The organism is Buttiauxella izardii (assembly GCF_003601925.1).
Taxonomy (GTDB): Bacteria; Pseudomonadota; Gammaproteobacteria; order Enterobacterales; family Enterobacteriaceae; genus Buttiauxella; species Buttiauxella izardii.
Window position 1 is genome coordinate 1 of sequence record NZ_QZWH01000039.1, and the last position, 103679, is coordinate 103679.

Annotated in this window: 84 protein-coding genes, 1 tRNA gene, 1 pseudogene and 1 riboswitch; of the genes and pseudogenes, 44 read left to right on the forward strand and 42 right to left on the reverse strand. The window is 52.1% G+C overall.

Annotated elements, in window-relative coordinates; genetic code table 11:
- Together D6029_RS16380 and D6029_RS16385 are read left to right on the forward strand one after the other, a co-directional pair.
- The coding region (locus tag D6029_RS16380; protein ID WP_208642690.1) for an RHS repeat-associated core domain-containing protein at positions 1 to 1051 on the forward strand (1051 nt) is incomplete at its 5' end.
- Positions 1052 to 1059: 8 nt separating this feature from the next.
- Positions 1060 to 1521, forward strand: coding sequence for a hypothetical protein (locus D6029_RS16385; RefSeq protein ID WP_120065799.1), 462 nt, complete (start codon positions 1060 to 1062; stop codon positions 1519 to 1521).
- A 274-nt stretch (positions 1522 to 1795) separates the two neighbouring features.
- Here the strand turns inward: D6029_RS16385 and envZ are convergent, their stop codons facing one another.
- Complete coding sequence (gene envZ, locus D6029_RS16390) at positions 1796 to 3148, reverse strand: two-component system sensor histidine kinase EnvZ (protein WP_120065801.1); 1353 nt, start codon at positions 3146 to 3148, stop codon at positions 1796 to 1798.
- Positions 3145 to 3864: an osmolarity response regulator transcription factor OmpR gene (gene ompR, locus D6029_RS16395; RefSeq protein WP_001157751.1), complete on the reverse strand. Its 720-nt coding sequence runs from the start codon at positions 3862 to 3864 to the stop codon at positions 3145 to 3147. Before ompR ends, envZ begins: the two co-directional genes overlap by 4 nt.
- A 236-nt stretch (positions 3865 to 4100) precedes the next feature.
- On the opposite strand from ompR, the gene greB reads away from it, so the two are divergent.
- The 5 genes from greB (at position 4101) to feoC (ending at position 10361) form a co-directional block, all read left to right on the forward strand.
- Positions 4101 to 4577, forward strand: a complete 477-nt coding sequence (gene greB / locus D6029_RS16400; RefSeq protein ID WP_120065803.1) for a transcription elongation factor GreB — start codon at positions 4101 to 4103, stop codon at positions 4575 to 4577.
- 106 nt (positions 4578 to 4683) lie between these two features.
- Positions 4684 to 7014 (forward strand): Tex family protein, encoded by a 2331-nt coding sequence (locus D6029_RS16405; protein ID WP_120065805.1) that lies wholly within the window; start codon positions 4684 to 4686, stop codon positions 7012 to 7014.
- 497 nt (positions 7015 to 7511) lie between these two features.
- A complete protein-coding gene (gene feoA / locus D6029_RS16410; RefSeq protein WP_120065807.1) occupies positions 7512 to 7736 on the forward strand; it encodes a ferrous iron transporter A in 225 nt (74 codons plus the stop codon).
- A 54-nt stretch (positions 7737 to 7790) separates the two neighbouring features.
- Entirely contained in the window at positions 7791 to 10112 is a 2322-nt protein-coding gene (gene feoB, locus D6029_RS16415; protein ID WP_120065809.1) for a Fe(2+) transporter permease subunit FeoB, read from the forward strand.
- A gap of 9 nt (positions 10113 to 10121) precedes the next feature.
- Positions 10122 to 10361, forward strand: coding sequence for a [Fe-S]-dependent transcriptional repressor FeoC (feoC, locus tag D6029_RS16420; RefSeq protein WP_120065811.1), 240 nt, complete (start codon positions 10122 to 10124; stop codon positions 10359 to 10361).
- A 23-nt stretch (positions 10362 to 10384) separates the two neighbouring features.
- On the opposite strand, the gene bioH is transcribed toward feoC, so the two are convergent.
- Positions 10385 to 11161, reverse strand: coding sequence for a pimeloyl-ACP methyl ester esterase BioH (gene bioH, locus D6029_RS16425; RefSeq protein WP_120065813.1), 777 nt, complete (start codon positions 11159 to 11161; stop codon positions 10385 to 10387).
- Positions 11162 to 11199: 38 nt separating this feature from the next.
- On the opposite strand from bioH, the gene gntX reads away from it, so the two are divergent.
- Positions 11200 to 11871, forward strand: coding sequence for a DNA utilization protein GntX (gntX, locus tag D6029_RS16430; RefSeq protein ID WP_120065815.1), 672 nt, complete (start codon positions 11200 to 11202; stop codon positions 11869 to 11871).
- 58 nt (positions 11872 to 11929) lie between these two features.
- Positions 11930 to 12505: a Fe-S biogenesis protein NfuA gene (gene nfuA / locus D6029_RS16435; protein ID WP_034460317.1), complete on the forward strand. Its 576-nt coding sequence runs from the start codon at positions 11930 to 11932 to the stop codon at positions 12503 to 12505.
- Between the two features lie 96 nt (positions 12506 to 12601).
- Here nfuA and malQ read toward each other — a convergent pair whose 3' ends face one another.
- Positions 12602 to 14683: a 4-alpha-glucanotransferase gene (gene malQ / locus D6029_RS16440; protein ID WP_120065817.1), complete on the reverse strand. Its 2082-nt coding sequence runs from the start codon at positions 14681 to 14683 to the stop codon at positions 12602 to 12604.
- 9 nt (positions 14684 to 14692) lie between these two features.
- Positions 14693 to 17095, reverse strand: coding sequence for a maltodextrin phosphorylase (gene malP, locus D6029_RS16445; RefSeq protein WP_120065819.1), 2403 nt, complete (start codon positions 17093 to 17095; stop codon positions 14693 to 14695).
- 502 nt (positions 17096 to 17597) lie between these two features.
- On the opposite strand from malP, the gene malT reads away from it, so the two are divergent.
- Entirely contained in the window at positions 17598 to 20306 is a 2709-nt protein-coding gene (gene malT / locus D6029_RS16450; protein ID WP_120065821.1) for an HTH-type transcriptional regulator MalT, read from the forward strand.
- A gap of 92 nt (positions 20307 to 20398) precedes the next feature.
- On the opposite strand, the gene glpD is transcribed toward malT, so the two are convergent.
- Positions 20399 to 21907 (reverse strand): glycerol-3-phosphate dehydrogenase, encoded by a 1509-nt coding sequence (glpD, locus tag D6029_RS16455; protein ID WP_120065823.1) that lies wholly within the window; start codon positions 21905 to 21907, stop codon positions 20399 to 20401.
- A gap of 195 nt (positions 21908 to 22102) precedes the next feature.
- Here glpD and glpE point away from each other — a divergent pair, with 195 nt between their 5' ends.
- The 3 genes from glpE to D6029_RS16470 all read left to right on the forward strand — a co-directional run bounded on the left by glpE (position 22103) and on the right by D6029_RS16470 (position 24109).
- Complete coding sequence (gene glpE, locus D6029_RS16460) at positions 22103 to 22432, forward strand: thiosulfate sulfurtransferase GlpE (protein WP_120065825.1); 330 nt, start codon at positions 22103 to 22105, stop codon at positions 22430 to 22432.
- 65 nt (positions 22433 to 22497) lie between these two features.
- A complete protein-coding gene (gene glpG / locus D6029_RS16465) occupies positions 22498 to 23328 on the forward strand; it encodes a rhomboid family intramembrane serine protease GlpG (protein WP_120065827.1) in 831 nt (276 codons plus the stop codon).
- Positions 23329 to 23350: 22 nt separating this feature from the next.
- On the forward strand, positions 23351 to 24109 hold the full coding sequence (locus tag D6029_RS16470) for a DeoR/GlpR family transcriptional regulator (protein WP_120065829.1): 759 nt from the start codon (positions 23351 to 23353) through the stop codon (positions 24107 to 24109).
- Positions 24110 to 24288: 179 nt separating this feature from the next.
- Here D6029_RS16470 and glgP read toward each other — a convergent pair whose 3' ends face one another.
- The 6 genes from glgP to asd form a co-directional block, all read right to left on the reverse strand.
- The gene (gene glgP / locus D6029_RS16475) at positions 24289 to 26736 is read right to left on the reverse strand and encodes a glycogen phosphorylase (RefSeq protein WP_120065831.1); all 2448 of its coding nucleotides are present in this window, start codon (positions 26734 to 26736) and stop codon (positions 24289 to 24291) included.
- 22 nt (positions 26737 to 26758) lie between these two features.
- Positions 26759 to 28192 carry a glycogen synthase GlgA gene (glgA, locus tag D6029_RS16480; RefSeq protein ID WP_120065833.1) on the reverse strand — a complete coding sequence of 478 codons (1434 nt, stop codon included), beginning with the start codon at positions 28190 to 28192 and terminating at the stop codon, positions 26759 to 26761.
- Between the two features lie 231 nt (positions 28193 to 28423).
- Positions 28424 to 29707, reverse strand: a complete 1284-nt coding sequence (glgC, locus tag D6029_RS16485) for a glucose-1-phosphate adenylyltransferase (RefSeq protein WP_120065835.1) — start codon at positions 29705 to 29707, stop codon at positions 28424 to 28426.
- A gap of 15 nt (positions 29708 to 29722) precedes the next feature.
- Positions 29723 to 31705: a glycogen debranching protein GlgX gene (glgX, locus tag D6029_RS16490; protein WP_120065837.1), complete on the reverse strand. Its 1983-nt coding sequence runs from the start codon at positions 31703 to 31705 to the stop codon at positions 29723 to 29725.
- Entirely contained in the window at positions 31702 to 33888 is a 2187-nt protein-coding gene (gene glgB / locus D6029_RS16495; protein WP_120065838.1) for a 1,4-alpha-glucan branching enzyme, read from the reverse strand. The genes glgX and glgB overlap by 4 nt, the downstream gene beginning before the upstream one ends.
- 253 nt (positions 33889 to 34141) lie before the next feature.
- Positions 34142 to 35248 (reverse strand): aspartate-semialdehyde dehydrogenase, encoded by a 1107-nt coding sequence (asd, locus tag D6029_RS16500; protein WP_120065839.1) that lies wholly within the window; start codon positions 35246 to 35248, stop codon positions 34142 to 34144.
- Between the two features lie 141 nt (positions 35249 to 35389).
- Here asd and D6029_RS16505 point away from each other — a divergent pair, with 141 nt between their 5' ends.
- Positions 35390 to 35983, forward strand: a complete 594-nt coding sequence (locus D6029_RS16505) for a YhgN family NAAT transporter (RefSeq protein WP_120065840.1) — start codon at positions 35390 to 35392, stop codon at positions 35981 to 35983.
- A gap of 106 nt (positions 35984 to 36089) precedes the next feature.
- On the opposite strand, the gene yicI is transcribed toward D6029_RS16505, so the two are convergent.
- Complete coding sequence (gene yicI, locus D6029_RS16510; protein WP_120065841.1) at positions 36090 to 38414, reverse strand: alpha-xylosidase; 2325 nt, start codon at positions 38412 to 38414, stop codon at positions 36090 to 36092.
- Positions 38415 to 38756: 342 nt separating this feature from the next.
- Here yicI and D6029_RS16515 point away from each other — a divergent pair.
- Positions 38757 to 38851, forward strand: a tRNA-Sec gene (locus D6029_RS16515).
- Positions 38852 to 39152: 301 nt separating this feature from the next.
- On the opposite strand, the gene D6029_RS16520 is transcribed toward D6029_RS16515, so the two are convergent.
- A complete protein-coding gene (locus D6029_RS16520; protein ID WP_120065895.1) occupies positions 39153 to 39644 on the reverse strand; it encodes a hypothetical protein in 492 nt (163 codons plus the stop codon).
- Positions 39645 to 40050: 406 nt separating this feature from the next.
- Between D6029_RS16520 and D6029_RS16525 the strand changes: the two genes are divergently transcribed.
- Complete coding sequence (locus D6029_RS16525; protein ID WP_120065842.1) at positions 40051 to 40971, forward strand: L,D-transpeptidase family protein; 921 nt, start codon at positions 40051 to 40053, stop codon at positions 40969 to 40971.
- Positions 40972 to 41322: 351 nt separating this feature from the next.
- A complete protein-coding gene (locus tag D6029_RS16530; protein ID WP_120065843.1) occupies positions 41323 to 42984 on the forward strand; it encodes an NAD-dependent malic enzyme in 1662 nt (553 codons plus the stop codon).
- 116 nt (positions 42985 to 43100) lie between these two features.
- Here the strand turns inward: D6029_RS16530 and D6029_RS16535 are convergent, their stop codons facing one another.
- Positions 43101 to 44309, reverse strand: coding sequence for an MFS transporter (locus tag D6029_RS16535; protein WP_120065844.1), 1209 nt, complete (start codon positions 44307 to 44309; stop codon positions 43101 to 43103).
- Positions 44310 to 44791: 482 nt separating this feature from the next.
- Between D6029_RS16535 and D6029_RS16540 the strand changes: the two genes are divergently transcribed.
- The gene (locus D6029_RS16540; protein ID WP_147365243.1) at positions 44792 to 45151 is read left to right on the forward strand and encodes a hypothetical protein; all 360 of its coding nucleotides are present in this window, start codon (positions 44792 to 44794) and stop codon (positions 45149 to 45151) included.
- 91 nt (positions 45152 to 45242) lie between these two features.
- On the opposite strand, the gene D6029_RS16545 is transcribed toward D6029_RS16540, so the two are convergent.
- Complete coding sequence (locus D6029_RS16545; protein ID WP_120065846.1) at positions 45243 to 47210, reverse strand: RNA-binding domain-containing protein; 1968 nt, start codon at positions 47208 to 47210, stop codon at positions 45243 to 45245.
- A gap of 251 nt (positions 47211 to 47461) precedes the next feature.
- Here D6029_RS16545 and D6029_RS16550 point away from each other — a divergent pair, with 251 nt between their 5' ends.
- The gene (locus D6029_RS16550) at positions 47462 to 47683 is read left to right on the forward strand and encodes a YgdI/YgdR family lipoprotein (protein ID WP_120065847.1); all 222 of its coding nucleotides are present in this window, start codon (positions 47462 to 47464) and stop codon (positions 47681 to 47683) included.
- Between the two features lie 52 nt (positions 47684 to 47735).
- Here the strand turns inward: D6029_RS16550 and D6029_RS16555 are convergent, their stop codons facing one another.
- Genes D6029_RS16555 through fdnG form a run of 5 tightly spaced genes read right to left on the reverse strand, consistent with a single transcriptional unit; the run spans position 47736 to position 54231 of the window.
- Positions 47736 to 48644, reverse strand: a complete 909-nt coding sequence (locus D6029_RS16555; RefSeq protein WP_120065848.1) for an alpha/beta hydrolase — start codon at positions 48642 to 48644, stop codon at positions 47736 to 47738.
- A gap of 60 nt (positions 48645 to 48704) precedes the next feature.
- A complete protein-coding gene (fdhE, locus tag D6029_RS16560; protein WP_120065849.1) occupies positions 48705 to 49634 on the reverse strand; it encodes a formate dehydrogenase accessory protein FdhE in 930 nt (309 codons plus the stop codon).
- The gene (gene fdoI / locus D6029_RS16565; RefSeq protein WP_064514398.1) at positions 49631 to 50266 is read right to left on the reverse strand and encodes a formate dehydrogenase cytochrome b556 subunit; all 636 of its coding nucleotides are present in this window, start codon (positions 50264 to 50266) and stop codon (positions 49631 to 49633) included. The genes fdhE and fdoI overlap by 4 nt, the downstream gene beginning before the upstream one ends.
- Positions 50263 to 51168, reverse strand: coding sequence for a formate dehydrogenase subunit beta (gene fdxH, locus D6029_RS16570; protein ID WP_120065850.1), 906 nt, complete (start codon positions 51166 to 51168; stop codon positions 50263 to 50265). The genes fdoI and fdxH overlap by 4 nt, the downstream gene beginning before the upstream one ends.
- Positions 51169 to 51180: 12 nt before the next feature.
- A complete protein-coding gene (gene fdnG / locus D6029_RS16575) occupies positions 51181 to 54231 on the reverse strand; it encodes a formate dehydrogenase-N subunit alpha (protein WP_120065851.1) in 3051 nt (1016 codons plus the stop codon).
- Between the two features lie 173 nt (positions 54232 to 54404).
- On the opposite strand from fdnG, the gene fdhD reads away from it, so the two are divergent.
- Positions 54405 to 55229 carry a formate dehydrogenase accessory sulfurtransferase FdhD gene (gene fdhD / locus D6029_RS16580; protein WP_120065852.1) on the forward strand — a complete coding sequence of 275 codons (825 nt, stop codon included), beginning with the start codon at positions 54405 to 54407 and terminating at the stop codon, positions 55227 to 55229.
- 6 nt (positions 55230 to 55235) lie between these two features.
- On the opposite strand, the gene D6029_RS16585 is transcribed toward fdhD, so the two are convergent.
- The 4 genes from D6029_RS16585 to D6029_RS16600 form a co-directional block, all read right to left on the reverse strand.
- On the reverse strand, positions 55236 to 56969 hold the full coding sequence (locus D6029_RS16585) for a putative frv operon regulatory protein (protein WP_120065853.1): 1734 nt from the start codon (positions 56967 to 56969) through the stop codon (positions 55236 to 55238).
- Positions 56970 to 57089: 120 nt separating this feature from the next.
- The gene (locus tag D6029_RS16590; protein WP_120065854.1) at positions 57090 to 58151 is read right to left on the reverse strand and encodes an aminopeptidase; all 1062 of its coding nucleotides are present in this window, start codon (positions 58149 to 58151) and stop codon (positions 57090 to 57092) included.
- Positions 58141 to 59586 (reverse strand): PTS fructose-like transporter subunit IIBC, encoded by a 1446-nt coding sequence (locus D6029_RS16595; protein WP_418230271.1) that lies wholly within the window; start codon positions 59584 to 59586, stop codon positions 58141 to 58143. The genes D6029_RS16590 and D6029_RS16595 overlap by 11 nt, the downstream gene beginning before the upstream one ends.
- Before the next feature lie 19 nt (positions 59587 to 59605).
- A complete protein-coding gene (locus tag D6029_RS16600) occupies positions 59606 to 60049 on the reverse strand; it encodes a PTS fructose transporter subunit IIA (RefSeq protein WP_120065856.1) in 444 nt (147 codons plus the stop codon).
- A gap of 186 nt (positions 60050 to 60235) precedes the next feature.
- On the opposite strand from D6029_RS16600, the gene D6029_RS16605 reads away from it, so the two are divergent.
- The 12 genes and pseudogenes from D6029_RS16605 (at position 60236) to D6029_RS16660 (ending at position 71226) form a co-directional block, all read left to right on the forward strand.
- On the forward strand, positions 60236 to 61243 hold the full coding sequence (locus D6029_RS16605; protein ID WP_120065857.1) for a substrate-binding domain-containing protein: 1008 nt from the start codon (positions 60236 to 60238) through the stop codon (positions 61241 to 61243).
- A gap of 106 nt (positions 61244 to 61349) precedes the next feature.
- Complete coding sequence (locus D6029_RS16610) at positions 61350 to 63473, forward strand: alpha-galactosidase (protein ID WP_120065858.1); 2124 nt, start codon at positions 61350 to 61352, stop codon at positions 63471 to 63473.
- Positions 63474 to 63536: 63 nt separating this feature from the next.
- Positions 63537 to 64802, forward strand: a complete 1266-nt coding sequence (locus tag D6029_RS16615; RefSeq protein WP_120065859.1) for an MFS transporter — start codon at positions 63537 to 63539, stop codon at positions 64800 to 64802.
- A pseudogene (gene lacA / locus D6029_RS16620) lies at positions 64790 to 64900 on the forward strand (galactoside O-acetyltransferase); the annotation flags it as partial. The gene D6029_RS16615 and the pseudogene lacA, both read left to right, overlap by 13 nt.
- A gap of 420 nt (positions 64901 to 65320) precedes the next feature.
- The gene (locus D6029_RS16625) at positions 65321 to 66301 is read left to right on the forward strand and encodes a 6-phosphofructokinase (RefSeq protein ID WP_120065860.1); all 981 of its coding nucleotides are present in this window, start codon (positions 65321 to 65323) and stop codon (positions 66299 to 66301) included.
- 11 nt (positions 66302 to 66312) lie between these two features.
- Positions 66313 to 66627, forward strand: coding sequence for a PTS sugar transporter subunit IIB (locus tag D6029_RS16630; RefSeq protein ID WP_120065861.1), 315 nt, complete (start codon positions 66313 to 66315; stop codon positions 66625 to 66627).
- Positions 66620 to 67987: a PTS sugar transporter subunit IIC gene (locus tag D6029_RS16635; protein ID WP_034499297.1), complete on the forward strand. Its 1368-nt coding sequence runs from the start codon at positions 66620 to 66622 to the stop codon at positions 67985 to 67987. The genes D6029_RS16630 and D6029_RS16635 overlap by 8 nt, the downstream gene beginning before the upstream one ends.
- Positions 67974 to 68816, forward strand: coding sequence for a class II fructose-bisphosphate aldolase (locus D6029_RS16640; RefSeq protein WP_120065862.1), 843 nt, complete (start codon positions 67974 to 67976; stop codon positions 68814 to 68816). Before D6029_RS16635 ends, D6029_RS16640 begins: the two co-directional genes overlap by 14 nt.
- Before the next feature lie 68 nt (positions 68817 to 68884).
- Positions 68885 to 69154 carry a hypothetical protein gene (locus D6029_RS16645; protein ID WP_120065863.1) on the forward strand — a complete coding sequence of 90 codons (270 nt, stop codon included), beginning with the start codon at positions 68885 to 68887 and terminating at the stop codon, positions 69152 to 69154.
- A gap of 9 nt (positions 69155 to 69163) precedes the next feature.
- Positions 69164 to 69601, forward strand: coding sequence for a PTS sugar transporter subunit IIA (locus D6029_RS16650; protein ID WP_120065864.1), 438 nt, complete (start codon positions 69164 to 69166; stop codon positions 69599 to 69601).
- Positions 69598 to 70155 (forward strand): P-loop nucleotide/nucleoside kinase family protein, encoded by a 558-nt coding sequence (locus tag D6029_RS16655; RefSeq protein WP_120065865.1) that lies wholly within the window; start codon positions 69598 to 69600, stop codon positions 70153 to 70155. Before D6029_RS16650 ends, D6029_RS16655 begins: the two co-directional genes overlap by 4 nt.
- 105 nt (positions 70156 to 70260) lie before the next feature.
- Positions 70261 to 71226 carry a chemotaxis protein gene (locus D6029_RS16660; RefSeq protein WP_120065866.1) on the forward strand — a complete coding sequence of 322 codons (966 nt, stop codon included), beginning with the start codon at positions 70261 to 70263 and terminating at the stop codon, positions 71224 to 71226.
- 30 nt (positions 71227 to 71256) lie between these two features.
- On the opposite strand, the gene D6029_RS16665 is transcribed toward D6029_RS16660, so the two are convergent.
- The 12 genes from D6029_RS16665 to rhaB form a co-directional block, all read right to left on the reverse strand.
- Positions 71257 to 71985: a GntR family transcriptional regulator gene (locus D6029_RS16665; protein WP_120065867.1), complete on the reverse strand. Its 729-nt coding sequence runs from the start codon at positions 71983 to 71985 to the stop codon at positions 71257 to 71259.
- A 33-nt stretch (positions 71986 to 72018) separates the two neighbouring features.
- Positions 72019 to 73269, reverse strand: a complete 1251-nt coding sequence (locus D6029_RS16670; protein ID WP_120065868.1) for a PTS sugar transporter subunit IIC — start codon at positions 73267 to 73269, stop codon at positions 72019 to 72021.
- A 17-nt stretch (positions 73270 to 73286) separates the two neighbouring features.
- Entirely contained in the window at positions 73287 to 74600 is a 1314-nt protein-coding gene (locus tag D6029_RS16675) for a 6-phospho-beta-glucosidase (protein ID WP_120065869.1), read from the reverse strand.
- Positions 74601 to 74943: 343 nt separating this feature from the next.
- Positions 74944 to 75258 (reverse strand): L-rhamnose mutarotase, encoded by a 315-nt coding sequence (gene rhaM / locus D6029_RS16680; protein WP_120065870.1) that lies wholly within the window; start codon positions 75256 to 75258, stop codon positions 74944 to 74946.
- Entirely contained in the window at positions 75255 to 76403 is a 1149-nt protein-coding gene (gene fucO, locus D6029_RS16685) for a lactaldehyde reductase (protein WP_120065871.1), read from the reverse strand. Before fucO ends, rhaM begins: the two co-directional genes overlap by 4 nt.
- A 100-nt stretch (positions 76404 to 76503) precedes the next feature.
- Positions 76504 to 77508, reverse strand: coding sequence for an ABC transporter permease (locus D6029_RS16690; RefSeq protein ID WP_120065872.1), 1005 nt, complete (start codon positions 77506 to 77508; stop codon positions 76504 to 76506).
- Complete coding sequence (locus D6029_RS16695; RefSeq protein WP_120065873.1) at positions 77501 to 78508, reverse strand: ABC transporter permease; 1008 nt, start codon at positions 78506 to 78508, stop codon at positions 77501 to 77503. The genes D6029_RS16690 and D6029_RS16695 overlap by 8 nt, the downstream gene beginning before the upstream one ends.
- The gene (locus tag D6029_RS16700; protein WP_120065874.1) at positions 78508 to 80019 is read right to left on the reverse strand and encodes a sugar ABC transporter ATP-binding protein; all 1512 of its coding nucleotides are present in this window, start codon (positions 80017 to 80019) and stop codon (positions 78508 to 78510) included. The genes D6029_RS16695 and D6029_RS16700 overlap by 1 nt, the downstream gene beginning before the upstream one ends.
- Positions 80020 to 80178: 159 nt before the next feature.
- On the reverse strand, positions 80179 to 81171 hold the full coding sequence (gene rhaS, locus D6029_RS16705; RefSeq protein ID WP_120065875.1) for a rhamnose ABC transporter substrate-binding protein: 993 nt from the start codon (positions 81169 to 81171) through the stop codon (positions 80179 to 80181).
- A gap of 82 nt (positions 81172 to 81253) precedes the next feature.
- Entirely contained in the window at positions 81254 to 82078 is an 825-nt protein-coding gene (rhaD, locus tag D6029_RS16710; RefSeq protein WP_120065876.1) for a rhamnulose-1-phosphate aldolase, read from the reverse strand.
- A 209-nt stretch (positions 82079 to 82287) separates the two neighbouring features.
- Positions 82288 to 83547 (reverse strand): L-rhamnose isomerase, encoded by a 1260-nt coding sequence (rhaA, locus tag D6029_RS16715; protein WP_120065877.1) that lies wholly within the window; start codon positions 83545 to 83547, stop codon positions 82288 to 82290.
- On the reverse strand, positions 83544 to 85016 hold the full coding sequence (gene rhaB, locus D6029_RS16720) for a rhamnulokinase (RefSeq protein ID WP_120065878.1): 1473 nt from the start codon (positions 85014 to 85016) through the stop codon (positions 83544 to 83546). Before rhaB ends, rhaA begins: the two co-directional genes overlap by 4 nt.
- Positions 85017 to 85316: 300 nt before the next feature.
- Here rhaB and rhaS (D6029_RS16725) point away from each other — a divergent pair, with 300 nt between their 5' ends.
- Both rhaS (D6029_RS16725) and rhaR read left to right on the forward strand, forming a co-directional pair.
- Complete coding sequence (gene rhaS / locus D6029_RS16725) at positions 85317 to 86153, forward strand: HTH-type transcriptional activator RhaS (RefSeq protein ID WP_120065896.1); 837 nt, start codon at positions 85317 to 85319, stop codon at positions 86151 to 86153.
- A 145-nt stretch (positions 86154 to 86298) separates the two neighbouring features.
- Complete coding sequence (gene rhaR, locus D6029_RS16730; RefSeq protein WP_120065879.1) at positions 86299 to 87147, forward strand: HTH-type transcriptional activator RhaR; 849 nt, start codon at positions 86299 to 86301, stop codon at positions 87145 to 87147.
- Here the strand turns inward: rhaR and rhaT are convergent, their stop codons facing one another.
- Positions 87148 to 88182, reverse strand: coding sequence for an L-rhamnose/proton symporter RhaT (rhaT, locus tag D6029_RS16735; protein ID WP_120065880.1), 1035 nt, complete (start codon positions 88180 to 88182; stop codon positions 87148 to 87150).
- Between the two features lie 228 nt (positions 88183 to 88410).
- Positions 88411 to 89832: an L-fucose/L-arabinose isomerase family protein gene (locus D6029_RS16740; RefSeq protein WP_120065881.1), complete on the reverse strand. Its 1422-nt coding sequence runs from the start codon at positions 89830 to 89832 to the stop codon at positions 88411 to 88413.
- Between the two features lie 280 nt (positions 89833 to 90112).
- Between D6029_RS16740 and sodA the strand changes: the two genes are divergently transcribed.
- Both sodA and yiiM read left to right on the forward strand, forming a co-directional pair.
- Positions 90113 to 90733, forward strand: a complete 621-nt coding sequence (sodA, locus tag D6029_RS16750) for a superoxide dismutase [Mn] (protein WP_120065883.1) — start codon at positions 90113 to 90115, stop codon at positions 90731 to 90733.
- A gap of 70 nt (positions 90734 to 90803) precedes the next feature.
- Positions 90804 to 91478, forward strand: a complete 675-nt coding sequence (yiiM, locus tag D6029_RS16755) for a 6-hydroxyaminopurine reductase (protein ID WP_120065884.1) — start codon at positions 90804 to 90806, stop codon at positions 91476 to 91478.
- 77 nt (positions 91479 to 91555) lie between these two features.
- Here the strand turns inward: yiiM and cspE are convergent, their stop codons facing one another.
- Positions 91556 to 91768, reverse strand: coding sequence for a transcription antiterminator/RNA stability regulator CspE (cspE, locus tag D6029_RS16760; RefSeq protein ID WP_120065885.1), 213 nt, complete (start codon positions 91766 to 91768; stop codon positions 91556 to 91558).
- 430 nt (positions 91769 to 92198) lie between these two features.
- The gene (locus D6029_RS16765) at positions 92199 to 92909 is read right to left on the reverse strand and encodes a DUF3053 domain-containing protein (RefSeq protein ID WP_120065886.1); all 711 of its coding nucleotides are present in this window, start codon (positions 92907 to 92909) and stop codon (positions 92199 to 92201) included.
- 318 nt (positions 92910 to 93227) lie between these two features.
- A riboswitch (guanidine-I (ykkC/yxkD leader) is annotated at positions 93228 to 93322 on the forward strand.
- Positions 93323 to 93382: 60 nt separating this feature from the next.
- Between D6029_RS16765 and D6029_RS16770 the strand changes: the two genes are divergently transcribed.
- From D6029_RS16770 to D6029_RS16805, 8 genes are all read left to right on the forward strand, one after another.
- Positions 93383 to 94438 carry a putative urea ABC transporter substrate-binding protein gene (locus D6029_RS16770; protein ID WP_120065887.1) on the forward strand — a complete coding sequence of 352 codons (1056 nt, stop codon included), beginning with the start codon at positions 93383 to 93385 and terminating at the stop codon, positions 94436 to 94438.
- Between the two features lie 14 nt (positions 94439 to 94452).
- Positions 94453 to 95265, forward strand: a complete 813-nt coding sequence (locus tag D6029_RS16775; RefSeq protein ID WP_120065888.1) for an ABC transporter permease — start codon at positions 94453 to 94455, stop codon at positions 95263 to 95265.
- A gap of 9 nt (positions 95266 to 95274) precedes the next feature.
- The gene (locus tag D6029_RS16780; RefSeq protein ID WP_120065889.1) at positions 95275 to 96177 is read left to right on the forward strand and encodes an ABC transporter ATP-binding protein; all 903 of its coding nucleotides are present in this window, start codon (positions 95275 to 95277) and stop codon (positions 96175 to 96177) included.
- Positions 96178 to 96207: 30 nt separating this feature from the next.
- On the forward strand, positions 96208 to 96921 hold the full coding sequence (locus D6029_RS16785; protein WP_120065890.1) for an urea amidolyase associated protein UAAP1: 714 nt from the start codon (positions 96208 to 96210) through the stop codon (positions 96919 to 96921).
- Complete coding sequence (locus tag D6029_RS16790) at positions 96915 to 97550, forward strand: urea amidolyase associated protein UAAP2 (protein WP_120065891.1); 636 nt, start codon at positions 96915 to 96917, stop codon at positions 97548 to 97550. Before D6029_RS16785 ends, D6029_RS16790 begins: the two co-directional genes overlap by 7 nt.
- 78 nt (positions 97551 to 97628) lie before the next feature.
- The gene (gene uca / locus D6029_RS16795; protein ID WP_120065892.1) at positions 97629 to 101237 is read left to right on the forward strand and encodes an urea carboxylase; all 3609 of its coding nucleotides are present in this window, start codon (positions 97629 to 97631) and stop codon (positions 101235 to 101237) included.
- Positions 101238 to 101492: 255 nt separating this feature from the next.
- The gene (locus D6029_RS16800; RefSeq protein WP_120065893.1) at positions 101493 to 102875 is read left to right on the forward strand and encodes an MFS transporter; all 1383 of its coding nucleotides are present in this window, start codon (positions 101493 to 101495) and stop codon (positions 102873 to 102875) included.
- 268 nt (positions 102876 to 103143) lie between these two features.
- On the forward strand, positions 103144 to 103434 hold the full coding sequence (locus D6029_RS16805) for an HTH-type transcriptional regulator (RefSeq protein WP_120065894.1): 291 nt from the start codon (positions 103144 to 103146) through the stop codon (positions 103432 to 103434).
- 104 nt (positions 103435 to 103538) lie between these two features.
- Here the strand turns inward: D6029_RS16805 and D6029_RS22685 are convergent.
- Positions 103539 to 103679 (reverse strand): hypothetical protein (locus tag D6029_RS22685; RefSeq protein ID WP_244212420.1); only part of this gene is annotated, 141 nt, incomplete at its 5' end.

The window sequence follows — 103679 nt, forward strand, 5'->3', positions numbered from 1 at the left end:
CGGCAGCTTTGTGCCGCTGTTACGGGTGGAGCAGACCAGAGCCGAAGACAGCCACAGCACACTGGCTGAAAAGCTCGAACGTGACGCCGAAGTGACCTTCCCGCCGGTGCTGCATCAGCGGCTGAATGTCATTGAACAGGAGTTGCGTAAAAACCAGCTCAGCGACGACACGCTACAGTTCCTCAACTCCACCGGTCTGAAGGCGGAAAATCTCGCCCTGTGGCTGGAGCCGGAGCCGGAAAGTGACCGCCAAATCCATCTGTACCACTGCGACCATCTTGGCACGCCGCTGGCACTGGTCAGCACCGCAGGCACCGTCGACTGGCACATCACCCTCGACCCGTGGGGTAATGTGCTCAGTGAACACAATCCGCAGAAACTGCACCAGCCGCTCCGAATGCAGGGCCAGCAGTATGATGAAGAGTCGGGGCTGCATTACAACCGTCATCGTTATTATGATCCGGCTCAGGGACGGTATATCACTCAGGATCCGATTGGGTTAGAGGGTGGATTGAATACCTATACTTATCCACTTAACCCAATACAAGGAAAGGACCCATTAGGGTTAAGTGAATTTGGTAAGTGGGCTGGTTCTGCATTTAATTTACCACCAGAAGATATTGGTGCTGCATTAGATGCAGCAAATGGCCCGCATTATGAACCAATCTCTGGGTCCATATCTTTAGATGCGGGATATTCTGGAGATGTTTTCACTGGTGCAAACGATGCTTATGGCATTGGGATGACGACAAGTGAAATATCACCTATTCATATGGATATATGTGCATACCATACTCTTTGTGTGCACGAAGGTGTTGGGGCTGCTGCTGGATATGGTGCAACAGGGACAATATCTGAAAGTCCAATGTCAACAGGAATGGGGAGCGCAGCTGGATATATGGCAACCGGTGGTTGGTTAGCGAAATTCACTATTTCTGGCACACAGGATAGCAGTGGGAACATTTCTGCTTCAGTAGGTTTTGGGCCTGGTGAAGGTGCTTTTGTTGGCAAAATTACCTGTAACCAGTCAACAAAATGTCTTTTTGATTAGGAATGAAAATGAAAAATAATATCTTGAGCTCTCTTATTCTGATTGTGATTTTATTCAACACCTCAGGCTGTGACGACAAAAACATAAAAGAGGTTCAAATTAAAATACAAACCATACAAACTAATTACAATACTAAAAATTTCGATGAAATATACAACCAGTCTTCTGATGAGTTTAAAAAAGTATCAGACAGAGATGGGTTTGTGAAGTTTTTACAAGAGAAGTTTTCATTATTAGGTAAGTTCAAAAGCTCAAAGATTTTATTTAAAAATGAAAAAAATGAGGATATTGTAAACATTACTTACTTATCTACTTATGAGAGATACACTCTAGCTGAAGATTATACTTTCAAAGATGAAAAAAATGGACGTGGTTTTAGACTTCTTCAATATACTGTAGATACGGGTGGGAAAATAGTTCCCGTAACAAAAACAGGAAGTTCCGTAAGAATAGATATTTCTACTAATTGATGATAGAAGATGATTCGATATATGCCATTTCTAATCGCTAATAGTTGTACCGGCTCAGTCATTATATGCATGGCGAATATTAGCTCTGCTGATATTAATCTGAACAGGTAAAAACATGAAAGTTAGAATAAAATGATTCCTTAAGATAGAAAAATTTTATTAGCATGTGCTAAACAGTTTTTTACTAAATGTTGAACATAACGTAGGATCTAAATCTGTATTATTGGGTGGCAAAAAAGTGCTTCTACTCAATCGTAAAAGCACTTTTCATTGGTCACTCTTTAGCAACTGTTTGAACCGTCCGAGCTACAGGCACCGGCAAATAGGCCCGGATCCGTAAACCGCCCCGCTCGCTCACACCGATATCCAACAATCCGTTATGGTTGTCGATAATGCGCTGCACAATCGCCAGGCCCAATCCGGTGCCGCTGGTAGTACGTGCACTGTCACCACGCACAAACGGCTGGAACAGGTGTTTAAGCTGCTCAGGCTTAATGCCCGGGCCGTCATCTTCCACCTGGAACCAGGCGCGGTTTAGCTCGCCGCCACTGCTGACTTTAATCCAACCATTCCCGTAACGCGCCGCATTCACCACCATATTGGCGACGGCTCGTTTGATGGATAACGGGTGAATATTCACCAGCAATTCACCGGCTTGCATGTCGGTATCGATTTCGCGTTCATAACCGCTTTCAGCAGCCACCACTTCGCCCAACACCGTGTTGAGATCGGCGGTTTCCAGCGGCATTTCTTGCCCGGTGCGCAGGTAATCGATGAACTGCTCGATGATCGCATTACACTCTTCGATATCTTTATTAATCGATTCAGAGAGATAACCATCTTCTTCGCTCATCATCTCTGTTGCCAGGCGAATACGAGTCAGCGGCGTACGCAAATCATGGCTCACACCCGCCATTAGCAGAGTTCGGTCATCGGCCAGTTGCTTCACCCCGGCGGCCATATGGTTGAACGCTCGCGTTACAGAGCGCACTTCTGAAGCACCATATTCGCGTAATGGCGGCGGAATAATCCCTTTACCCACCTGCAAAGCGGCGTGTTCCAGGTCAACCAAGGGTCGGTTCTGAATACGAATAAACAGCCACGCGCCGCCTATCGCCAATAGCATAATCGCCAGCGTATAGCGGAACAGCGGCGAGAAGTCGCCCTGGTGGATTTCAGTCAGCGGAACGCGAACCCAGATATTTGGCGACAGCCAAGTCTTGAGCCACACAACCGGCGAGCTTTTGTTGACCTCAACACGCACTTCCGTCGGGCCGCCCAACTGCTGCGCCATTTGATGGCTTAAGAATTCATAGTGCTGCGCCCAGCGCAAGCCCGCGTCTTCCGCCGCTTCATTGGAATAAAGAGAGATTCCCAACTCACGGTAGATTTCCCGCCGAAATGCCGGTGGAACCACCAGTTGCGTGCCATCTTCGAGTTGCAGTTTATCGGTCATCAGCATACGAACTTCGTAAGCCAGCACCTTATTAAACTGCTGTAAACTCGGCAAAATGGCGAAGTTAAGCACCACGAGGTAGGTCGTCACCAGGCTGACAAACAGCAAGGTGACGATCAGTAACAGCGTGCGGGCAAACGAGCTTCTGGGGGAGAAGCGGACTCGCCTCATGCCTTGGAACCGTCCGGCACGAATACGTAGCCCAGGCCCCATACGGTCTGGATGTAGCGTGGATGTGCAGGATCTTCTTCGACCATGCGGCGCAGGCGAGAAATCTGTACGTCGATTGAGCGTTCCATCGCACTGTATTCACGGCCACGCGCCAGGTTCATCAGCTTATCGCGCGACAACGGCTCGCGCGGGTGGCTCACTAGCGCTTTTAGCACCGCAAACTCGCCGCTGGTTAATGGCATAGGCTCATCTTCACGGAACATCTCGCGGGTGCCGAGGTTCAGTTTAAACTTACCAAACGCGATAACCGCTTCTTCCTGCGAAGGTGCACCCGGCAGTTCATTGGCCTGGCGGCGCAGAACCGCGCGGATACGTGCTAACAGTTCGCGTGGGTTAAACGGTTTTGGAATGTAGTCATCAGCACCAATTTCCAGCCCAACGATACGGTCAACTTCTTCGCCTTTCGCTGTGACCATAATGATTGGCATTGGGTTGCTTTGGCTGCGCAAACGGCGGCAAATAGACAGGCCATCTTCACCCGGCAGCATTAAATCAAGCACCATCAGGTGGAAGGATTCACGGGTTAACAGGCGATCCATCTGTTCTGCGTTAGCAACGCTACGGACCTGGAAGCCTTGTTCGGTGAGGTAACGCTCTAACAGCGCACGTAGACGCATGTCGTCATCCACAACCAGAATCTTATAATTCTCTTGCATTCTTATACTCCCAAAGGCTCGAACAGTGAGTGCGTATTCTTAAAAAACTGCGGCGTTACGACCAGTCAAATCTGGTATATATTCTAGTCGAAATTGTTACAAAGCATATTAAACAGATGGTTATAGGCACTTTTTAACACAGAATAATGACTTACTTCGCAAATCGACAGGATTGCCATCACCCTGATATTTCGGTTTAAATCATCTTTATAGATACCCACGTTCAAGGCTTGATAATGAAAACGCCCTTAATTACCCGCGAAGGCTATGAAAAGCTCAAACAAGAAAAGGACACCTTGTGGCGTGAAGAACGTCCAGAGGTGACGAAAAAGGTCACCTGGGCCGCAAGTCTTGGCGATCGCAGTGAAAATGCCGACTACCAGTACAACAAAAAACGGCTGCGAGAAATAGATCGAAGAGTGCGATATCTCACGAAATGTCTCGAACAGCTGAAAATTGTCGACTATTCGCCGCAACAAGAAGGGAAAGTGTTCTTTGGCGCGTGGGTTGAGATTGAAAACGATGCCGGAAACCAGATGCGTTTTCGCATCGTCGGTTATGACGAGATCTTTGGTCGCAACGATTACATCTCTATCGATTCACCGATGGCGCGCGCACTGCTGAAAAAGGAAGTGGGCGACCTCGCCATTGTGCAAACACCTGCCGGTGAAGCGCAGTGGTACGTGAATGAAATCGAATATGTAAAACAATAACAGAACTGTCCGATTCATCACCTCTCGGGCGCGGTGGCTGGCATTTTTGGCCTCCAATCCGTATAACTACACCCCTGATATGTCAGTCTACACAGATGAAAAAACCATGATGAATGATTCACTCTGCCGCATTATTGCCAGCGAGCTTAAGGCCAGAAATGAACAGGTTGATGCCGCCGTTCGCCTGCTGGATGAAGGGAATACCGTGCCGTTTATTGCACGTTATCGTAAGGAAGTCACCGGCGGTCTGGACGACACGCAACTGCGTCAACTGGAAACTCGTCTGGGCTATCTACGCGAATTAGAAGACCGTCGCCAGACGATCCTCAAGTCCATTACCGAACAAGGTAAACTGACCGACGAACTCGCCGCAGCCATCAATGGCACGCTGAGCAAAACCGAGCTCGAAGACCTCTATTTACCGTATAAACAAAAGCGCCGTACTCGCGGGCAGATTGCTATCGAAGCAGGCCTGGAGCCGCTGGCTGAGCTGCTATGGAATGACCCGTCGCATACGCCGGAAGAAGCCGCGGCGAGTTATGTTGACGCCGACAAAGGCGTTGCTGACACCAAAGCTGCACTCGATGGCGCACGCTATATTCTGATGGAGCGCTTTGCTGAAGATGCGGCGCTGCTCGCAAAAGTGCGTAACTACTTGTGGAAAAACGCACATCTGGTCGCCAACGTGGTTGCGGGTAAAGAGGAAGAAGGCGCGAAATTCCGTGACTACTTCGACCATCACGAACCGATTGCTACCGCCCCTTCTCACCGCGCGCTGGCAATGTTCCGTGGCCGCAACGAAGGCATTTTGCAGCTCGCACTGAATGCCGATCCGCAGCACGAAGAGCCGCCGCGCGAAAGCTACTGCGAACAACTGATTATCGACCATCTCGGTTTGCACCTGAACAACGCGCCAGCAGACGCCTGGCGTCGTGCAGTCGTGAGCTGGACATGGCGTATCAAAGTGCTGATGCACCTTGAAACCGAGCTGATGGGCACCGTGCGCGAGCGCGCCGAAGACGAAGCGATTAATGTTTTCGCCCGTAACCTCCATGATTTGCTGATGGCCGCTCCGGCTGGCCTGCGCGCCACCATGGGCCTTGATCCAGGCTTGCGTACCGGCGTAAAAGTGGCGGTGGTAGATTCCACCGGCAAACTGGTCGCCACCGACACAATTTATCCGCACACCGGGCAAGCCGCGAAAGCCGCTGTCGCCGTGGCGGCGCTATGCGAAAAACACAACGTTGAATTAGTGGCTATCGGCAACGGCACCGCATCGCGTGAAACCGAACGCTTCTTCCTCGATGTTCAGGAACAATTCCCGAAAGTCACCGCGCAGAAAGTGATTGTCAGCGAAGCGGGCGCATCCGTGTATTCGGCGTCCGAACTGGCGGCACTGGAATTCCCGGACCTCGATGTTTCGATTCGCGGCGCGGTTTCCATCGCTCGTCGCCTGCAAGATCCACTGGCAGAACTGGTGAAAATCGACCCGAAATCTATCGGTGTCGGCCAGTATCAGCACGATGTCAGCCAGTCGCAGCTGGCGAAGAAACTGGATGCAGTCGTCGAAGACTGCGTAAACGCCGTCGGCGTGGACCTGAACACCGCTTCAGTGCCGTTGTTAACCCGCGTCGCGGGCTTAACACGCATGATGGCGCAGAACATCGTCAACTGGCGTGATGAAAATGGCCGTTTCCAGAACCGCCAACAATTGCTGAAAGTCAGCCGCTTAGGGCCGAAAGCCTTCGAGCAGTGCGCGGGCTTCTTGCGTATTAACCACGGCGATAACCCGCTGGATGCCTCCACCGTTCACCCGGAAGCGTACCCAATTGTGGAACGTATTCTGGCGGCGACCGAACAAGCGTTACAAGATTTGATGGGCAATGGCGAAGCACTGCGCGGCCTGAGCCCACGCGATTTCACCGATGAACGCTTCGGTGTGCCGACGGTGACCGATATCATCAAAGAGCTGGAAAAACCAGGCCGCGACCCGCGCCCTGAGTTTAAAACCGCGAAGTTCGCTGATGGCGTAGAAACCATGAATGACCTGACGCCTGGCATGGTGCTGGAAGGTGCCGTCACTAACGTGACCAACTTCGGTGCGTTTGTCGATATCGGCGTACATCAGGATGGTTTGGTCCACATCTCCTCGCTTTCCGACAAGTTCATCGACGACCCGCACAAAGTGGTGAAAGCCGGTGACATCGTCAAAGTGAAAGTGATGGAAGTGGATCTGGCGCGTAAGCGTATTGCCCTGACCATGCGTCTGGACGAGCAACCGGGTGAAACCACGCGCCGTAGCAGCGCACCGCGTGAGCAAAACGAGCGCCGCCCGGCACAACAGCAGAAACCTCGCGGGCGCGACAACGCCAGCAGCAGTAGCGCAGGCAACAGCGCGATGAGTGATGCTCTGGCAGCGGCATTTAAAAAACGCTAAATCTGAATTGCCCTCTCCTTTTACCGGGAGAGGGTTCAGCAAAACTCACAGTCATTCCCCCGGTCCAGATTCAGCACAATTTTCCTGTTTTATTCCAAAGGCGGATTAATAACAATTAATGATCATCCTAACTGATTCATCCAAAATAGAATGAGTTTGTTTTAGATCAATTTTCGCAACAATTTAAATACCACGTATATATTTATCAAATATGTAACAAATGAAATATCGTGACAACATTAACAGAGATAAAATAATAAAATCAGCAATCAAAAACAAATATAACTTATTGTTATTTATGAGATAGTAATAAATTAATGTTACAAAGCAGGTTTCTAAAATAAACAAACCCCTCCCGTTTAATAATTCAGAACGACATATTCGTCACAAAAATAATTATTGAAGACGGAAACCATTCTCATTATCATTGTTTTGTTCGTTATTTCTCCTCTTTAGCCAAAATCATTCTCATAGAGTTAAAGCTCTAAGAAGGTTGCATGCGATTCTCACCAAGCACTACGTGGAAAATTACCGGCTTTGCCCGCGAAATTAGCCCGTCATATCGCCAGAAATTATTATCGCTCGGTATGTTACCAGGCTCTTCGTTCAACGTTGTCCGCGTCGCACCTTTAGGCGACCCGATTCATATCGAAACACGCCGTGTCAGTCTGGTGCTGCGTAAAAAAGATCTCGAACTTCTGCACGTTGAAGCCATTGCCTGATTGGCGGGGTGAGCGTTCGCGCTCGTTGCTATTTTCTTTAAGTTCACGAATAAAATGAAAAAATTAACCATCGGCTTAATCGGTAACCCTAACTCCGGGAAAACCACCTTATTCAACCAGCTCACCGGCTCACGCCAGCGTGTTGGTAACTGGGCGGGCGTTACGGTAGAACGTAAAGAAGGTCAGTTTTCCACGCTGGCACACCAGGTCACTCTGGTCGACTTGCCGGGCACATACTCGCTGACCACTATTTCATCGCAAACTTCTCTCGACGAACAAATCGCCTGCCATTACATCCTGAGTGGCGATGCAGACCTACTGATTAACGTGGTTGATGCCTCAAACCTTGAGCGAAATCTTTACCTGACCGTTCAACTTCTTGAGCTGGGTATTCCGTGCGTCGTGGCGCTCAACATGCTCGACATCGCCGAGAAACAAGATATCCGCATTGATATCGACGCACTCGCCGCACGCCTGGGCTGCCCAGTGGTTCCACTAGTTTCGACCCGTGCGCGTGGTATGGAAGGCCTCAAGTTAGCTATCGATCGCCGTCAGCCAAATACGCAAACTGATTTAGTGCTTTACCCGCCGCGCCTGGTAGAAGAAGCAGAGAATTTGGCGGCGGAAATGCCAGCCGACATGCCAGAACAACAGCGCCGCTGGTTGGCTCTGCAAATGCTTGAAGGTGATATTTACAGCCGTGAATATGCCGGGCATGCCACCGATAAACTGGATGCCATTCGCGCCCAACTGGCCGAAGAAAATGAAGATCCCGCTCTGCTGATTGCGGATGCCCGTTACCAAACCATCGCCGCCATTTGTGATTCCATCAGCAACAGCCTGACTGCTGAACCGCATCGTTTAACCGCGATGATGGATAAAATTATCCTCAACCGCTTCCTCGGTTTGCCGGTTTTCCTGCTGGTGATGTACGTGATGTTCTTGCTGGCGATTAACATCGGCGGCGCATTACAGCCTATTTTCGACGGCGGCTCTGCGGCCATCTTTATTCACGGTATTCAGTGGATTGGCGCAACGCTGCACTTTCCAAGCTGGTTGACGATTTTCCTCGCCCAGGGGATTGGTGGCGGTATCAACACCGTGCTGCCGCTGGTGCCGCAAATCGGCATGATGTACCTGTTCCTGTCGTTCCTTGAAGACTCCGGTTACATGGCTCGCGCCGCGTTCGTTATGGACCGTCTGATGCAGTCCCTCGGTTTGCCGGGCAAATCATTCGTGCCGTTGATCGTCGGCTTCGGCTGTAACGTGCCGTCGGTAATGGGCGCGCGTACCCTTGATGCCCCGCGTGAACGCCTGATGACCATCATGATGGCGCCGTTTATGTCCTGCGGTGCGCGTCTGGCGATTTTTGCGGTGTTTGCCGCAGCATTCTTCGGGCAGCAAGGCGCGTTAGTCGTCTTCTCGCTGTACATTCTTGGCATCGTGATGGCGATTCTGACTGGCCTGATGCTCAAGCACACCATCATGCGTGGTGAAGCAACGCCGTTTGTGATGGAACTGCCGGTCTATCACGTTCCGCATCTGAAAAGCCTGTTGCTGCAAACCTGGCAGCGCCTGAAAGGCTTCGTGCTGCGTGCCGGTAAAGTTATCGTCATCGTGAGTATTTTCATTGGCGCGCTGAATAGCTTCTCGTTCAGCGGCAAAGAAGTCGACAACATCAATGACTCGGCGCTGGCCTCCGTCAGCCGCGTCCTGACCCCGCTGTTGAAGCCGATTGGCGTACATGAAGACAACTGGCAAGCGACCGTTGGCCTGTTCACCGGGGCAATGGCGAAAGAAGTGGTTGTCGGCACACTCAACACGCTCTACACCGCTGAAGACATGCACGAAGAACCGTTTGATGCGGCAAGTTTTAGCCTGACCGATGAACTCGGTGCCGCCGCTGGTGAAACCTGGCAGAGCCTGAAAGACACTTTCAGTCTGAGCGTTCTTGCCAACCCAATCGAAGCCAGTAAAGGCGACGGCGAGATGGCAAGCGGTGCAATGGGCGTAATGAGCAGCAAATTTGGCAGCCCGGCCGCGGCCTACAGCTACCTGATTTTCGTTCTGCTCTACATTCCATGTATTTCGGTGATGGGCGCAGTGGCCCGAGAATCAAGCCGTGGCTGGATGATGTTCTCTGTGCTGTGGGGGTTAAACATCGCCTACTCACTTTCCACGCTTTACTACCAGACCGTGACGTTCAGCGCCCATCCGCAATTCAGCCTCGTCTGCATTCTGGCGGTGGTGTTGTTCAACGTGCTGTTGATTGGCGGCCTGCGCCGCGCGCGTAGCCGTGTAGATGTCAGCATTATGTCTACCCGTAAAACAGTCACCGCGCCTTGCTGTAAAAGCAGCGCTGGCGACTGCCACTAAGGAGAGGTTATGGCGAGTTTAATTGAGATTCGTGATGCGCTGGCCCTACAAGGCCGCCTGGATGCGACGCAAATTAGCCAACAGCTCGCCACGCCTTTGCCGCTGGTGAACGCCATGCTTAGCCGCCTTGAAGCAATGGGCAAAGCGATGCGCGTCACCGAAGACCCGAGTGATTGCCTGACCGGCAGCTGTAAAAGCTGCCCGGAAGGGAAAAAATGCGTTCGGGAAGTGTGGGCGCTGAAGGCGTAAATGTTTCAAATGGTGGATGACGCCTACGGCTTCTCCACCCTACAAAATTCTTCAACCACCTGGCAAAATTCCTGCGGATGGGAAATAAACGGCGCGTGGGCGGCCTTAGGGAAAATCACCGCTTTGCTTTGCTGCCAACGTTCATCCAGTAACCCCGCAATTTTGCGCGGCACCAGCCCATCAAGATGCCCATATAAGCGCAAGAACGGCACAGTAATCTGGCTCAACGGCTCGCGTAAATCTGCCGTTTTCAGGATTTCCAGGCCGCCGTTTAGCACCTCAACGCTCGGCATCGGCAGCTCCAACACCACCGCTTTCAGGCGACGAGCATCCTGGCGGGCAGTTTCTGTACCCAACGTTTGCAACGCCAGAAAACGCTCCACGGTACGCTGAAAATCTTCGCTCAACTGATGCTGGAAGTTCGCCAGCACTTCCGGTTTGATTCCCGGCCAGTCGTCGTTTGCGGCAAAACAGGGGGACGATGCAACGGTGATTAACCCGTTTACGCGCTCGGGATTGCGCAATGCGATTTGGCTTGCCACCAGCCCGCCTAAACTCCAGCCCAGCCACATCGCCTTTTCAGGCGCTTGCGTCAAAACAACTTCAGCCATCTGTTCAAGCGTCAGCGCGCCGAAATCCTGGCTGCGACCATAGCCCGGCAAATCGACCAGATGAAGGCGAAAATGCGAGCCGAGTTCCTCGCTAATGCAATGCCACACTTCCGCGTTCAGTCCCCATCCGTGCAGCAGCACAAGATCGACTTTTCCTTCACCTTTTGTCTGCCACCAAAGCTTGCTCATCAGTTACTGTTCTCATTTTTCTACGCAAGGAAGCGAATATGCTAACAATCCCAGGGTTGTGTTGGCTATGCCGGATGCCACTCGCATGCGCACATTGGGGAATTTGTTCATGCTGCGCCAAAGCATTACCGCCCCCACCGCCCTGTTGCCCGTGCTGCGGATTACCCAGCGCCAATACGCGCGTGGCCTGTGGTCGCTGCCTGCAAAAACCACCCATGTGGGATTCGCTGCTGTTCGTCACCGATTATTGCCCGCCGTTAAATCATCTCGTTCAGCGTTTTAAATTTAACGCCACCGTCGCGCTGGCTCCGGCCCTGGCGCGTTTACTGCTGCTGAAAGTACTGGCGACTCGAAGCCAGAAAGCGGATTGCATTGTCAGCGTTCCACTGCATTCGCGCCGCGCATGGCGACGGGGTTTTAATCAAAGTGATCTACTGGCAAGCCGCCTTGCGCGTTGGCTGCAATGTGACTATTTTCCTAAAGGAATCAGGCGGATTCGCGCCACACCGACACAGCTCCAGCTCACCGCCCGAATGCGGCGAAATAACCTTAAAGGGGCTTTCAGGGTTGATTTTCCCGTGGCAGGCCGCCATATAATTATTGTGGATGATGTCGTCACGACGGGCAGTACGGTGGCGGAAATTGCGCGGCTGCTGAAAAAGCAGGGCGCGGCGACTATCCAGGTGTGGTGCCTTTGTCGAACCTTGTAGACCCTCGATGATGGGCGTATTATAACCGACTAAAATAGTCAACTATTGAGCAATCGTTATGATCCGTATTTCCGATACAGCACAATCCCACTTTGCCAAACTGCTGGCAGGTCAGGAAGAAGGGACGCAAATTCGCGTATTCGTCATCAATCCTGGTACTCCAAATGCGGAGTGCGGGGTTTCATACTGTCCGCCGGATGCGGTAGAAGCGTCAGATACTGCACTGAAGTTCGAGCAGTTGACCGCGTATGTCGATGAGTTGAGCGCACCTTATCTTGAAGATGCCGAAATTGATTTTGTTACCGACCAGCTCGGTTCCCAACTGACGCTGAAAGCACCTAACGCCAAAATGCGTAAAGTGTCTGACGATGCGCCACTGATGGAACGCGTTGAATACATGCTGCAAGCGACGGTTAACCCGCAGCTGGCAGGCCACGGCGGCCGTGTGACGCTGATGGAAATTACCGACGAAGGTTTTGCGATTCTGCAATTCGGCGGCGGCTGCAACGGCTGTTCAATGGTCGATGTGACCCTGAAAGAAGGCATCGAGAAACAGCTGCTGGCTGAATTCCCGGAACTGAAAGGCGTTCGCGATTTGACCGAACACCAACGTGGTGAGCACTCTTACTACTGATTTTCACCCTCACCCCGGCCCTCTCCCCCAGGAGAGGGAGAAAACCTAATAATCCCCTCTCCTGGGGGAGAGGGTTAGGGTGAGGGCGTTAAAAAGTCACTTCTTCTTACGTCGCTTATCTAAATCCTTCAGCAACTTATTCACTTCTTCATCAGCAAACATCGCCTCAAGTGAAGTCGATAACTTGCGTCGCCAGTTTTTGTACTGGTAGCTAGTTCCTGGAATATTCACCGGCTCCGCCATGCCCAACCAGTCTTCCGGTTGCAGCCCCAACAAAGCACTGTTGCTATCAGCAATATAACGTTGCATGCCACGGTTCAGCGTACCCGTCATCGCCATCAGCGAGGCTTTATGCCCGGCGCGTTTTGGCAGGCAACCATATTCATGCAGGCTATCCAATAAACCTTGTTTAGCGCGTTCGCGATCCTGATACAGCTCGGTCAGCATCTCTTCATCGGGGTACAACCCAAGCGTTTTACCCAGCGTCAAATCACCGCGTTCCCAGTAACCGCGCAGTGTTGGCAGATCGTGAGTCGTCGCCACCGCCATGGATTGTTTCGGCCACGATTTCGGCGCGCGGAACTGTTTTTCGTCATCGTGCTCGAAATAGAGCACTTTGTAGGAGTAAACGCCGCTGTCGCGCAGCTTGCCGACGATCTCAACCGGCACGGTTCCCAGATCCTCGCCGATCACCATGCAGTTGTGGCGTTTGCTTTCCAGCGCCAGGATCGACAGCAGATCGTCCACCGGATAATGCACGTAAGCGCCTTTATCAGCAGTTTCACCGTACGGAATCCACCACAGACGCAGCATCGACATAACGTGGTCGATGCGCAGCGCGCCGCAACTGGTCATGTTGGAACGCAGCAGTTCGATAAACGGCTGATAAGCCCGCGCGGTAATCACATGCGGATCCATCGGCGGCAAACCCCAGTTCTGGCCGAGCGGGCCGAGAATATCCGGTGGCGCGCCGACCGAGGCTTTCAGGCAATAAAGTTCACGGTCACACCAGGTTTCCGAGCCACCTTCTGCCACGCCAACCGCTAAATCGCGATATAAACCGATTGGCATTTTGAAGCCCTGGCTTGTTTGCCAGCACGCTTCAAACTGCACGTAAGCAAGGTATTGCAGCCAGAGATAGAAATTCACTTCGTCACTGTGTTCAGTGCAAAACTCTTTCACTTCCGGGTTGTGCGCGTCGCGGAAACCTTCCGGCCACACTGGCCAGCCCCAACGCATTTCATCTTCTTTGACCTGATAAGCATGCAGCGCATCAAATGCCGCCTGGTAATACAGGCTGTCGCCGCCTTCATGCACAAACTTCTGGAAAGCGACAACGTGCTCATCACGCGCCCCGCGCCGCGAGAATTGCTTCCACGCCATGCGCAGTGCGGCAATTTTCAAGACGGTGACGGTGGCATAATCCACCCACTGCGCATCACGGACTTCATTGAGCATTTGCTGCGTGACGGGCATTTTCCACCAGTCTTGCGCTTCGTCACTCAGCAAGAAATCATCCACCGCGTTCACGTCGATATAAATCACGTTCAACCAACGGCGCGATGACGGGCTATACGGGCTGGCGCTTTCCGGGTTGGCCGGATACAGCGCGTGGATTGGGTTCAGGCCGATAAATGAACCGCCGCGCTTCGCCACATCCACCAGCATGCGCTGCAAATCACCGAAATCGCCGATGCCCCAGTTATGGGCAGAACGCAGCGTGTAAAGCTGCACACATGCGCCCCACAGCTTTTCATCGCGCAGAAGCGCATCGGATTCGTAACAACGTTTTGGCGCGACTATCACGCGGCACTGCCAGTGCTGTTCATTCTGGCTGACGGTGAGGTCGTGGTAGCCTTCCGCCAGAGCCGTTGGCAGCGTCAGCTTTTTACCCGCTAGAGCATGCCCTTTATGCTGCTTACCGCCTTCGGTTGTGAGCTGCCAGCTGTAATCGCCGTTGCCTTCCAGCACGGTCGCCATACGGGTGCCGGAGGTGAACACCAGCACATTGGGCACTGGCGTTACCGCCACCTTTTTCACGGCAGCGGTACGACTCATGGCTTCCAGCAAACGCTGCTTGGTATCCGCAGGAATAGCCTGCGGTTTGCCATGGGCGTTAATGTAGTTGGGGCTAATTCCCGCCTCCAGGGCGGCGTTATCAAGACGTTTGCTGTCCATCGCGTTCCCTTAGCGTTTCGCCTGCCAGATACGTTGCTGATAATCACGAATCGAGCGATCCGAGCTAAACATGCCGCAGCGAGCGGTGTTCAGAATCGCGGCGCGCGTCCACGCTTCCTGGTCGAGATACATCGCATCCGCCAGTTTTTGCGCTTCGGCATAAGCCGTGAAATCTGCCATTACCAGATACGGGTCGCCGCCTTGTTTGCCGATGCTGTGCAGCATCTGGTCGAACGCGTGTTTATCGCCATCGGCGTAAATACCCTTCTCCAGCTCTTTCAGAACCGCATCCAGCGCTTTGTCTTTCTTGCGCCATTTCACCGGGTCGTAGCCTTTCGCTTTCAACGCTTTCACTTCTTCCACGGTGTGTCCGAAGATAAAGATGTTTTCCTCGCCCACTTTCTCGGCGATTTCGACGTTCGCCCCATCCAGCGTGCCAACTGTTAACGCGCCGTTCAGCGCCAGTTTCATGTTGCCGGTGCCAGACGCTTCTTTGCCCGCCGTAGAAATCTGCTCGGAGATATCCGCTGCCGGGATCATTACTTCTGCTGCAGAAACGCAGTAGTCAGGAATGAACACCACTTTCAGCTTGTCGCCAACCACCGGGTCGTTATTGATCGCCTGCGCCACTTTGTTGATAGCGAAGATAATATTTTTAGCTAAGTAGTATCCCGGAGCCGCTTTCGCGCCGAACAGATACACACGCGGCACGCGATCCGCCGTCGGGTTTTCACGGATTTCTTTGTACTGCGCCAGAATGTGCAGCAGGTTCAGGTGCTGGCGTTTGTATTCATGCAGGCGTTTAATTTGCACGTCGAACAGCGCATCCGGGCTGATGATAATGCCGGTGCGAGCTTTAACGAACGCCGCCAGTTTCACTTTGTTCTGGTATTTGATGTCGCGATATTCTTTACGGAATTTCGCGTCGTCAGCGTATTTTTCCAGCCCTTCGAGCACATCCAGATCGTTGACCCACTCTTTCTTGAGCTTCTTATCCAGCAATGCTGCCAGCGCTGGGTTGCACTGTTTAATCCAGCGGCGTGGCGTGATGCCGTTGGTGACGTTGTGGAATTTGTTCGGCCACAGCTGGTGATATTCCGGGAACAGATCTTTCACCACTAAATCAGAGTGCAGCGCCGCCACGCCGTTGACCGCAAAACCGCTCACTACGCACATGTTCGCCATGCGCACTTGTTTGTCGTAAACCACCGCCAGTTTCGCCCACACGGCTTCGTCGCCCGGCCAGGTTTTATCCACCAGCTTTTTAAAGCGTGCGTTGATCTCATTGATAATTTGCATGTGACGCGGCAGCAGCGCTTTCACCAGTTTTTCATCCCAGCACTCGAGCGCCTCTGGCATCAAGGTGTGGTTGGTGTAAGCGAAGGTTTTGCTGGTGATAGCCCAGGCATCGTCCCAGCTCATCTGGTGCTCGTCGATTAATACGCGCAGCAGTTCAGGAATGGCGATAGTCGGGTGCGTGTCGTTAAGCTGAATGACTTCGTAATCAGCCAGCTCAGAGAGCTTGCGGCCCGCCAGGTGATGACGGCGTAAAATGTCGCCCACCGAACACGCGCACTGGAAGTACTGCTGCATCAGGCGCAGTTTCTTGCCATTGAGATGGTTGTCGTTCGGGTAGAGCACTTTCGTCAGTTTTTCGGCGTCGATGCCCTGCTGTTCTGCTTTCAGGAAATCGCCGTCGTTGAATTTCGTTAAATCAAACGGCTGTGCGTGCTTCGCCTGCCATAAACGCAGCGGTTGCGCCACGCCGTTACGGTAGCCGAGCACTGGTAAATCCCAGGCTTCGCCGTGGAAGATAAACGCCGGTTCCCAGCGCACGGTTTTGCCCTCTTTAACCACTTTGCCGCCGACGCCAACCTGCACGTCGAGCGCCGAGTTATGCTGGAACCACGGATAGCTGCCGCGCTTCCAGTCATCAGGCGCTTCCATTTGATGACCCTCCTGGAAGGACTGGCGGAACAGGCCGTACTGGTAATTCAGGCCATAGCCAATCGCCGATTGCCCAACCGTTGCCATGGAATCCAGGAAACATGCCGCCAGACGCCCCAGGCCGCCGTTGCCCAACGCCGGGTCAGTTTCTTCTTCCAGCAGGTCGGTCAGATTAATATCAAACGCTTTGAGTTCATCCGCCACTTCCTGATACCAGCCGAGGTTCAGCAGGTTGTTGCCCGTCAGGCGACCAATCAGAAACTCCATTGAGATGTAGTTAACGTGGCGCTGTTTCTTTTCAGGTTTCGCCACAGGCTGCGCCGCCAACAGTTCTGCCAGCGCGCCACTCACGGCATGCCACCACTGTTGTTGGGTCATTTCTGAGGCTGAGTGCAGTCCATATCGCTGCCACTGACGTGTCAGTGCAGCTTGAAATTGTGCTTTATTGAAGGTCGTCTGTGACATAGGGGCTCGGGTCCTGTGATTGTTCTAATTTCATTACCCGTTAGTGTGCCGGGTGGCCTGGGCTAATTCCTCATCCCGAGGGGGATTACGGAGGGAGGAGTAGCGGGGAGTAGCTGAAAATGTGATCGCCGCCACTTAAAGTTAGGCGCTCTTGCCGAAAACGCCCACCAGCCCTGATTCCCCCTTGTCCGACAGTAACTATTCAAGATGGATTCATCTAATGAATAGAATTGTGACCAGGAGCAACTTACAAGGCCCCAAATCCTCAACAATCTTGCAATAACCCTCAATCTGGACTACTTTGTAGTAAGCATTAATTACGAAGCGTAAAAAAAATCATATTCGTACATATACCCGAGCAACTTCAAGATGCAGGTAGGCGGCAATCGAATGAATCCCGATGAGCTTACTCAAGTAAGTGATTCGGGTGAATGAGAGCGGCCAACAACCCTGAATCTTGAAGGGCGACGGGTATATTTCATACACAGTGAAGTGACAGACCATGCTGATTCCCTCCAAATTAAGTCGTCCAGTACGTCTGGAAAATACAGTGGTCCGCGACCGGCTATTGATGAAATTATCGACAGCCAATAACTATCGACTGGCACTGATCACCAGCCCAGCGGGTTATGGAAAAACAACGCTAGTTTCGCAGTGGGCGGCAGGGAAAAATGAGCTTGGTTGGTACTCTCTGGATGAGGGTGATAACCAGCAAGAACGTTTCGCCAGCTATTTAATAGCAGCTATTCAACAAGCCACTTCGGGCCATTGCGTCACCAGCGAAGTGATGGTGCAAAAGCGCCAGTATTCGAGCCTGACCGCACTCTTCGCCCAGCTGTTTATCGAAATGGTGGAATGGCATCGCCCGCTATTTTTAGTGATTGATGATTACCATCTGATTACCAACCCGGTGATCCACGAAGCAATGCGCTTTTTCATTCGCCACCAGCCGGAAAACCTGACGCTGGTGGTGTTGTCGCGCAATTTGCCGCAGTTGGGTATCGCCAACTTACGCGTGCGCGATCAACTGCTGGAAATCGGCAGCCAACACCTTGCTTTTACGCACCACGAAGCGAAACAGTTTTTCGACCATCGCCTGAATTCCCCACTCGAACATGTCGAAAGCAATAGCCTGTGTGACGATGTCGCAGGCTGGGCGACCGCGCTGCAACTGATCGCGCTTTCTGCCAGGCAGAACAGTAATTCCTCGGCGCATCATTCCGCACGCCGACTTTCAGGCATTAACGCCAGCCATTTATCTGACTATCTGGCCGATGAAGTGCTGGATAATGTCGATGCACAAACCCGTAACTTCCTGCTGCGTAGCTCGATTCTGCGCTCGATGAACGATGCGCTAATCGTGCGTGTTACTGGCGAAGAAAACGGCCAGATGCGCCTGGAAGAGACAGAACGCCAGGGCTTATTCATTCAGCGAATGGACGACAGCGGCGAATGGTTCCGCTTCCACCCGTTGTTTGGCAATTTCTTGCGCCAGCGTTGCCAGTGGGAACTGGCGACAGAGCTGCCGGAAATTCATCGTGCCGCTGCGGAAAGCTGGATGGCACAGGGCTTCCCGAGCGAGGCTATTCACCACGCGTTAGCCGCAGGCGATGCGACTTTGCTGCGGGATATTTTGCTCAACCACGCCTGGGCGCTGTTTAACCATAGCGAATTAGCGTTACTGGAAGAATCCCTGAAAGCGCTGCCGTGGGAGAGTTTGCTGGAGAATCCTAAGCTTGTGTTGTTGCAAGCCTGGCTGATGCAAAGCCAGCATCGTTACAGCGAAGTGAACACCCTTCTGGCACGTGCCGAGCAAGAAATGGATGTCGTGATGGACGACACCATGCATGGCGAATTCAATGCGTTACGAGCCCAGGTGGCGATTAACGACGGTAACCCGGAAGAAGCCGAACGCCTGGCGATGATCGCCCTCGACACGCTTCCCCTTGCCAGTTATTACAGTCGTATTGTCGCAACCTCCGTTCACGGCGAAGTGCTGCATTGCAAAGGCGAGCTGACCAAATCGCTCTCCGTGATGCAGCAAACCGAACAAATGGCGCGCCGCCATGATATGTGGCATTACGCACTTTGGGGCTTATGCCAACAGAGTGAAATTTTACTGGCGCAAGGCTTCCTGCAATCGGCCTGGGAATCCCAGGAAAAAGCTTTTGCGCTGATTGAAGAGCAACATTTAGAGCAACTCCCGCTGCATGAGTTTTTACTGCGTATTCGTGCGCAGCTGCTTTGGGCGTGGTCGCGCCTCGATGAAGCTGAAGCGACGACGCGCAGGGGTCTGGAAGTGCTTTCTGGCTACCAGCCGCAGCAGCAATTGCAGTGCCTGGCGCTGTTAGTGCAATGTTCATTAGCTCGTGGCGATTTAGATAACGCACGTAATCACTTGAACCGCTTGGAAAACTTACTCGGTAACGGCGCGTTCCATAGCGACTGGGTTTCCAACGCCGACAAAGTGCGGGTGATTTACTGGCAAATGACGGGGGATAAAAAATCTGCCGCCAACTGGCTGCGCCTGACGCCGAAACCAGAATTTGCCAATAACCATTTCCTGCAAAGCCAATGGCGCAATATTGCTCGCGCACAAATTTTGCTGAGTGATTTCGAACCCGCTGAAATGGTGCTCGAAGAGTTAAACGAAAACGCTCGCAGCCTGCGTTTGATGAGTGACCTCAACCGCAACTTGCTGCTGTTGAACCAGCTTTACTGGCAGGCCGGGCGTAAAAGTGATGCACAACGCGTGTTGCTCGAAGCGCTGGCGCTGGCAAACCGCACCGGGTTTATCAGCCATTTTGTAATTGAAGGGGAAGCGATGGCGCAGCAGTTGCGCCAGTTGATTCAACTCAATACTTTGCCGGAGCTGGATCAGCATCGTGCGCAGCGTATTTTGCGTGAGATAAACCAGCATCACCGCCATAAGTTCGCACACTTTGACGAGAACTTTGTTAACCGTTTACTCAATCACCCTGAAGTGCCGGAGTTAATCCGCACCAGCCCGCTGACGCAGCGCGAGTGGCAAGTGTTGGGGCTGATTTATTCGGGATACAGCAATGAGCAAATCGCCGGGGAGCTGGATGTGGCGGCCACGACGATTAAAACGCATATTCGTAATTTGTATCAGAAACTGGGTGTCGCGCACCGTCAGGATGCGGTGCAGCATGCGCAGAAATTATTGAAAATGATGGGGTATGGGGTTTAGACAACCCTCACCCTGGCCCTCTCCCTGAGGGAGAGGGAATAATTCAGTGTCCCCCTCTCCTGTGGGAAAGGGTCGGGGTGAGGGCAAAAAACTCAAGAAGCCAGTGACAAATGCGCCTTCCCGTTACGCTTTTCCAGCCATTGCGCCACCCGCGCCTGCTGCTCTTTCGTCAACCACATCCCTAACTTAGTCCGACGCCAGATGGCATCATCCACGCCGCGCACCCACTCGTGTTCAACCAGGTAACGCAACTCCGCTTCATAAAACTCATGCCCGAAATCCTCACCCAAATCGGCAATGCTGGTTTTTCCGGCCAGAATCAAATCGCTGTTGCTGCCATAAGTGCGTGAGAAACGGCGCGCCAGGCTTTCGCTCAGGAACGAATAACGACGGCGTAATTGGGCTGCGAAATCATCGCGGTCGCCATGAATATCGCCACCCGGCAAGGTGCTGCCTTTGGTCCAGGCTGGCCCCATTTTCGGGTAATAGCCTTTCAGTTTTTCCAGCGCGTGTTCAGCCAGTTTACGGTAGGTCGTCAATTTGCCGCCAAACACCGACAGCAACGGCGCTTTGCCATTTTCGTCGTGAATATCGAGCGTGTAATCACGCGTGATGGCCTGCGGCGAATCAGATTCATCGTCACATAGCGGACGCACGCCGGAATAAGTCCAGACGATATCGTCGCGGCTCAGCGTCTTTTTAAAGTGCGCGTTATACGCATTCAGCAGGTAGTTGATTTCGTTGTCATCGATGTGAACAGCTTTCGGATCGCCCTGATATTCCACATCGGTGGTGCCAATAATAGAAAACTCGTCCATCCACGGGATCACGAATACGATACGCTTATCTTCGTTTTGCAGAATGTAAGCCTGCTTCTGGTTGTGCACGCGCGGCACCACAATATGGCTGCCTTTAATCAGGCGAATACCGTATGGCGAAGGCAGTTCCAGTCCGTCATCAAAGAAGTTTTTCACCCACGGGCCGGTGGCATTCACCAGGCCACGAGCACGCCAGGTAAAGGTTTCGCCGGTGTCGATATCCTGTGCTTCGACAATCCACATGCCGTTTTCACGGCGGGCGCGGGTTGCGCGGGTACGGGTTTTCACCTCGCCGCCTTCACGCGTCACCATCTGTGCATTTGCTAAAACCAGGCGGGCATCGTCTACCCAGCAGTCAGAATATTCGAAACCGCGCACGATATTCGGTTTTAGCACTGAATCTGCACCGAAACGCAAACCGGTAGACGCTGGTAAACTGGTGCGTTTACCCAAATGATCGTACATAAACAAACCGATACGAATCATCCACGCCGGGCGTAGATGCGGGCGATGTGGCAAACGAAAACGCATCGGGAAGGCAATGTGCGGTGCCATATTTAGCAACACTTCGCGCTCGGCTAAGGCTTCGCTCACCAGACGAAACTCGTAATGTTCCAGGTAGCGCAAGCCGCCGTGGATAAGTTTCGAGCTTTGGGAAGAAGTGGCGCTGGCTAAGTCCTGAGCTTCAAGCATCAACACGGATAAACCACGGCCTGCGGCGTCAGCGGCGATACCTGCCCCGTTAATTCCTCCGCCAATCACAATCAGATCTTTAGTTTCCATGTTGCCCTCACACGCTTTCGTTAAAGTTCAAATATGTTCGTTATCGCTCATACTAGCAAGAGTACGCGCGGTTTGTAACGAAAAAAAAAACATTACTGCGTGATATGGATAACATAATGACGTTAATATCAGCGGCCAGAGGGGAGATTCCCTTAATATGGCACTAGCCGATTCAATAAAATCACGAGCAAATCCATGGAAACTTTTGAGTGTATTGGTGTGGAAGAAGCGCACCAGAAGTTGCAGCAAAAACTGGCTGTGTTAGTTGATATTCGCGACCCGCAGAGCTTTGCGATGGGCCACACGCCGGGCGCGTTTCATCTGACGAACGACCGTTTAGTTGCCTTTATGCAGCAAACCGATTTTGAAACGCCGGTGATGGTGATGTGTTATCACGGCAATAGCAGCAAAGGTGCGGCGCAGTATCTGCTGCAACAGGGTTATGACCAGGTGTATAGCGTCGATGGTGGTTTTGACGCCTGGCATCGCCATTTCCCTTCAGAAGTCGAACACGGCGCGTCTTAAGTCGTCAGGAAATGGTGGCGTTGCAGGTATAATCATTTTTTTTATACGGATTTAGTTGAAACCTTATGATCATGATTACCTCGTTTGCCAACCCGCGAGTCGCGCAGGCATTTGTAGACTATATGGCGACGCAGGGGATTATCCTCACGATTCAACAACATGAACAAACCGACGTCTGGCTGGCAAACGACAGCCAGGAATCTCGTGTTCGTGCTGAGCTTGAACAGTTCCTCGCCAATCCAGGTGATGCGCGTTATCTGGCTGCAAGCTGGAATACCGGCCACACCGGCAGCGGTTTGCGTTACCAGCGCTACCCTTTCCTCGCCACCATTACGCAGAAAGCAGGCCCATTCACGATGGTGATTATGGCCGCCTGCGTGCTGGTTTACCTGATGATGCAAGTGATGGGCGACCGCGCCGTGATGGTGTGGCTTGCCTGGCCGTATAAAGAGAGTTTGGACTACCAACTGTGGCGCTATTTCAGCCATGCGTTGATGCACTTTTCTATTATGCATATCGCGTTTAACTTGCTGTGGTGGTGGTATCTCGGCGGCCCGGTGGAAAAGCGCCTCGGCAGCGGTAAACTCATTACCTTAACGCTGGTTTCGGCACTGTTGAGCGGTTTCGTGCAGGCGAAATTCGGCGGCCCGTTGTTTGGTGGCTTATCCGGCGTGGTTTATGCGCTGATGGGTTATGTCTGGCTGCGCGGCGAACGCGACCCCGACAGCGGCATCTATATGCAGCGCGGCCTGATGGGCTTTGCGTTATTGTGGATTGTGATAGGATTTTTCGATGTTTTAGGAATGTCGATTGCCAACGCCGCACATATCACCGGCCTGGTTGTTGGCCTGGCGATGGCGCTGGTTGATACTTTGCATGCGCGAAAACGAACATAGCATTTCAGGAGAATAAAACAGCGTGAAGCAAACACAACGTCATGATGCGATTGTCGAACTGGTTAAAAAACAAGGTTATGTGAGCACCGAAGAGTTGGTGGAGCAGTTTGCGGTCAGCCCGCAAACCATTCGCCGCGATCTGAACGATCTGGCAGACCAGAACCTGATCATGCGCCATCACGGTGGCGCTGCGTTACCTTCGAGTTCCGTGAATACGCCGTGGCATGACCGAAAAGCGACGCAAACGGCGGAAAAAGAGCGCATCGCGCAAAAGGTTGCCAGCCAAATTCCGAACGGTGCCACGCTGTTTATCGATATCGGAACCACGCCGGAAGCCGTGGCGCACGCGTTGTTGAACCACAGCAATTTACGCGTGGTGACTAACAACCTGAACGTAGCGAACACGCTGAAGGTGAAAGAGGACTTCCGCATTATTCTGGCAGGCGGCGAATTACGCAGCCGCGACGGCGGGATTATTGGCGAAGCGACGCTCGATTTTATCTCTCAGTTCCGCCTGGATTTCGGCATTCTGGGGATCAGCGGTATCGACGGCGACGGCTCGCTGCTTGAGTTTGATTATCATGAAGTGCGTACCAAACGCGCGATTATTGAAAACTCACGCTGCGTGATGCTGGTGGTCGATCACTCGAAGTTTGGCCGAAATGCAATGGTGAATCTGGGCAGTATTAGCCTTGTCGATCAGGTTTACACCGATGTGATGCCGCCCGCAGGGGTGATGCAGGTGATTGCCGAGAATAATGTGCAGTTGGAGTTGTGCTGAACAACCCTCACCCCGGCCCTCTCCCTCAGGGAGAGGGAGAAAACTCAGCTAGTCCCCTCGCCCCATTGGAAGAGGGAGAAAACCCAGCTAGTCCCCTCGCCCCATTGGAAGAGGGAGAAAACCCAGCCAGTCCCCTCGCCCCATTGGGGAGAGGGTTAGGGTGAGGGGAATTTTTAAACCTACAATCTCACTGGCTTAATATTCCAAATCTCATCGGCGTATTCCTGAATCGTCCTGTCTGACGAGAAATAACCCATATTGGCGATATTGTGTATGGTGCGAATCGTCCACTCTTCCGGTTGGCGATACAGCTCATCTACCCTGTCCTGGCAATCCACATAGCTGCGGTAATCCGCCAGCACCTGATAGTGGTCACCAAAGTTAATCAGTGAATCTAACAAGTCGCGGTAACGCGTCGGTTCGCCTGGGCTAAACGTCCCGGCACCGATTTGCGTCAGCACCTGATGCAGCTCTTCATCTTGCTCGTAGTATTCACGCGGCTTATAGCCTTTACGCCGCAGCGTTTCGACCTCTTCCGCCGTATTACCAAAGATAAAGATATTATCCGCGCCAACGTGTTCCAGCATTTCGACGTTTGCACCGTCCAGCGTGCCGATGGTCAGCGCGCCATTCAGACCAAACTTCATGTTACTGGTGCCGGAAGCCTCGGTTCCCGCCAGAGAGATTTGTTCCGAGAGATCCGCCGCCGGAATAATGATCTGCGCCAGGCTCACGCTGTAGTTCGGAATGAACACCACTTTCAAACGATCTTTCACGTCCGGATCGTTATTGATCACTGCCGCTACATCATTGATGAGATGAATGATGTGCTTCGCCATGTAATAGGCCGACGCCGCTTTACCGGCGAAGATATTCACGCGTGGCACCCAATCAGCCGTCGGGTCAGCTTTGATGCGGTTATAGCGCGTGATAACGTGCAGCACGTTCATCAGCTGGCGTTTGTATTCGTGAATACGTTTGATTTGCACATCAAACAACGCGTTCGGATTCACCACGACATTTAGCTGCTGGCCGATATAACTTGCCAGGCGCTTCTTGTTGGCAAGCTTCGCCTTACGCACATCCTGATGCACCGTCGGATAATCAATATGTTGCTTCAGGTCGTTTAACTGGCTGAGATCGGTACGCCAGGTTCGACCAATGTTTTCATCCAGCACTTCTGATAACGGCGGGTTTGCCAGCGCCAGCCAGCGACGTGGAGTGACACCGTTGGTTTTATTGCAAAAACGCATCGGGAAAATAGCAGCGAAATCAGCAAACAGCGATTGCACCATTAGATTGGAGTGCAGCTCAGAAACGCCATTCACTTTGTGGCTCACCACCACCGCAAGCCACGCCATACGGACTTTACGACCATTTGATTCGTCAATGATCGAGGCGCGCCCCAACAAACCAGTGTCGTTCGGATGTTGTTCCTGCAAGGTTTTCAGGAAGAAGTCGTTAATCTCGAAGATGATTTGCAAATGGCGCGGCAGAATTTTGCCTAACATGTCCACTGGCCAGGTTTCCAGCGCCTCACTCATTAAGGTGTGGTTGGTATACGAGAAGGCCTGGCAGCAAACCTCAAACGCATCTTCCCAGGTGAACTTATGCTCGTCGATCAGCAAACGCATCAGTTCAGGAATCGCTAATACCGGGTGAGTGTCGTTGAGGTGAATGGCGATTTTATCCGCCAGGTTGTCGTAGGTTTTATGCAGCTGGTAATGGCGGCTGAGAATGTCCTGCACGGTGGAGGACACCAGGAAATATTCCTGACGCAAACGCAACTCGCGGCCTGAATAGGTCGAGTCATCCGGGTAGAGCACGCGTGATACGTTTTCCGAATGGTTCTTATCTTCCACCGCCGCGAAGTAATCGCCCTGGTTAAATTTACCGAGGTTGATTTCGCTACTTGCCTGCGCATTCCACAAACGCAGCGTGTTGGTGGCATCGGTATCGTAGCCAGGGATTATCTGATCATACGCTACCGCTAAAATTTCTTCCGTTTCTACCCAGCGGAATTTTTTGGCTTCCATCTGCACACGCCCGCCGAAGCGCACTTTGTAGCGCGTGTTGTGGCGCTTAAATTCCCACGGATTACCGTATTCCAGCCAGTAGTCAGGCGACTCTTTCTGGCGACCATCAACGATGTTTTGTTTGAACATGCCGTAGTCATAGCGAATACCGTAACCACGGCCAGGCAAGCCGAGTGTTGCGAGGGAATCGAGGAAACAGGCGGCGAGACGACCAAGCCCGCCATTGCCGAGGCCGGGGTCGTTCTCTTCGTCAATCAACTCTTCAAGATCCAGCCCCATTTCTTCCAGCGCGTTTTTGACATCTTCATAAATGCCTAATGAAAGCAGTGCGTTAGAAAGGGTTCGGCCAATCAAAAACTCCATCGACAGATAGTAAACCTGGCGGACTTCCTGGGAAAGCTGAGCACGGTTTGAACGCAGCCAGCGTTCTACCAGCCGGTCACGAACCGCAAATAATGTGGCGTTCAGCCACTCATGCTTGTTCGCAATAGCCGGGTCTTTCCCAACCGTAAACATCAGTTTATAGGCGATTGAGTGCTTTAAAGCCTCAATACTGAGCGTCGGTGAAGCATAGGAAAAGGGTGCGTTCATATCGGTGATTCCTGGTGGATGTCTACAGCAAACGTTGGTACAAGTCGCGGTAGGAGTGCGCCGCTACTTGCCAGCTAAAATCCATGCCCATTGCCTGACGCTGAACAAATCGCCACAGCGAAGGGCGAGACCACAACACGAAGGCACGCCGAATCGCTCGTAACAGCGACCAGGCATTACTGTCTTCAAACACGAATCCACTGGCGATACCGTCAGCGAGGTTTTCCAGCGAGCTATCCGATACCGTATCTGCCAGCCCACCTGTACGCCGTACCAGCGGCAAAGTGCCGTACTTCAAGCCATACAATTGCGTTAAGCCACAAGGCTCAAAACGACTCGGCACCAGAATCACATCCGCCCCACCCATAATGCGGTGCGAGAAGGCTTCGTGATAACCGATTTGCACGCCCACTTGCCCTGGATGTTCGGCCGCTGCCGCCAGGAAACCTTCCTGCATAACGGAATCGCCCGCGCCTAATAACGCCAGTTGCCCACCTTGCTCAAGCAACCCTGGCAACGCTTCGAGCACTAAATCCAAACCTTTCTGGCTGGTTAAACGACTTACAACCGCAAACAACGGTGCCTTGTCATTCACCTTTAACCCCATCGCCACCTGTAACTGGCGTTTGTTCTCAGCTTTTTCTTCCAGCGTGTCGCGGGTGTAACGCGCAGCCAGAAGCAAGTCATGAGCCGGGTCCCAAATTTTTTCGTCCACGCCATTGAGGATGCCAGACAAACGACCTTCACGGTGGCGCTGGCGCAGCAGCCCTTCCATGCCGTACGCAAACTGCGGTTCGGTTATTTCACGGGCATATGTCGGGCTGACCGCCGTAATATGATCAGCATAGTAAAGACCGGCTTTCAAGTATGAAATTTGACCATTAAACTCCAGGCCGTTGATGTTGTAGAACGACCACGGCAGATCAATTTCATTCATATGATGGGCGTAAAACAGCCCCTGGTAAGCCAGGTTGTGGACGGTAAATACCGACTTTGCCGGGCGTCCACGCGCCTCTAAATAGGCTGGAACCAGACCCGCATGCCAGTCATGCGCATGCACAATATCCGGGCGCCAGAAGGGATCCAGACCACATGCCATTTCAGCGCCTACCCACCCCAACAGTGCAAAACGATGCACGTTGTCGGTGTAAGCAAACTGATTGGTATCGTGATACGGGCTGCCAGGGCGGTCGTATAAATGTGGAGCGTCAATGAGGTAAATCCCCACTCCGTTGAAGTGGCCATATAACAAAGTCATATGACCCGCGAAGGTGTCACGGTGTGCGACAACCTGCGCATCAACAATGCCACGACGAATGTCAGGGAAAGCAGGCAGCAAGACTCGCGTCTCAACGCCACCGGCAATTTGTGCCGCCGGGAGTGCTCCAAGCACATCCGCCAGGCCACCCGTTTTCAGCAGTGGAAAAATTTCAGAACATACATGTAAGACCTGCATTATCGCTCCCATATGGAAAGTCGTGGCGTGAACAGATGGACGCCAAACGATAAAAATACAACGCGCGACCCTTGCCGCGCGAAGGTCAATCCAACAATCTGTACGTTACCCTAAATAATTCGAGTTGCAGGAAGGCGGCAAGAGAGTGAGTCCCGATGAGCTTACTAAAGTAAGTGATTCGGGAGAGCAAACGCAGCCAACGCACCAGCAACTTGAAGTATGACGGGTAAATTAGCCCGGCAGTTTCGCCAGCATCTCCCGCGTCACAAGCACAATGCCTTCTTCGGAACGGTAGAAACGGCGTGAATCTTCTTCGGCGTTTTCCCCAACTACCATGCCCTCTGGAATGACACAGGCACGGTCGATAATGCAGCGGCGTAAACGGCACGAACGCCCGACGATGACGTCTGGCAACAATACTGACGAATCAATATTGCAAAACGAGTTAACGCGCACTCGTGGGAACAACACCGACTGAACCACTACCGAGCCGGAAATAATGCAGCCGCCAGAAACCAGCGAGTTCAGTGTCATGCCGTGGCTGCCGGAGCGGTCTTGCACAAATTTCGCCGGAGGCAACGGTTCCATGTGGGTGCGAATCGGCCAGTCACGGTCGTACATATCCAGTTCAGGCGTTACCGAGGCGAGGTCGAGGTTGGCTTTCCAGTAGGCTTCCAGAGTACCAACGTCGCGCCAGTACGGTTCGGCATCCGGGTCTGATTGCACACAGGAAAGTGGGAACGGGTGGGCAAACGCCGAGCCTGATTTCATCACGTACGGGATAATATCTTTCCCGAAGTCATGGCTTGAGTTTTCGTCTTTGTCGTCAGTTTCCAGCAGTTCGTACAGGTAATCGGCATCGAAAACGTAGATACCCATACTGGCGAGCGCTTTGGTATCGTCGCCCGGCATGGACGGCGGGTTAGCGGGCTTCTCAACGAATTCGATAATTTTCTCTTCGTTGTCTACCGCCATTACGCCAAACGCCGACGCTTCATGGAGCGGCACCGGCATACACGCCACGGTACAGCGCGCGCCTTTTTCAACATGGTCAATCAACATGCGCGAGTAATCTTGCTTGTAGATATGGTCGCCCGCAAGGATCACCACGTATTCCGCTTTGTAACGACGAATAATGTCGAGGTTTTGCGTCACCGCATCCGCCGTGCCGCGATACCAGTTTTCACCGTGTACTCGCTGCTGGGCCGGAAGCAAGTCAACAAACTCGTTCATTTCTTCACTGAAAAACGACCAGCCGCGCTGGATATGCTGCACCAGCGTATGCGACTGATATTGGGTAATCACGCCGATGCGGCGGATGCCCGAGTTAATGCAGTTCGACAGTGCGAAATCTATGATGCGGAACTTGCCACCAAAGTGGACGGCAGGCTTGGCGCGTGTAGAGGTTAAATCTTTCAATCGGGTACCGCGCCCACCAGCCAGAATCAGGGCCACGGATTTATTTGGCAGTTGTCTTGCCAACATCAGAGGATCGTTCTTATCAAGCCTAACCATGACTGACTCCTTTTTTTATGACTTCTGGAAAACGCAGACTCCGTGCGCGGGACCATGCCATACAGCCATCACCACCGGGTTGTCCTCACCGGCAAACGGAGGAATAGCACGCCATTCCCCTTCGGGTAATACGATGTCGGCCATTTCTTCGGTGGCGTTAATCGTAATAAGCCAACGTTCTGAAAGCTGGATTTGCAGGCGATGAACGCCGTTTTCCCACTCGTCAGCACTCAGAGGCTGAGCCTCTTTATTCCACCAGCGAACATTGCCATCGCCATCCTCCCACCAGGCGTTCCGGGTTAATGCCGGGATCGTCTTGCGTAGATGAATCAATGCCGCGGTAAATGTGGTTAAGCCATCGTTACAGTGTTCCCAGTCAAGCCAAGTCAGTTGGTTGTCCTGGCAATAAGCGTTGTTATTGCCATGCTGGCTGTGACCATGCTCATCACCGGCCAAAAGCATCGGCGTACCCTGAGAAAGCAGCAACAATGTGAGCAAGGCGTGAACACTGTCGCGCCGCCGTTCTTTGATATAAAGCGAGGCTTCCAGCCCTTCGAAGCCGTAGTTATTACTGTAGTTATTGTTGGTGCCATCACGGTTGTCTTCGCCGTTCGCTTCATTGTGTTTTTGATTGAAGCTGACGCAGTCACGCAGCGTGAAACCGTCATGCGCCGTGATTAAATTAATGCTGGTTGATGGGAGTCGTTCACCACGGCGATACACATCGCTTGATCCGGCGAAGCGGCAGGCGAATCCCCCCAACGATAGATCTTGTCGCAGCCAGAAACGCCGCATGCCATCACGAAAATGGTCATTCCATTCCGCAAATAGCGGCGGATAGTTGCCAACCTGATAGCCGCCCGCGCCGATATCCCAGGGTTCGGCAATCAGCTTTATCTGCGATAAAACCGGATCGTTTTTGATCGCCTCAAACAATGGCGCGTCCTGGCGAAACTCAGGCGTACGCCCCATTACCGACGCCAAATCAAAGCGGAAACCGTCAACATGCAGGCTATCGACCCAGTAACGCAGGCAATCAACTACCTGGGCGACCACGCCTGGCGTGCTCAAATTCAGCGTGTTGCCGCAGCCCGTCCAGTTCTGGTAATCGCCATTGTCCATTAACCAATAATAGCTACGGTTGTCGATTCCGCTCAGCGAGAGGGTCGGCCCGTCGCGATCCAGCTCCGCGCTGTGGTTCAACACAATGTCGAGAATCACTTCTATGCCCGCGCTGTGTAACGCTTTAATCGCGCCGCGTAATTCATTGGCGGCGTTGTGCGGGTCGTGATTAATTGCGTAATAACCTTCGACGGCATAGAAGGAACGCGGGTTGTAGCCCCAGTAATTGCTCAACCCTAAATGGGCAACGCGCGGCTCGCTGACAAAATGCGCCACAGGCAGCAGTTCTATCGCCGTGATCCCCAGGCGTTTGAAGTAAGCAATCATCACCGGGTGACCGAGTGCGGCGTAAGTGCCACGAATATCTTCGGGAAGCCCCGGATGAAGCAACGTCAGGCCGCGAACATGCGCCTCATAAATAATCGTGCTGCCCCAGTCGGTGCGCGGGTGTTCGTCATCTTCCCAGTCGAATTTGTCCTGCACCACCACGCATTTCGCCATGTGCGGGGCGCTGTCTTCCAGATTCGGCTCGTCGTGACCACCATGCAAAGAGGGATGATGTTCAACTCCGCCCACCACCACGCGTGCGCAGGGGTCGAGCAGCAGTTTCGCCGGGTTAAAACGGTGGCCGTTTTGCGGCTCCCACGGCCCATGGACGCGATAACCGTATTTCAAACCGGGCTTCGCATTCGGCAGATAACCGTGCCAGATATCGCCCGTTCGTACAGGCAAATCGTAGCGCTGTTCGTGACCGTGTTCGTCAAACACACAGAGTTCAACTTTGTGCGCATTGGCGGAAAACAGGGTGAAGTTCACCCCTTTCCCGTCATAAAACGAGCCGTAAGGCGCGGAGTTTCCGGCGGTGAGTTGTGTCATTCAGCCTCCCGAACCAGCCAAATCGTGGAAAGCGGCGGCAGCGTCAGGCTCAGGGAATTTTCGCGCCCGTGGCTTGGGATCTCATCGCTCTGCACCGCGCCACTGTTCCCGGCGTTGCTGCCGTGATAATGCATCGAGTCGGTGTTGAGTTCTTCGCGCCAGCGACCGGGTTGGTTAATACCAAAGCGATAGTTGTAGCGCGGCACCGGCGTGAAGTTACTGGCGACAATAATTTCATTGCCCTTTGAATCGCGGCGCACAAAGATAAACACCGAATTCACGTTGTCTTCGACCACCAGCCATTCGAAACCGTAGCTGTCGAAATCCAGTTCATGCATCGCGGCGTGATGGCGATAGGTGTGGTTCAAATCGCGTACCAGGCGTTTCACCCCGTGGTGCCAGTTATCGCCGCCTTCCAGCAGGTGCCAGTCGAGGCTGCTGTCGTGGTTCCACTCGCGGCCCTGGGCAAATTCGTTGCCCATAAACAGCAATTTCTTGCCGGGGAATGCCCACATCCAGCCGTAGTAGGCGCGCAGGTTGGCGAACTTCTGCCAGGCATCGCCCGGCATACGGTCGAGAATGGATTTTTTGCCATGAACCACTTCGTCGTGTGACAGCGGCAGCACAAAGTTTTCGGTGCTGTTGTACAGCATGCCGAAGGTCATTTTGTTGTGGTGAAACTGGCGGTAAACCGGATCGAGTTTCATGTAATCGAGCGTGTCGTGCATCCAGCCGAGGTTCCATTTAAACCAGAATCCCAGCCCGCCCATCGACGGTGGGCGCGACACGCCGTCAAAGTCGGTAGATTCTTCCGCCATCGTCACCGCGCCCGGCGTTTGCTCGCCAATAATGCGGTTGGTATTGCGTAGGAATTCAATCGCTTCGAGGTTTTCACGCCCGCCTTTATCGTTCGGTATCCACTCGCCTGGCTGGCGGCTGTAGTCGCGATAAATCATCGACGCCACCGCATCCACACGTAAGCCGTCAATGCCGAAGCGTTCAATCCAGTACAGCGCATTACCCACCAGATAGTTGCTGACTTCACGCCGCCCGTAGTTGTAAATCAGCGTGTTCCAGTCCTGGTGATAACCTTCGCGCGGGTCGCCGTGTTCATACAGCGATGTGCCGTCGAATTTCGCCAGCCCCGCGTCGTCCGTCGGGAAATGGCCGGGAACCCAGTCCAGCAGCACGTTTAAGCCCGCAGCATGTGCGGCGTTAATAAAGTAACGGAAGTCTTCACGTGTGCCGAAGCGGCGGGTTGGCGCGTACAAACCTTGTGGCTGATAACCCCAACTGCCGTCGAACGGATGTTCGTTAATCGGCAACAGTTCGAGGTGGGTAAAGCCCATCTCTTTCACGTACGGCACCAGTTGGTCTGCCAGTTCGCGATAACTTAGCCAGAAATTATTGTCGGTATGGCGACGCCAGGAACCGAGATGCACTTCGTAAATTGAAATCGGCTGATCGAAGCCGTTAGCGCGTTGGCGCGCAGGACTCAGCGTCGTTTTCTCCGGCAGGCCGCAAATCAGCGACGCGGTTTCCGGGCGCATTTGTGACTCAAACGCATACGGGTCGGCTTTCAGGCGCAAATGCCCGTCGGTATCAATCAGCTCGAATTTATAGAGTTGGCCAGGATGAGCGCCAGGGATAAAGAGTTCCCAGATGCCGCTTTCACGGCGCAAACGCATGGGGTGACGGCGACCGTCCCAGTAGTTGAATTGCCCGACAACCGAGACGCGGCGGGCGTTAGGTGCCCAAACGGAGAAGCGCGTTCCGGTCACGCCGTCCATGGTGTCGGCATGTGCGCCGAGAGTTTCATAAGGCCGCAGGTGCGTGCCTTCGGACAACAGCCAGCTATCCATTTCCTGAATCAGCGGCCCAAAGCGATACGGGTCATCTATAAGATTTTCATGGCCATGCCAGACAACAGCCAGTTGATAACGGAAAAGATTTTTACGGCGCGGGATCACCCCACAAAAGAAACCACGCGAATCAATACACTCTAACTTACCGACTTTGCCACCGGTTTTAGGGTCGATAATCCACACTTCGGTCGCATTCGGTAACAGGGCGCGAACTTCCAGCCCGGCTTTTGTTTTATGCATTCCCAGCAGAGAAAACGGATCGGCAAAATGACCCGCAATTAGCGCATTTATCACGTCTTTTTCTGGATGAACAGACATGGCATTCGTCCTGTTTTTTATGTCTCAGCCCGGCGTTACGCTTACACGCTCAGGTGAAAGTTATGTTGACTCCAATAGGCAGCCTGTAAAAAGGAACTCCGCCCAATAACTCCTCAGGATAGTTTTCACCGTCCTTCATAAAGCATAGCCAACGCTCTGTTTTGCTCCCGAAAATTAATGTCTGAAAGTCATACACTCCATGTATGACGCGAAAAAAAAGGGGCTGCAATGCCCCTTTAGTGTGTAAGTGTAACTATGCGAGCAAGCGCAACATTCTGCGCAACGGCTCTGCAGCACCCCACAATAATTGGTCGCCAACTGTGAAGGCTGACAGATATTCAGGCCCCATGTTCAGCTTACGCAAACGGCCCACTGGGGTGGTCAATGTGCCAGTAACCGCCGCAGGGGTCAGTTCGCGCATAGTGATATCGCGGTCGTTTGGCACCACTTTCACCCAATCGTTATGCCCGGCCAGCATCGCTTCGATGGATGGCAGAGAAACGTCTTTCTTCAGTTTGATGGTGAACGCCTGGCTGTGGCAGCGCAGTGCGCCAACGCGAACACACAGGCCATCAACTGGGATCACGGTGCCGGTATTCAAGATTTTGTTAGTCTCGGCCTGGCCTTTCCACTCTTCGCGGGTCTGGCCGTTGTCGAGCTGCTTGTCAATCCACGGGATCAGGCTGCCAGCCAATGGCACGCCGAAGTTATCCGTTGGCAGGCTGCCGCTGCGGGCAAGGTCGGTGACTTTGCGTTCGATGTTCAAAATTGCGGAAGCAGGATCGGAAAGTTCGCTGGCAACGTGGCTGTGCAGTTGGCCCATTTGCGTCAGCAGTTCACGCATGTGACGCGCACCGCCGCCGGACGCCGCCTGATAAGTCGCCACAGAAACCCAGTCAACCAGGTCGTTGGCGAACAGGCCGCCGAGGGACATCAGCATCAGGCTAACGGTGCAGTTGCCGCCGACAAAGGTTTTCACGCCGCTGTTCAGACCTTCCTGAATAACGTGCTGGTTTACCGGGTCTAAAATAATAATTGCGTCATCTTTCATACGCAGTGAAGACGCCGCATCAATCCAGTAACCTTGCCAGCCGCTTTCACGAAGCTTTGGATAGATTTCGTTGGTATAATCGCCGCCCTGACAGGTAACGATAATATCCAGTGCCTTCAACGCTTCCAGAGAGTAAGCGTCTTGCAGCGTGCCGTTCGTCTGGCCAGCAAAAGACGGGGCCGCGAGGCCAAGCTGAGAAGTGGAGAAGAAAACTGGACGAATGGCGTCAAAATCGCGTTCCTCAACCATGCGTTGCATGAGAACGGAACCGACCATACCGCGCCAACCGATAAAACCAACATTTTTCATAGCGACTAATCCTGCAAAGATGTGCGTTGTGTGCATTCAAGGGAATATGTCCCACATTACAAAATGCTACCAAAGTCGCAAGTGAAATTAATCAATGATCCGCAAGCTATTAGAAATACAACTTATTAGAGACTTATATTCATGACCGAAATCATTTCTGCGGCAGTATTGTTAATCCTGATAATGGACCCGCTGGGAAACCTGCCGATTTTTATGTCGGTGCTCAAGCATACCGAGCCAAAGCGCCGCCGGAAGATCATGATCCGCGAGCTGCTGATTGCGCTGGTCATCATGCTGATTTTCCTGTTCGCCGGGGAAAAAATTCTTGCCTTCCTTAACCTGCGCACCGAAAGCGTTTCCATATCCGGCGGGATTATTCTGTTCCTGATTGCGATTAAAATGATTTTCCCAAGCCACGAAGGCAACGCCTCCGGCCTGCCTGCGGGTGAAGAACCATTTATCGTGCCGCTGGCAATTCCGCTGGTTGCCGGGCCGACGCTGTTGGCGACATTAATGTTGTTATCGCACCAGTACCCGAACCAGATGGGGCATTTAGTGATAGCGCTGCTGCTGGCGTGGGGCGGCACCGTCGCAATCTTGCTGCAATCGTCGCTGTTCCTGCGTCTGCTGGGTGAAAAAGGCGTGAATGCACTCGAGCGCCTGATGGGCCTGGTGCTGGTGATGCTGGCAACGCAGATGTTCCTCGATGGTTTGCGGATTTGGATGAAGGGTTAAATTAGGATCCCCTCTCCCTGTGGGAGAGGGTTAGGGTGAGGGTGGTTTTCAATGCGCTCCCCCTCATCCCAACCTTCTCCCCAAAGGAGAAGGAGAAAGACCAACCTTAAAGCTCGATAACCAGCCCTGACTCAGCCGAATCCGGCGTCACCAACACGCCGTGCTCGCCCGCCGCACTCTTACCTTGCTTCACGCCTTTCACATTGCCGATGTTACGCAGACACAGCGTCCAGTCTTTCGCCTGGCCATCGCTTTGCACCGTCAGCGTGTTTCCTTCGCGCTTCACTTTCAGCGTGAAGATCACCGAACCGTCCGCCGCCGGAACTTCACAAATTGCCTCGCGACCATCGTCCAGATTAAATAGCTGGAATGCAGTGCCTTCATGCCACGCGTAATCCGGTTTCTGGTCGTTATTGCCGAGCGCTAACAGCGTGTTGTCACGCACATAAACCGGCAGGCTCAGGAAATCATGCTGCTGTTTATGCCAGCGGCTGCCCTGGGCTTCGTGGTTGGTGAGTAAGTGCGTCCAGCGGCCTTCCGGCAGATAAAACTGCACGTCGCCCGCTTCGCTGAACACCGGCGCAACCATCACCGAATCACCCAGCATGTACTGGCGGTCGAGATAATCGCAGCCCGGATCGTCCGGGAACTCCAGCATCATGGCGCGCATCATCGGCGTACCGAACTCGTTGGCAAGCGCGGCCTGGCGATACAGATACGGCATCATGCGCGATTTCAGTTGCGTGAAGTGACGCACCACATCGCAAGCTTCGTCGTCGTAAGCCCACGGCACACGGTAGGATTTGCTGCCATGCAGGCGGCTGTGGCTGGAAAGCAGCCCGAATGCGCACCAGCGTTTGTAAACGTGCGCCGGAGCGGTGTTCTCGAAGCCGCCGATATCGTGGCTCCAGAAGCCAAAGCCGGACATGCCGAGCGACAGCCCGCCGCGCAGGCTTTCCGCCATAGATTCGTAGTTGGCGTAGCAATCGCCGCCCCAGTGAACCGGGAACTGTTGCGCACCGACCGACGCCGAACGGGCAAACAGCACCGCTTCTTCGTCGCCCAGTTCTTGCTTGAGCACGTTCCACACCAGCTCGTTATAAAGGAACGCGTAATGGTTGTGCATTTTCTGCGGGTCGCTGCCGTCGTGCCAGACCACATCCGTTGGAATGCGCTCGCCGAAGTCGGTTTTGAAGCAGTCCACACCCATGCGCACCAGGCGTTTCAGGTGGCCTGCATACCATTCGCACGCCGCCGGATTGGTGAAATCAACAATCCCCTGCCCCGGCTGCCATTTGTCCCACTGCCACACCGCGCCGTTCGGGCGTTTGAGCAGATAACCTTTTTCCATCCCTTCGCGGAACAGCGGCGATTTCTGGCCGATGTACGGGTTAATCCACACGCAGATTTTCAGGCCACGCGCTTTCAGGCGTTTCAGCATTCCTTCAGGGTCGGGGAACGTCACAGGGTCCCACTCAAAATCGCACCACTGGAAGGCTTTCATCCAGAAGCAGTCGAAGTGGAACACATGCAGCGGCAGGTTGCGTTCCGCCATGCCGTCGATAAAGCTGTTGACCGTCGCTTCGTCGTAATTGGTGGTAAATGAAGTGGTGAGCCACAGGCCAAACGACCACGCAGGCGGCAGCGCCGGGCGGCCAGTGAAGCGCGTGTAACGGTCGAGCACCGCTTTCGGCGTTGGGCCGTCGATCACGAAGTATTCGAGGTATTCACCTTCGACGCTGAACTGCACTTTGGAGACTTTTTCGGAACCCACTTCAAAGGAGACACATTCCGGGTGATTCACCAGCACGCCGTAGCCACGGTTGGTGAGGTAGAACGGAATGTTTTTGTAGGATTGCTCGGTGCTGGTGCCACCGTCGCGGTTCCAGGTTTCCACCGTCTGGCCGTTTTTCACCAGCGCGGTAAAGCGCTCGCCGAGGCCGTAAACTGTTTCGCCAACGCCCAAATCCAGGCGCTCAAACATATGCGTGTTGCCGCTGGTGGCATCCTGCACATAGCCGTTGTTCTTCACCGCACTGCCGGTGATGCGCACGCCATCGCGCAGGAAATCGAGCGCCCAGTTGTCGCCTTTCGTGACGCGCACACTCAGATTGCCGCTTTTCAACTCGGCAAACGCTTCGGTGTTTTGCATCTGAGTTTTTACATCGCTCAACACATTGAGCGGATAATGCGGGCCTTTATTTTCCACGCCCTGGAAGTGCTCGATACGTACCCCGACCACACCTTCCTGCGGCGAGAAGAAGCGCAGCGTAAACAGCGGCGTATCCAGTTGCCCCGCGCGTTCGCTGACATCTTTCATCCCGGCGTACACCACCATCTCGTTACCCTGCTGCTCCACATCAAACACTTGCACCGGGTGGATGAGCGCGAGCCCGGGCTGGATAAGCCAGTTACCGTCACTAATTTTCATTCTAATGCCCTCTGAATGCTGGAATTTTTGGGAAGCAGCGTGGCAGAAAAACGGATGCACGCCTGTCATAAGTGACTGTGAAAAATTCGATAGGTAAGGTTTTAAAGCATCGAGGGAGAGGCCGGAATTCTAATTTCTGGTTATCAGATTACGTTTCTTAATAAGTGTGAGCGGAGTCGCTCAATGGAAGGAGCCAGAAGTGCGAATTGCACGGATTGCGAACGTTTTAATTGATCCGGCTAATAGTTTTCAGGAAATCATTGTGGAAAGGGCAAAGCATTGTTTGGTAAGCGGGAGAAACCAGGTATACTGCGCACCGCCTCCATGTAGCAATCGAGGCCAGGAAGATCGTCGTCTCCGGTGAGGCGGCTGGACTTCAAATCCAGTTGGTGCCGCCAGCGGTGCCGGGCAGGTTCAACTCCTGTGATCTTCCGCCAGTTAAGCTCTCCCCAACTCTTCTGTAGTCAACAATCCCCATAAAAACAAAGTACTTACTGACATTTCCTACCATAGTTAGTCAACGGAACTCTTCCAGCATCAAGATACATATGAGGGTATAAAATAGACTCTCTTTTGTGGACTCCCACACTATAGGCGCCAAAGCAATACCGCCTTCTATGAAGGCGGATTTTTACTTCGTTGTGTCTCAGATGATATCGAGAATGCGCATTGCCGGTGAGTACAACAACGGTATCAATAATGAGAGTTTAATATCCCCCCATTTACCGCCCCACCATCTTATGCTCTTCCAATAATGGTATTAATATTTTTGATATACATTATTAGAACCATTCCTGCAGCCAGAAGATGCCAGAGATATTCACCATCGCTTGCGCCGGACAGTGTCTGGCTAAACAACATCACACTGGTCACGAATAGTGACGCCACAGCACTTTTCATTAGCCACGGACGGGCATTAGCATCTGTCAGGAATTCCAGCTTCAGAATAGAAACAATAATGAAGATGAAAGGAAGGCACTGAAGAATAATCAAAACAGGGAAAAGCGCATCAAATAGCGGACTTAATGCAACATGAGCAACCTGACTCTTATCCCAGGTTCCAACGATGTACTCCTTCCAACCTGCCCAGGTATCCCCATGGTAAGCCGTCTCAGGCGACACGAGACCATTGAAAATACCGCAAACCTTATCAATGAACCCATTTTTAAACCAAAATATACCCAGGAAAATTTGTACCGGGATAATGTGAAAAGAGAGTTTTTTAAACATATAGATAACATCCTCGCAATACAGATAGAGTGCGGCAAGAGTAATGACTGATAATTTTGTAAAATTAAAAGGCATTAGGGCAGGAGTTCGTCCTGAATATTAAGCATACGCCCTTCAAAATTTTAAATACATTTCTTGCAATAGGTAAAAATAGACATTGCGCTACTCTGGAAATAGATAAAAACAGTACATTAATAAACCAAGCAACGAACCAATCTATCTAATAATATGTTTCAAGAATGTTTCCTTGTTATCCGGATGTAGCGCGGCGCCCATATAAAAGACAAAACATTGCAAGAGAAATGTAATCTCATACCATTTAACTCCTACGTAAATTAATACGAATATGGAGCGATGATTATATTGAGAGTAATATCACATCAATTCATCATACAAATGGTTCATCATGAAATTCCGTACACCCTTTCTCCTGGTCATTGGACTCCTGGCCTCACACTCTTCATTCTCCTCAACATTCACTCTCCCTTCTGACGGCGGTCGTTTGGTTGGGCAAAATGCTATTGAGCAAATCCCCTCCCACAACAAGCAGCCGCTGGAAAACTTTGCAGTTAAGTACCATGTGGGTTTAAGCAATATGCTGGAAGCGAATCCAGGTATAGACCCCTGGTTGCCGCAATCGGGAAGCGTTGTCACATTCCCTCTGCAAGTGATTCTGCCTGATACGGTACATGAGGGAATCATCATTAATACTGCTGAAATGCGGCTTTACTATTACCCACAAGGCAAGAATGTAGTGGAAATTTTCCCGGTGGGTATAGGCCAGGTGGGCCACGATACACCTGATCATTGGGTGACGAGGGTGCAAGGCAAAAAAGCAGGCCCAACCTGGACACCTACGCCTAATGAAAGGGCTGAGTTTGCTGCAGAAGGCCAAATATTGCCGGCGGTTGTTCCTCCTGGGCCAGAAAACCCGATGGGTTTATATGCGATGTATATCGGTAATCTTTTTGCTATTCATGGCACAAACGCAAATTTTGGAATTGGCCTGAGAGTCAGCCACGGTTGTGTTCGTTTAAGGGCTGATGACTTGAAAAAACTCTTTAATGAAGTCCCGGTCGGTACTCGCGTTGAATTGATTAACGAACCGGTGAAAGCCACTGTTGAGCCAGATGGATCTCGTTATGTAGAGGTTCACAACCCACTATCTTCAAATGAAGCAGAATTTAATACGGCAAACGTATCGCCTCTTCACCTGTCTCAGAAAATTGAATCCGTCTTAGGGGATAAACAGGTGCAACATGACGTTGTGGATAAAGCATTGGCAATGCGCGCAGGCTTGCCTGTACAAATTAACATCAAAAACTAAATCTTATCAGGACTGATAAAAGGGTAGTCGACAGAAAAGGGGGGTTGATGTTGTTAGTTAAACCAACATCAACCTTTCTGTTATATTTTGTTGCACTTCACTTTAAAACAACACACCTGTCTTCATTATGTTTCTTTTGTGCACCTGAATGTTTCAGATAAATTTATTGAGAATTACCAAGGTTGCATTTTTGTTTTTATTATTCTTAATCACACATCTGACGCTTAAAGCATATAGCCTTTTTGAATATGGATTCTGGCTACTGATTTAGCACATTTGCATAAGAAAATAATTAGGAATATATATCTCTACAAATTCAGACAGTCAATTATTTAACAAAGTGAGAGTCAAATGCGATACACCCATCTTTCCGGGCAATCCCTGCTTAGCAATACAACCTTTAATAAGGGAAGCGCATTTAGTAACAGTGAGCGTAATGAATTTAATTTACATGGACTTATCCCAACTATTGTTGAAACTATAGATGAACAAAGTGACCGGATCCGCTTCCAGCTAAATAATTTCATCACTGACGAAGACAAGCATATTTTTTTGCGTAACCTGCAAGATACAAATGAGGTGCTTTTTTATCATTACATTACTTCTGATATCGAATCTTCGCTGCCGTTAATTTATACACCAACGGTTGGTTATGCCTGCCAGCATTTTTCGGAAATCTGGCGTAAAAACCGAGGAGTATTTATTGCCTGGGAGGATCGGGACAATATTGAAAGCATTCTTCGAAATGTTCTTAGCGATGATATCAAAATTATTGTGGTTACAGATGGTGAGAGAATTCTCGGGTTAGGCGACCAGGGCATTGGTGGGATGGGTATTCCTATAGGGAAATTGTCTTTATACACGGCATGCGGCGGTATAGATCCACATCAGTGTTTACCCGTAATGCTCGATGTCGGGACTAATAATAACGAACTGCTAAGCAATCCATTGTATATGGGAGCACGCCATGCTCGAATTTCTGATGCGGAATACTTTGAGTTCATTGATATTTTCGTGTCGGCAATTGAGCGCCGTTGGCCTGGTGTATTATTGCAGTTTGAGGATTTCGCATTACAGCATGCCACTCCATTGTTGAAAGAATATCAGGACAAATTATGTTGCTTTAATGATGATATTCAGGGAACAGCGTCTGTAGCATTAGGCTCTATTCTCGCGGCCTGTCTGCGCAATAAAATATCACTTTCCGAACAACGTATTATGTTCGTTGGGGCTGGATCTGCGGGTTGTGGCATTGCCGAGCTCATTGTATCAGCACTTAAGGCTGATGGTATTGATGAGGAAGTCGCCAGAAGTCATATATTTCTTGTCGATAAAGATGGGCTGGTATTAAAAGACACTCCGGCATTAACCGATTTCCAGTATCGACTGGCTCATGCAAGAGAAAGCTTAACATTTTCGCCTGATGGCAAAAATATTGCGGCACTGGTTAATTGCATTCGACCTTCGATATTGATTGGGGTATCTGGTGTGCCTGGACTTTTTACGGAAGAAGTTATCAAATCGATGCATTCTTGCACTTCCACGCCGATTATTTTCCCGTTGTCGAATCCAACGTCACGCGTCGAAGCTGAACCTGCCGACATTATCGAATGGACCGAAGGTAACGCGATCATAGCTACAGGTAGTCCATTCGCGCCGGTAATCTACAATGGTAATAAGCACATCATTTCTCAATGCAATAACTCTTATATCTTCCCGGGCCTTGGGTTGGGTGTTTTACTCTCCAATGCGAAACGCGTAACCGAAAGTATGTTCCTGGCAGCCAGTAAAATCCTTGCACAATCATCGCCTATGCTCAAAGACCCGCATGGAGCATTATTACCTGAGCTTACAAAGATTCATGAAATATCTAAAAAAATTGCCATTGCCGTTGCGCTTGCAGGTGCTGAGGATGGCGTTGCGACAAGAATGGGAATTTATGAATTAGAAGAAAAATTAGAGAAGATATTCTGGAAACCTGAGTATCAGGATTACAAGCGTATTTCTTTCTGATGAGTTTCCCCTACCCGCTTTGTTTTAAGTAACCATAAAAAATCCGGAAATATTAATCATTTCCGGATTTTTTGTTAATTAACCAGGCGACTAAACACCATTGATATCAAAATGGCTTAAACCTTTGCAGTTGAAGCCGGGCGACGCACCGTAAGTGAAAACACGATAGAGACGATAAGCAGCACAAAGATAACCCAGAAAGTTGCCTGGAAACCGCCAAACATCGAAGCGATAACCGAGCCGAGGAAGGAACCAATACCAAAACCCAGGTAGATAACACCGTAGTTTTTGGTCACGTTATTCAAACCAAAAAATTCGGAGACCAGGGAAGGATATGTGGTCAGGTGACCGCCGAAATTAAACGCCACACATGCCAGAGCGAAGAAGAAAGAGACTTCGTGCAGGTGGGCGAAATTAAGCATTACCATCCCGACGAGACAAACAATCTGACCAAAAGTAACAACGCGGATAGTGCTGACTTTATCAGACATAATGCCCATCACCAGGCGGCCCAGCAGGTTAGCCACCGCAACCACGGTTACCGCATTGGCGGCTGTAATGGCATCCAGATGCACCATAGATTGTGCGATGTCTTTTGCCACACCAACCACATACAACCCTCCCATCATGGCAGTAGTGAACATCAGAGCCAGCAACCAGTATTGCGGTTTACGCATCGCTTCAGCCAGGGTGTAATCCTTCTGAATTTCACCACCAGAAACTTTCACGTTCTGATGTGGGGCATCCGTCATCAGCAATGCGCCAACGATACAGATAATCGCGGCGATCACACCCCACCACATCATTGCGGAAGACAGCAGGAAATGAGTTAGCAGATCAACGTTAATGAATTTGAATGCCAGTGAACCCAGGCCATAGCAGCCGATAGAGAAAGCAGAGATAAGCCCTTTGCGTTCAGGGAACCAGCGTACACAGTTTGTCAGTGTCAGAAGATAGCCTGCACCATCAGCGATACCCACCAATACACCGCCAGTTATCCACAACACCATCAGATTCGATGAGAAGCCCGTTGCGGTCAGGCCAATAAGCAACAGAATAGCCGAAGCAATAGTGACGGTTTTAACACCAAATTTATCCTGAAGTTTACCCGCGAAGGAGGAGGCAATTGCCAGACCCAGGCAGAGAATACCGAACGTGAACGCGACATTGGGAATCGTCGAATGCAGTTTCGAAGCAAACGGAGCATTGAATAAAGACCAGGTGTAGACGGAGCCGAGTGCGAACTGAGCGAGCAGTGTTCCAACAAAGGTTAGCCAGCGAGTATGTGCCGGATAGACCTTTTGAGAACCCGATTTACTTTTCATCGAATGAACCTTAAGTGGTAGTAACTAAATTGCGCCCACTCTATTCCCCATTTATTGCAAGGGATCAGAAAAGGAATGAAGTGCCATTAAAGCGGAATGAAATGCCTTTATTTCGGTATGAAATGCATCATTTGTATGATGAATGGATTTCATGGACAAAAAACAAACGAAAAAACGGCGCGGAGTTTGACCGGTATTGTTCAGCGGCGAAACGTTTCCAGGTATTCACCTGGTTTACGTAGGTCGGGTAAGCGCAGCGTCACCCGACAAAATGGTGGATGACACAATCGCTTATCCACCCGACATCCCCCTGCCGCACAATCTCTACGGACTTCTTTGTCGATGCGGCATGTGACATACTGTGCGGATATTGTTCCCGCCACAAAAACTTACCGGGCGCAAACAAGACAAAACAAGGGGTTACGTGATGCGTAGCCCTTTTTTAATGCCTGATGAAGCAGGCAGTAATCGAAGAGGTTTTTATGAACTGGGATGTGTTGAAGTGGTTGATTGGCATCTACTTTGGCTGTTTTTTTGGGCTTCTCAAAGTAGCCTATTCAGACCCAAAATTTTATCTGGAGTACATAGATAAAAAACTCACCTGGTTCTGTTACACCTGCATGATAGCCTTCAGCGCTTTTTGGTATGGGCTATATGCTTGTAAAAACTACACTATTGATAACATTGACCTGATATCAGAGCAGCTCGCCCATCTGGAAAAAGAATATAGCTATGTCACTTCCTATCTTCTTGTCCTGATTATCGGCTCCTGTTTATCCTTTGCCGCCAGCATTTTGTATATAGATATCGCGCGTAGAAAACAGGCTCATTTGAGTTCTTAAGCCTCGCGACGACGTTGGCAAAATCCGAAAAGTTAAAAGCCCGCATGGTGAGTTCATGCGGGCTTTTTTGTTTTATGGCTCCCAAATCTTACTAATTCAACGTATAGCCCTGTTTAGGGGAATTGGGTTTATTAGGGAATGCTAGTTTCAGCTGTTTTGCATCCACCATCGGCTTTAAGTAGTTCTGACGAATACTTTGCGCCTTACGCCCCAATAGTATTTCCATTACAGATACGGATAAGTAATGTCCATTGCATAAATCGGTGAGGAGTTCTTTCATGACTTCAGTATCCAGGCGGCGATGTTCTCTGGATGGCGCAGTCTTATCTTGAAGATATTCCCGAAACTCGACACTCAATACTTCCAGATCATCAATAAACGGTTTATCAAGTAACTCATGGATAAAGCGGCCATTTTCATCCCGCCCCTGATTCCCATCCACTAAGTTGTGTTCACTATGCGTTAAGCTTGGGTCGCTATGCGTTAAGTTGGGCTCGTTATGCGTTAAGTTCTTAACTCCACTTAACGCATTAGCAAAGACATCCTCCGGAGAAGGCGGCTCCATTCCTGGTAAACTATATGATTTATCTCGTTTCTCTCCACTGGATACAAGGAACCCTTTATCCACCAATTTTGGAAGTGTTAAGGTTACATCGCGAGAATGTTTGCTGGTCAACTGGCATGCTCTCTCATGATTAACCCAACCCTCTATGGCTGCGGTGACAACAATCATTTTTTCAAAATCATCAAGCTGATGAAAAGTTTCACCAAATAATGCATCAAGAAGCTCAGTAACTTCTCGAGGAATTAAACTCACCGTCGACAGTTCCAGCAATGTTTGTTCAGACGGTTCTGTTTTCTCATACAGCTTGGGTGTGCGCCAGTTAGCCCACTTCCACCCACTCATTATTTTGGGGATCCCAGAACCTGCACGCTCCCCTGCGCCAATCATCAAAAACATCTGATGCATTCGGCGATTACGACAATCACTTTCTCCACCTTTAATGGCAATTTCCGGCGGTACTCTCATAAGACCTGGGTTACGAAAACCAAATAAGTCGGGTCTTTTGATAATTAAGATTGAGCTTCTGCCTGTGTAATCAGCATGAACCAGTGTATTTACAAGTGCCTCACGTATGGCTTCATGCGCTCTGGTCTCATCAAGGCGGATACCATCTTGTAATTCAAAAGGAACTTTCAGGTCGGTGATGAGCTTGCGGTATGTACGGCGATAAAAATCAAAAATATTTCCAGACCAAGAGCCATCGGGATAAATCCTGTCTATCCAACGAGCATCTGATTGGGCCTCATCACGTTCGCGATAATCAACAAAATAGTTTGGAACAGCATCTTGAATGGCATTCCATGTTCCAAACATCAGGATGCCTGCAAGGGTTAAACCTTCAACTCCACTTTGCCGGTCTTTACGCCAACCACCTATATTTTTAAATAAATCAAAAATATCCATTTCTAGCCATGGATGTTGCGGCTTTGCAGCGGTGAATAAATTTCGGTAAGCGCGCAAACTGTCCTGATCAATATCGTTGAAATCAAAACCAGGAAGGATTTTATCATCACGACTATCTTCAACCTGTTCTGCCATCATTCTTTTTATTTGTTCTTCAGAACAGTGGCAATCTCCCTCATGGCGGCGTATATACGCTTCTGACATAGGCTGATTATTAAGATAAATTGGTTTTTGTTCACGCCTGGCAGCAGGGACTTCTATGACAAGAATAGTTTTGTTATCCAGAGTTACGCTCTGAACTGAATTATCGGTGAGCAGGTTGACGTTAACTTTCTTCTTATTGTTCGCAATATCGAAAAGTTGCTTTGTTACCGTTGCAACATCGCTGATTCCTTCAGTAGTAAACCGACCTTTTTTCTCTTTGACTCCCAGGACCACGTAACCGCCTCTGGCATTTGCCATAGCGCTATATGTGCGCCAGAAATCGTCAGGTAGCTTTCCTTTTCCATCAACTCCCTGTGCCAGCTTAAATTCAAGTTCCGCAGATTCAGAGAGAGTTTGAATATCAAGCAGATCGGTTATCGCAAACATATGTACCTATTGAGAGATTCGATAATTAACTAAAGAACTCAGCTGTCTTTTAGAAATGCCCAATCTGACTTCCTAAGTTTACGGTTAAGACGGCTCGCCATAAATGCGGATCAGGGTGAGTGTAACATGGTGGAGAAAGCTAAAACTTGACCACAGTATTCACCCGCTAAAACCCTTCGTAATACACCTTAACAATATGACTTAAGCCCACCGGTTACACTCCCTTTCTATTTTAAAAGGGATGTTCCAACATGAAAAAATTGATGGCAGTTTTGCTATTAAGCGGCGTTGCGCTCTCCGTTACCGCTTGCTCAAGCGACTATGTGATGTCCACCAAAACGGGCGATATGATCGTGGCGCAAGGAAAGCCGGAAGTGGATAAAGACACGGGTATGACTCGCTACACGGATGAGCAAGGCAATGAACGCCAGATTAACAACGACCAAATCGTTGAGATGATTAAGAAGGACTGATTGGCCGCATTATATAACCAGCCAGGGTTTACTGGCTGATTGCAACTGAACTCTACCGCCCTACCCGCCACGCAACATCACGCATAGCATCGCGGGCCGCCTGGCTGATTCCACCCAGTTGGAAAAAGCCGTGGATCACGCCGAGGTAGCGCTGGCAGGTGGACTCAACGCCTTGATCCATCAGGCACTCATGCAGAACCTCGCCTTCATTGCGAAGTGGGTCATATTCAGCGGTGATGATATGTACCGATGGCAAACCTGCAAAATCTTCACGAAATAATGGGCTGGCTTCATCATCCATTGAGTCAAGATCGGGCATGTAGGCTTCATAACCTGAAAGCAGCGTATCGCGGGTAATGATGTAGTCGTAGCCATTTTCCTGATAGCTGACAGATTCCGCCGTAGCGTCCAGCATCGGGTAAATCAGCATCAGCCGTGCAGGCAACCAGTTTCCCGCACTTTTCAGGCGCAGGGCGGTGACCAGGGCAATGTGTCCACCGGCGCTGTCTCCCGCGAGCGTAATTCGTTCACGATTCACTTCCAGTTGATCAGCCGATTTCCAGATAGCGTTCGCCGCACACTCAGCATCGTCATGCGCTGCCGGATAAGTGTGCTCTGGTGCCAAACGATACTGAACGGCAATCACCCGGCAACCACTGTAATAGCAAAGCTGGCGTAACTGATTGTCATGGGTTTCAAACCCACCGCTAACAAAGCAACCACCGTGATAGTAGATCACTGCGGGTAGCGGTCCGGTCGCATTGAGTGGGGAAAATATGCGTAACGTGCAGCCATTAAGACAGACGTCTTTCACGTCGACTCGGGTTTCAGTTTCACCCGCTAAAACAGTGCTGGCGATATACCCGGCTCGGCGTTCGGCAAAAGTTTGTTGGCGTGAAGAAGGACGGCCTGAGTCGATGAACTCATCAACCAGCCCGGCAATTGCGGGTTCGAGGGACATACAGTGATCCTGCGTGATGACCAGGGCGGATAAGCCAAAGCTCTCCGCCCTGGGAACTTGTTACTCGCCTTCCCCTGGGAACAGGAAAGGATTAATGCTGCTGCGGGCAAAGCCTTCTTGCTCCATGCGCGCGTCAAGCACCAGCGTGGCTAAATCGTCGGCCACGGCTTCCACTTTGGCGTCTTTTTCCTGATAGAGAATCTTCAGGTAAGTGCCGCAGTCGCCGCAGCTTTCCGCTTTAATCGCTGACTGCTCGCTTTCCAGCGACCAGTAGTTCAAATCGCGGGTTTGCTCGCAGTTGCTGCATTTCACGCGCACCACATGCCACTCGGTTTCGCACAGGTTGCAGTGCAGATAACGCAGGCCGCTGGTGCCGCCAATTTGCACGATGCTGGATACCGGCATAGAACCGCAAACCGGGCAGAACTGGCGCTGTTCGCCGTATTCGGCTTTCGCACGCCCTGGGATCAGGCTGGCCATTTGCGCCCAGTAAAGCGACAACGCAGCCCAGATGAACGGGGCTTTGTCGCTCGAAACCAGCGCAAAATCAGCGTTAAACAGCGCGGTCGCCATCTCTTCCAATTCTTGCGTCGAGGCCTTTTCCAGATTTTCGATAACCGCCAGCGCCTGGCCGCTCATCTCTGGTTTCAGCTCAGCAATCAACGAATTAAGCAGGCGCTGCCAGTGCGGATCACGCGGTAAAACGTGGATATCCAACGGCGGCTTGCCGGTTTCAGAAGATTTCTGAATTAGCGCCGTTAAATCCATTTCAAGCGGATGGTCGTACAGCACCACTTCCTGAGCATGGGCAATCAACGCGGCAAAGCGCAGAAAATCACCCAAAGGATTGTCAGACGCCAGTTCGAGCAGGCGTTCTGCGCGGCGGTTATAGAGATTTTTCAGCCGAGGGAACAGTAACGGCGGAATCATCTCCGCCGCACGTTTGTCGCCCTTATCCAGCTGATCTTGCGGGACTATGCGAATACTCATTCCTGTCGTTTTTCCTGTTTCTGGCGAACTTCACGATACCATTTCGGATGGTGTTTCTTCGCCCAGGATGTTGTCACCCAGCCTTCCACCATCGCGGTAATCGTGCCTTTCACCCAAAGGGCTGCGTAGATGTGGACCATAATAACCACAATCAAGGCCACTGCGGCAAATGAATGCACCATCAGGGCTACGCGAATCACCGGGATTGAGAAAGCAGGAGCGAAGTAAGGACGCCAGATAATCACGCCGCTCACCAGCAACAACACCAGGAAGATAATCGCCGCCCAGAACACGCATTTCTGGCCGAAGTTATATCGCCCGGTATCACCCACTTCCTCGTTGACGACGATCTTACGAATATTCTTCGCCCAAAAGATATCATCTCGATTGATTAGATTGTGGTGCCAGTAACGGAAAAACATGATGATAAACGAGGCAAACATCACCACACCGACGAACGGGTGCAGGATGCGCGCCAGCTGCGGCGTGCCAAGAATGTGCATCAGCCAGTTAAAGGATGGGAAGAAGAAACCTAATCCGCTTACCGCCGCCAGCACGAAGCAGAAGGCGGTGATCCAATGGTTGATGCGCTCAGGCGCGCTGTAACGCTGAATGGTCACTTGTTTTTTCATGGTTTGCGCACCTCGTCGTCTTCATGGTGCAAGTTGTCGTCTTCTTCTTCGGCACGGTTCGGGCCGACCCCCACATAGTGGAACACGCTGGCGGCAAAGGTTGCAGCAAAGCCAATAGCGGCGAGCGGCTTCCAGACACCTTTCCAGAATTTCACGGTTGGGCTGATGGACGGGTTCTCCGGCAGGCCGTGATACAACGTCGGCTTGTCCGCATGATGCAGCACGTACATAACGTGTGTGCCGCCAACGCCTTCCGGGTTATATAATCCGGCGTTGTCATAACCGCGCGTTTTCAGCTCTGCCACGCGCTCCCCTGCCAGCACTTTCATCGACTCTTTCGAGCCAAAATGAATCGCGCCAGTTGGGCAAGTTTTCACGCAGGCTGGCTCCTGGCCGACGGTCACACGGTCTACACACAAGGTGCATTTGTAGACGCGGTTGTCTTCCGGGTTCAGGCGCGGCACGTCGAACGGGCAACCGGCGATGCAGTAACCGCAGCCGATGCACTGTTCAGACTGGAAATCGACAATGCCGTTGGCGTACTGAATGATGGCACCTTCTGCCGGGCAGGCTTTCAGGCAGCCCGGATCCGCGCAGTGCATACAGCCATCTTTGCGGATTAACCATTCCAGTTTGTCGTTTTGCTCCACTTCCGAGAAGCGCATCACCGTCCACGATTTCGCGGTTAAGTCCGCCGGGTTGTCGTAAACCCCGACGTTGCTGCCGATTTCATCACGCAGGTCGTTCCACTCTGAACACGCCACCTGGCAGGCTTTGCAGCCGATGCAGGTGGTGACGTCGATAAGTTTCGCGACCTCTTGCTGATGATCCCGCGCTTGCGGCGCGGGTGTGAGTCCGTTAGTGGCGGAACGACGGATGATGTCCTGAGATTGATAAGCCATAATTCGTCTCCGTTACACCTTTTCCACATTGACCAGGAACGCTTTAAATTCAGGCGTTTGCGTGTTGGCATCCCCGACAAATGGCGTCAGAGTGTTGGCGATAAAGCCTTTCTTCGCCACGCCCTCATAACCCCAGTGAATCGGAATACCGATGGTATCAACTTTCTGGCCGTTCACGTCGAGCTGGCGAATACGCTTGGTCACCACCGCTTTGGCTTTGATAAAGCCACGGTTGGAGGAGACTTTCACCGTGTCGCCGTGCCCAATACCGAGGGAATTCGCGAGCTTCTCGCCAATCTCGATAAACTGCTCTGGCTGCGCGATGGCGTTCAATACCGCGTGTTTAGTCCAGTAGTGGAAATGCTCGGTCAGGCGATACGTGGTGCCGACATACGGGAACTTGTCGTGCTTGCCCATCGCTTCCAGGTCACCTTTGAACACGCGCGCCGCCGGGTTAGAAACCACGTTCGGGTGCAACGGGTTGGTGCCAAGCGGTGTTTCAAACGGCTCGTAGTGTTCCGGGAACGGTCCTTCTGCCATCTTATCGATAGCGAACAGACGCCCTAAACCTTCCGGCTGCATGATAAACGGCCCAACGTCAGTGCCTGGTGCGGCAGTGCTGTAGTCGGCGATATCCGCACCGCTCCACTTCGCGCCATCCCAGGAAATCAGGCGGCGTTTTTCGTCCCACGGTTTACCCGCTGGATCAGCAGATGCGCGGTTATACAGAATGCGGCGGTTGAGCGGCCATGCCCAGGCCCAACCCAGCGTGTTACCCAAACCTGACGGATCGGCGTTATCACGACGCGCCATCTGGTTGCCGTCTGGCGTCCAGCTACCGGCGAAAATCCAGCAACCGCTTGAAGTGGTGCCGTCGTCACGCAACTGAGCAAACGAACTGATCTGTTGGCCTTTTTTCACCAGAACTGCACCGGTAGCCGGGTCGAGAACATCCGCCAGCGCTTTACCGTTGCTCTCCATTGCCACTTCTTCTGGCGCAGGATTGTCTGGCGTCAGGTAATTCCAGCTCATGTTCAGCACTTGCTCAGGCAGCGCACCGCCCTCACGCAGGTACATATGGCGCAGGCGAGTGAAAATACCGGAGAGAATTTCGCCGTCGTTCAGCGCTTCCCCTGGGGCATCCGCACCTTTCCAGTGCCACTGCAACCAGCGGCCAGAGTTAACGATAGAACCGTTTTCTTCGGCAAAGCAGGTTGAAGGCAAGCGGAACACTTCGGTCTGGATTTTCGACGGGTCGACATCGTTAAACTCGCCGTGATTTTGCCAGAAGTTAGCCGTTTCGGTGTTCAGCGGGTCAATGGTCACGAGGAATTTCAGCTTCGACAGTGACGCAATGACTTTGTTTTTGTTCGGGAACGATGCCACCGGGTTGAAGCCCTGGCAGATGTAGCCGTTCACTTTGCCCTGGTTCATCATCTCGAAATATTGCAGGACGTCGTAGCCCTTGTCCCACTTCGGCAACCAGTCATAACCCCAGCTATTTTCCGCTGTAGCTTTGTCGCCAAAGAAGGCTTTCATCATCGAAACGAAGAATTTCGGGTAGTTACCCCAGTAGTTGACCTGTCCTTCCAACAGCGGTTTTGGCGTGTTGGCGGCAAGATAAGTCTGGAGATCGGCTTGTTTTTCGTTTGGCAGGGTCATATAACCCGGCAAGCTTTGTGACAGCAAACCGAGGTCAGTTAGCCCTTGAATATTGGAGTGGCCGCGCAGGGCGTTCACGCCGCCGCCTGCCATTCCCATATTGCCGAGCAGCAACTGAATCATCGCCATGGTGCGAATGTTCTGCGCGCCCACGGAGTGTTGCGTCCAGCCCAGCGCGTACAAGAACGACGCCGTTTTGTCTTTTACGCTGGTTGCGGCGATGTATTCACAAACTTTAATGAAATCATCTTTCGGGGTGCCGCAAATATTGGAAACCACTTCTGGCGTGTAGCGAGAAACGTGCTCTTTGAGCAGGTTCCAAACGCAACGTGGGTGAGTCAGCGTCAGGTCGCGTTTGGCGAAGCCTTTTTCGTCCAGCTCATAGTTCCAGGTGGTTTTGTCGTATTTACGCTTTTCCGCGTCGTAGCCCGAGAACAGGCCATCTTCAAAGCTGTAATCCTCACGCACAATCAGATTGGCGTTGGTGTAAGCCTCAACGTATTCGCGGTTGTATTTATTGTTGTTTATCAGGTACAGCAGCACGCCAGACAGGAAAGCGATGTCTGAGCCAGAGCGAATTGGGGTATAGAAATCCGCCACCGAAGCGGTACGCGTAAAGCGCGGATCAATAACAATCAGCTTCGCGCCGTTGTGGATTTTGGCTTCCATCGCCCAGCGGAACCCGACGGGATGCGCTTCTGCGGCGTTGCCACCCATAACTATAACGAGATCGGCGTTCTTGATATCAACCCAGTGGTTGGTCATCGCACCGCGACCAAATGTTGGAGCAAGACTTGCTACCGTTGGTCCGTGTCAGACACGCGCCTGGTTATCCACGGCTAACATGCCGAGGGCGCGGGAAAATTTCTGGGTTAAATAACCGGTTTCATTACTGGAAGCTGATGCACACAACATGCCGGTGGAGAGCCAACGGTTGACCGTCGTTCCCTGTTCGTTCTGCGCAATAAAGTTGGCGTCGCGGTCTTCTTTCATCAGTTTGGCGATACGGTCAAATGCCGATTCCCAACTGATTTGTTCCCATTTATCCGAGCCTGGTGCGCGGTATGAAGGGAATTTAAGACGGCTTTCACTGTGGATGAAATCCACAAGTCCTGCCCCTTTCGGGCAAAGTGCACCCCGGTTTACCGGATGGTCCGGATCACCTTCTATATGGAAAATAGATGCTTTGGCATTTTTCGCGCCATCACCGAGGCTATACATCAATAGCCCGCAACCGACGGAACAGTATGTGCAGGTGTTACGGGTTTCACGGGTACGCAATAATTTGTACTGCCGTGTTTCCGCCAGTGCAACGCCCGGGGCAAAGCCCAGTGCCGCTGCTGTAGTCCCTGCCATACCGCCAGCACAGATCTTAAAGAACTGTCTTCTGCTGACTTGCATGGATGCTCCTTTAATCGACATTTTTCACAAGTTTTATAAGTGTAATTTTTTGCGGTTTGACCGATGAAGGTTCACAATCAAACGCGAACTGGAAATACCCCCTAATCCTATAGGGGTAGTGTTTCCAGAATACCACATTAGAATTAAGGCTGTTCCAATCAGGTTAAGACAAAGTGAACAATTCCAGCCCAAATCAGAACAAATTTGTGAACACCGTCACTGGTGCGCGGTCGATAGAGCTATGGCAGCGCCACGATTTACAGCAGGCGAAAGAAGACTGGCTCGCAGAAGAAGTCCCGGTAGCGCTGGTCTACAACGGAATTTCTCATGTCGTGATGATGGCTTCACCTAAAGATCTGGAGCTTTTTGCGCTCGGGTTTTCCTTATCGGAAGGAATAATTGAATCTCCCGCAGACATTTACGGTATTGATGTTTCACAAGCCTGTAACGGCTTAGAGGTTCAAATCGAGCTTTCCAGCCGCCGCTTTATGGGGCTGAAAGAGCGCCGCCGTTCGTTGGCCGGCCGCACCGGTTGTGGTGTATGTGGCGTTGAACAACTCAACGATATTGGCCGCCCGATAACTCCACTGCCATTTACGCAAACCTTCGATTTAAACAATCTTGATGCCGCCTTAAATCAGATGCGCGAGTTCCAGCCTGTCGGGCAACTCACCGGTTGTACTCACGCCGCGCTCTGGCTTAACGAAAACGGCAAGATTCTGGATGGCAAAGAAGATATCGGTCGCCATGTGGCGCTGGATAAACTGCTCGGGGTACGCGCCCGCGAGGCCTGGCACAACGGTGCAGTTTTAGTCTCAAGCCGCGCCAGCTATGAAATGGTGCAAAAATCGGCGCAATGCGGTGTCGAAATTCTGTTTGCCGTTTCTGCGGCGACGACGCTTGCGGTAGAAGTAGCCCAGCGGTGCAATTTGACGCTGGTTGGCTTTAGCAAACCAGGGCGCGCAACGGTTTATACGCATCCGCAACGGTTGCGCTAGCGAGATTCATCCGCAGAGCAACTCCATAAACTGCTGATAATTCTCAATGCGTTCAATCTTCTGCGCATCGTAGCGATTTAACGAACTGGCTAAATAGCTGAAAATCTTTAACTCCTGGCGTAATGCGGTGCTCGTGCAGGCCAGCAATAAATGGGAAACCGATTCGTTGTTAACGACCACTGGGTGTTTCAGGCAGACAAAAAAGCCACGAAACTGGCTGCTCGATTCACTCCAGCAATGGGGGATTGCAATGCGGTTTACGACCAGGTTTTCCCCTTCCGTTTCACGTCGATAGACGCTGTTCGCGTCATCTTTATGTAATAACCCGCGCTTCACTAACCTGGCACAAATGTCTTTAATGACCGACAGCCAGTTGTCTCCCGGAGAGTTGGCATAAACAAAGCTCAGTTCCTCAGGAATAAATAGCGGGAGCTTTTGTTTTATCAGCGAATATTCCAGTTTCTCTTTCACCAGATTGATACCCGCCGGGTTAATAATATTTTTGATAATCAGCGTTTCAACCGCACATGTTTCCAGCGGGAAATGGCTGTTATTGATAATCAAAGCTGGGGTAATTTCCTCGCATATCGCGAACAGTTCCGCAGGCTGGCGGGTGATCACAACCCGGCAATGATGCAGTTCACGCTCGATAGCCTGCTGATTAATCGTGGCGATGGCGTTTTGCTCAGCAAGCAGAATTATGGTGTGTTTATCGCCCTGGTTACGTTCCAGCGCACAAGCGAAATAAAGGCCAATCAAATCACTGTCGTAAATCTCAATGTTGAGCCGTTGCCGTATACGGTTTATCAGCCCAATACTGAGATCAAATGCCATTGGCCATGCTGCTTTCAGGTTGTTCATCGAACCCTGGCGACTTTCCTGTAACCACAATGGTCTTGCCGCACACCGCGCAATATGAGCGGTTAAATCATCCAGCAATTGCGGGTCGAGCTCGCCCAAACCATGGTTTATCAATAATTCCCGCGTCAACTCACCGATCGTTTTTGCTGATACTTGCGCGGCACTCTGGCGCAGTTGGTTAAACAGTTCATCAGCCTCCTGCAATGACGCGTTGGAAAGGTAGAGTCCCGCGGCATCATAAACGGCGCGGAAAGTTTCGCTATCTGCGCCACATGCTGCATCAGGTTGTTGATTTCGTAGTGCATAAACCGCCAGCAGCAGTGTTGCACTGTATTCTGGGCTGTCGCCGATGCTTTCAAGTTGCTGTTGCAAAACCTGAAACACATGGCTTTCAAGGTTGAGATTCGCGCAGGCCATCCGCGGATCTTTTTTGATCAGGTTTGCCAGAATGATCAGTTTTTTACGCCGCGTTTCATCCACAAAATGCCCGGAGTTGGGTCTGCTGGTAATGGTAAACCAACGCTCGTAACGCAACTTCAGGCGAGCCAGTTGATCATTAACGATTTTCTCCGGCAAATTGAGCCACTCCGCCAGTTGTAAACGCGTGGTGTAGATATTGGTCAGCAGCACAAAGAGCATTTTATCGTCATTGTCATGACGTTGTAATTGCTGGAAATAACGGCCTCTGTCGAAAATTTCCAGTTGATAGCCACTGCCATTGGTGCTGATACGTGCGGCATCGCTGAGCGTAAAATTCAGATAGTCGATATCGCGCAACACGGTGCGGCTGGAGACGTTCAACCCGCGCGCCAGTTCCTTCATTGCGAGATTCTGATTCTCCAGTTTTTCGAGCAGGCACAACTGACGTTCACTAAGCATTGATGGCGTACTCTTTTAATGAAAACGTGGCCACTTTTGCGATTTAGCGGAGCGATGGCAAGGGTAAAAAAATGGGTTTGCGAGGTGCATTCCAGAACTCACGCAAACCCATAATTATCTTTAAATATATGTATTTAGCTCATCAATGAATTCCGCATTCATATTCCCCAGAAGATGCTTTATCACACAAAAAGCCGCCTCATAATCCTGCTTTGAAATCATCGAACTATTGGCGTGCAGATAGCGCGTCGGCAGGCAAATTGACACCACCGGGCGACCACCGCCCATCACGTTGAAACGCCCGCCGTCTGTGGCTCCGGTCTTCATTGTGCAGAACTGCACAGGCGCTCCTGCGGCTTCGCTGCTTTGTTTCAGCGCCGCGACTAGCTTTTGGTTAGGGAAATAACGCTTATCAAACAACATTACCGCCGGGCCGTGGCCGAGTTTGAGCGGGAACTTGATTGGGTCGATGCCGGGAATATCCCCTGCCACGGCGGTATCGAGCACAATTACCACATCTGGCTTCACCGTTTCTGCCGCTGTTTGTGCCCCTCGCAGCCCGACCTCTTCTTCCACGGTGGCGATGCCGTAAAGTGTGATTTCAGAGTTATTCACACTCTCAAATAACTCCGCCATTAATGCGCAACCGGCCCGATTATCCAGCGCTTTGGCGGTGATTTTGTCCTCGCCCCAGCGGGCAAAATTCGCCTCCGGGTTAATAAAGTCACCGATAGCGATGCCGCGCGATACAACCTCTTCGCGGCTGCTGGCTCCGATATCAATAAACATTTCGTCGTGCGCCATCGGCTGCTGTTTTTGCTTTTCGCTCAGCGCGTGAGGGGCGACAGAGCCAATCAGGCCGGGGATTTTTTCACCTGTTCGCGTTCTTATCGTCACTCGGTGGTTGAGCATCGACTGGTTCCACCACGAGCCAATAGTGTCGAACCAGATAAACCCCTGTTCGCTGACGTGCTTCACCATAAAACCGACTTCATCCATATGGCCGACGATCGCCACTTTTGGACCCTTATTCCCTTTGCGAGCGATAAAACTGCCCAATCCGTCGAAGGTGATTTCATCGGCATGCGGGCGCAGTTGGTTGGCCAGAATCTGGCGCACTTCCTGCTCATCACCGCTTACCGCGCTGGCATCAGAAAGGGTTTTCAGCAATTCAAAGTTCATGAGCAACATCCTGTTTTGCAGCGAGTTTACGGGCGATGTGTTTTAGCCACGCCCCCTTCAGCACGATAATAAGTGTGATGTTCAGCGCAAGCCCCGCTGCCAGCACCGCATAAAACGGAACCACCGGCGACATCAAGCCTATCAACGGGTCAAATACGCCAAGGCCCGGCGCTAAACGCTGAATACCGAACGCAATCACCAACATGCCCGTAATCCCGCCGCTCAGTGTATTGGCGGTGATCATTGGCAATGGCGCTGCCAACGCGTAGGGAATCGCGGGTTCAGTGGCAACAGTTGCACCCACCACAATGGCGCTGCCTGCAGCGTCTTTTTCCTGCTGGGTAAAGAGTTTCGGTGCGATAAAGGTCGCAATTCCAGCAGCCATCGGCGGCATTAACGCCACCACGCCGACAATCGCGTACCAGTCATAGATGTGTTTTTCGAGCAAAGAGAAGCAGAAGAACCACGCGGTTTTGTTGATTGGCCCGCCCATATCAAACGCCAGCATCGCGCCAACCAGGAACGCAGCCCCCAGTTTCATCGACGGTGGAATGGTGTTCAGGAAGTGCAATAAGCCGTCCATAATGCTCGCCATAAATGGCCCGACGACGTAATAAGTCAGCACGCCAAAAACGAAAAGTGTGACGAACGGAATCAGCATCGAACCCAGCAGCGGCTGTAGCGCCTTGCCGAGTTTGACCTTGCGGAAGTACCGCACGAAGTAGCCAATCGCCAGCCCGAGTACCACCGCGCCCAAAAATCCCGCGCCGGATTGCGTGCCGAGCAAGCCTTTGTCGTTTGCCAGATAACAGACGATAAACGCCGGGGCAAACGCGGGTTTGTCGCTGATTGACCAGGCGATGTATGCGCCCATTATCGGGATCATAAATTTGAAGCCAAGGTAGCCGATGGACTCGATAACCCAGCTAAACGACGGCGCGCCTTTGCTCATGTCCTGATACGGTAGGCCAAATTGCACCAGCATATTGGCGATGGCTACTAAAATACCGCCGCCAATCACGAACGGCAGCGCTGCCGAGACACCCGCCATCAGGTGGCTCATCACACTACCCTGCTTCACTTCCTGATTACCCAACTTCACGCCGCCATCTGCCGCGAAAAGTTTTGAATGTGTCGGTAACTGTTCAAATATCTGGTTTATATTTTTGAGCGCTTGCGAGATCGGTAATTCGTAGACTTTTTTCCCGGCAAAGCGCGCGCGGTCTTCTTCGTTTAGCCCACGGCCAATGGCGAGAATTACATAATCGGCGGCGGCAATTTCGTTATCCAGCAGGCGATTTTCCACCCCGTTGGCGCCTTGCGTTTCGACTTTGATGCTGTAACCCAACGAGCGAGCTTTTTGTTCCAGCGCCTCGGCCACCATGTAGGTGTGGGCGATGCCCGCCGGGCAGTTGGTGATAGCGACAAGTTTCATAGCGTGTTCCTCAGAACGGTCAGGAGAGGGTCTGATTGAGTAGCGCGACGACATCCTGCGCGTTTGCGGTTTTAAGCTGTTCGATAAAATCTTGATGAATGATTTTGCGACACAGTGTGGAAATCACGTTCACCTGATCGTCGCCACCCTGTTCGGGAATTCCGATACAAATCCAGCAGTTAACTCCTTCGCCATCCATCGCTTTCCAGTCAATATCCCGTAAACTTCTGGCGAACAAAACAAAGGGTTTTACTACCGCCGCACTTTTGCCGTGTGGCACCGCAACCCCTGAGCCAAAACCGGTGGAGTGGTTTTGCTCACGCAGCAAGAGGGTTTGCATAAAGGCTTGTTTGCCAGTGATATAACCGAGGCTTTCCGCCATTGCGGCAAGGTTTTTCAGCACTGAATAGGCACTGTTGCCAGCCATATTCAGGTTTACAGCGTCCGTATTAAGGAAAGACATGAGTTCGCTCCGTCGAAGATTCAGAGCGTTATTGTAGAAAGTTAAACCGTGGTAAATAACAGCGGATATGTCACAGGCCTGGTGACATATTTGCGACTCTTAATCACGTTATTCTGTGGACGGGTACACATTGTTGCGGGAAACTAGCTTTTGGTTCCGCCACTTACTCACCAGACACGGATTTTTATGTCGCTTAAAGCCATCGCCAAACAACTTGGACTTTCTGTTACGACCGTCAGCCGCGCGCTGAACGGTTATGACGATGTATCACAAGAGACAAAAGCGCGTGTTGAAGCAGAAGCGCAGCGCCGTGGTTACCGCCCCAACACGTTTGCTCGCCGTTTGAAGATGGGCAAAATTGACGCCGTGGGACTGGTTTTTCCCATTCATCCGGTGCCGTTAAACAATAGTGTTTTTATGGACATGGTCGGAGAAATTAGCCGCGAACTTGCGCAGTATGAAGTGGATTTGCTGCTGATCGCCGATGATGATAATGCCGATCAGCACGGCTTTATGCGCATGGTGCAGGGGCGTCGCGTCGATGCGCTGATTGTCGCTCACACGCTCGATAATGACCCACGTTTGCAACAGCTTCAATCTGCCGGATTCCCGTTCTTAGCACTGGGCCGCAGTCAGCTTTCTCAACCTTACGCCTGGTTCGATTTTGATAACTTCGCTGGCACATTTAGTGCCACTAATCATCTGATTTCCCTGGGCCATGAGCGAATCGCACTGCTGGGCGAGAACAACTATCAGGCGTTTATCACTCAGAGGCGAAGCGGTTATCTGGAGGCTCTTAGCAAACATCAACTCTCCACTGATTACCTGCGTGCCGTGCCGCCAACTCGCCGCGCGGGCTATAAAGCAGTGCAGGAACTGATGGCGTTACCCTCGCCGCCCACAGCGATAATCACAGACTGCAACTCGCATGGCGACGGTGCTGCCATGGCATTGCAGCACATGGGATTACTGACAGGTGAAAAACGCGTGTCGCTAGTGGTGTACGACGGTTTGCCAGTAGATAGCATTGTGGAAACGGATGTTGCCGCCGTAATTCAATCGACGCGAGAAGGTGTTGGGAAACAAATTTCCAGCATGGTACTTGGCCTGATTTCCGGCCAGCCTGTCGAATCATTGCAGGTGCTTTGGCAACCAGAATTTACGCCAGGCGTCACCGTTAACCCTCCAGCCTAAATTTCACTGATTTTATAATCACGATCACATTACCGAAACGTTTTGGTTGGCATCCGAAACGTTTCGGATCAACAGTAATGACATCAATTTCCCGGAGATGCCATTCATGGAACCGACTTATCACCGCTTAACCAGCGCCAACTGCGATATTGTTTTACGAACAAAACCTTTTACCGAAATTATCTATTGGGGTCTGCACCTGGCCCACTTTTCGCCACAAGATAGCGCAAGTCTGGAGCGCCCTATTGCCAATGGTCGCCTGGATATTGATACGCCAGTAACGCTTGGCGCAGAGCTCGGACGCGGTTTGTTTGGCTCGCCGGGAATTGAAGGTCATCGCAACGGGCTTGATGCCTCGCCAGTATTTACCACCTCGCAGGTTGAACAAAACGGGCAGAATCTGACCGTAATTGCAGAAGATCAGCAGGCGGGGCTGCGGTTAACCAGCGAATTGCGTCTTGATAAAAGCGGCGTGCTGCAAATTCGCCACGGGCTGACCAACTTACGCGTGGGAATCTGGCAAGTTGAACGACTGGCAATTACATTGCCCATCGCCGAGCGAGCGCTGGAAGTGATGGCATTTCATGGCCGCTGGACGCGGGAGTTTCAACCGCACCGCGTTCGCCTGGAGCACGACAGCTTCGTGCTGGAAAATCGCCGTGGCCGCACCTCGCACGAACATTTCCCAGCGATGATTGCCGGTACTCCCGCGTTTAGCGAGCAACAAGGAGATATCTGGGGTGTGCATCTTGGCTGGAGCGGTAACCACCGCCTGCGTTGCGAAGTCAAAACGGATGGCCGCCGTTACTTGCAAGCTGAAGCGCTGTATCTGGCGGGGGAAATGGCGCTCAACGAAGGTGAAACGTTACATACGCCGTGGCTATATGCCAGCCATTCTAATCACGGGCTGAATGGCATGAGCCAACAATTCCACCAATTCCTGCGCGAACAGGTGATTCACTTCCCTGAAAACAAGCCGCGCCCGGTGCACCTCAACACCTGGGAAGGCATCTATTTCGACCACAATCCTGAATACATCATGCAGATGGCAAGCCGCGCCGCCGAATTGGGCGTGGAGCGTTTTATCATTGATGACGGCTGGTTCAAAGGTCGCAATCACGACCGCGCAGCGCTGGGGGACTGGTATCTTGATGAACAAAAGTATCCGAACGGCTTAATGCCAGTAATCAACCACGTGAAGGCGTGCGGTATGGAATTTGGGATTTGGGTCGAGCCGGAAATGATTAACCCGGATTCCGACTTATATCGCGCGCACCCTGACTGGGTGCTGGCATTGCCGGGTTACGAGCAGGCAACCGGGCGCTACCAGTGGGTGCTGGACCTGAGTAATCCACAGGTTTTCAATTACCTGCTTGAACGCATGAACTGGCTCCTGGGCGAACATCCCATTGATTATGTGAAGTGGGATATGAACCGCGAACTGGTTCAGGCAGGCCACAATGGCAAAGCAGCAGCAGATGCCCAAACTCATCAGTTTTACCGTCTGTTAGACGAACTTAACCGCAAATATCCACACGTTGAGTTTGAATCCTGCGCATCTGGCGGTGGGCGAATCGATTATGAAGTTTTGAAGCGGACTCACCGTTTTTGGGCCTCAGATAATAATGATGCGCTGGAGCGCAATACTATTCAGCGTGGCATGAGCTATTTCTTCCCGCCGGAAGTGATGGGTTCACACATCGGAAACCTGCGTTGCCACGCCACTTATCGCCAGCACAGCATCGAGTTTCGCGGCCTGACGGCGCTATTTGGGCATATGGGAATGGAGCTTGATCCGATGACGGCAGACGACGCCGAAAGTGCGGGCTACCAGCGTTACGTGCAGCTCTACAAACAATGGCGACCGCTTCTGCATAAAGGAAAACTCTGGCGCGTCGATATGCCTGACGCCACCACGCAGGTGCAAGGCGTGGTGAGCGATGACCAGGCGCAGGCGCTGTTTTTAGTCAGCCAACTGGCGATGCCGGATTACACATTCAGCGGAAATTTACGCGTTCCTGGCCTTGACCCAGCGGCGCGTTATCGCATCACGCTGCTCGATCATCCGCAAATCAGCGTGGTAGGAAAAGGCGGCCATACCATGCGCAAATTGCCTTGCTGGATGGAAACATCACAAATCGTTAGCGGCGAATGGCTGGCTCAGGCTGGCGTCGCGTTGCCGATTCTCGACCCGGAAAGCGCCATTTTGATTGGTTTTGAACGCGTGTAATTCAGTGCGCCAACGGGGCGGTATGCGCCGCCCCATCGAGTTTGTTCCATCGAGGAAAACACAATGAGCATGCCTGCCTGTACCCATAAAAATAACCCTAACTTCTGGATTTTTGGCCTGTTTTTCTTTCTCTACTTTTTCATTATGGCGACCTGTTTCCCGTTCCTGCCAATCTGGCTTTCGGATGTGATCGGCCTGAATAAAACACATACTGGGATCGTGTTCTCGTGTATTTCACTGTTTGCCATTCTCTGCCAGCCCATTCTGGGGATTATTTCCGACAAACTGGGACTTAAAAAGCATTTGCTGTGGGTGATTACCCTGTTGCTGTTCTTCTTCGCCCCCTTCTTCCTCTATGTTTTTGCCCCGTTGTTAAAAGCCAATATTGTGATTGGTGCGTTAGCCGGTGGGGTTTATATCGGCTTTGTTTTCTCTGCGGGTTCCGGCGCAATTGAGGCGTATATCGAGCGCGTGAGCCGCAATAGCTATTTCGAATATGGCAAAGCGCGGATGTTTGGCTGCCTCGGCTGGGGTTTGTGCGCATCGACCGCTGGCATGTTATTTAACGTGAACCCGGCATTTGTGTTCTGGATGGGATCGGGCGCGGCGGTCATTCTGATGGTGCTGCTACTCGTCGCGCGCCCACAAGCCAACCAAACCGCGCAAGTGATGGATTCTCTGGGGGTCAACCAACGTCAGATTTCGGCGAAAATGGTTTTCTCGCTGTTTAAAATGCCGAAAATGTGGATGTTCATTCTCTACGTCGTTGGCGTCGCCTGCGTTTACGACGTGTTCGATCAACAGTTTGCGACCTTCTTTAAAACCTTCTTTGAGACACCACAGCAAGGTACAGAAGCCTTCGGTTTTGCGACTACCGCCGGAGAAATTTGCAACGCGATTATTATGTTCTGCTCGCCATGGATCATTAACCGCATCGGTGCAAAAAATACGCTGCTGATTGCCGGAGCGATCATGACCACACGTATTATCGGCTCGGCTTTTGCCACCACGGCTTTCGAAGTCATTGCACTCAAAATGCTGCACGCGCTGGAAGTGCCGTTCCTGCTGGTTGGGGCATTTAAATACATTACCGGCGTGTTCGATACTCGCCTGTCGGCCACGATTTATTTGATTGGTTTCCAGTTTGCCAAACAGTCTGCGGCAATTTTCCTCTCCGCTTTTGCTGGAAATATGTACGACAAGATTGGGTTCCAGGATACGTATTTGATTCTGGGCGGGATCGTGCTGACCATTACTATCGTCTCCGCGTTTACCCTTTCAAACCATAAAACGCCGCTGCCACAAGGCGCAGCCGCGCGGGCAGCGTAGTGACAAAATCCGTTCAGCCAAACGTGGTGGCTGCAGGTGTGCCGTGTCGGGAAATACGCGACATTACGCCTGAAGATAAACTGGCTTTTGCAGATTAGTTTTCGGCACCCTTTCCCCGATGGCGGGTAATTGACTTACCCGCCTGATGTTTCACTCCAACTTTCTGCTTATTTCTTTCACGCCTCTTAATTAATTCCATCGCCTTTAACGCGCGGAAAAATGCGCGTGGAATCACATTTTTGAAACCTGGATTATTCTGTTTTCAGTATAAAAAGCACTGGCTAATTTTATCTTTTAACCATCAATATTAATTCATTGATATATATGCATTTTAAGTCTCTTTTAAAGCCCTGCCGCCAAACCACAATTTGCGACACTCATCACAAAAATCAATCATATAAACTCTCTGTCAATGAGCCAACCGATCAAATGAATCCCATTTTTGTGACATTCATTGCAAATCCAAGTCTTGTTTAAAGAGAAAAATGTCTGCAAGGAAATTAAACGAGGCAAGCGTCATGAGAATCGGCATGGTAATTAGCGGCGGCGATGTAACAGGAATAAATAACTTCGTTTTCCAGATTTCCAGACTGGCTCAAGCGGAAATAACTTTGTTTAACGGAGGTATTCCAGGCTTGCTACAAAATAATCACCAACCTATTTCCATACGCGATTTGGTCGATTTTTCTGTGGCATCGATTCCGATTATGTCTTCTGGCCGAACCCAACGTAAATTAATGGCCAGTGAATATGAAACCATCGCTAAACAGTTAAAAGCCCTGCATATCGATGTGCTTATTATGGCCGGTGGTGATGGCTCTCTACAATTCCTGAATAACCTTAGTGAATATGGTATTAATTGCTTTGGCGTAGGCATGACCATCGACAATGATGTGTATGGCAGTGATTACACTATTGGTTTTTCTACCGCCTGCGAGCAGGTTATTAAAGAAGTCACTAAATTGCGCAATACAGGTCGCGCGTTGCCTGGACGTGTTTTTATGGTGGAGTTGTTGGGTGGTTACTGCGGCGAACTCACACTTCAATCGGCAATTAAAAGCAACGCGGATTTTGCACTCATCCCCGAATGCCAACAACCCTTGGGTGAACTAGCGTGCAAGATTGTCTCACGCCTCGAGATGCAAAATAGCATCATTATTCTTTGTTCAGAAGGTTATACCAAAGAATATTCCCCCGGATTCCAGGGGGCAATTGACACCATGATCAAACAGCTTGAACCGAAAATTGGCGTGCGTATTCGTAAGTCAATTATTGGTTATAGCCTGCGTAACGGTGACCCAACCTGCGAGGAAATATATCAGGGGACCATTATGGCCGGCGAAGTTGTCCGTTGTATCCAGTCAGGCATGAAAAATAAAGCGATTATTATTAATTCGAGTAACAAACCGATCCCTATAGATTTAATCAGTATGCAAAAACGCCTCGTCGACACCGAAGGGCATCATTATAAATTAGCGAAGCAGCTCAATATTATTTGAGGAGATTTTCAATGCTTAAAATTCTTTGTGTATGTGGCTGCGGTTTAGGTTCCAGTTTCGCCATTGAAATGGCAGCAACTGCGGTACTTAAGAAACTCCAGATCCCTGCTGAAATTGACCACACCACGGTTTCAGAAGCGGGTGCATTTAAATCGGACATTATTTTAACTCAAAAGACATTCGCCGATATTTTAACGGCTGATGCCAGCGAAGAAGAAATTAAACGCGTGATTGTGTTGCATCGTTTAACCGATAAAGACGAGATTGAACAAAAAATTGTCGCCTTTTTAAAAGAACGCAATGTGAAGGTACTTGACCATGAATAGCATCATTAACTTTATTGTTAAAGACCTGCTAGGACAGGCATCAATACTGATTGCCTTTATTGCCATGCTCGGTCTTTTACTACAAAAAAAATCAAAAGGTAAAGTCGCGGAAGGAACGTTCAAAACGCTACTCGGCTTTTTAATCATGATGGCGGGTATCAACATTATTGTGGATACCCTGACTTTCCTCAATGACATCTTCACCCACGGTTTCGGCATGAAAGGCTACATTACCGATGTGGCGGCAATTGCCGGATTAGCAAACCGCGAACTGGGCTCCGAAGTGGCGCTTACGCTGATGGTGATATTTATCGTCAACATCATCATTGCTCGCATCACGCCATTTAAATACATCTTTCTTACCGGGCAAGCGCTGCTCTGGATGGCAACAATTGGCGCTGTTATCGGCTACAAAGCCGGTCTTACAGGGCTACCATTGATTCTTACCGGTGGTATTTTCGGGGGAATTATGGCGGTGCTGATGCCTGCCCTCGCTCAGCCAGTAGTGCGCCGTATTACCGGTTCAGACGATGTCGCACTGGGGCATTTCTGCACCATTGGTTATCTGGTGCAGGCCGCCGTGGCGAAGGTGGTCGGCAAGGGTTCGAAATCTACCGAAGACCTTGTGCTGCCAGATAACTTCAAATTCCTGCAAGACACTTATCTTTCCATGGCCGTAGTGATGATCCCGATGTACCTCATCCCTGCACTGGCGGCTGGCCCGGAATATATCGGCCAATACTCCAACGGCGTGAATTACCTGATGTTTGCCTTTATGCAGGCGATTCAATTTGTTGCCGGGGTATTCGTTCTCTACAGCGGTGTGCGTTTGCTGCTTAACGAACTGGTTCCTGCATTTCGTGGGATTGCCATGCGCATTGTTCCTGATGCGAAACCCGCGCTGGACTGCCCGGTGCTGTTCCCTTACGCCCCAAATGCCGTGATTGTTGGCTTCCTTGCCACCACCGTCGGTTCCATTATCGGCATGATTGTCTTCCCAATGTTCGGCCTGGCGATGATTCTGCCCGGCTTGCTGACCAACTTCTTTGCTGGCGGCACCGCAGGGATTTTCGGTAACGCGATGGGCGGCAGACGCGGCGCAATTATCGGCGGTGTCGTTCACGGTCTGTTCATCACCTTTTTACCCGCCATCCTGGTCCCGATGCTTGAAAGCTACGGCTTTACCGGCGTGACCTTCAGTGATTCCGATGTCATTAGTAGCGGCCTGATTTTGGGGCATGTATTCCAGAATAACTGGACGTTTGTAGGCCTATTCATCCTGTTCGTGGCGCTTATCGCCTGGTTCGTGAATGGCAAATCAACCAAACCTCAAGAGGAAAAAGCACATGAGTCTGTATAACTTCCCCGCATTATTGCAGGTTGCAAAAGAGCGTAATTTTAAAGCCGTGGGTTCCTTTAATTTACATTGTCTGGAAATGTTACCCGCTTATTTTAAAGCAGCCAAAGCAACCAACAGTCCATTAATGATCCAAATCTCGACGGGAACAGCAGAATATTTAGGTTATCGCTTGCTGGTGGATTCCATTTGTTCTTTATCGGAGAGCCAGCAAATACCGACTTGTTTGCATCTTGATCATTGCTCAGACATTGAAGCGATCAAAACCGCTATCGATGCAGGGTTTAGTTCAGTGATGTATGACGGCTCACATTTGGATATGGCCGATAATATTGCCAACACTCGCAAGGTTATTGATATTGCCCGCCCACGAAATATCTCCGTAGAAGCGGAACTCGGTGCCATTGGCGGCTCGGAGGATGGCAAAGCGGTGGCCATGGAAGATATTTGCTTTACCACCACTGAGGATGCCAAACGTTTTGTTGATGAAACGGGCGTTGATATGTTGGCAGTCTCCGTCGGTACGGTCCACGGCCTGTATACCGGCAAAGCGAAAATCCAGCATCAGCGCCTGGCGGATATCAGCGAAGTGACCAGAACGCCGCTGGTGCTGCACGGAGGGACAGGCGTCAGTGATGAAGACATGCGCCGGGCTGTGGCGGGCGGCATCGACAAAGTCAATGTCGGCACCGAAATGAACGTGCAGTGGGTCGGGCACTGCAAAGAAACCTTCGAGAAAGGCAAAGTGAACGACAGTGTGCGGAAGTTTTTGATTCCAGCTAATGATGCAGTCGCTGCGGTATTAATCGAAAAGATCGCATTATTTAAATAAGCCTGGCGTTATCCTCTACTCTTTATTGTAACCCTGGTTGCGTGGCAATCGTTGGGCGGGAGCGAGCTATGTTTGGATCTTTAAAAAAACTTTTCCAGCAAAGTCATTCGGATACGGCACAATATGATATTCAGGCCGCGAAACTTGAAACAGAATTAACCGAGCTGGAAAATATATTCACGGAAAACCCAAATAATGGCGAAACACAAAAAGCTTTAATGTTGCGCTATAACCAGGCGTTACAAGTCTATGCAAAGAGTAAAAGCCATCGTCAACATATCGATAGTATATTTATAAAAATTGATGAGTTGCGAAATGTTATTCGCAGAAATATATAGGGAGCCGTTATGGCAATTAAACAGTTACTCATCGAGGCACAGGCTATACAAGTGGGTGTGCGCGAAACGGACTGGAAAAAGGTAATTCAACTTGCGGCACAACCGCTGGTTGATAACGGTTATATCCTGCCTTCATATTACCAGGCCGTCATTAATAACACCCTTGAGCATGGCGCGTATTACGTTTTTGAAGAAGGGGTAGCAATGCCTCACGCGCGCCCGGAATGTGGAGTGATGAAGAATTGCTTCAGCCTGGTGCTGCTCGATGAGCCGATTTCATTTGCCGACAGCGACAAGGCCGATATCGTGATTATGTTTGCCGCCATGGACAGCAATAAGCACATCGAAGAAGGTATTCGCGCGATTGTGAATTTATTAGGTGACGACGACGTGATGGCAAAACTGCGTCGGGCAAAAGCTAAGGAAGAGGTGATCGCAATATTATGAGCCAGACTTTGGGAGCGCAGGGCAAAACGGTGGTGATGGTAAACGGCGTTCCGGCATCGGGGAAAAGCACGATTTCCCGCTTACTGTCCGAACATTTTGCCCTGCCAATTCTGACCATAGACGGCATAAAAGAGCCGTTTATGGCGCAGTTCGATGAAATTGACCGACCATTTAACCGCCGCCTCGGTTGTGCCGCCTACGAAGTGATTTGGTCAATAGTGGCCGACAGCCCGACCCAGTGCGTATTTCTTATCGACGCCTGGTTTGGATTCCAGCCGAAAGCAGCGCTCGAACGTTATCTGAAGCAAGCGGGCATTTCCCGAGTGGTGGAAATATGGAATCAGATCCCAGGATATCTGGCCGCAGAGCGCTACGCACAAAGGCTTGATCTCAGGCGCAACGGTCATCCAGGCGAAGAGTACCTGCCAGAATTGCAAAAACTTGCAGATAACGCTGAGCCGATGTCGCTCGGTTCGGTTTATACCGTGGAGCAAGGGAAACCTGTCGATAGCGCCGCTTTGGTGGCCTGGTTGGGTAAAGAACTGGGAATATAATGGCGAACTTACCCAGCGAAACATCCTCCATTTTTTCCTCAATCTGCCGATAACCTAAACACGCGCCAGGGCGACTACCCGCCAGGTTTTCGAGCAGAGGTTTAAATGGATAGTTTTCAAAAAGATATTGATGAAAGGGCTAACCTGGCGTTATCCAACAAGTTTGAGCTTTTGCTGTTCCGCTTAGGGGAAGGCCAGCACGGCGGGAAATCTGAGCTGTATGGTATTAACGTTTTTAAGCTACGTGAAATTGTGCCGATGCCAAAAATTAACCGTGCGGCGGGAATGAAGTCGCCGCTGTTAGGCATGGCAAATATTCGCGACCAGTTTATTCCGGTTATCGACCTGCCCGCCGTGACAGGTTGCACGCCAGAGACGGGCCTCAATCTGTTGCTGATCACCGAATACGCCCGCAGCACGCAGGCGTTTGCCGTGGAGTCGGTGGAAAATATTATTCGCCTCGACTGGAGCCAGGTTCACGCCGCAGAATCGGGCGTGAGCAGCCGCAACATCACCAGTATTGCGTCGCTCAATAGCGATGAATATAAAGGCGAACTGGCGCTGGTGCTGGATGTAGAACAGATTCTTTACGACATCATTCCTTCCGGGCGCAAAGTCGATATGTCCGCCATCGAAGGGAACACCAATCCGCTAAAACCGGGTGCCGTAGCGATTGTGGCCGAAGATTCCAAAGTCGCCCGCCTGATGCTTGAGCAGGGGCTGAAAGGCATGGGTATCCCGGTGATGATGCACTCCACGGGTTTAGAAGCCTGGGATAAAATCAAGGTTATCGCCGCCGAAGCTAAAGCCGCAGGCCAGCCGATCACCGACCGCATCGGCATGGTGTTAACCGATATCGAAATGCCGGAAATGGACGGCTTTACCCTGACGCGCAATATCAAAACCGACATGGCGTTAAAGCATATTCCGGTGGTGATTCACTCGTCTTTATCAGGCAGCGCCAACGAAGATCACGTACGCAAAGTGGGCGCGAATGGTTATGTCGCCAAGTTCGATGTAAAGGAGCTTTCCGAGGTGATTCATAAGGCGCTGGATGGCGCGGTGGTTTGAATCAAAAGGTGGGAAGGCCGAGGGAAAGCCCTACTTCCCCACCCAGCTATTTTTAATTTTGAATTTGTCGGCGCGATTGTAGCTGCATGAAAAGTTGAACGCTTTGCCGTCTTCAAGTTTCGTCACGCCGGAAACTTTCAGCATCGGCAGGCCGGGTGAAATCGAAAGCAAAGCCGCCAACTCGTCATTAAATAAATCGCCTTCAATCACCGAGTTATAAAACTTAATCTTTTTGCCCGTAACTTCTTCGATGTATTGATACAACGATCTCTGCTCAAGCACCGCTTGCGGAATGGTGGCGATAACATCGCTGTTAATCCACGAGTCTTCAACCAGCACCGGCACGTCGTCAATGAAACGGATGCGGCGGATAAAATGGACATCCTGTTGTGCATCCAATTCCAGTTGCGACGCCACTGTTTGCGGTGCGGGAATGATTTGATGCGTCACCAACCGACTTGAGATTTTCGCCTGCTGACCAAACTCGCGGGAAAAACCTAAAATAGAATCGCCAGTGCCGTTGTTGAGCATATAGACGTTGTCTTCGATCACCTTCGTGACAAACATTCCTTTGCCGTGGATTCGCTCGATAAACCCCTCTTGTTCAAGCACATGCATCGCTTTTTGCAGCGTCACGCGCGTGACGCCATATTGCGCGGCCAGTTCTCTTTCCGAGGGGATTTTCTCACCGACCTGGTAGCGATGGCTGAGGATATCTTTTTGAATACTGTTTTTAATTTCTATATATCGCGCAGCCATAGGGATTCAAATCTTTGCGTCATCATCGGGCCGTTAGTGTACCACCTCAGCCAATAACTGCGCTTCCCGAGCTTCAATTGCCAGCTGTTTGACTTCCATTATTCGGAAGAACGGATAATAGATAATTGTTGAAATAATAATCATGCAGCCAGACCAAATTGCCGCTGGAATGTTCCCGCCCGTGGCGAAATAAGCGTTAAGAATAGGCGGCATCGTCCAGGGTATCTGGAATACCGGCCTGCCGATAATGCCAAAATCCATCAGCAGATAAGAGCAGGTGCAAATGACTAATGGCGCGACGATGAGCGGGAACATCATGATCGGGTTAAGTACCATCGGTACGCCAAATATCACCGGCTCGTTGATGCAAAATATCGAAGGCCCAAACGAGACGCGACCAATAGATCTGTAATAGCGACTTTTCGACAGCAGCATCGCCAACACTAATCCCATGGTGGCACCCGAACCGCCCGCGCAAATAAAGAAGTTATAAAAGCCTTCGGCGGTAATATGGGGAACCGGCTGGCCGCTCAGATAAGCCTGGGTATTCTCTGCGATGAATTTTAAAAAGATGGGGCTGGTGATGCCGGACAGCACGTTAGTACCGTGAATACCGCAACTCCATAATAATGAAATCAGCGCAACTAAGACTAACATTCCCGGCAGCGTGTCCAGGCCATAAACCAGCGGGCTGAGTAATAGCGTAAAGAACGCATTGATATCGAAATTCAGAATCACGCGCACAAACCAGACCAACGTCAGGCAAACCACCGCTGGAACCAGGCTGATAAAAGATTGCAGCACGGCGGGGGGAACGCCTTCCGGCATACGAATATAGATTTTGTGAGTGATAAAAAACCGCACCGTATAAACCGTGAATATCGACAGGATAATGGCTGAGAACAGCCCGGCGGCACCAAAGTTATCGACGTTAATTTTATAGTCGCTATCCAACTGCGCGAGAACAAATACCGCGACGGTAATGCAGCAACAGCTCAGGCCATCAAGTTGATACTGCTTCGCCAGGTTATAGCTGATGCCGATGGCGGCAATTAACCCGATGATGCCAAAGGTTGCCTGCACCGGCACGCTGAGTTTGTTCGCATACGGCCCAAGAAATTCACTCCAACCGGGAATGGGTAAATTAGCGATAATTAAGAACAGGCTGCCAGCAATAATAAACGGGAGTGTGAAAGCGATACCATTACGTATCGCCACCAAAATGACGTTATTGCCTATCTTCATTAAAACGGGAATAAATTTGTTTTCCAGAAAGCTTTGCATGGAATATCCCTTTTGCGTTATTCATCCGTGTATTGCGGTAAGAAATCGCGGTTCGCTGCCAAATAGTCTTTGAGAATGTTCCCGGCAATTTCGACAGAGGGCACCAGAGGATGCGCCACCAACGCCAGCAATGCGGTGTGACGATCCCCGGTCATTGCCGCTTCGATGGTCAGTTCTTCAAAGGCTTTTACACTCTGAATCAGCCCGCGAATGCGCGGCGGCAAACGCCCGTAAGCCAGAGGGTGAGCACCTTGTTTATCGATCACCGCGTTGGTTTCAATCACCGCGTCATCAGGCAAATCTGGCGTGGTGCCGTGATTAGCCGTGTTAACGACATGCACTTCTTTTTTATTGTTATACAGCGCGCTAATAATCGAGCAGGCGGTATCGGAATAATACGCGCCACCACGGCTGGAAAGCTCCGGCGGCTTTTCGCAAAGCTGCGGGTTGCGATAGATCTCAAACAGTGATTTTTCGATTTGCAACGAACGCTCGCCACGCGTGCCGCCGTTTCGCAACTCCTGGAGTTCGTGTTCGACCATCTCTTTATTCAGGTAGAAATATTTTAAATATGAGAGTGGATAGAACTTCAGCGCGCGAATAAATTCAGCGGGAAGGCCGATGTCGGGGATATTTTTTAATTTGTTATCACTGACGCCTTGCGCTAATTTTTCAATAAAGTCGGCGGTAATGTCTTCCCCGTGGAGCGTAATACGGTCGGCATAAATTAAATGGTTCAGCCCCATAATGCGGGCATCAATGGCCTCGCGCCCCACACCGTAAGCTTTCGCGATATCCATCATCATGCTGTTTGCGCCGCTACAAATACCCAGCGATTTAATCTTGCTGTGCTTTTCAATGGCCTCGGTGACAATTCCGGCGGGGTTAGTGAAATTAATCAGCCACGCATCCGGGCACAGGGTTTCCATTTCTTTGCAGATTTCCAGCAATACCGGAATGGTGCGCTGCGCCTTCATAAAGCCGCCTGGCCCGGTAGTTTCCTGCCCGAGAACGCCATAACTGAGTGGGATTTTTTCATCCTGAATACGCGCCGCCAATTGCCCGACACGAATTTGCGTGGTGACAAAATCGGCATCTTTCAGCGCCTGCTGGCGGTCGGTGGTGAGATGCACCGTCATGGCGATACCCGCCTTTTTCACCATTCTTTGTGCAAGTTTGCCGACGATTTCCAGCTTTTCACGGCCGGTTTCAATATCCACCAGCCAGTATTCGCTCACCGGAAGTTCGCCGTGTCGTTTAATAAATCCGTCTATCAGTTCTGGCGTGTAACCCGAACCACCGCCAAGGGTGACAACTTTTAATGGCTTCATGAATTTTCCTTTTCTCTTTATCTGGCATATGCCAGTTTGCAGAAAGAAAATATCACAGCGTGACCGCAGAACTTTGGAGGTTTGTCACATAAAAAGAAGGGTTATAACTGTCAAGGATAACTTGACAGTTCAAAGTGAGGGCAAGCGATCGCCAGTAAAGAAAAAAAGGGCCACTAACGTGACCCTGAGATTGATGACAAACTTCTTCGTAGGTCGGATAAGCGGAGCGTCATCCGACACTTTCACCTGCAATGACCGGCTCAAATGGTGGATGACGCTATCGCTTATCCACCCTACAAAACCCATTTATCAACTTTTATGACCCTCGTTTCTCAACCTATCCCTACTCTAAATAAAACACTTCTTTAAGCTCCGCGCTCACCGGGCTGTTATCGGCGTTGCTCGGCATAATTTCGCTCATATGCTTCCACCAGCGCTGGCAAACTTCCGTTTGGGCAACGGCGTTCCAGCGGGCTTCGGACTCAATCTCTACCGTGGCAAAAAGTAGGTTGCGTGCTGCATCAAGATAAATAGCGTAGTGATGAGCACCGTGCTGTTTAAGTACCGCTTCCAGCTCTGGCCAAATCGGCGTATGACGGCGTTGATACTCTTCATGGGCATCAGCATTCACCTGCATCACAAACGCTTTGCGGATCATAGCGCCTCCATATAAAGCTCACGCACTTCCTCACGCGTGGCTACGCGCGGGTTGCACGGTGCGCAAGGGTCAGCCAGCGCGTTATCCAGCCAGCCTTCGATGTCCGATGTTTGAATGCCAAGCTGGCTGAAACCAGACGGAATCCCGACGCGTGCGGATAATGCACGAATCGCGAGAATCGCCTCAAAACTGGCCTCTTCTTCGCTCATGTTTTGCGTATCCACACCCATTGCTGCGGCAACTTTCGCAAAACGTGCAACAGCGTTCGGGCGGTTGAAAGCTTCGATAACTGGAAGCAGGATCGCATTACAGACGCCGTGCGGCAGGTTGTGTGTCGCGCCCGGCTGATGCGCCAATGCGTGTACCAGTCCAAGCCCTGCGCTGTTAAACGCCATGCCCGCCAGGTATTGGCCGTAAGCCATCATTTCACGCGCTTCAAGGTTGTGTCCGTTTTCGACCGCTTTTGGCAACCACTGGCTAATCAGGCGGATAGACTCCAGCGCGTTGGCGTCGGTCAGCGGGTGCGCCGCAACGGAAACGTAAGCTTCGATGGCGTGAGTCAGCGCATCCATGCCGGTCGCGGCGGTGACGCTTGCCGGGATGTCGAGCATCACACTGGCGTCATCGACGGCAATGTCCGGAATCAGATTGGTGTCGATAATCACTTCTTTTACGTGGCGCTCGGAATCGATGATTACCGCGTTGCTGGTCATCTCCGCCGCCGTTCCCGCTGTGGTGTTGATGGCGACCAGCGGCACGCCAGGATTCGTGACTTTCCCCACGCCGGAATAGGCGGTGGAAGGGCCAGGGTTGGCAGTCAGAATTTTCACCGCTTTGGCGGTGTCGATTGGGCTGCCGCCGCCGAAAGCAATCAGGTAGTCACAGTCGGCGGCCTGATACGCCGCGAAGCCTTTTTGCACCAGTTCTTCCGTCGGGTTTGGGAACACTTCGTCGAACAGTTCGTAAGAAAGCTGATGCTCGTCGAGCGCGCTAAACAGGCTGTCGAGCAGGCCCATTTTCACCAGTTGCCCGTCGGTGATAATTAACGCTTTTCCCCAGGGTTTGGCGGCGATTAATTTCACCATATCGCCGATGGCACCCGCGCCGTGGAGGCTGATTTTTGGTAAGGCCAACATAAAGCTCATTGCTATTCTCCTTAATATTAACGTTACTTTTCCCCTCACCCCGCCACTCTAAAACAGGGCTGTTCCCTCTCCCTGGGGAGAGGGCTAGGGTGAGGGGGATTTATCCTTTTCGCCGCGCTAAAACGCGCCGGGTAATAATCGGTAGAGAAATCACGGTAATCAGCATCGCGCCGACAATAATCGACATCACGATGCCCGGCACATTCAGCAGACTCAGGCCGAACGTCACCAGCCCCATCAGGAATGCGGCGATAACCACACCCGCCATGCTGCCGGAGCCGCCAAGAATATTGACGCCGCCCAGCACCGCCATGGTTACCACACTCAGTTCCCAACCCATCGCAATTGTCGGGCGCGTGCTGCCGAGGCGCGATGTCAGTAATACCGATGCCAGCCCCGCCATCACGCCCACCAGCACAAACAACATCAGGTTGTGGCGCTTCACGTTGATACCGGAATACCACGCGCCGGTCGGGTTATTGCCGATGGCGTACGTGCGGCGGCCAAAGTTGGTTTTGTGCAGCAAGAAGGCAAACACCGCCGCCAGCACCATGAACAGGGCAAACTCGAACGATAACGCGCCCCAGACGTAGCCCTGCCCAAACCAGGCAAAACTTTCCGGATAGTGATTCAGCGCCTGGTCGCCGAGCAAAATGTAGGTAATGCCGCGATACAAACTCATGGTGCCGATGGTGATCACAATCGATGAAAGGTTAAAGCGCGTGACCAGCAGGCCGTTGAACAACCCGCACAACAGCCCGACACCAAGCCCGATAAATACCAAACCTGCGGTATCGACACCCGCCTGCGCGCAAAAGCCCATCGCTGTTGAGCTGAGCGCAATGGTCGATGCCACGGACAAGTCAATTTCACGGGCGATAATCAACATCGCCATCGGCAACACGATGATCGCTTTTTCGGTGAAGTTGAAGGTGGCGTCTGACAGGTTCCAGATGTTGAGGAAATACGGCGATGCCAGCGCGTTCACCACAAATACCGCCAGCGTCACCGCCAGTAAAAATGACTCCCAGCACAGCAAGCGGCGCAACAACGGGGCCGTTGCGGTTTGCGGTGGAACAGATTCAGAAATCAGCGTTTTATTCATGGCTCACTCCCGGAGTTTGTCGCGCCAGCGCTGCGTCGCGCAGAATCAGCCGCCCTTTGCGTTTGTTGCCGCGTTCGTTGAGCAACACCGCAATTACAATCACCGCGCCGGATATCGCCATTTGCCAGAACGGCGAAACGCCAATTACCGGCAGCGCGTTGTTGATGACGCCGAGGAACAGCGCGCCAAACAGGCAGCCGAGCACGCGCCCGATGCCGCCCATGGTGCTTATTCCACCAATCACACAGGCTGCGACGATTTGCAGTTCAAAACCGTTAGCTACGTCGACATACGCAACGGCAAAGCGAGAAATCCACAAATAACCGCAGAATCCCGCCAGCGCTCCCGACAAACTAAAGCTGATGAACTGCATTTTTCCGGCGTTGATGCCGGTGTAATACGCCGCTGTTGCGTTACCGCCAGCGGTGTACATCGCCCGCCCGGTGCGGCTATAGCGCAAGAAGTAGCCCACCAGCAAAAGAGCAGCCACCGCACACCAACTCAGCAACGGCATGCCCAAAACCACCGCGCGCGGTAAGCCGAGAAAGTCGCTACTCATTTGATGGGCGTTAATCCAGCCGCCGTTTGACAGCAAAAAGATAATGCCGCGATAAATGCTCATGGTGCCAAGCGTGACGACAATCGCCGGAATGCCGAGCTTCCAGACCAGCAAACCGTTAATTACGCCCATCACCAGACCAAGAACTGTTGCCAGCGAGAGCAACGCCCATACCGGGATTTGCGGATAGTGGAAGTTGAGTAGCGCGACAATCATGCCGGTCAGCGCCAGGTTCGCCGCCATCGACAAATCTATGCCTTTGGTGAGCAAAACCATCATCTGACCGAGGGCGAGAATGATCAGAATCGAGGTGTCGTTGAACATTTCGACCAGGTTGCCTGGTGCGAGGAACGACGGCACGCGGCTGCCAATGCCCAACGCCATCAGCAAAATGACAGCCGCCAGCAAAAATTCACGATGTTTAAGAAGAGATTGCCACATTATGCCGCCTCCTCGTGGGAACCGCTGGCAGCGCTAACGATAGTCTCCGCGCTCGCTTCGCCCGCCTGATATTGCGCCACCATCAGCCCTTCGTGCATCACGATAATGCGATCCGCCATGCCCATCACTTCCGGCAGTTCTGACGACACCATAATCACCGCCAGCCCTTGCCCCACCAGCTCAGACATAAACTGATGCACCGCCGCTTTCGAGCCGATATCAATGCCTTTGGTCGGTTCATCGAGGATGATCACCGCCGGCTGCGTTGCCAGCCATTTGCCGATCACCACTTTCTGCTGATTACCGCCGGACAGCGTTTCAACCGCCTGTTTCCAGCTAAACGCTTTAACCTGTAAGCGTTTGGCATATTCGTCCGCCAGCGCCCATTCACGCGACTCGTTTAACACGCCTCGCGGATTCAGGCGGCTCAGTTGCGGCAGGCTGATGTTTTGGTAAATGGGCAATTCGATAATCGCGCCCTGCTTCTGGCGCTCTTCCGGCACACAAACAATCCCGGCTTTGATCGCATCAGCGGGCTGGCGGAATTGCATCGGCTGCCCGTTCAACAAGATTTCGCCATGGGACGGACGCGAAACACCCGACAGCGCCTGCATCAGTTCGGTTCTCCCGGCGCCGACTAAGCCGTAGAAACCGAGGATTTCACCTTTGCGAAGCGTGAAGTCGATATGAGCAAATTCGGTTGGATGGCAGAGATCTTTGACTTCCAATACGACTTCACCGGGTTCGCAGTTCACTTTCGGGAAGGCGTGGGTGATTTCGCGCCCCACCATCATGGTGACCATACGTTCTTCGCTGATGTCGTCGATTTGCCCTGAGCCGATATACACGCCGTCGCGCAGAATGGTGTAGTGATCGGCGATGGCAAAAATCTCGTCGAATTTGTGCGAGATAAACAGAATCGCTTTGCCTTCGCGTTTCAGGCGCTCAACGATTTGATAGAACTCGACGATTTCATGCTGCGAAAGCGCAGCGGTCGGTTCATCAAGGATCACCACTTGCGCTTCAAACGACAATGCACGGGCAATCGCGACCATATGGCGTTGAGCAATGCTGAGGGTTTTGAGCGTGGCGCGAGGGTTAATTTGCACTTCGAGGCGGGTGAGGATTTCTTGCGCCTGTTGGTGCATGGCAGGCCAGTCGAGTTTCTTGAAGAAGCCGCGATAAATATAGTGGCCGACGAAGATATTTTCGGTGACGGTCAGTTCATCGAACAGCACCGTTTCCTGGTGAATCGCCGTGATACCGACTTTGTGCGCCGCTTCCGGGTTCGGCAGCGTAATCGGTATCGCTTTATAAAGCAGTTCGCCTTCTTCGGGCTGATAAATCCCGGTCATGACTTTGACCAGCGTGGATTTACCCGCGCCGTTTTCACCGATCAGCGCCGTGACTTTGCCCGGCCACAAATCCAGGTGAACGTTCTCGAGTGCGCGTACGCCGGGGAAGACTTTCGTTATCCCCTTCAGGGACAGCAATGGTGTGGTAAGTGTCATGATAAATTCCCCATTAAATCAGATCGCCCTCACCCCGACCCTCTCCCCCAGGAGAGGGGGAAAAGAAAAAGGCTTCCCTCTCCCCCAGGAGAGGGGAAAAGAAGAAGGATTCCCTCTCCCTCAGGGAGAGGGTTAGGGTGAGGGTTGTTTAAAACCTAATCAGAAGATTTTGGAGAATTTATCGATGTTGCTGGCATCGTAAACAAACGGCTCAGCCATCGCGCCGCTGCCGTCGGCATCCAGCTTCACTTTGCCCAGTTTGCCCATGCTGGCTTCGGTTTTCGTCGCCGTCCCTTTCACTAAATCGTCCGCCAGATACGTAGCGGCGTAGCCCAAATCAATCGGGTTCCAGATAGCAAAACTTTTCGATGCGCCAGATTTCACCGCGCCCGCCATTTCAGACGGTAAACCTAAGCCAGTGACATACACTTTGCCGATTTTGCCCTGGTCTTTCACCGCTTGAGCCGCTGCCACAATGCCAACGGAAGACGGTGACACAATCACTTTTAAATCCGGATAAGACTTCAGCAGGCCGACTGTTTCGCGGTAGCTTTTATCAGACAGATCATCGCCATAAGCGACGGTCACTAAATTGATCGACGGATACTTTGGCAGCACCTTTTTCATCTCCTCAATCCAGATATTCTGGTTAGTTGAGGTCGGTGTGGCGCTAAGAATTGCCACGTCGCCCTTTTCCACATTCATGGCTTTTAAGGCTTCGGCGGCCAGTTTGACGTTGGTTTCGCCAATCAGTGCGTTATTGGAAGGATTAAGGTGAATCTGGCGGCCTTCTTTTGCCACGCCGGAATCCCAGGAAACCACTTTAATCCCGCGCTGCATGGCCTTTTTCAGCACCGGAACCAGTGCGTCGGGGTCATTAGCGGAAATAGCAATCGCATCAACACCTTGAGCGATCAAGCCGTTGAGGACTTCAATTTGAGCTTCGGCCGTGGTGGTGGTCGGGCCGGTATAAATCACTTTCACATCGCCCAACTCTTTGGCGGCTTCTTGTGCCCCGACGTTTGCGGCTTCAAAGAAACCATTACCGAGCGATTTCGCCACCAGTGCGATTTTCACTTCAGCAAAGGCAGAGGTGGACAGTGCGAGTGCAACAACGGTAAGCGTACAACCTAGTATTGATTTAGTTTTCATTGCTTGTACTCCGATGTATGTAGGGTTTGCAGGTATTTTTATTTTTGTCATAGAGCGGGTTAACCCGCCCTATGTTTACGACTTAAAGCTCTAAAGCACTGGCTAATGGGGTGACGCCAAAACGTTTGCCGAGCGCGATCAGTTCATCACGAGAGATGGTTTGTTTCATGCCACCCATCGAAATGACTTTGACCAACACTTCAGCAGACTTCTCGGCGGTATCGATAAGACCAAACGCTTCATCAAGCGTCGGGCCGCTACCGAATACCCCGTGGAACGGCCACAGCACCAGCGAGTGTTTTGCCATCTCGCCAGCGGTCGCCGTGCCAATTTCATCGGTGCCCGGCACCATCCACGGCAGAATGCCGACGCCGTCCGGGAAAACCACTAAACACTCGGTGCTGCCTTCCCACAGTTTGCGGGTGATCACGTCGGTGGTGTTTTCCAGCACGTAGGTCAGCGCAATCAGGTTGGTGGCGTGGCAGTGCATGATCACGCGATCTTTCCCGCCGGTAGTTTTGATACGCACGCTGTGCGACTGGAAGTGCGACGCCAGTTCAGACGTTGGCACCGCTTCGTTCTCCAGTCCCCACAAAATGTGGTAGCCCGTGCCGCGATTGTCCACTTTCACCACGCCAATATTTGCCGCCGGATCGAGTTGCACGTTGCGGAAGAATTTGCCGGAACCGGTGACGATAAACGGCGTGTTCGCCAGTTCAGGCATCGGCTGGCTTAGCGCGATGTAACGCGGCGCAGCGTGGAAATCGGCCTGGAACGGCGTGATATCCGCTTCATCCAGACGCATGGTGATGTTGCCGCCGTTGCGCTCGTCCCAGCCTTTCAGCCAGGCATCGCTGGTTGCTTTGATCATGCCTTCTACAAACCAGGCTTTGAGGATGTTCTGCATAGTCTTGTGTTCCTGTTATGTTCGGTGGGGTCTTTTCCCCTCACCCTGGCCCTCTCCCAAAGGAGAGGGGATTGTTCAGTTTTCTCCTTCTCCCTCAGGTAGAAGGAGAGAGGATTGTTCAGTTTTCTCCTTCGCCCTCAGGGAGAAGGAGAGGGGATTGTTCAGTTTTCTCCTTCTCCCTCAGGGAGAAGGCTGGGATGAGGGCGGTCTTACCCGCGTTGGCTCAACACGTCTTTTTCATAAGTGCGCACCGTCTTCAGCCACTGGGCATCAACCGGCGTGTCGTTGCGCTGGCAATACATTTCCCACACCGCCGCCCACGGCAGTGATTTTTGTTCTTCGAGCAACGCCAGACGCGCGGTGTAATCACCTTCCAGCTCGAGCTGGCGCAGGGTTTCAGTTGGCTCAAGCAGCGCACGCAGCAGGGCTTTCTTCATGTTGCGCGTGCCGATAACCCACGCCGCGATGCGGTTGATCGAGGCGTCGAAGAAATCCAGCCCGATATGCACACGATCAAACAGATCGTGACGAATAATTTCGCTGGCGATCGCCTGTGTTTCATCATCCAGCAGCACCACGTGATCGCTGTCCCAACGCACCGGACGGCTCACGTGTAGCAGCAGGCGCGGCACATACAGCATGGCGCTGGAAATTTTGTCGGAGATCACTTCGGTTGGATGGAAGTGGCCCGCATCCAGACACAGCGCGGTCTGGCGGCTGGTGGCGTAACCGAAGTAAAACTCATTGGAGCCAACGGTGTAGCTTTCCGCGCCGATGCCGAACAGCTTGCTTTCTACCGCGTCGATATGGTGTTCAGGGTTGAGTTTTTCGCTCATCGCTTCATCAAGCGCGGCGACTAAACGCTGGCGCGGGGCCAGGCGGTCAACGGTGATGTCTTTCATGCCATCCGGGATCCAGATGTTCATGACTGACGGCGTGCCGAGTTGTTCGCCGAAATACGCAGAGACTTTGCGGCTGGCTTTCACATGGTCAATCCAGAACTGGCGGATTTCATCGTTAGCGTGGGACAGCGTAAAACCGTCGGCGCTCAGCGGGTGCGAGAAGCAAGACGGGTTGAAGTCCAGACCCAGCTTGTTGGCCTTCGCCCATTCCACCCAGTTTTTAAAATGCTCTGGCTTGATTTTGTCGCGGGAAACCGGCTGTTCAGATTCCAGATAAATGGCGTGCAGATTCAGGCGTTTTGGCCCAGGAATCAGGCTTAATGCGCGTTCCAGATCCGAACGCAATTCCGTAGCGCTGCGCGCTTTGCCCGGATAATTCCCCGTCGCCTGAATCCCACCGCTCAGCGCGCCTTCCGGGTTTTCAAATCCGGCAACGTCATCGCCCTGCCAGCAGTGCATAGAAACCGGCAGACGGTCGAGCTGTTGCAGCGCGGTTTCAACATCTACACCGACAGCAGCAAAGCGCTGTTTTGCCAGTTCCCAGGCTTGATCAAGAGGTGTGGTCATGCGCAAAACTCCTTTCGTTTTTGAATGCTCAGCGGAAATCGCGCGATATGACGGGCAATTTCGCTATCGGTTTGGGGAGGAAAAGATTTCAGTTCGTAGTTGGCGGCGACCACTTTGCGGAAGTCATCGACGTCAGTGATTTCGTCCAGCGCCATTAACTGGCAGCCAATATTGCCCAGCGTGGAGGCTTCAATCGGCCCGGCAAAGACCGGTATGCCGCAGGCATCGGCGCAAAGTTGGTTGAGCAAAGCGTTCTGACTGCCGCCACCGACGATGTGCAAACAGCTAAACGGGCGGCCACGCACGGTGGCGAGTTCTTCGAGCGTTTTGGCATACAGCAGCGCCAGGCTATCGAAAATACAGCGTGCCAGTTCGTTGTCGGTAAATGGCACCGGCTGGTTGCTTTCACGGCATGCCGCCTGGATTTCGCGGCTCATGCTTTCCGGGTTGATAAAACGATCGTCGTTCGGGTTGATCACAAACTGGCAGGACGGTGTTTTACGAGTGCGATCGATAAGATCGGGCAGATCGGCGATCCCTAATTCTTTGGTGACGCGCTGCAAAAGCCACAGACCCATAATATTTTTCAGCACCCGGTAGCGCCCTTCTGCACCGCCTTCATTGGTGATGTTGGCGGCTAACGCGGCGCTGTTGGCGTAAGGGGTTTTGCTCTCAAAACCCATCAACGACCAGGTGCCGGAGGAGAGATACGCCGCATCTTTGTCTTTAAGTGGCGCACCAATCACCGCGCTGGCGGTGTCGTGCGTGGCAACGGAAACCACCGGGATTTTGTTGCCTTCACGGCAAACCCACTGGCCAATCACGTTGCCCGGATGCGTCGGTGCACCGAACCATTTATGCGGCACGCCCGCCCAATCCAGCAGCGTTTCATCCCAGTTGTCGCTGTTGATATTCACCAGTTGTGTGGTGGTGGCGTTGGTGTATTCCCAGTTCAGCGCGCCGGTCAGGCGGAAGCAGAAATAATCCGGGATCAGCAGCGCGTGTTCGACGTTATCGAGCAGTTCTGGCTGCTGTTCCACCAGCGCACGGAGTTGATAAAGCGTGTTGAACGGCATGAACTGGATGCCCGTGCGACGGTAAATGTCGTCACGGCCAAGCTGGTTAAAAGCGGTGTCCATTACGCCATCGGTGCGGCTGTCGCGGTAAGAAACCGGCTGCCCGACGCGGTTGCCGTCGCGGCCAATCAGCACGTAATCTACGCCCCAGGTGTCAATGCCGATGCTGTCGATGGCGATGCCTTCGTCGCAGGCTTTTTGTAAGCCGGTGCGGATTTCACCTTCCAGCGCGTCCACATCCCAGACCGTTGAATCTTCAGCCTGTTTTAAGCAGTTGGTAAAACGATGAATTTCGCGCAGGCAAATACTGCGAGTGTCGCTATCAAAACGCGCCAGCATGACACGGCCGCTTGATGCGCCCAGGTCTACCGCAACACTATGGCGTAGAGTCATTTTGGGGGTCCTTGCTAAATGAATTGCCCCCACTCTAAAAAGTAACGCTGTCGCGCACCTTCTCGACACTGACAGCGCCCATGCGCCGTTGGCAAAAAGGCAAAGGTGAACGTGAGTGATGTCACAGATTCGTGTTTATCACCCCTAAAACCGTCCTGTGACGCTCGCCGCATTTCCTGATAATTCCCGGCGTTTCTTAAAAAACGAACAGCTTTTAAGTAATTTCGTGTCGAAACTTTAAGGTGCAGATGAGAATCGTTACCTACTATCAGGCAACAATAAAAACGCTTGGGGGTAATGATGACGGTATTACATGGTTTTGACTTTTTCCCATCAGGAAATTCATCCGTGGCGATCGAGCCGCGTTTACCCCAGGCTGCCTTCCCGGAACATCATCATGATTTTTATGAAATTGTTATCGTCGAGCACGGCACCGGAACCCACGTTTTCAACGGCCAACCGTATACGCTGAGCGGCGGTTCAGTCTGCTTTGTGCGTGACCACGATCGCCACTTGTACGAGCACACCGAAAACCTGTGCCTGACCAATATTCTGTATCGCGCACCGGATGCGTTTTGCTTTTTGTCCGGGCTAGATAAGCTGCTGCCGCAGGAGCTGGACGGCAATTATCCGTCGCACTGGCGCGTAAACCAGCCGGTGCTGCAACAGGTGCGCGGGCTGATTGATCAGTTTGAAAAAATTGGCGAAGCGGCAGATACCCACGCCGTCGCCAACCGTGAAATTCTGTTTATGCAGTTGCTGGTGTTGCTGCGCAAAGGCAGCATGATGGAAGGCGCGAGCAACTCGGAAGGCCGTTTAAATCAACTGATGGCGTGGCTGGAAGACCATTTCGCCGAGGATATTTGTTGGGAGGAACTGGCCGCGCAATTCACCCTTTCCCTGCGCACTCTGCACCGCCAGTTGAAACAGCAAACGGGCATGACGCCACAGCGCTATCTCAACCGCTTACGCCTGATGAAAGCCCGGCATTTGCTGCGCCACGGCGAGTCGAGCGTGACGGATATCGCCTTCCAGTGCGGGTTTGGCGACAGTAACCATTTTTCGACACTTTTTAAGCGCGAGTTTTCCTGGTCCCCACGTGAGATTCGCCAGGGGCGCGACACGCAACTTCAGTAATCGCGAAGGCAGTCACCGTTTTTTTAGCCAAAAAAGCCAATACTTTCTGATTGTTTGTCGGATGAAGCTGCGCTTATCCGACCTGCGGATCGGGTTTTGTCGGGTGGATAAACCACCATTGAGTTTGGGCTTTTGAGGTGTTGCGGTGGCGGGTCATTTAATTCTCAAAAAAGCAGATTTTTTTGCCTCTGCCACGCAGCCCGTGGCGGTGGCTGACCGCTATCCGCAAAACGTCTTTGCCGAACATACCCATGATTTCTGCGAGCTGGTGCTGGTATGGCGCGGCAACGGTTTGCACATCCTGAACGACCGCCCCTATCGCATTACCTGCGGCGACCTGTTTTATATCCGCGCCGAGGATCGCCACAGCTACGAATCGGTTAACGGCCTGGTGCTGCATAACATTATCTATTGTCCGGAACGGCTAAAACTCAACGTTGACTGGAATGATTTGCTCGACAATGCGGCGGCTTCTGGAAAGGACCCGCGCTGGCGTTTGAGCAGCCACGGCATGGCGCAGGCGCGGCAGATAATCGGCCAACTGGAACACGAAAGCGTGAAGCCCGATGCGCTGTCGTTATGCCTGACGGAGAGCCTGTTCCTGCAACTGTGTATTCTGCTGCGCCGCCACCGTTATCAGTCCCAGGATTCCGCCGGGCCGGACAGCAACGAAACCCTCGATTTACTGATGGCCGCACTCGGGAAAAGCCTCGACGTGCCTTTTGAACTCTCGCAGTTTTGCCAACAACATCAACTTGCAGAACGGAATTTGCGGCAGTTCTTCCGCCAGCAAACTGGCATGAGTATCAGCCAGTATTTGCGTCAGTTGAGGATTTGCCAGGCACAGGATTTATTGCGCCGTAGCGAGCTGTTGATTGGCGATATCGCCACGCGCTGCGGCTTTGAGGACAGTAATTACTTTTCGGTGGTGTTTACCAAAGAGACGGGAATGACGCCACGAATGTGGCGTCAACGGTACACGGTAGAAGCGTAATCAGGCCGCCATGCCTAATCCGACAATGTTTGCCGCGATGATAATCACCACGCAACCGATGCTCAAAACGCCCACAGGCCTTCTGCCTGCTGACTTCCACTCTTTCATAATCAAGCCAACCAAACCGCCGCACAGCACGTAGAAACTCATGTGCAACATCCAGCTCATGTAGTCGTATTGCGCAGGAATTTTGGCGTGGCCCCAGGCGTAGAAGAAGAATTGCAGATACCACATCAAACCGGCAAGGGCTGCGAACAGCACGTTGCTGATGATCAGCGGTTTTGCCAGCGAGAAGTCGGCTTTTATCGACAGGTTCTGCATTTTTGCCAGACGAATGAAGCAGTAGCCGAGGTTTATGACCGCCCCGCCGCCCATAATAATCACGTAGCTTGGCAACGCGACGTATAGCGCGTCGACGCCCAGTGCAGCAGCCGCTTCATGCATCGGTTTTGCGGCGTCCATCGCAAATGACATACCCGCCGAGAAGATGCCGCACATCACCGCCAGAACCAACCCTTTTTTCAGGTTGAACTCTTCGGCTCTGATACCCATTTTGCGCTCTTTCAGTTGGCCTGCGCGGGTGACAATCGCCACGCCAACCAGTGCCACCAGAACACCGAGCAGCGTCATGCGCCCGCCAGGAGTGCCGATTAATACATCAAATTTACCGGCAATAATTGGCGTCATTAAAGTGCCGACAATCAGTGTGATACCAATCGCGATCCCGATGCCCATCGACATGCCGAGATAGCGCATCGTCAGGCCGTAGTTAATGTTGCCGATGCCCCACATTGCGCCGAACAAGAAGATTGGCAGCAGCGTTGAAGCGTTAAACGAACCGTAGTAAGCCCAAAAATCTGGCAGCAGAATGTAACTGACCAACCATGGCAAAATGATCCATGAGACAAAACCGCCAATTGCCCACATGGTTTCCCAGGACCAGTGCTGTACTTTCTTAAAAGGGGCGTAAAAACAGGCGGCGCTTGCAGCACCCACCAGATGCCAAATTATCCCCATTGTTATTGCATTACTCATTATCCATCCCTCTGTTTTAACTAAAAAACGCAGGGGTGACAGCGCATTACCCCATTGCCAGTGAGTCTAAAGAGTGAGCGATTGGCTAACCTTCCATGCACTGCCGCCGCAGGGGTAAAGCTGGCAAAATTCAGGGGGTAGGATTGATGGGAGTCACAGTTCTTTATATCCCTTCAACCTGTTTTTGTAGGGTGGATAAGCGATACGCGTCATCCACCATTTCTCGGATTAACAGATTTTCACGCTCTGCAAGCCAAGCAGCCAGGCGAGTTTTTCCAGAACCTCACCCTGATGCCCAAGACCAATTGCACAATGATGAGCAGGCCCGCCGAGGCACCATTGAGTCGTGAAGTCGCGTGCCGATAACGGGAAACGGTAGCGGCTGTTGGTGTTGCCGATATCCAGCACCTCGCCCGCCACCGCTTGCCCTTCGGCATACTGCAAACGCACGCCGTTTTGCGCGTCTTCAACAATAGAAAGGAAAGTCACCGGGCCGGGTTTCACCGTCATCTGAATCGACACGCCTTTGCCCGGTTTGCCGTGATAAACCGGCAGCGGCACCAGGCGCACATCACCTTGCGCCATTAACGGATGAGCCGGGCCGTCGTGCCCCCACAGCACCACATCATCAGCAAATTCAATGCCGTAAGGCTCGGAGAACGAACCGCCCGCGCCAAGCAATTGCTGGATTTTCATCGCCAGCACGTTTTTGATTTCATACTCCCCGGCGACCGGAACGCCGCGCTGAGTCAGCAGCGTGTTGCCGAGAATAATCGAGGTGATAATGTTCTCGTAAGCGTTGCCGTTGCGCCCTTCGTAGTAATAGGCGAGTGCGCCGAGCTGGTTGTTTTCGATGAGTTTGTCCATCGCACAGGCGGTTTGCACCGCGCGATCCAGTTCGGCCTTTTCACAGGACGGGTCGATTTGCAGCGAGGTTTCCACTTCCTGCCATTTTTGTGCGCCGGCCTCGGGCGTGACTTGCTCGCGGTATTCCGCCAGTTCGCACATTTCCAGCGGCTTGAAACGCACGCCGAGCTTTGCGCTCAGGTTGGTCATGTTGCTGTAAACATCCACCATGCCGTCGTAGTAATGCCCGAGCACGCCGACCTGGCAGGCCGCCAGCTCCTTTTGCACTTCAAGCGCTTGCAGCCATTGCTCCGTTTGCTGCCAGACATAGTCATCGCCCTGTAACGCGCCGACGATAAGTTGATAGCGAATGCCCGCGCGATTAAACACGTTCGCCAGTTCCGGTGCGCTGCACGCCTGGCAATGGGCGAGCCATTCGCCAGTGCGCGCGCCGCGATCGGTCATGTCGCGGATTTTGCTGTACGGCAGGCCCAGCTCCGGTTGCAGTGCCAGGATAATCACCGGCTTGTTAATCTTTTGCAACAGCGGCAGCACGGTCGAACTCAGGGCGTAGGTGCTGATATACAGCACGATGGCATCGACCGGCTGGCTTTGCAGTTGCGTGGCAAAAGTATCAGCTTTGGCAACGCTATCAATCAGGCCGCCGTTGATAACCGTGGCGTTAAGCGTGGTGAGGCGTTGGTCGATGTGCTGCAAATAGCCAGACAGGCGTTGTTCGAGGCCCGAAAATTGCGGCCAGTAAGTATCAAGGCCGATACCAAAAAGGGCGATATTAAGCGACATGTGCGTGCTCCAGCGTTTGAAGAAACGCCGACTATCACCCTAATTTCGCCGCGCTGCCTTTGCGGTAATGCCAGTTTCTGCACGGCATGGCAAAAAACGATTTATCCACCTGACAACGCTCACATTTTCGCCATCATGCCGAAAAGTTATAACCTTATAAAAACTACGGCATTGATAATCATTTTCAATATCATTTAATTAACTATAATGAACCAACTGATTACGCGGCGTTAACAGATATGCGCCAGTTGATACTTTACCCCTTCAAGGAGTTAAGAATATGAGCTATACCCTGCCATCCCTGCCTTACGCATACGACGCACTGGAACCGCATTTCGACAAGCAAACGATGGAAATCCATCACAGCAAACACCACCAGGCGTACGTAAACAACGCGAATGCAGCGCTGGAATCTCTGCCAGAGTTCGCAAGCCTGCCAGTTGAAGAGCTGATCGCTAAACTGGATCAACTGCCAGCTGACAAGAAAACCGTGCTGCGTAACAACGCTGGCGGCCACGCTAACCACAGCTTCTTCTGGAAAGGCCTGAAAACTGGCACCACTCTGCAAGGTGACCTGAAGGCAGCCATCGAGCGTGATTTCGGTAGCGTTGATAACTTCAAAGCAGAATTTGAGAAAGCAGCAGCAACACGTTTCGGCTCCGGCTGGGCGTGGCTGGTTCTGAAAGGCGACAAACTGGCGGTAGTTTCTACTGCAAACCAGGACAGCCCTCTGATGGGTGAAGCGGTCGCTGGCGTATCCGGTTTCCCAATCGTGGGTCTGGATGTGTGGGAACACGCTTACTACCTGAAATTCCAAAACCGTCGCCCTGACTACATCAAAGCATTCTGGGATGTAGTGAACTGGGACGAAGCAGCAGCACGTTTTGCCGCTAAAAAATAAGTTGCAAAGCAACTGACGAGAGGCGAGCCTGATGGCTCGCTTTTTTTATGTCTGTTGCAGGGAGGTTCAGATGCACTATCCGGTAAATGTTTATGTTGGCAAAGTCCGTGAATATACGGGCAGCAAACCGAGCGCTATCGCTAAATATCAGGTGGATGGCGAGTTAAAGCTGACGGAAGTGGGCCTTGAAGGCGATCAACAAGCGGAAAAAATCGTGCATGGCGGGCCGGATCGCGCGTTGTGCCACTATCCGCGTGAGCATTATGTTTATTGGGCGCGTGAATTCCCTGAACAGGCTGAACTGTTTACCGCTCCAGCGTATGGCGAAAACTTATCGACCGAAGGGCTGACGGAAAAAGATGTCTATATCGGCGATATTTTCCGTTGGGGCGAGGCGCTGATTCAGGTCACGCAGCCGCGTTCGCCGTGCTACAAGCTGAACTACCATTTTGGCATTAGCGATATGTCGTCTTTGATGCAGGAAACGGGTTATTGCGGCTGGCTGTATCGCGTGATTCTGGCAGGAAATGTGTCAACGGATTCCCCGCTGGAACTGGTTTCTCGCGTAAGCGATGTAACAGTCGCAGAAGCGATTGCCATAGCCTGGCATATGCCGTTCGATGATGAGCAGTATCACCGATTGCTATCGGCGGCGGGATTGTCGGTTAGCTGGACGCGCACCATGCAGAAACGGCGCATTTCAGGAAAGATTGAAGATAATTCGCGGCGGTTGTTTGGGAAGTAAGTTGGGTAAATAAACCCCAGATACGAAAAAACCCGCCGAGGCGGGTTTTTAAATTCTTAGCTTTGCTAACGCTAACCTTACAGGTTAGTTACGTTACCAGCAGCTGGGCCTTTAGCACCACTTTCGATGGTGAAAGACACTTTCTGGCCTTCGTCTAAAGATTTGTAGCCATCGTTCTGGATAGCAGAGAAGTGTACGAACACGTCTTTTGAGCCATCGTCAGGAGTGATGAAGCCGAAGCCTTTGTCAGAGTTGAACCATTTTACGAGACCAGTCATTTTGTTAGACATAGATATTACCTTTTAAATTAAATTTGCCTTCCGGCGCATTTGGAATGTTTTACAGATTTTTTAAAGCGATAAAGGAAGGTAGATCACGTCGAAGGGTATCTATGATAACTCTTTGAGGACTGCGCTACTAAACTGCTTAAGGGTCTGTGCTTCAAACCGATGGATGCATTAACTCATATAAGCAGGGTGAATAACAAGGTTTATTTTAGCCGTCCGCAGGGCTGGAGCTCAGGCCATCTCTGGGATCCCCCGCCTTTACACTGTCTCTTAGTCACATCTCCGTGAGTCGGGGGACAGTTCCGTTCACCCGGTGTTCAGTATTTTATATAGCCATTGAACGCACGGGTGAACGGTAAATCAGCGAGGCTTAAAGATCTCACCCTGATAAAATTGCCAGGGTGAGTTGTGTATAAGAGGTGGGAAACAACGATTACTGCATCGAGTTTTTAGCGGTGCTATAAGCCTGCATAAACGCCTGATGCTGTGACGCCAGCGGAGCAATCAGCGAGTTGTACTGGCTTGCCTGCTGTGAGGTTGGGAACTGAATCCCACCAGCGGTGAAACCAACCTGAGTGCCCTGCTGCTGGATGAAATCACCCACTTGCACCAGTTGCGCGGTGAAGGTTTGCGCCGCAGGAATTAACGGTTCCATCGCAGCAGCCGGAGTGATCACCACTTTCTCGTAAACTTTGTCGTAAACTACTTTCAGCTCATCAGGCTGCTTCAACGTGGAACGCGCGCTATCAGCCTGCATTTTTGCATTCTGAACTTGCTGGCCTAACACGTTTAACGAACCGTTCGCCTGGCGCAGCGGGCCACTCTGAGTCACGTAATCCTGCGGGACACGAATGCTGTTTACGCTATCAGCAACCGGGCGCATTCCATCGTCCATCGCCTGGTTCACCTGCTGGGAGAAGCCATACAGAATCGCGTAATCAGAAACCAGCGGGCCAAATTGTTTCTTCTGGTCAGTTGTCAGCGTTGGCAAACGTTCGCCGCTGCGCATCGCCGTGTTTTGCAAGAAATCGATGAATGCCTTGCGTTGATCGCCTTCTTTATCAAAGCAACCACTCAAACTCACCACCATTAAAATTGCCGCAAGCGGCGCAAACCAGCGTGACCAGGACTTACCTGTCGCCATGTTTTCTACTCCTTTCACCATTCAATGCAAATACGCAAATGCGCACCCAATAATGCTGCTAAGGATAGTCCAAGCTGACTTTGCAAGATACCCTTTCACAACAATCTCTTTAAGGTAAATTTGCGCTTTGATGGTGCACTTTCCTGCCCCTTTCTGCACCTTGCTGGCGCAATGCTTATTGGCAGTGCAACGCCGAAAAATCACGTTAATCAATTGTAATTAAACGATAAACAACACTGCATTCAGATCTGGCATTCATTTTGCTGAGATCACCTTGCAGGGGTGATAAGCGGGCAACCGATGTCGCCAGACAATTTGAAAATGGATCACTAGGGTTCCGGTCGAAAGATGCTGGTCCGAGAGTGATCGACCGCCCTCTGGCGGTTACACGGCGGGACAAAAGCCCGGGAGGATAAGCGACCATTGCGCGCCGCCCTCCTGCACCTTTTTCCGCAACCGTCAGAGGAACCACCATGCTTAAAGCTTGCCACCGTGGAATCTTATTTGCCGCACTCGCGCTGTTTAGTGTCAGCAGCTTTGCCGCAAAACCCTCATTTAAACTCTGCTGGTCTATCTACGCAGGCTGGATGCCGTGGGATTACGCCCAGCAAAGCGGCATCGTCAAAAAATGGGCTGATAAATACGGCATAGATATTAAGTTCGTGCAGGTTAACGACTATATCGAATCGGTGAATCAATACACCGCCGGAGGATTTGACGGCTGCACCATGACTAACATGGATGCGCTGACCATTCCCGCAGCCGGCGGCGTCGATAGCACCGCGCTGATTATTGGCGACTACTCCAACGGCAACGACGGCATTCTTTCCAAATCCGCCAAATCTATCGCTGAGCTAAAAGGCCAGCCGATTAACCTCGTCGAGCTTTCGGTTTCCCACTATTTACTCGCCCGTGCGCTGGAAAAATCGGGCCTCAGCGAGCGTGATGTGAAAGTCGTAAACACCGCCGATGCGGATCTGGTCGCGGCATTTACCACGCCGGACGTGAAATCCATCGTCACCTGGAACCCGCTGTTAGCCGAAGCGCAGAAACAGCCCAACGCCAAACTCTTGTTCTCTTCCGCCCAAATCCCCGGCGAAATTCTCGACCTGTTAGTGGTGAACACCGAAACCCTGAAAGCCCACCCGGAACTTGGCAAAGCCTTGACCGGCGCATGGTTTGAAACGCTGAAAGTGATGCAGGGGGAATCGGAAACCGCCAAAACCGCCCGCACGCAAATGGGCCAGGCCGCAGGCACAGATTTAGCCGGATTCGACGCCCAGCTCGCCGCCACGCATTTATTCAGCGACCCGAAACTGGCGCTCGATTTCACCGACAGTCCACAACTGAAAGCCACCATGCAGATGGTCGCCGAATTCTCCTTTAAACACGGTTTATTGGGCGAGGCCGCGCCGTCAGCCGATGTTGTCGGCGTAGCGACACCAGCCGGAAGCTGGGGCGATACCAACAACACCAAACTGCGCTTCACCGACGAGTTTCTTCGTCTCGTCGTCAGCAACGCGCTGTAAACCGGAGATGCCCGATGCGCAAAATCATTAACTATCACCCTCAGCCAATGCCCCGCGTGCTGATGGGCGCCTTGCCATTAGTCGCGGTGATTTTCTTTTATCTGGTGTCTTCTGATGCCCGCCTTGCGGCGAACAGCTACGACAAACTGCTGCCGGGATTTGATGCGATGTGGGCGGCTATCGACCGCATGGCGTTCACGCCAAGCCCGCGTACGGGCGAATATCTGTTCTGGACAGACAGCGCCGCAAGCCTGCTGCGTTTGCTGGTAGGCGTCGGGCTGAGTGCCTTTCTGGCGCTGGTTTTCGGCCTGTTTTGTGGCGCGCTTCCGGTGGTTCGCTCGGTGCTTTCCCCGCTGATTACCCTGATTGCGCTGATTCCCCCGCTGGCGATTTTACCGATTTTATTCATCACCTTTGGGTTGGGTGAAGTCTCAAAAGTGGTGCTGATTGTTATCGGTATTACGCCGTTTATCGTGCGCGATTTGCAGCTTCAGGTGCAGGCGATTCCCCACGAACAAATGGTGAAAGCCCAGACGCTGGGCGGCCACAGCGCGCAAATTCTCTGGCGCGTGGTGCTGCCACAACTGTTGCCGCGCCTGATTGACGCGGTGCGTTTGTCGCTGTGTTCCGCGTGGCTGTTCCTGATTGCCGCCGAAGCCATCGCCGCCACCGAAGGGCTGGGTTATCGCATCTTCCTGATGCGCCGCTACATGGCGATGGACGTGATTCTGCCTTACGTGGCGTGGATTACGCTGCTCGCTTTCACCCTCGACCTGCTGCTGCGCGTGGTTAATCGCCGCTGCTTCCCGTGGTACTACGCAAAATAAGGAGGCGCTATGGCGTTGCTCGAACTGAAAAATATCGAAAAGCACTACGGCGACCAGGTGGTGCTGGAACGGCTGAATGTCAGCGTTGAAGAAGGGGAATTTGTCTCGATTGTTGGCGCGTCAGGCTGCGGGAAAACCACGTTCCTGAAGATGTTGCTCGGGACGGAATCCGCCACCAAAGGCCAATTTTTACTTGATGGCAAACCAATCTCGCAAGAACCGGATGCCCAGCGTGGCGTAGTTTTCCAGCGCTACTCGGTGTTTCCGCACCTGACCGTGATTGGCAATGTGATGCTGGCGGAGGAATTCAGCACCGCCCGCTGGCTGGGGCGCGTGTGGGGCAAGAAGCGCCAGGAAATTCGTGAACGCGCCCGCGCCATGCTCGACCAGGTTGGCCTGTTGTCCGCACAAAACAAATACCCGCACCAGCTTTCCGGCGGCATGCAGCAACGCCTGGCGCTGGCTCAGGCGCTGATGAAACAACCGCGCATTCTGCTGCTCGATGAACCCTTTGGCGCGCTCGACCCCGGTATTCGCAACGAAATGCACCTGTTGATCAGCAATTTGTGGGAGCGCCATCGCCTGACCATTTTCATGATTACGCACGACCTGAAAGAAGGGTTTTCGCTCGGTTCACGTTTGTGGGTTTTCGACAAAGTTCGTCACGACCCGCAAGCGCCGGACCGCTGGGGCGCGAGCATTACTTATGACATTCCGCTAGACCGACAGCCCGCAGGGAAGGCCACCCTCACCCCAACCCTCTCCCTGAGGGAGAGGGAGAACAACGACACCGATCAATCCCCTCTCCTGGGGGAGAGTCCAGAACTCGATCAATCCCCTCTCCTGGGGGAGAGTCCAGAACTCGATCAATCCCCTCTCCTGGGGGAGAGGGCCAGGGTGAGGGCGTCCTGAACCCAAATTGATAACCATAAGGAGCCAAACATGACCTACCAAACCGAACTCCCTGCGGGCAGCCACTGGTCGCTGATCATGCGCCGTGGCACTGCGCTCACGCTTACCGACATCGATGGTGGAGTAAACGCCGCCGCCCTGTTTTACAACCCGGAAAACCTGCTGGAGCGCTATAACGCGCCGGACACCCTGAAATGCCAGCACACCTTCCGCCTCACCGCCGGGCACTGCCTGTATTCCGATATGGGGCGCATTTTCTGCGGCATTGAACAAGACAGTTTCGGCTGGCATGAAACCGTCTGCGGCAGCAGCAACGCGGCGCAAATCGCCGAACAATTTGGTGCGCTGGATTACCAGCAAGCCCGCAACGAACGCCATCAAAACGGCTACGACAGCTTCCTGATTGAACTGGCGAAATACGGCCTCGGTAAGCGCGACATGGCAGCCAATATCAACTTTTTCGCCAAAGTCACCGCCGGCGACGAAGGCGATTTAAAACTGGAACAACAGGGGCTTGCTGGCGCGTCCGTCACGCTGCGTTTTGCGATGGACACCTTAGTGATTCTGCATTCCTGCCCGCACCCATTGAACGAGGCAACGACTTACCCGCGCCAGGCGCTGGGGATCTCGCTGGATGCCACCCGCCAGCCGCTGCCGGAAATCTGCCTGCAACGTGAAGAAAACTGCCGTGGCTTGCATAACAACGAACTTTATATCCTGACTGAAGGAGCCTGCGGATGCTGACTGAAAGCCCACGCCATACAGAAACCGCCCATCTGCGCGCCACGGTAAGCGCCGGAGATTACTGGGTTTATCGCCTGCAAGAAGGCCAGACGCTGCGCATCACCGATCTGGAGGGCAACCAGGCGGCGGATACACTGTTTTATAACGCCGACGACACCGCCGAGCGCTACAGCGTGACCGACACTTTGCGCGGCCAGCGCAACGTTTTCCTCACCAGCGGCAGCGTTTTGCGCTCCAACGAAGACCGCCCGATGCTGGAAATTGTGGCGGATACCTGTGGCCGCCACGACACCCTCGGCGGGGCCTGCGCCACCGAAAGCAACACCGTGCGTTACTCATTAGAAAAACGCCATATGCACGCCTGCCGCGACAGCTGGCTGCTCGCCGTGGCGCAGCACCCGGAATATGGCCTGACGCGCCGCGATATCACGCACAACATCAATTTCTTTATGAACGTGCCGGTCACTCAAGAAGGCGGATTGCAGTTTGCCGATGGCATTTCAGCGCCGGGGAAATACGTCGAACTGGTGGCGAAAATGAACGTTCTGGTGCTGATCTCCAACTGCCCGCAGCTTAACAACCCGTGCAACGGTTACAACCCAACGCCGATTGAAGTCGCCGTCTGGTAATCATTTTGCGCTGCGGGACGGCCCGCACTCCAGCGCCCGAATTGACAGCAGGACGACCTGCGAGCCTGAGAAACAGCTATGTTTAAACGAGTCTTGATTGCCAACCGTGGCGCGATTGCGGTGCGTATCATCCGCACCCTCAAGCAAATGGGCATCACCGCAATTGCGGTTTATGCCGAAGCTGATAAACACTCCCAACACGTTCGCCAGGCCGATCTCGCCTTCTCTTTAGGCGACGGCAACGTGCGCGAAACGTACCTCAACCAGGACAAACTATTTGCGATCATCAAAGAAAGCGGCGCAGAAGCGGTGCATCCGGGTTACGGTTTTCTGAGTGAAAACGCCAGTTTTGTCGAGCGCTGCGACGCAGAAAATATCGTTTTCCTTGGCCCGACAGTTGAGCAAATGGCAGCTTTCGGCCTTAAACATCGCGCCCGCGAACTGGCCGAGTTGAACCATGTTCCGCTGCTTTCTGGCAGTGGCCTGCTGACTTCGCTGGATGTCGCGCTGGAAGAAGCAAACCGCATCGGCTACCCGGTGATGCTGAAAAGCACGGCGGGCGGCGGCGGGATTGGCATGCAGTGTTGCGATAACGCATCGGCATTGAACGAGGCATTTACCCGCGTAAAACGCCTCGCAGGCAATAACTTCTCCGACGATGGCGTCTTTTTAGAGAAATTTATCGCTCACGCTCGCCACATCGAAGTACAAGTTTTTGGCGACGGGGCGGGCAACGTTATCGCTCTGGGCGAACGTGATTGCTCGGCACAGCGCCGCAACCAAAAAGTGATTGAAGAAACTCCTGCCCCACGCTTGTCTGACGCGACCCGCAGCGCCCTGCACCGCACGGCGGTCGAGCTTTGCAGCGCGGTAAATTACCGCAGCGCCGGAACGGTGGAATACGTTTACGACGACATCAGCGAGCAATTCTGGTTCCTCGAAGTGAACACGCGTTTGCAGGTGGAACATGGCGTGACCGAGATGGTTTACGGCGTGGATATTGTGGGCTGGATGGTGGCGCTGGGTGCAAATGAGCTGCCAGCATTAGAATCTTTGCGCACGTCGCCGCAAGGCCATGCGATTCAGGTGCGCGTGTATGCCGAAGATCCGGCGAAGAACTTCCAGCCGGTGGCTGGGCTGTTAAGTGAAGTGATATTCCCGCAAGCGGTCGACGGCGCAACGCTTCGCGTCGATCACTGGCTGGCGACGGGCTGTGAAGTCTCACCGTTTTACGACCCGATGCTGGCAAAAGTGATTGTTCATGCCGATTCGCGTGAGCAGGCGCTAAGCTCACTTTCAAAAGCTTTGCAGCAAACGTCGCTGTATGGCATTGAAACCAACCTCAACTGGCTGCGATATTTACTGACTTTGCCAGAAGTGCAACAAGGGCGAGTGATTACCGCCACGCTCGGAAAAGTAAACTGGCAACCTGCGACGCTGGATGTATTAACCGGCGGCACCATGACCACCATTCAGGACGCGCCGGGGCGCAGCGGTTACTGGCATGTCGGTGTGCCTCCTTCCGGCCCGTTCGACAATCGCGCCTTTACCGTCGGCAATAAATTGTTGGGCAACGACGCACAAGCCGCTGGCCTGGAAATTACCTTGCGCGGCCCGACGCTGCGCTTTAATCAGCCATGTGCGTTTGTGCTGACAGGCGCAGAAATTGCCGCAACGCTGGATGGCGAGACGGTTTCAACCGGTGTGATCGTCAATGCCAACGCGGGGCAAGTTTTAACGCTCGGCGATATTATCGGCGCGGGTTGCCGCAGCTATTTGCTGCTGGCGGGCGGGCTGAATTGCCCGGAATATCTCGGCAGCCGTAGCACCTTTACGCTGGGGAAATTTGGCGGGCATGCCGGGCGTGCTTTGCGTGCAGGAGATGTTTTGCATCTTGCCGCCGCCGAGCACCGTAACGCCGCTTCATTAGCCGCAGAAGATTATCCACAGCTCAGCAATAACTGGCTGTTGCGCGTGGTTTACGGGCCGCACGGCGCACCGGAGTTTTTCACCGAACAAGATATTGAGGAATTTTTTGCCGCCCGCTGGCAGGTGCATTACAACTCGAGCCGCACCGGTATTCGCCTGATTGGCCCCAAACCAACCTGGGCGCGTAGCGACGGCGGCGAGGCGGGAATGCACCCATCAAATATTCACGATAACGCTTATGCTTTTGGCACCGTGGATTTTACCGGGGATATGCCGGTGATCCTCGGCCCGGACGGCCCGTCGCTCGGCGGCTTTGTCTGCCCGGCAACGGTTATTAGTGACGATTTGTGGAAGTTGGGGCAGCTTAAGGCCGGAGATACAATTGAGTTTGTGGCGGTGAGTTTGGATGACAACCTTTGCCCTCACCCTAACCCTCTCCCACAGGGAGAGGGGATCGCCCACAGTTTGCCTTCGCTTGGGGGTGAGGGCGTCCAATGCCCAATAATTTCCCCAATCCTCTACCACGATCCCGCCCACAACGGCATGCCGTCCGTCACCATCCGTGCGGCGGGCGACCGCTTTTTACTGGTGGAATACGGCGAACAAGTGCTGGATATCGCGCTGCGTTTTCGCGTTCACGCGCTGATGCAGTGGCTGGAAGCGCATCCGCAGGAAGGCCGTCTGGAGCTGACGCCAGGCATTCGTTCGCTACAAATTCATTTCGACAACCACCGTTGCCCGCGCCAGCCATTGCTGGAAACGATTATTGCCGCCGATCACGCGCTGGGCGATTTACAAAACGCTAAAGTGCCGTCGCGCACCGTCTGGCTGCCGTTAAGCTGGGACGATGCCGCCTGCCGTGAAGCCATCACCCGCTACACTCAGTCGGTTCGCCCCGGCGCGCCGTGGTGCCCGAGCAATATCGAGTTTATTCGCCGCATTAACGGGCTGGACTCCATTGACGACGTGAAAAAAATCGTCTTTGACGCCAGCTATTTAGTGATGGGTTTGGGGGATGTTTACCTGGGCGCACCCGTTGCCACGCCGCTTGACCCACGTCACCGCCTGGTCACCACCAAATACAATCCGGCGCGAACATGGACTGCGGAAAACTCGGTGGGAATTGGCGGCGCTTATATGTGCGTTTACGGCATGGAAGGGCCTGGCGGCTATCAGTTTATCGGGCGCACTTTGCAAATGTGGAACCGCGACCGCCAGACTGAAGTGTTCACTAAACCGTGGCTGCTGCGCTTCTTTGACCAGATTCGCTTTTACGAAGTCAGCGCCGAAGAGTTACTGGAAATCCGCGAGCGTTTCCCGTGGGGCGACTATCCGCTACGCATTGAAGAAGGCGAATTTAGCCTCGACGCGTATCAGCAAATGCTTGAGCAGGAAGCCGAAACTATCGACACCTTCCAGCAGCAACGCCAACACGCGTTTGATGAAGAACTGGCGCGCTGGCGGGCGGAGGGGCAATTCACCTTCGATAGCGCCCTTGATGAAACGCCGACTAACGATGAGTTCATTCCCGACTCCTGTTGCGGTGTGGAAAGCCAGGTCGCCGGGAGCGTGTGGCAATGGCTGGTTGAGCCGGGCGAGCAGGTGAAAGCCGGGCAAACCATTGGCATTCTGGAGTCGATGAAAATGGAAATCCCAATTACCTCGCCGGTGGATGGCGTGATTCGCACCTTCCAGCGCCAGCAGGGCCATCAGGTTCATGCCGGGCAATTGTTAATGGTGATTGAAACCGCAGCATAAAAGTAAATGTTGCTTGATTGTTAAGCCCCTCACAAATCCGGTGACATCCTGTCGCCGGAAAGCCAATCTCAACCTATTAATATTTAACGCTTAAATTCATTGTCGCTACTGGTGCCCGTATATTCAGTACGATAATCGCACACAAACACCTGCCGATTGATTGCCCAAACGCTTGCTGAGTGGTTTGATTTAACGAACGATTAACGAATTATTGTTCGATAATCGAACACCTCAGCATCCTTCAGGACGTGCCTTATGACAAAGACAACAACGACTGATATTCAGGCATTTATTAACGACAACCGCTTTTCGAAATACCAGTGGATGATCCTTATCCTCTGCTTTATTACCGTGGCACTCGACGGCTTCGATACCGCGATTATTGGTTTTATCGCCTCTGACCTGGTGCAGGAATGGGGCGTGCAAAAATCGGATCTTGGCCCGGTCATGAGCGCGGCGCTAGTCGGGCTAGCGGTGGGCGCGTTAACCGCCGGGCCGATGGCTGACCGCATCGGGCGTAAAAAAGTGTTGGTGTTGTCGATTTTAGTTTTCGGCGGTTTTAGCCTGCTGACAGCGTTCGCCACCAGCCTGACCTCCCTCGCCCTGCTGCGTTTTTTAACCGGTCTTGGCCTTGGCGCTGCGATGCCTAACGCCGCAACGTTGATGTCCGAATACGCGCCAGAACGTAAACGGGCGTTACTGGTAAACCTGATGTTCGTGGGCTTCCCGATTGGTTCGTCGATGGGCGGTTTTGTCTCGGCGTGGATGATTCCGCATTACGGCTGGCAGAGCGTTTTAGTGCTCGGTGGCGTGATGCCGCTGATTCTTTCCGTAGTGCTGATGATTTGGCTGCCAGAATCCGCGCGTTATCTGGTGGTAAAAAACAAACCGCAGAAAGATATCGCCACGATTATGCGTCGCATCGCCCCACTGCCATCAGGTGAAAACCTGCGCTTCGTGCTGAACGAAGTGGGCGGTCATATTAAAGATAAAACCGCACTGGGCGTGATTTTCTCGCCGCGTTATCTGGTGGGAACCTTAATGCTGTGCCTGACCTATTTCATGGGCCTGCTGATTTTCTATCTCCTGACCAGTTGGCTGCCGCTGCTGATTCGTGAAACCGGCGCGACACTCAGCCAGGCGTCGATTATCACCGCGCTGTTCCCGCTCGGTGGCGGTATTGGCGTGCTGATTATTGGTGCGCTGATGGACAAGCTGAACCCAAATAAAGTGGTCGCGGTGGGCTATTTGCTGACGGGGCTGTTCGTCTGCCTGGTCGGTTTCTCTACTTCGAGCCTGGTGTTAATGGGTGTGATGGTGTTTATCGCAGGCACCATTATGAACGGCGCACAATCGTCGATGCCTGCGCTGGCGGCAGGTTTTTACCCCACGCAAGGGCGTGCAACCGGCGTGGCGTGGATGTTAGGGCTGGGGCGTTTCGGCGGGATTTTGGGTGCGTTTAGCGGCGCATTCCTGATGCAGGCCGAGCTGTCGTTCAAAACTATTTTCATGCTGCTGGCGATTCCGGCGGTGCTTTCCGCCACCGCACTGATGGTGAAATCCTGGGCCGGGCTGCGAAATCCTGCTGAAAAGCGCAGCGAGAATCACGAACTGGATAACACTACGCAAAAAGCATGATGGCAAAATTCATTACTTGAAAAGCGACACGGCGGGCAAACCCCGCCGTTTTGCCTTTTTCGCATATCCATTTACAAATTTATACGCACCCCGCCAGTTCACCGATTTTTCAATTCGTTAAGCCCCTTAGTTTTTTGCTGAAACGCATAAGCTGCATGCAGCAAAAAAATAGTTAGCGTGAAAATCATCGGCACGCTTTTTTTCCATCTATTCTTAATGAGCTTCTTACGTGTTCACTGTCCATTGTGTGATTTATGAGGAGTACTCGATGGAATATAAAGATCCAATGATTGAACTGCTGAGCAACCTTGAGCAGATTGTTTTTAAAGATCGACCGCAAACGCTGGCTATGAATGATAAGCCGAATGCATTTTCAGAATTTGAACAACTCAGAAAAAGTACCGGACTTAAGATTGATGATTTCGCCCGCGCAATGGGCGTGAGTGTAACGATGGTACAGGAGTGGGAATCAAAACGAATCAGACCCTCCAATACCGAACTGAAGTTGATGCGCCTGATTCAGGCGAATCCAATGATCAGTAAACAGTTGATGGAATAAGTTTTTACCCTGATGCTTATGACATAAAAAAAACCGCCTAGGCGGTTTTTTTTATTGCTGACAACGCTTTTTCGTCGGTCGGATCATCCGACAAAGCTACGTTGTTACTGAAGCAGCGAAATATCCGCCACTTGCAGGAACAACTCACGCAATTTAGCCAGCAGCGTCAGACGGTTAATACGCAGCTCTTTGTCTTCTGCGTTCACCATCACTTTGTCGAAGAACTTATCGACCGGTTCACGCAG

Coding starts and splice junctions, on each gene's coding strand:
- D6029_RS16385 (WP_120065799.1), top strand. CDS start 1,060: ATGAAAAATAATATCTTGAGCTCTCTTATTCTGATTGTGATTTTATTC.
- envZ (WP_120065801.1), bottom strand. CDS start 3,148: ATGAGGCGAGTCCGCTTCTCCCCCAGAAGCTCGTTTGCCCGCACGCTG.
- ompR (WP_001157751.1), bottom strand. CDS start 3,864: ATGCAAGAGAATTATAAGATTCTGGTTGTGGATGACGACATGCGTCTA.
- greB (WP_120065803.1), top strand. CDS start 4,101: ATGAAAACGCCCTTAATTACCCGCGAAGGCTATGAAAAGCTCAAACAA.
- D6029_RS16405 (WP_120065805.1), top strand. CDS start 4,684: ATGATGAATGATTCACTCTGCCGCATTATTGCCAGCGAGCTTAAGGCC.
- feoA (WP_120065807.1), top strand. CDS start 7,512: ATGCGATTCTCACCAAGCACTACGTGGAAAATTACCGGCTTTGCCCGC.
- feoB (WP_120065809.1), top strand. CDS start 7,791: ATGAAAAAATTAACCATCGGCTTAATCGGTAACCCTAACTCCGGGAAA.
- feoC (WP_120065811.1), top strand. CDS start 10,122: ATGGCGAGTTTAATTGAGATTCGTGATGCGCTGGCCCTACAAGGCCGC.
- bioH (WP_120065813.1), bottom strand. CDS start 11,161: ATGAGCAAGCTTTGGTGGCAGACAAAAGGTGAAGGAAAAGTCGATCTT.
- gntX (WP_120065815.1), top strand. CDS start 11,200: ATGCTAACAATCCCAGGGTTGTGTTGGCTATGCCGGATGCCACTCGCA.
- nfuA (WP_034460317.1), top strand. CDS start 11,930: ATGATCCGTATTTCCGATACAGCACAATCCCACTTTGCCAAACTGCTG.
- malQ (WP_120065817.1), bottom strand. CDS start 14,683: ATGGACAGCAAACGTCTTGATAACGCCGCCCTGGAGGCGGGAATTAGC.
- malP (WP_120065819.1), bottom strand. CDS start 17,095: ATGTCACAGACGACCTTCAATAAAGCACAATTTCAAGCTGCACTGACA.
- malT (WP_120065821.1), top strand. CDS start 17,598: ATGCTGATTCCCTCCAAATTAAGTCGTCCAGTACGTCTGGAAAATACA.
- glpD (WP_120065823.1), bottom strand. CDS start 21,907: ATGGAAACTAAAGATCTGATTGTGATTGGCGGAGGAATTAACGGGGCA.
- glpE (WP_120065825.1), top strand. CDS start 22,103: ATGGAAACTTTTGAGTGTATTGGTGTGGAAGAAGCGCACCAGAAGTTG.
- glpG (WP_120065827.1), top strand. CDS start 22,498: ATGATCATGATTACCTCGTTTGCCAACCCGCGAGTCGCGCAGGCATTT.
- glgP (WP_120065831.1), bottom strand. CDS start 26,736: ATGAACGCACCCTTTTCCTATGCTTCACCGACGCTCAGTATTGAGGCT.
- glgA (WP_120065833.1), bottom strand. CDS start 28,192: ATGCAGGTCTTACATGTATGTTCTGAAATTTTTCCACTGCTGAAAACG.
- glgC (WP_120065835.1), bottom strand. CDS start 29,707: ATGGTTAGGCTTGATAAGAACGATCCTCTGATGTTGGCAAGACAACTG.
- glgX (WP_120065837.1), bottom strand. CDS start 31,705: ATGACACAACTCACCGCCGGAAACTCCGCGCCTTACGGCTCGTTTTAT.
- glgB (WP_120065838.1), bottom strand. CDS start 33,888: ATGTCTGTTCATCCAGAAAAAGACGTGATAAATGCGCTAATTGCGGGT.
- asd (WP_120065839.1), bottom strand. CDS start 35,248: ATGAAAAATGTTGGTTTTATCGGTTGGCGCGGTATGGTCGGTTCCGTT.
- D6029_RS16505 (WP_120065840.1), top strand. CDS start 35,390: ATGACCGAAATCATTTCTGCGGCAGTATTGTTAATCCTGATAATGGAC.
- yicI (WP_120065841.1), bottom strand. CDS start 38,414: ATGAAAATTAGTGACGGTAACTGGCTTATCCAGCCCGGGCTCGCGCTC.
- D6029_RS16520 (WP_120065895.1), bottom strand. CDS start 39,644: ATGTTTAAAAAACTCTCTTTTCACATTATCCCGGTACAAATTTTCCTG.
- D6029_RS16525 (WP_120065842.1), top strand. CDS start 40,051: ATGAAATTCCGTACACCCTTTCTCCTGGTCATTGGACTCCTGGCCTCA.
- D6029_RS16530 (WP_120065843.1), top strand. CDS start 41,323: ATGCGATACACCCATCTTTCCGGGCAATCCCTGCTTAGCAATACAACC.
- D6029_RS16535 (WP_120065844.1), bottom strand. CDS start 44,309: ATGAAAAGTAAATCGGGTTCTCAAAAGGTCTATCCGGCACATACTCGC.
- D6029_RS16540 (WP_147365243.1), top strand. CDS start 44,792: ATGAACTGGGATGTGTTGAAGTGGTTGATTGGCATCTACTTTGGCTGT.
- D6029_RS16545 (WP_120065846.1), bottom strand. CDS start 47,210: ATGTTTGCGATAACCGATCTGCTTGATATTCAAACTCTCTCTGAATCT.
- D6029_RS16550 (WP_120065847.1), top strand. CDS start 47,462: ATGAAAAAATTGATGGCAGTTTTGCTATTAAGCGGCGTTGCGCTCTCC.
- D6029_RS16555 (WP_120065848.1), bottom strand. CDS start 48,644: ATGTCCCTCGAACCCGCAATTGCCGGGCTGGTTGATGAGTTCATCGAC.
- fdhE (WP_120065849.1), bottom strand. CDS start 49,634: ATGAGTATTCGCATAGTCCCGCAAGATCAGCTGGATAAGGGCGACAAA.
- fdoI (WP_064514398.1), bottom strand. CDS start 50,266: ATGAAAAAACAAGTGACCATTCAGCGTTACAGCGCGCCTGAGCGCATC.
- fdxH (WP_120065850.1), bottom strand. CDS start 51,168: ATGGCTTATCAATCTCAGGACATCATCCGTCGTTCCGCCACTAACGGA.
- D6029_RS16585 (WP_120065853.1), bottom strand. CDS start 56,969: ATGCTTAGTGAACGTCAGTTGTGCCTGCTCGAAAAACTGGAGAATCAG.
- D6029_RS16590 (WP_120065854.1), bottom strand. CDS start 58,151: ATGAACTTTGAATTGCTGAAAACCCTTTCTGATGCCAGCGCGGTAAGC.
- D6029_RS16595 (WP_418230271.1), bottom strand. CDS start 59,586: ATGAAACTTGTCGCTATCACCAACTGCCCGGCGGGCATCGCCCACACC.
- D6029_RS16600 (WP_120065856.1), bottom strand. CDS start 60,049: ATGTCTTTCCTTAATACGGACGCTGTAAACCTGAATATGGCTGGCAAC.
- D6029_RS16605 (WP_120065857.1), top strand. CDS start 60,236: ATGTCGCTTAAAGCCATCGCCAAACAACTTGGACTTTCTGTTACGACC.
- D6029_RS16610 (WP_120065858.1), top strand. CDS start 61,350: ATGGAACCGACTTATCACCGCTTAACCAGCGCCAACTGCGATATTGTT.
- D6029_RS16615 (WP_120065859.1), top strand. CDS start 63,537: ATGAGCATGCCTGCCTGTACCCATAAAAATAACCCTAACTTCTGGATT.
- D6029_RS16625 (WP_120065860.1), top strand. CDS start 65,321: ATGAGAATCGGCATGGTAATTAGCGGCGGCGATGTAACAGGAATAAAT.
- D6029_RS16630 (WP_120065861.1), top strand. CDS start 66,313: ATGCTTAAAATTCTTTGTGTATGTGGCTGCGGTTTAGGTTCCAGTTTC.
- D6029_RS16635 (WP_034499297.1), top strand. CDS start 66,620: ATGAATAGCATCATTAACTTTATTGTTAAAGACCTGCTAGGACAGGCA.
- D6029_RS16640 (WP_120065862.1), top strand. CDS start 67,974: ATGAGTCTGTATAACTTCCCCGCATTATTGCAGGTTGCAAAAGAGCGT.
- D6029_RS16645 (WP_120065863.1), top strand. CDS start 68,885: ATGTTTGGATCTTTAAAAAAACTTTTCCAGCAAAGTCATTCGGATACG.
- D6029_RS16650 (WP_120065864.1), top strand. CDS start 69,164: ATGGCAATTAAACAGTTACTCATCGAGGCACAGGCTATACAAGTGGGT.
- D6029_RS16655 (WP_120065865.1), top strand. CDS start 69,598: ATGAGCCAGACTTTGGGAGCGCAGGGCAAAACGGTGGTGATGGTAAAC.
- D6029_RS16660 (WP_120065866.1), top strand. CDS start 70,261: ATGGATAGTTTTCAAAAAGATATTGATGAAAGGGCTAACCTGGCGTTA.
- D6029_RS16665 (WP_120065867.1), bottom strand. CDS start 71,985: ATGGCTGCGCGATATATAGAAATTAAAAACAGTATTCAAAAAGATATC.
- D6029_RS16670 (WP_120065868.1), bottom strand. CDS start 73,269: ATGCAAAGCTTTCTGGAAAACAAATTTATTCCCGTTTTAATGAAGATA.
- D6029_RS16675 (WP_120065869.1), bottom strand. CDS start 74,600: ATGAAGCCATTAAAAGTTGTCACCCTTGGCGGTGGTTCGGGTTACACG.
- rhaM (WP_120065870.1), bottom strand. CDS start 75,258: ATGATCCGCAAAGCGTTTGTGATGCAGGTGAATGCTGATGCCCATGAA.
- fucO (WP_120065871.1), bottom strand. CDS start 76,403: ATGAGCTTTATGTTGGCCTTACCAAAAATCAGCCTCCACGGCGCGGGT.
- D6029_RS16690 (WP_120065872.1), bottom strand. CDS start 77,508: ATGAATAAAACGCTGATTTCTGAATCTGTTCCACCGCAAACCGCAACG.
- D6029_RS16695 (WP_120065873.1), bottom strand. CDS start 78,508: ATGTGGCAATCTCTTCTTAAACATCGTGAATTTTTGCTGGCGGCTGTC.
- D6029_RS16700 (WP_120065874.1), bottom strand. CDS start 80,019: ATGACACTTACCACACCATTGCTGTCCCTGAAGGGGATAACGAAAGTC.
- rhaS (WP_120065875.1), bottom strand. CDS start 81,171: ATGAAAACTAAATCAATACTAGGTTGTACGCTTACCGTTGTTGCACTC.
- rhaD (WP_120065876.1), bottom strand. CDS start 82,078: ATGCAGAACATCCTCAAAGCCTGGTTTGTAGAAGGCATGATCAAAGCA.
- rhaA (WP_120065877.1), bottom strand. CDS start 83,547: ATGACCACACCTCTTGATCAAGCCTGGGAACTGGCAAAACAGCGCTTT.
- rhaB (WP_120065878.1), bottom strand. CDS start 85,016: ATGACTCTACGCCATAGTGTTGCGGTAGACCTGGGCGCATCAAGCGGC.
- rhaS (WP_120065896.1), top strand. CDS start 85,317: ATGACGGTATTACATGGTTTTGACTTTTTCCCATCAGGAAATTCATCC.
- rhaT (WP_120065880.1), bottom strand. CDS start 88,182: ATGAGTAATGCAATAACAATGGGGATAATTTGGCATCTGGTGGGTGCT.
- D6029_RS16740 (WP_120065881.1), bottom strand. CDS start 89,832: ATGTCGCTTAATATCGCCCTTTTTGGTATCGGCCTTGATACTTACTGG.
- sodA (WP_120065883.1), top strand. CDS start 90,113: ATGAGCTATACCCTGCCATCCCTGCCTTACGCATACGACGCACTGGAA.
- yiiM (WP_120065884.1), top strand. CDS start 90,804: ATGCACTATCCGGTAAATGTTTATGTTGGCAAAGTCCGTGAATATACG.
- cspE (WP_120065885.1), bottom strand. CDS start 91,768: ATGTCTAACAAAATGACTGGTCTCGTAAAATGGTTCAACTCTGACAAA.
- D6029_RS16765 (WP_120065886.1), bottom strand. CDS start 92,909: ATGGCGACAGGTAAGTCCTGGTCACGCTGGTTTGCGCCGCTTGCGGCA.
- D6029_RS16770 (WP_120065887.1), top strand. CDS start 93,383: ATGCTTAAAGCTTGCCACCGTGGAATCTTATTTGCCGCACTCGCGCTG.
- D6029_RS16775 (WP_120065888.1), top strand. CDS start 94,453: ATGCGCAAAATCATTAACTATCACCCTCAGCCAATGCCCCGCGTGCTG.
- D6029_RS16780 (WP_120065889.1), top strand. CDS start 95,275: ATGGCGTTGCTCGAACTGAAAAATATCGAAAAGCACTACGGCGACCAG.
- D6029_RS16785 (WP_120065890.1), top strand. CDS start 96,208: ATGACCTACCAAACCGAACTCCCTGCGGGCAGCCACTGGTCGCTGATC.
- D6029_RS16790 (WP_120065891.1), top strand. CDS start 96,915: ATGCTGACTGAAAGCCCACGCCATACAGAAACCGCCCATCTGCGCGCC.
- uca (WP_120065892.1), top strand. CDS start 97,629: ATGTTTAAACGAGTCTTGATTGCCAACCGTGGCGCGATTGCGGTGCGT.
- D6029_RS16800 (WP_120065893.1), top strand. CDS start 101,493: ATGACAAAGACAACAACGACTGATATTCAGGCATTTATTAACGACAAC.
- D6029_RS16805 (WP_120065894.1), top strand. CDS start 103,144: ATGGAATATAAAGATCCAATGATTGAACTGCTGAGCAACCTTGAGCAG.